The following is a 108,470-nucleotide window of genomic DNA, read 5'->3' as shown; positions in this document are numbered from 1 at the left end:
GAGATCTGTATTCCACGGCGCAAGAAAGTCGAGCTGTGGCAGCGGGATGTACCGATGCGTTGACCTATCTGGGTGAGCCAGCGGTGGTCTCGGTGGGGACATTGTTCCAGGCCGCGCTGCTGCCGGGGATCATGTTGGCACTTCTTTATGCGCTTTACGCCTTTGGCTATGCGCTGTTGAATCCGGACAAGGCACCTGCCGTCGAACTGTCGGGCGGGTCAGGTGAGACGATCACACGATCCGAAGGCCTGACATGGCTGCTGGGCGCGCCGGTTGCAATCATCGTTGGCGCAATGCTTCTGGGCAGTGCCGGGATCATTGGCAGCCAGAATATCTCGGTCTCGGCTTTCTCGGATGTGGGGCAGGATGCATCACTTCGGACCAATGTGTCGGAGGAATGCAAAGCCTCGATCATCGACCTGCATGGTCAGGCGGCCTGGGATCAGGCTGTGATCGAGCAACAGGAGATTGATGCAGCCGGTGGGATCGCCAATGCCGAACGTCTAAGCGAGGAAGAAATCACCGCTGCGCGTGAGGCCAAGATTGCCGATGCCGCGCCGATTGGGACCGGTGTCACGATCATCGTGGTGCTGCTGGCCCTGACCCTGGTTCTGGGTCGCGGTATTGCGCCATCGCGTTCCCCTCAGCCCCTGATCGTTGGGGCGATTGGCCTGTTGCTGATGTTGCTGGTTGATATCCTGTTGATCTCACCAATCACCTCGTCCGGCGCCACCTTCCTGCTCTTGGCCATCCCGTTTGCTATTGCGATTTATGGCTGTAAGGAAGCGGCTGCGCGTTGCGCGACCAATGATCTGATCCGCGTGGTCTTCCCGCCGCTGGTTTTGATCATTGCCGTTCTTGGCTCGATCCTTGGCGGGATCACCAACCCGACACCGGCGGCCGCGCTTGGCGCCGGTGGCGCGATCATGTTGGCTGCTTATCGTAAGTTGCGTGAGCAGGGTCAGTCGGGCGGTGTGATCATCTGGTCGACCTTCGCCGTCATCATCTGCCTGTTGCTGGGTGTGAACTTTGACCTGCGGGTGAACCAGAGCGGAGCAAACGCCGAAACCTGGATCGCCTTTGGTCTGGCTTATTCAGCTTATCTCTATGCGCTGTTTGGTCTACTTTATGGCTGCTGGGTGCTGTTTTCGAGCGGAGTTTTGACCCCTGTGGTGCGGGAAACGGCCAAGGTGACCTCGATGGTGTTCACCATCCTGATCGGATCGCAGTTGCTGAACCTGGTGGTGATCTCGTTTGGGGGTGAGCACTATATCCAGCAATTCCTAAAAAGCTTTGACAACGAGTTCACGGTCTTCCTGATCGTGATGCTGGTGCTGTTCATTCTGGGCTTTGTGCTGGATTTCCTCGAGATCATCTACATCGTGATCCCGATTGTGGGCCCGGTGATCTATGGCGGGTCGTTCGATCCGAAATGGGTGACGATCATGGTGGCAGTGAACCTGCAGACCTCGTTTCTGACGCCGCCCTTTGGGTTTGCGCTATTCTACCTGCGCGGCGTTGCGCCGAAAGAGGTGACCACCGGCCATATCTACAGAGGGGTTGCACCTTTTGTGGTCATCCAGGTGGTTGGGATCGCAATCCTGTGGTTCTTCCCGGCGATTGTAACCATTGTCCCGGATTTGATTCCGAATTGATCGGATTGAGTAATCAAATTGAAAAAGGGGGCCTGATGGCCCCCTTTTGCTTTTTATGTTGGGGGGTAAGGAGCCAGCCCCTTCTTGGCCTGCGGCCAATTCATCCCCGGGATATTTTCTGGCCAGATGAAGAGAGGATCAGGTGAACTGGATCAGATCCCATCGATTGCCGAACGGGTCGCGCCAGACGGCGACAATGCCATAGGGTTCGGTGCGAGGGTCTTCTTCGAAGTGCACACCGTTTGCGCGCATCGCGGCATGGTCGCGCTGGAAGTCATCGGTTTGCAGGAAGAAGCCGACGCGGCCTCCGGTCTGGTTGCCGATGGCGGCGTTTTGATCAGGACCAACGGCTTTGGCCAACAGAAGCGAGGCGCCATTGCTGCCAGGTGGGACAACCCGTACCCAGCGTTTGCCTCCGCCCTGATCGATATCTTGCTCCAGCGTGAAGCTAAGCGTTTCGGTGTAGAAGGCGATCGCCGCGTCATAATCCGGCACCACAAGAGTGACGGCATGCAGGCTTTGTTTCATATCAGATCAACCCTTGGTGGGGTGGCGGTCGGGCAACTGAATATTGGCAACCTGTTCCGCGATAGGGGCCGCAGAGAGCGGATGATGCGACTCATCAGAGAACGTTGCAGGGTCCTGAACCTTTTGCCATTGCCCTTGAACATAGGCTTCGAGGCCTGAGAATTTGGCCTTGTACCCCATCTTCGGGCTGCCGGGCACCCAGTAGCCCAGGTAGATATAAGGCAGGCCCGCCTCGCGCGCGATGTCGATGTGATCCAGGATCATATAGGTGCCCAGAGAGTTCTGCGGTTGCTGCGGGTCGTAGAAGGAATAGACCATGCTGAGCCCGTCATCGAGCACATCGGTCAGGCTGACGGCGATCAGGTCACCGGTTTCGGGGTCCAGATATTCCACCACGCGGCTGCGGATGGGGGTTTCCTCGATCATCGCGGCAAATTCGAACACATCCATATCGGCCATGCCGCCATCGGCGTGGCGCGTGTCGAGGTAGCGGCGGAACAGCTCGTACTGCTCGTCCGTAGCCCAGGGCGATGTGGCGCGCCGCTGCAGGTAGGAATTCCGTTTTGCGGCGCGTTTCTGGCTTTTGGTTGGGCGGAAGGCAGCAACATCGATCCGAGCGGACAGGCAGGCCGCGCAATCAGTGCAGGACGGGCGATAGAGTACGTTTTGAGACCGGCGAAACCCTTGTTGGGACAGGGAATTGTTCAGCTGGTCTGCACCTTCGCCTTGCAGGGCGGTGAACAGCTTACGCTCCAGCCTGCCCTCAAGGTAAGGGCAGGGCTGTGGGGCCGTCACATAGAATTGTGGCGCAATTGGCAGCGTATGTCGCATGAAGGTCCCATGTAGCCTCGGACCCGATGATAGCAACGGTTTTTGGCGCCGCCAAGTGATTCACGCGATGGGTGGTCAGGCCCGTTGATTGATCATGACGGTGCCAAGGAAGGCGTCTGTCAGACCCTGACAGCGCGCGCTGGTCAGCATCATGATGATCGAGATGATCTGGACTACGAAAAACGCCATGCTGATGAAATATCCGGCGGTATGCGCAAGCGCTTTGCCCATATCCATACGTTCGCCAAATGCATCGCGCAATTCGATCCCCATGAAGCGCATGCCCAGCGTGGCCGAGCCGTTTGAGATGGTGATGACCCGATAGACAAAGCTTATGACCGCATAGATCAGGGGCAGGAAAAACAGCCCTGCGCCAAAGGTCAAAAAGACGGGAACAATACACAGCAGCGAGATCAGCGCGATATCGAACAGCCAGGCGACAAAGCGCTTGGATGTGACGGACTGATAAAACTCGGGTTGTGTGTCAGGGTTGGGCAGGTGGGTCATAAACAGATTTCCGAAAATGAAGGTCGCGTTACCCTGTCCCGAAGACCGGGACAGGGCAAGGGGGATCAGGCAGGTTCGCCTTTACCGTCCTCTTCGTGGTTGTCGCGGGCGCGTTCATCCATGAACTGGTCGAACTCGGCCTTGTCTTTGGCTTCGCGCAGGCGATGCAGGAAGGCTTCGAAATCTTGCTGCTCACGTTCCAAGCGGGCCAGCGTGTCGGCCTTGTAGGCGTCGAATGCTGTGTTGCCCGAAGGTTTCATTGCGCTCATGTGGCTGTGCCAGGATTTGCGGCGGCTGCAAGATTTGCTGAACATGCGTTTGCTCCAGATCATATAGGCCAGAAGGGCCAGGCCCACGGGCCAGAAGAAGATGAAACCAAGGACCATGGCGGCGATCCAGGCACCTTTGCCTTTGTCGTCCATCCAGGCCTCGGCGCGGTGCAGCCATCCCGGGTTTGCAGGGACGGTAGGTTCGGACAATGCGGTCATTTGGTCTCTCCAGGGGTTGATGTAAATTCCTTTCACATTGTCTAGATGGGAAGCCTACAGATGGTTGCAAGGGGCGATGTGAAAAAGATTTACATTTTTTCGAGTCGGATGACTGAGAACCTGTACCCTCACAGAACGCAGCTATTGTAGTGCGCCAGTGTTTTATTCAATTTATTGAACGGATGTTTGCAGCGTCGACAGAACAGGGCTGAGCAGCGTGCGCGTTCTATCGTTTTCAGAAGTCGAACTTGCTCTGGATCGGGGGCGTGTAGGGTTCGATTAGGTCTTCGCCGTCGGATGCGCGTTTGATCGGCTTCACAGTATGATATTCAAATCGCCCCTCATATCCCGTACCAAGCGTCTCTTGCGCCTCTTGTGGTGTTGTGATGCCGTTTAACCAAGTCTCGATCTCTGAAGGGGTCAGAATGACCGGCATCCGATTATGGATGTGCGCTATCTGGGGGCTTGGTTTACGTGTCATGATGGTGCAGCTGTGCCGCCCATCTTGCGTTCGATAGAACCCGGCAAAGAACATAAGCGGTTCATTACGTTTGACTGTGACATAGGTCGGACAGCCATGCCCCTGATCCTTTTGCCATTCATAGTATCCAAGCGCCGGGATAAGACACCGGCCGTTGTTCCAATAGTCCTGCCAGAACGCGACATTCTCGATTTTGGAATTGATCATGGGCTTTTGACTGCGCGGATCCTTTAGCTGCCAGCGGGCGGACGTGAGTTCGGCAGTGTCGCCATCCCAGCGGATCATATTGACCTGATCGGTCGGTGAGACATTATAGCCCCCAGAGGGCAGCGGCTTGGGTAGATCGGGAGAGACCTTTCCATAAAGAAAGTACTCCAGAGTCGCGAGCATCTGTTTCTGCGTTAGGTGACCGGCTGCAAACTTACCACACATGGAATGAGCCTATTTTGGTTCAAAAACCGAGGCAAGGTTGAGCGTATGCCGCATCGGGCTTTGTTGTTCGTTCTTCAGGCTTGTGACCTTTGACATGTTGCCTGAAAAATATCTTTGATCGCTGTTCGTAGCTGCACATCCGCCTTCTTTCGTGCAGCCGCAGATTAGCGTAACAAACGATTATGACTATGGACGAAAACAACACCGCCCCTTCGATTGCCGAAATACTGGATCTGGAAAAGCAGGTTTGGACTGCGCTGGTTGTCGGGGATGCCAGCGCGGATCGCGCGCTTTTGAGCGCCGACTTTCTGGGTGTCTACCCGTCAGGCTTTGCCAATCGGGACGATCACGTTGGTCAATTTGCCGATGCGCCGACGATGGCTGAATTCAGACTGAGTGAGGAAAAGCTGCGGGTTCTGACGGCGGACATCGTCTTGCTATCCTATCGCGCCGACTACGTGCGGCCTGGTGCAGCCAGGTGGGAGGCGATGCTGATTTCCTCGCTGTGGGAGCGTCGGCATGACAAGTGGGTCAACAGTTTCAGTCAGGACACGCCGGTTCAGAACGCGTGATGCGTTTGACCCATTGACCTTGGGGTGAGGCAATGCGCAGGGTCGCGATATGAGTGACAGTCTGGCCATCACCCGTTTGCCACGCGCGTTCGACCCGTCTTTGGGCGATGAAACACGTGATTTGCTGGCGGATTTGACACCTGAACAAGGGGAGTTGATCGCCGGAACCGCCGGGTCTAGCCCCTATCTGAAGGGGCTGATCGAGCGCGAAAGAGACTGGCTGCCGCAGGCGCTATCCGGTCCGGATCAGGCCATGGTCGAGCTTATGACCTCAGCCTGGGCCTTGGCTCCGGATCAGCTGAAGCCGGGTCTGAGGCTTGCCAAGCGCCGGATGGCGCTGCTGACTGCGCTAGCCGATATCTCGGGTGCGTGGCCTTTGGAAAAAGTGACCGCTGCGCTGACTGATTTCGGAGCGTTGGCGGCAGATGTCGCGGCCAAGGCCGAGATCGCCGCCCTGATCCGGCGCAAGAAACTGCCCGGAATGACCGAAGATGACGTCGAAACCGCTGCTGGGATGGTCATTTTGGCGATGGGCAAGATGGGCGCGCATGAGCTGAATTACAGCTCGGATATCGACCTGATCGTACTGTTCGATGAAACACGTCATGAACCGGACGATTTCTACGATGCGCGGCATGGGATGGTCCGCGCCACACGCAACTTCTGCGCCACGCTCAGCGACAAAACCGCTGACGGCTATGTCTTTCGCACTGATTTGCGCCTGCGCCCTGATCCGGCGGTGACACCGGTTTGCATGGCGATGGAGGCGGCTGAGCGGTACTATGAAAGCCTTGGCCGAACATGGGAACGCGCCGCTTATATCAAGGCGCGCGCCTGTGCGGGCGATATCGCTGCCGGAGAGCGGTTTCTGGAAACTCTGCGTCCCTTTGTTTGGCGTCGGCATCTGGATTTTGCCGCCATTCAGGACGCCCATGATATGCGCCTGCGCATTCGCGAGAATAAAGGGACAGGTGGCAGCCTCTCGATTCCTGGCCATGATATGAAACTGGGACAGGGCGGTATTCGTGAGATTGAATTCTTCACCCAAACCCGACAACTGATCGCAGGGGGGCGCGACCCGGATCTGCGGGTACGTGGAACGGTTCCCGGTTTGGCTGCTTTGGCTGCAAAAGGCTGGGTGCCCGACGACGTCGCGTATAAACTGACCGATCACTATCGCGCGCATCGTGAGGTCGAACATCGGATTCAGATGATCCATGATGCTCAGACCCACAAAGTGCCGCAATCCGAGGACGGTATCGAACGCGTGGCCTGCCTTATGGGTGTCAGTAGTACCGAACTGACGACCGACCTGACCCGCCGATTGACCGAGGTGCATGACTTGACCGAGGGGTTCTTTGCCCCCGGTCCTGGTGCGACCCCGACGCCCGAGCAAGAGGTTACGTTCGACAAAAGCATCCTGGCCCGCTGGGCCTCTTACCCGGCGCTGCGTTCGCAACGGGGCAGGCGCATCTTTGACCGGCTCAAACCTGAACTCCTGTCGCGCCTCGCCAAGACAGCACAACCGGAAGAGGCCTTGGTGGCGCTTGACGGGTTTCTGGCCGGGCTGCCCGCCGGGGTGCAGCTGTTTTCCCTGTTCGAGGCCAATCCGCAGCTGATCGATTTGTTGATTGATATCGTGGGCACGTCCCATGCGCTGGCCTCGCATCTGTCCCGCAATGCCTCGGTCTTTGATGCGGTCATAGGCGGCAGTTTCTTTGCTGACTGGCCCGGGCAGCAAGATCTGCAGGCCGAGCTGGAACAGGCTTTGGCGGCCGAGTCGGACTACGAAACCCAGCTTGATCTGGCGCGGCGCTGGTGTAAGGAATGGCATTTCAGGGTCGGGGTGCACCATTTGCGCGGGCTGATCAACGGCGCACAAGCGGGTCGTCAATACGCAGAACTGGCGCAGGCTGTTATCGCTTCGATCCTGCCTCATGTGACCGAGAATTTCGCCCGCAAGCATGGCCCCGCTCCGGGGCGTGGTGCTGCCATTCTGGGTATGGGGTCGCTTGGGGCAGGGCAGATCAATTCGCAATCCGATTTGGATATGATCGTGATCTACGACCCGCTGGAACAGGAGATGTCCGAAGGTCCGCGCCCACTGGCTACCCGCACCTACTATGCGCGGTTCACGCAAGCACTGATCACGGCACTTTCGGCCCCGATGTCTCAGGGGCGGCTCTATGAAGTCGACATGCGTTTGCGCCCGTCAGGCAATCAGGGGCCGGTGGCGACCAGTTGGGCCAGCTTCACCAATTACCAGCAGAACGAAGCCTGGGTTTGGGAGCACCTTGCCCTGACACGCGCGCATGTGGTGGCGGGTGACGCGGGGCTGGCCATGGATATCGAAGCCTTTCGGGCTGATTTCCTGTCGCGTTCGCGCAATATGAAGAAGGTTTTGCACGAAGTGGCCGAAATGCGCACGCGGCTTGCCGCTGCAAAAGCCCCTGCCGGAGTTTGGGATGCCAAAAATGGTCCCGGCCGCTTGATGGATATCGAACTGATGGCGCAAACCGGCGCGTTGATGGCAGGTCTCGCGGATCGTGATGTGCCCTCCGGCCTAGATGGCGCCGTCGCTGCCGGGTTGCTGGATGTCGCGCAGGCACAAACTCTGAAAGACAGCTACGATCTATGCTGGTACGTGCAATGCGCAGCGCGGCTGCTTTCGGGCAAAGTAATCGAGGCTGACAAGATTGGTGAGGGTGGTGCGGCGTTCCTGTGCAGGGCCACTGGGTTTGAACAGGTTGAGCAACTGCAATCCGCGCTACAAGACACTTACGCGACCGCTGCCGAAATCATCGGCAGCGTCATCAAAGAGGGCGAAGATGGCACGCAGCACTGATCCCAATGACCCCAAGGGCCTGATCCGCGAAGCCTATAACATCGAAGGCATCGCTTTGCCGGAATGCCGCAGCATCTTCCTCGATTGGGCGCTCAGCCTGCCGGAGGGGCAGGATCAGAAGCAGGCGTTGACCACCCTGCATGCCACCTATGCTGCGCAGGATGCCGACCACCCGATGACACAGGTCATGGCCGAGGGGTTGCGAGCTTCAGAAGCACCAAAACGACGTGGCGGTTGGCGCTCGCGCCCGCGTTAGGGCTTTTCCCCCGGCGCGTGCATCACTAATAGGAGGCCATGACCAATACCACTGATCACCCACGTATCCGTCTGAAACCCAAAGCCAATGCGCGCGGCCTGCGACATGGGTTTCCCTGGGTCTATGCCAATGACATCGTAACCGATCGCCGCACTCGCAAAATCCCGGCCGGAGCGCTGGCCGTGCTTGAGGATGAAAAGCGCGCACCTATCGCTTTGGTCGCGGTGAACCCCGACTCAAAAATCATGTGTCGCGTATTGGATCGCGATATCGAGGCCGATCTGAACGCCGATTGGTTCGAAACCCGCCTGCAACGCGCGCTTGAGATGCGCGAACGCCTGTTCGACGCGCCATATTACCGCCTGATTCATGCCGAAGCCGATGGTTTCCCCGGTGTGATCATCGACCGTTTCGGCGATGCCTGTGTCATCCAGCCCAACGCCGCCTGGGCTGAGGCGCATCTGGAGGTGCTGACCGACGCGCTGGTAAAGGTGACCGGCGTGACGACGGTTCTGAAAAACGCCTCAGGCCGCACCCGCGGTTTGGAAGGGCTGGATGACGTGAACCAAACCCTACGCGGTAGAGCACCACACGCACCGCTGCCGGTGCCCATGAACGCAGCAACCTATATGGCCGACCTGACCGGAGGCCAGAAAACCGGCCTGTTCTACGACCAGCGCCCAAACCACGCTTTCGCTGCCCGTTTGGTTCATCCCGAAGCAAGGGTGCTGGATGTGTTTAGCCACGTGGGCGGCTTTGGCCTTGCCATGTTGGCCGGAGGGGCCGCGTTTGCGACATGCGTCGATGGCTCAGCCGCGGCTTTGGACTTGGCAAGCAAAGGGGCCAAAGCCACAGGCTGCGCGGATCGTTTTCAGGCCCGCCAGGGCGATGCGTTCGACGTTCTGACCCAGCTGGGTGATGAGAGCGCCCTATTCGATGTCGTGATCTGCGACCCACCCGCCTTTGCGCCCTCGAAACAAGCACTGGATGCAGGTCTGCGCGCCTATGAACGTATCGCACGCCTAGCCGCTCCTTTGGTCAAGCCCGGTGGCTATCTGGGCCTCTGCTCCTGCTCACACGCCGCCGATCTGGGCCGCTTTCGTGATGCGTCCTCGCGTGGGATTGGCCGCGCTGGCCGGCAGGCACAGCTGATCCACACTGGTTTCGCAGGCCCCGATCACCCACAACTGCCACAACTGGCAGAAAGCGGTTACCTCAAAGCCGTGTTCTACCGTCTGTGAGGGCGGTTCTCGATACCTGCGTCATCTACCCGACAGTGATGCGAGAGATGTTGCTGGGCGCTGCAAGCCTGGGCCATTTCACCCCGATCTGGTCCGCCCGTATTCTGGAAGAATGGGCCCGCGCTGCCCGCAAGCTGGGTCCCGAGGGCGAGGCTCAAGCCCGCGCTGAAATTGCCCTGGCGCAGGCGCACTGGCCACAAGCCGAACGCGCACCCACACAAGGGCTCGAAAACCGTTTTTGGCTGCCTGATGCTGCAGATATCCACGTTCTGGCAACCGCGATAGCCGCTTCAGCCGACATTATCGTGACCGTCAACGCGAAGGATTTCCCGAAAAATATCCTGGCAGAAGAGGGACTCGACCGTCGTGACCCCGATGGCTTGCTGCACGGTCTCTGGCTCTCGGACCCCGACGGTATGGCCACTATCGCCAACCGCGTTCTCGATGAGGCCAACCGCCTCTCTGGCGACCAATGGACCCTGCGCGCGTTGATGAAAAAGGCACGCCTCCCACGCCTGGGCAAAGCCCTTTCCCAATAGGTGCGATCCCCCTTCATCTGGCTATAAATATCCCGGGGAGCGCGAGGGGCTGGCCCCTCGCTGCCTAAGCCTGGCCGCCCGCACTCCAACGCTGCTCTAGTGCCTCCAGCGCTGCGATCCGCTCACCCGTCTTCGGATGGCTCATCAACCATGCTGGCACCATTCCAGCCCGCTGCTGGGTCAGGTCCTCCAGCTTGTGAAACAAGGACTTTTGCGGTTCAATCCCGATCCCGGCCTTGGTCAGCAAGGCGGCGGCGTATTCATCGGCCTCATATTCATCCTGGCGCGACAGGCGCGAGGCCAGCAATGAGGTCAGCGCATTGGCGATCATCGCACCAATAAAGGGAATGAACCGGTTCAGCACCATGATCAGCGCTGTCCGCATCGCGTTCTGTCCGGAAAAATCAATCATTCGCCGCTTGGCATGACCCAATGCCACATGCCCGAGCTCATGCGCGATCACGCTGGCCATTTCCTCGGCTGAAACCTCTCCGTTGCGAAACTTGCGATAAAATCCGCGGGTGATGAAAATGCGCCCATCGGGCGCGGCCAACCCATTCACCGGATCGATCTCATAGATATAGACCGGAACCCGCGCGATATCCAAAGCGGCGGCCAACCGGTCGGTCATCCTCTTCAATACAGGATCGGCCAGTTCGGTTGATTTCTGATCCAGCTCACGATGGGTGCGCCAGACGGAAATCCGGTACATCACAAGGCCATACGCAATGGCCAGCAGGATCGGGGTGAAACGCAACATGGCTCAGATATGGGGGCGCCGCAGCAGCAGGGCAACATAATTCTTCAGCAGATCAAATGCCCGAGAAACAGATACACAGGCCCATCACCCGGATCCCTCCGCTTCACTCATCCAAGTGATCCATATTTAGAAAGGTGAGTACATCACCGGCACGAGGAGCACGGATATCCAGAATAAACCCCTGATCCATCACGGCCTGAAACACCTTGGCCAGTCCGGTTTGACCGTAAATTCCCGGATGAACTTCAATCACAAGGCGAGGTACAGAGCGGAGGTCACATTTCTGGAAAAGCTCCAACTCACCACCTTCGATGTCGCAAATGATCATCGTCGGGGCAAACCTTGCAATTAACGCGTCGAAATCCAAAATCGGTACCTCGACTTTGTCAATGTAGGCGCGTTCGTCGCCATTCAGGGACGACGCCCAGAAGTTCTTTCTAATATAGAAATCGACTGTGTCGCCATCTGAGGATTGCCCCAGAATGCCATGAAGACACTCGGCCTTTTGGGAAACCCCGTTTCCTTCAAACGTCGTGCGTATTACGTCAATCAATGCGGGGTTTGCTTCGACTGATACAACTTTATCCACCTTTTCGATCTGCGCGATCTTGGTCGACAAGAAACCAACTCCAGCCCCGATATCCAGAACACGCTCGCCTTGTTCGATTCACCGCTCGGCATGACGCAATTCTGCGGTTTCGTACCGCCCCAACCTCATAGATTTCAAAATTCGACGTGTGAACAATCCGGGCGCCTTTTGAATCCAGACCCCGCGATAAGACACCGAGCCATCGTCTTCAAAGAACTCTTCTGACATCAATAAACCTCAGATCTGGTTTGGAGTATCGAACGCCCAGAAACGCAGGCGTAAGTTCCACTTTTCCGAATGCACATTAGTCGGAGTGGCCGGGTTGTAAAACCTTAAAGATCAACGGCCTTTAGCCCTCGAACCATCAGCGCGATGACCTCAAGGAGCATCTCCTACCGAGTCAGTTCCCGCATGCCCTGTTCCAGGCCGGACAAGGTCATCGGCACCATTCGATCCTCGAAAATCTCGCGGATCATGCCGATGGAATGGGTGTATTCCCAGTATTTCTCGGGCACCGGGTTGATCCACAGGTTTGACGCCCATTGTTGGTGTGTTTTGCACTCCTGAAAAGAGAAGGCTACGGACGCAACAAACGTCTGTTCTGTTTGTTATGCGCTGCAAGGTCCTTTGTTTAGGGACGCATGAAGTAACGCGAGTTGCCTCTCGTGATTGACGCGCGATACTGAGAATGTATGTAACTCTAAAAGACTATTCTACCCCATCCGATATTTTGAAAGTCTCTCATGAACAAAATTCGACTGGCCGCTGTCGGTATCGCTCTGGCTGCCGTTGTTCTGGCGGTTTCAGCGCCTTTTGGCGTTGAAGCGAAAGCCCAGAAGTGCCTCTTAAGAGGCAATTCCGATAAGGAGGTCATCGCTGGTTGCACATCGCTTCTGGCCTATGACGATCTTGCAGAACACACTCGATCGCAGGCCCTGTTTCACCGCGCGCTGCGTCTGGCTAGACAAGATCCCGGTTTGGCCGAGGCCGACTACCTTGCAGTTCTTGAAATCACGCCGGATTGGACAGCGCCTCTACACAATCTGGGTCTGATCTACTTGAACAGAGATGAGCATGATAAAGCCTTGTCGCTGTTCAACCACCTTCTGGACGTTGACCCGGCATCTGATTTTGGCCACAGCGGTCGGGCGAATACGTACTATGAAATGAAGCGGTATTCGGAAGCTTTGGCAGATACGAGGTTTGTTCTCGCGTCCGATGCCAACGCAGTGATAGATCAACATCGCGAAGGGCGAATTCTGGATAGGCTTGAGGACTTTGATGCGGCGCTTGAGGCATACTCCCGAACCGTTTTGCTTGACACCAACTATGCTCTAGTGCGACTGGATCGCGCCTGGCTATACTACCAGCATCTTGAACTGCCGTATCACGCAGAAGTCGACCTCAATCATGTTTTGGCTCTATACCCAAATGACCACGTTGCATGGGCCGTCCTTGGTGATGTCCTGCTGCGACTTGGTCGATACGCAGAATCTGAGACGGCGATTGAACGTGCTTTGGCAGTCAAACCGGAATACGACTTCGCGCTCCGTACTGCAGAGCGGTTTGTACGGGAAACTGCCGAAGCAATAGCAAGGAGCGAAAGGCTGAGTACACCCGCTGCGCGCGAGATTGCTGGGCCTTCTTTTGGTACACTGCTGGCTCGAAGCTTTGCAGATCTTGATGAGCCGGAGCGCGCGCTTGCTGAATTCGATACGGTTCTTGCGAATCTGCCGGACAATGCTTTTGCACATGCCGGGAAAGCAGATGTCTATTTTGATCTCGGGGACGACGAAGCGGCAATCAGCTCACTTAATGATTTCTTTGAAGTTGCATCGAAACGGGAAGAGGGCAATGAAATCTCGGACGAGGTGATTGATCGACAATACACGAAACTCGGCTTTTCTCACCATCGTCTTGGAGACCCGCAAGCTGCGCTTGCCGCATGGCACAGAGGTTTGGAAAGCGCAGGTTCAGAAGACATTTCGCTTTGGCAGCTTCGCCTTCAATCCGCCGGTCACTATGCGGGCGGGCCAGATGGTGAAATCAGTGATGCGTTGCTGAATGGGCTGTCAAAATGCGCGTCAGACCCTGAGTGCCTTGACTGAACACAAAAAACACCGGCTAAGAAATGTCGTTCTATCGTAATGCATGCCAGTGAAGATGGCTTTAGTCTCGAAGCAAATCTTGCGGCCTACCGCGTCAACTCGCGCATGCCTTGTTCTAGGCCGGATAAAGTCATCGGCACCATGCGGTCCTCGAAAATCTCGCGGATCATGCCGATGGAATGGGTGTATTCCCAGTATTTCTCGGGCACCGGGTTGATCCACAGGTTTGACGCCCATTGTTCGCGTGCGCGTTGCAACCAAACCTGACCCGCCTCCTGGTTCCAATGCTCATTGGCGCCGCCGGGATAGGCGATCTCGTAAGGACTCATCGAGGCGTCACCGACGAAGATGCATTTGTAGTCGGGGCCGTAGGTGCGCAACACCTCATGCGTAGGGGTCTGCTGGTCCCAGCGGCGGCGATTGTCGCGCCACACACCCTCATAGAGGCAATTGTGGAAGTAGTAGTACTCCAGATGCTTGAACTCGGTCCGCGCAGCAGAAAACAGTTCCTCGACCACTTTGATATGGGGGTCCATTGATCCGCCAACGTCCAGAAACAGCAGAACCTTGACCGCGTTGTGACGTTCGGGCCGGGTCTTGACGTCCAGATAGCCATGTTCCGCCGTGGCGCGGATCGTGCCGTCGAGATCAAGTTCTTCGGCAGCGCCCTCGCGCGCCCAGCGTCGCAGGCGTTTCAGGGCGACCTTGATGTTTCGAGTCCCTAGTTCAACAGTGTCGTCCAAGTTCTTGAATTCGCGCTTGTCCCAGACTTTTACAGCGCGCTGGTGGCGGCTTTCCTTCTGGCCGATCCGCACCCCTTCGGGGTTGTAACCGTAGGCCCCGAACGGAGAGGTTCCGGCGGTGCCGATCCATTTATTGCCGCCCTGATGGCGGCCCTGCTGTTCCTTGAGACGCTCGCGCAGCGTCTGCATCAGCTTGTCGAAACCGCCAAGCGCCTCGATCTCGGCCTTTTCTTCGGCCGACAGGTGCTTTTCGGCCATTTTCTCAAGCCAGTCGGCGGGAATGTCGACCGCCTCCAGAACCTGATCAAAGCTGATCTCGCCCAACCCTTCGAAACTGGCGGCAAAGGCACGGTCGAACTTATCGATATTGCGCTCATCTTTCACCATCGACACACGGGCGAGGTAATAGAACGCCTCGACATCATAAGTGGCCAGACCCTTTTTCATCCCCTCCAGAAAGGTCAGATACTCCCGCAGAGAAACGGGTATGCCAGCCTTGCGGAGGTTCTCATAAAAGGGCAGGAACATCGGTCAGATCACCAGTCGAACCAGGATCAGCGAAATCACAAGTCCCAGCAAGGCAAAAGCAATACCATAAACTGCTGCATACTGAGCGATATCGGCGCCGTTCCCGTTGCGTTTGCGCGCGTTCCAAGCGCCTAGTATCGCACCCAAAACAGCCATTCCCAGGACTACCAGCATGTATTTGTCATCCGCCTATATTGTTACCGGCTGATCTGGCCGCGCGGCTTTCTGCCAGGGATTTCACCACCACATCTGCGCCAAACCCGTATCGCGCCCACCCCAGACTGTCCAGTCTGACGGCGCGTGCCTGCTGAACCTGCCCGGCCTGCATTAGTGCTTCGGATTTCAACAAGAGGAGCGTCGCCAGAAGCGAAGCGTTTTCGGCTCGCGTCATTACATCTATGGCCTTATCCAGATCAGGCAACACGTTAGGGCCTTGATCCTGAGCCAGCGCGAAAGACGCGGTTTGTGCTGTGACATGGGCGCGATGTACCTCGGTTCCCGGCGTAGCATTCAGGAATTGCAGGGCGATCTGATATTGCTGGAGGGCTGCTGCGGGATCGCGGAACTGGATCATGCGCCCCATCAGATAGTGCGGATAGGCACGGCGGTGGTCGGTCCAACCCTGTTGCTGGCCAATCTCTGCGGCCTTCTGCGCAAAGCGGAATTGTCGGGGTGATCCGGGGCCGGGGCCAAGCGTTTTGTTGATCGCGTCAATCCACGCGCGAGGTGTTGTCGTGAAGGGTTGAGCTGGCAACCTGTCTCCACGCGGGTTCAGGCGGCTCAGCACTGCGGGAAGGGCGGCTTCAACCTGTTCGCGCGTCATGCCTGTTTTCAACTCGGGCGCATAGGCCGTCCGCAGGATCAACATGTCAAAGCCGGTCAGGACTGTATGGATGTTATCGTCGTTGAACACGGAATCGGGCAGGTGATACAGGTCGTTCAGCGGCCCCAGCGCCTGCGCCAGCTCCTCATGCAGGCAATCGCGCATTTCTTGTGGGCTGACATCGTAGGGAATGAATATGCCCAGGCGTTCCCGTTGTCGCAGTTCGGTCCAGCTGCTTTTTGCCTTGCGACGATCCCGGCGGTATTCTTCCAGGCTGGAGGAATTAGGCACCACAAAGCACGCAGCATTCGGCAAGATACGGTGAATGTCGCGCTGACTGACGGCCTCGATGGTGATATTGGCCTGACCTTCGGAAACTTGCCGGATATCGATCCCCGCTTCGCGCCGCAATCGGGTCAGCAATCGGGCGAGATCGCTCTGCATGCTGGGGGTGGGTTTGCCCGTCAGCCGCACCGTGACCGGGGTTTCAAATCGGGTGAAAGCGGGCAGCTGCGTGCCACTTTCCAGGGCAAAGTGCAGATCTAGGAAATCAGCTGCTATGTTTGTGTTGGACCTAGCCGGAGGGGTGGGCCGAGACGTCGTAAAGCTGTTGGCCGGGGGCAAGGCCTGTTCAATGGTTGTCACATTGCCCGGCAGTTCAATCCGCTCGACCGATGCGCAGGCCGAGAGGAGACATACCGCAGCAAGGGCGCCCCATCGCATCATGAGCGGTTGTACTTGATAAAGGGCGTCAGCGTGCCGATCCGGTCATAGAGCTGGCGTGCTGTCTGGTTGTGATCCTGTGTCAGCCAATAGACCGTTGGCGCACCCTGCCGGTCGGCCTCGTCATACACCGCCTGGATCAATGCGCGCCCTACACCGGTCCCGCGCGCCTCGGGGCGGGCATAGAGGTCTTGCAGGTAACAGACTCTTTCCACCTTCCAGGCATGGCGGTGGAACAAGTAATGTGTGAGCCCGACCAACACGCCGTCCTGTTCGGCAACGAAACAGGAAAAATCCTGCGGATCGTCCCCAAGCAAACGTGCAAACGTCGATTCATAAATCTCATCAGGCAGAGTCGTTTCATAGAAGGCCAGATAGGCCTGCCACATTTCGGCCCATTGATCTTTGTCCGCGGCCCGCAAGGGGCGAATTTCTGGTGCATTGGCCAAGTGATACGTCCCTATTGATAAACTGAGCCCCGGTTGCCCGATGCTGACATCCGGCCCGCCCCAAGGCAAGCCGCGTTCACGACCTATTCAACAGCAGGCTAACGTTTGCTGCGCGCCATAAAGGCCAGCCGCTCGAACAGATGGACGTCCTGCTCGTTCTTCAGCAACGCCCCATGAAGCTTGGGCAGTGCATTTGCTCCGTCGCGCTTCAGATCCTCGGGTGTCAGATCCTCGGCCAATAACAATTTCAGCCAATCCAAAACCTCAGAGGTTGAAGGTTTCTTTTTCAAGCCTTGAGTCTCGCGGATTTCGTAGAATTGGGTCAGAGCCGTGGTCAGCAGAGCGTCCTTAATCCCGGGATGATGCACTTCGACGATCCGGCGCATCGTGGCCTCGTCCGGGAAACGGATATAGTGAAAGAAACAGCGGCGCAGGAAGGCGTCGGGCAGTTCCTTTTCGTTGTTCGACGTGATGATGACGATCGGGCGATGCTTGGCCCGGATTGTTTCACCGGTTTCGTAGACGTGGAACTCCATCTTATCGAGTTCCTGCAAAAGGTCGTTGGGGAACTCGATATCGGCCTTGTCGATCTCATCGATCAGCAGCACGACCTTTTCATCGGCGTCAAAGGCCTGCCAAAGCTTGCCCTTGCGGATATAGTTCGACACATCATGCACACGCTCATCGCCCAACTGACTGTCGCGCAGTCGGCTGACGGCGTCATATTCGTACAGGCCCTGCTGTGCGCGGGTGGTGGATTTCACATTCCACTCGATCATCGTCAGGCCCAAAGCACCTGCCACTTGTTTGGCCAGCTCGGTCTTGCCGGTGCCGGGTTCGCCTTTAACCAGCAAGGGGCGTTCCAGCGTCACGGCCGCGTTTACGGCGATGGTCAGGTCGTCGGTGGCAACATATTCGGCTGTGCCTTGGAAACGTGCAGTCATGGGCCCCTCAAGCTCTTGCGCGCGGCTGCGCGTGGTGCAATCCCGGTTACAGAGAGCCAGTGATTTTGACAACCCGGGTCGCTGCGTCGACTCAGCCGCAATTTGCCGTGCAAACGCCATCGCCTAACGCGATTCGCGGCGATTTTTCTGCTTCACTGATTGTGAACTGCCACAAAATCACCCTTAGAAATTCACCGAAAAACGCGTTTTTTCCGTTTCAAGTATCACATTTAGACCAGTCAGGCGTTGGGCGCGCCTGACCTAAGTTTGTGTAGTGACAATCCCGTGCCCGTCGGATAAACGCTGCGCAGAAGGGGGTGCCAAATGTCAGGTGATACAACCGCGACCGACGTTTCTGGCCATACCGAGGGAGCAGATATGAAGCAGGAAGTTTTTCTGCCGGATGATTACCGCCCGGCCGAAGATGAGCCTTTCATGAATGATCGTCAGCTTGAGTATTTTCGACGCAAGCTGCTGGATTGGAAGACAGAGTTACTTGCAGGCAGCCGCGACACGATCGAAGGGCTGCAGGACAATACCCGAAACATTCCCGATGTCGCTGATCGCGCAAGCGAAGAGACCGACCGCGCGCTGGAACTGCGCACGCGGGATCGCCAGCGCAAGCTGGTCGCCAAGATCGACTCGGCCCTGCGCCGCATCGACGAGGGCGAATACGGGTATTGCGAAAAGACTGGTGATCCGATCTCGTTGAAGCGTCTGGATGCGCGACCCATCGCGACCATGACACTGGAAGCGCAAGAGCGTCACGAGCGTCGTGAAAAAGTTCACCGCGACGATTGATCGCTGAAAATCGCAAAAAATCAGAACGCCGGGGCCTGTCGCCTCGGCGTTTTTGCGTTAAGCCCTAGGGATGAAACTCGACGGGCTGACATTCTGCGTTGTGGGCGGTGGCATAGGTGGTCTGGCCGCCGCGCTTGCCTTGCAGCAACGCGGGGCGCGGGTGACCGTACTCGAGCAGGCTGCCGCCCTGACCGAAGTGGGCGCGGGTTTGCAGATCAGCCCAAATGGGATGTGCGTACTTCGCGCATTGGGTGTCGTGTCCGATATTCCGCCCTTAGGCCAAAGGTCCTACGGAACCGTGCTTTGCGACTACCGCAAGGGTCGTATAATCAGTCGGTTACCAGGCCCTAAGGCCGGGCCAACCTATTACTATCATCGCGCCGATCTTTTGGGGCTGCTACTTCAAGCTGTCCAAACCGCCGGGGTCGATATCCGTTTGGGCTCATGTGTCGCTGAGTTGCGCAAAAACCCGACCGAGGTCGAACTTGTATTTGAAAGCGGCGCGCATCTGCGCGCCGATTGCGTCATCGCCGCCGATGGCGGGCGCAGTACGCTCCGGCCCAGCTTGAACGGGCCAGAGACACCCGTATTCACTCATCAGATTGCTTGGCGCGCGACAGTTCCATGGAAGGGGGCCGAGGCCCAACCGCGCGCCACACTCACGATGGGCCCAGGCCGCCATGTGGTGACCTATCCGCTGCGCGACCAGAGCTTGATGAATATTGTTGCGATCGAAGAGCGATCAGACTGGCAAGAAGACGGTTGGCGCAGGCAAGGCGATCCAGATGATCTGCGCGCCCGTTTCGCGGATTTTGGAGGGCCGGTGCGCGACATACTCGCCGACGTGACAGAGGCACATCTTTGGGCGCTTTTCCTGCGACCGGTTGCACGCACATGGCAGGATGGCCGCATGGCTCTGTTGGGCGATGCCGCGCATCCAACGCTGCCCTTCATGGCGCAAGGGGCCTGTCTGGCGCTTGAAGACGCATGGGTTTTGGCCCGGTGCTTTGACGATCATTCAGAGATGAGCAGCGCTCTGGCGGCCTATGAGGCGGCGCGTCTGCCGCGCGCTGAGCGCGTCGTTGCGGCTGCAGCTGCAAATGCCCGCAACTTTCACCTTAAAGGCCCCAAAAGGATCACTGCGCAGCTAGCGCTTTCAGTGATCGGCCTGCATCTGTCACGCCGATATGAATGGGTTTACAGCCACGATGTGACGACCTGAGCGGTCAAATGTCCAGATCCACCCAGACGGGAACATGATCTGATGGTTTTTCCTGCCCGCGTATATCGGTATCGATCTGGCAATCGCGCATTAGATCAGCCGCTTGCGGGGTGAGCAGGAAATGATCGATCCGGATGCCGTCATTTCGATTCCAAGCACCGGCCTGATAGTCCCAAAATGAATAATGCCCGGGACCTTGGGTGCGGGCGCGAAAGGCTTCGGTAAATCCAAGATTTAGAATTTTGCGAAACGCCGCGCGGCTTTCTGGACGAAACAGCGCATCCTCGCGCCACGCGTCGGGGCGTTTGGCGTCCTCGTCCTGCGGGATGATATTGTAGTCGCCCGCCATCAATGCGGGCTCCTCGCTTGCCATAAGGTCTTTGGCGCGCGCATAGAGACGCTCCATCCAGGCCAGCTTATAGTCGTATTTGGGCCCGGGCACCGGATTTCCATTCGGCAGGTAGAGCCCACAAATCCGGATCGCCTGCTTGCCAACAACGGTGGCCTCAATCCAGCGCGCCTGTTCGTCCTCGTCATCGCCGGGCAACCCGCGCGAGACGTCCTCGAGCGGTGGCTTGGACAGAATGGCAACGCCATTAAAGCTTTTTTGGCCATGGGTCTCGACGTTGTACCCTCGGTCTTCAAACATCTCGCGCGGGAAGTTCTCATCGACGGATTTGATTTCCTGCAACAGAACCACATCGGGCTGCGCGTCATCCAGCCAGCGGGGCAGGGCCTCGGCCCGCGCTTTGATGCCGTTGATGTTGAACGTGGCGATTTTCATACGCGGTCCTCCGATGCCTCAGGGCAACCTATCGCGCAGAACCGGCCCAACGGCAAGATGAAGGGTAGGGTTGCGAGGCTCTGCCTCGCGCTCCGAGGTATTTGGGAACAGAAGAAGGTGGGCGGTTTCTCATACTTCTTCTGTTTGAAAATACCTCGGGGGAGGCGCGGCTTGCCGCGGCGGGGGCAGAGCCCCCTGGTGTTACGTTACATCGAAAACGAAGTGCCGCATCCGCAAGAGGAGGTTGCATTTGGGTTTTCGATCACAAACCGCGCGCCAATCAGTTCCTGGGTGAAATCGATGACAGCGTTTTCCAAAAACGGCAGAGAGATCGAGTCTACGATCACCTTTTGCCCTTTGCCTTCCAGCACCAGATCGTCCTCTTTGGGTTGGTCCAGCGCAATTTCGTATTGAAAACCGGAACATCCGCCGCCTTCCACTGCGACGCGCAATGCTTGCCCCTGATCCGCCGCGCCGATTTCGGCGAGGCGCTCAAAGGCGCGTTCAGTAACTGTTGGGGGCAGATTCATGCCAGACTCCAAAGGTTTATTTCCTTCTCGCGCTGCAATATATGCAACCAAAGGACGGGCGACAAGGACAAGACCTTTGGACAGAGCGGGTTTTGCCTCGGATCCAGGCCGCGCCAGGGGGCGGCTTGTGCCAGAGGAAGAAAGCAGTTTCCGATCATGCTTTCAGCGGGATCGGGACAGGATCATTCATGCGAGCGCCTTTCGGCGGCTGAAACACAAGACGCAGGTCTTTGTCGAACACGAAGGCGACAGCTATCGCACCCGGTTGACGCATTCCATCGAGGTCGCTCAGGTGGCGCGTACGATTGCCGGTGCGCTTTGCCTCAACCCGGAACTGACCGAGGCGGTGGCGCTGGCGCATGATCTGGGCCATACCCCGTTTGGGCATACCGGTGAAGACGCCCTGCACGCATTGATGCAGCCCTATGGCGGTTTTGACCACAACGCACAGGCCATTCGGATCGTCACCAGGCTGGAGCGACACTATGCTGAATTTGACGGCTGCAACCTGACTTGGGAATGTCTGGAAGGCATTGCCAAACACAACGGGCCGGTTGTCGCAGAGCTTCCTTGGGCCTTGGCAGAGTGCAATGCTGGTTTCGATCTGGAACTGTACACTCATGCGAGCGCCGAGGCGCAGGTTGCGGCGTTGTCAGACGACATTGCCTATAACAATCATGATCTGCTGGATGGCTTACGTGCTGATCTGTTCACGGATAAGGACATTCAGCAATTGCCCATCGTGGGGGATTGCTATGCTGAGGTGGATCGCAAGTATCCGGGTCTGGACCCCTATCGCCGCAGGCACGAGGCGTTGCGGCGGGTGTTTGGGGTGATGGTCTCGGATGTGATCGACACCTCCCGGGACCTGATCGACCAGTCTGGGGCGCAGACGGTCGAGGATATCCGCCATCTCGCCCATCCGGTGGTCCAGTTTTCAGCTGCTCTTTGGGCGCAACTGAAAGAGATCCGCGCCTTCCTGTTTGCGCGCATGTACCGCGCGCCCAGCGTGATGCAGGTTCGGGCCGAGGTCAGCGCGGTTGTTGAGGAACTGTTTCCGATTTACCTCAATGATCCCAAACAGATGCCCTTGCGCTGGCATGAGGATATCGAGGCTGCGCAGGATGAAACTGCTCTGGCCCGGATCGTGTCTGACTATATCGCTGGGATGACGGATCGGTTCGCGCTGCAGGATCACGCTCGGCTGACCGGGCGTTGACTATTCAACCTCGATGTAAGCCAGCGCCCAGACCTGTTGCCCGGCTTGTTCTTGCGCCAGTTCTTCATCATCTGTCGGAGGGAACACGATCATCGTTGGGCCATAGCCTCCGATCCCCATCGGGGACCCGTCAGCATGCGTGGCCAAGATGGGTTGATGTGACGTGATGCTGTCCCAAGAAATCTCCGATTGATAGCCGTCCATGGCCATGGGTTTTGCGGTTTTGCCGACAGCGCCCGCCAATGTCATAACATCTGCCAAAAGAGGTCCGGAAAAAGCGATCTGTCGCTGGTTGCCTTCGGGGCCGTAAGCGATAGTGATCTCGACCTGTTCCATGCTGTTCAGAGTTGCTGCGTCGAAACCGGCGGCGCCCTTGTGCTGAACATCTAGAAAGCCCAGTAGACCGCCGTCATTCTCGCCACGGGGCGGCAGATTGGTTTCGGTCACCGCGCCACCAAGCGTCAGTAGGACGTGATCGGTGGGGGTGGGCATCTCAGCCACCGCAGGCAGCGAGGTTGTCAGCAGCAGGGCAAGGGGTAGGGCAAGGCGCATAAGGTAGTCTCCGGTTAGTCAGGCCCTATCGAGACTAGCGGGCTATGGATTGAAGCCAAGCGCAAACTTGCGCGATCCATTGACGTTCACGCCTTGCGTGGTAAACCGCCCGGCAAGCAAAAGGACATCCGTAATGAACCTGTTTTCCGAGATCCGCGCCCTGGTACTGGACGCGCTGGCGCAGATGCAGTCCGAAGGCGCGCTGCCCGAGGGGCTGAGCTTTGACAACGTGGCGGTCGAGCCTCCGCGCGATGCGGCGCATGGCGACATGGCGACCAACGCGGCGATGGTGCTGGCGAAACCGGCGAAGATGAAGCCGCGTGACATTGCGGATGTTCTGGCCGGGAAGCTGGCCGCAGACGGACGGATCGCCAGTGCCGAAGTTGCTGGCCCGGGTTTTTTGAACCTGCGGCTTGCACCGTCGGTCTGGCAGGGCGTGTTGGCGGCGGTGTTGGAGCAGGGCACCGACTATGGCCGCTCGACCATGGGGCAGGGGCAGAAGGTTAACGTGGAATATGTCTCGGCCAACCCGACTGGCCCGCTGCATGTTGGTCATACGCGGGGGGCGGTATTTGGGGACGCCTTGGCGAGTTTGCTGGCTTATTCCGGCCACGACGTGACGCGTGAATACTACATCAATGATGGAGGCGCGCAGGTCGATGTGCTGGCGCGGTCCGCCTACGAGCGGTATCGCGAGGCCAATGGTCTGAGCCCCGAGATTGCCGAGGGCCTCTATCCCGGTGACTATCTGATCCCGATCGGCGAGGCTCTGAAAGAGAAATACGGCGATGGCCTGATCGACAAGCCCGAGAGCGAATGGCTGGAAGATCTGCGCGAGTTTTCGACCGACGCGATGATGGACCTGATCCGCGCGGACCTGAAGGCGCTGGGCGTTGAGATGGACGTGTTCTTCTCGGAGAAATCCCTCTATGGCACAGGCCGGATCGAGACCGCACTGCAGTCGCTTACCGACAAGGGTCTGATCTATGAAGGCGTGCTGGAGCCGCCCAAAGGCAAAAAGCCCGAGGATTGGGAGCCGCGCGAGCAGACCCTGTTCAAATCGACCGAGCATGGCGATGACGTCGATCGCCCGGTCAAGAAATCGGATGGCGCCTGGACCTATTTCGCCCCGGATATCGCCTATCACTACGACAAGGTCAGCCGTGGTTTTGACGCGCTGATCGACGTGTTTGGTGCGGACCACGGTGGCTATGTCAAGCGGATGAAAGCAGCCGTCTCGGCACTGTCTGACGGTAAAGTGCCGCTGGATATCAAGCTGACCCAGCTGGTGAAGCTGTGGAAAAATGGCGAGCCGTTCAAGATGTCCAAACGGGCCGGGAACTTTGTAACCCTGCGCGATGTGGTCGATCAGGTCGGACCGGATGTGACCCGGTTCGTGATGCTGACCCGCAAGAACGACGCGCCTCTGGATTTCGATTTCGACAAGGTACTGGAGCAGAGCCGCGAGAACCCGGTGTTCTACGTGCAATACGCGCATGCCCGAGTCATGAGCGTGCTGCGTCGCGCCGCCGAGGCCGAGATTGCTGCTGATGATGCGGCGCTGTCGAACGCGGATCTTAGCAAAAACGATCACGCATCCGAACTGACGGTTGCCAAGAAATTGGCGGAATGGCCACGGCTGGTCGAGATTGCTGCGCGGACCAATGAACCGCACCGGGTTGCCTTCTATCTGTATGAATTGGCAGGGGATTTTCATGCTCTGTGGAACAAGGGCAACGAAGAAACCCAGCTGCGTTTCATTCAGGATGGCGATGTTGCCACAAGCCAGTCGAAAATCGCATTGGCGCGTGCCGTTTCTGTTGTGATTTCAGCAGGCTTGGGTATTCTTGGCGTTACTCCGGCGCAGGAGATGCGGTAACCAATACCGCCCGAACCGCCGGTCTGAGGCAGACAAGAAATGACCCGCGCGCTTTGATTTCAGGCGCAGTCGGGCGGTGAGGCAACATGGCGAGTTACGATTACTCGGGGCATCACGACCCCGAGCAGATGCATTATACGAATCAATCACAGGCTCAGGATGTCTATCCCGAGGATGAACCACGCGGTGCGTTTGGGCTCGCGCGGATGGTGAATGTTCTGGGGGCGGTGGCTTCGTTGGCATTGGTCGCCGGTGTTGGTGTCTGGAGCTACAAGCTGGTGATGCGCGATGTCAGCGGTGTACCAGTTGTGCGCGCTGCCGAAGGTCCGATGCGTATCCAGCCTGAAAATCCCGGCGGACGACCTGCCGATCATCAGGGGCTGGCGGTGAACGCTGTGGCTGCCGAAGGTACGGCTGCGGCCCCTGCGGATCGTCTGATCCTTGCACCGCGTCCGGTCTCGTTGACCGACGAAGACCTGCCAGCAGGCGAATTACAGCCCACTCCGGCGTTGCATGTGGTGGAAGAACCGATCTCGAACCAGGAAGCCGCGGCGCTGCGGCAAAACGCGGTTGATGCTCTGGTGGCAGAACTGGCAGGCGAGGCGGCGCGAGCCGATCAAGAGGCCGCACCGGGTGTGCAGGTTGCATCCCTTGTCGCGCCCGAGGAAGAACCCGCCATCGACCCGGCCGATCTGGCTGCAGCACTGCCAGACCCGGCGATTGCGGAACTGCCCGGCGTGCGCCGGTCACTGCGTCCGCATACGCGCCCGGCGCGTCGTGCGCCTGCTGCCGATAGCTCTGAGGCCTCGATCAATGCGGCTGTGAAGGCGGCTGTTGGTCTGGATATCGACCCCGATACGCTGAGCAAAGGAACCCGTCTGGCCCAGTTGGGCGCCTTTGAAAGCCCGGATGTGGCAAAAGCCGAATGGGAGCGTCTGAGCGGCCAATTTGGTGAGTATATGGATGGAAAACAGCGTGTTATCCAGAAAACCTCAAGCGGAGGACGCACCTTCTATCGGCTGCGCGTTCTGGGGTTCGAGGATCTGAGCGATTCTCGTCAGTTCTGTGCCGCACTCGTTGCACAAGGTGCTGACTGCATCCCGGTCGCCGTCCGGTGACATTTGGCGCTGCGATCACCGATGCTGAGGGACTGCGGCTAACCGACGACGAACGGGCCTTGTTCCACGAGATGAACCCGTTTGGGTTCATCCTGTTTACCCGTAACATCGACAGCGCCGATCAGGTCCGGGCTTTATGCGATGATTTCCGCGAGGCGGTCGGACGTAATTGTCCGATCACCATAGATCAGGAAGGCGGGCGCGTTCAGCGCCTGCGCGCGCCTCTGGCCCGCGAGTGGATGCCTCCGCTGGATCATGCAGAGCGGGCCGGAGAACAGGCTGATCGGGCCATGTATTTGCGCTATCGCCTGATCGCGCATGAGCTGTTCGAGCTCGGGATCGATAGCAACTGCGCACCCACATTGGATCTGGCCCGGGCTGAGACTCATGCGTTTCTGCGCAACCGGTGTTACGGCGAAGATGCGGACACCATCGGCAAGATCGGACGTGCCGTGGCGCAGGCGCATCTGGATGGCGGTGTTCTGCCCGTGGTTAAACACATGCCGGGTCACGGACGTGCAACGCTGGACACTCATTTTGAATTGCCTCTGGTCGATCTGCCTTTGGAGGAGCTGAAAGAGACTGATTTCGCACCGTTTCGCGCGTTGAACGATCTGCCGATGGGCATGACCGCGCATCTGGTGTTCGGGCAGATTGACCCGCTCCCGGCGACCATCTCGCCCGAAATGATGACGGTGATCCGAGACGTTATTGGTTTTGATGGTCTGATCATGACCGACGATATCTCGATGAAGGCGCTGAGCGGCTCGGCGGCTGAGCTGTCGCGTCAGGCGATAGAGGCCGGGTGCGACGTGGTTCTGCACTGCAATGCCAGCTTGATGGAACGCGCCGAGGTGCTTAAGGCCGCCGGTCAGATGACCGATGTTGCTCAGGCCCGCGCTGAACGGGCCTTGGCGATGCGCAAACCCCCGCAGGAACTTGACATCGAGGCCACCGAAGCGGAACTATCTGCCCTAATGGGCGGGCAGGTATATGAACGATAACCTTTTCAGCGAAGACCCGGTCTCGGTCGCCGACCGACTGGCCGCCGAGGCACTGATCGTTGATGTCGATGGGTTCGAAGGCCCTTTGGATGTGCTGCTGACCCTCTCGCGCACTCAAAAGGTGGATCTGCGGAAAATCTCGGTTCTGGCATTGGCGCAGCAATATCTTGCCTTCGTGGAAAAGGCCCGCGCGCTACGGATCGAACTTGCGGCGGATTATCTGGTCATGGCCGCTTGGTTGGCCTTTCTGAAATCCCGCCTGTTGCTGCCGCCCGACCCGGATGACGAAGGTCCCTCGGGCGAGGAACTGGCCGCGCATCTGGCGTTCCAGCTGGAACGCTTGCAAGCCATGCGAGATGCTGCCGCACGTCTCATGGCACGAGACCAATTGGGGCGTGATTTCTTCAAGCGCGGGCAGGGCGAGGATGTCACCCGCATCCGCACGGTGACCTATTCCGCGACGCTGCTGGACCTGATGCAAGGCTATGCCCGGATCCGCACACGGGACGAGTTCCGGCCATTTGTAATGGACCGTGATGCCGTGTTTACCATGGAACAAGCCTTGGAACGGATGCGCCCGCTGATCGGATTTGCCGGAGCTTGGACCGATATGGAGACCTACCTGCCGGAGGGGTGGGAGGCTGATCCAGTTCGCAGACGCTCGGCCACAGCCGCAACCTTTGCGGCCTCTCTGGAGTTGGTGAAAGAAGGACATATGGAGATGAAGCAAAGCGAGACCTTTGCTCCGATCCAATTGCGCAAGAGGACCGAAACACGTGACTGACACACCCGAAGAGACCGGCACCCTGTTTGAAGCGCCCCCGCTGGCCGAGCAGGAACGCATGGTCGAAGCGGTGCTGTTCGCCAGCGCTGCGCCAGTGACGGTTGCCGATCTTGAGGCGCGGATGCCGCATGGCAGCGATGCGGCGCAGGCGGTTGAACTGCTTCAGAAACGGTACGAAGGGCGCGGCGTGCGCGTGGTCAAGGTGGGTGAGGCCTGGGCGATCCGCACCGCTCCCGACCTCGGATTTTTGATGCAGAAGGAAACGGTTGAAACCCGCAAGCTGAGCCGCGCAGCGATTGAGACGCTGGCCATCGTGGCCTATCACCAGCCCTGCACCCGGGCCGAGATCGAGGAAATCCGGGGGGTTTCCGTGTCGCGCGGGACGATTGACCAGCTGCTGGAAATGGAGTGGATTCGACTGGGCCGTCGCCGTATGACACCAGGTCGTCCGGTGACCTTTGTGGTGACGCCAGAGTTTCTGGATCATTTCGGTCTCGAAAACGCCCGTGATCTGCCGGGGCTCAAGGAATTGCGCGCTGCCGGGCTGCTTGAAAACCGCCCGCCACCAGGAGCCATGCCGCTGGGCGAGGGGCAGGACGAGGCAGAGGACGAGGATCAGACTGAGCTGTTCGAGGAAGAGTGATCAAGCGGCCCTTTTGTTGCCGCAGATGAACGCTATCTTGAGGCATAGGAAACGGAGTTGAGCAATGAACGCCAATCGGATCATCGACATGATCGTGCGACAGGTCATGCGGCGCCTAGTGAACAAAGGAATCGACAAGGGCATCGATATGGCCAGTCGTCGTGGCGGGAACCCGGATCAGGCACCCTCGAATACGGGCGCGCCGAAGAATGCCAGTGCGCCGCGTCACGCGAAGAACCTAAGGCAAGCACATCGGGTAACGCGCCAGATGCGCCGGTTCATGAAGTTCTGAAGTCTAGCTTATCGCCTTGAAATGCTTGGACAGTTTCAGGCCTTGTCCCTGATAATTCGATGCGATGCCAGCGCCGTATAGTTGCGTGGGCATCTCGGCCATTTTCTCATAGACCAATCGCCCGACGACCTGCCCGTGTTCCAGCACGAAAGGTGCCTCGTGGCAGCGAACCTCAAGCACACCGCGTGATCCGGCACCGCCAGCCTCGGCATGGCCGAAACCGGGATCGAAGAAGCCTGCATAGTGCACACGGAACTCTCCGACCATGGCCAGATAGGGGGCCATCTCGGCGGCATACATCGGTGGGATATGCACTGCTTCGCGGCTGACCAAGATGTAAAAGGCACCGGGATCCAGAATGATGCGCCCATCCTTTGTGCGCACCTCTTCCCAGTATTCCTGCGGGTCGTATTCGCCGATCCGGTCCAGATCGATAACGCCCGTATGCGGCTTGGCACGATAGCCGACCAGATCAGTATCCGGCAGTTGCAGATCAACCGAGAAACCCAGCCCATCTTGGATGACAGCAGGGCCATCGACCAGCGGCGATTCAGCATGCAGATCGTTCAGTTCGGCGTCGGTTAGAACCGCCTGACCCTGACGAAATCGGATCTGGTTCAGACGCATGCCTGGGCGGACCAGGACCGAGAAGGAACGAGGGCAAATCTCGGCATAAAGTGGCCCGGTGTAACCTGCCGGAATACGGTCAAACTCGGTCCCGCCATCGGTGATGGTGCGGGTTAGCAGGTCCAGCCGCCCGGTCGAGCTTTTGGCATTGGCCACGGCGCTGGTATGGCCGGGCAGGTCCAGCGATTCCATCAGCGGCACCAGATAGACGCAGCCTTTTTCTAGAACGGCCCCGTTGGTGATGTCGATCCGATGCATTTCGAATTCGGTCAGACGGTCGGCGACGGATCGGGTTTCACCAGCTAAAAAGGATGCGCGAACTCGGTAAGCCACTGTTCCCAAACGTAAATCAAGGCTGGCTGGCTGCACCTGGGCAGGGATGACATCCGGTGTGGCAGTAATCTCACCGCGCACGATCATCGCTTCGATCTGCTGGTTTGGGCATACACCTGTCATTCCGATCCCCCCTGATGCCAGAGCGGGATCTGGCCAATGTGCCACAAACGTCGGTGTGATATGGTCGGGCTAGCAGGACTCGAACCTGCGACCTTCCGTCCCCCAGACGGACGCGCTACCAGGCTGCGCCATAGCCCGACGTTGGAGTGTTCATAAAGAAATTCCCGGCAGGGGCAAGAGGAAAACAATGCCTTTTTCCTATCCCGCCGTGTTGGCTTCGACCCGGTCCAGCCAGCTGCGCAGGTCCCGTGCGATGGGTGCGATTTTGTTCAGAAGATCGGCGTCAAATTCGGTACGATTCCAGACCAATGACGTCAGGCCACCTGTAAGAGGTGCCGTATCGAGCACCGGTTCTTGCGGCTCGGGAGCGGGCAGCGGTTCTGCGGGTGCGCCCTCAGGGGGGGCAGCTGGCGCATCAAGGTCCATATCGATTTGTTCAGATGCAGGCGCAGCTGAGAAGGGGACGACAGTGTCGTCAGAAGTTTGGGGTTCATCCACGGGTGTTTCGTCCAGCCCATGGGACAGCCCGATGACATGGGCAACGCCGCGTTCGCGCAAAATCCGCTGAACACCTTTGATCGTCACCCCATCTTCATGCAACAATTTCTTGATGCCGCCCAGCAATAGCATATCGTTCGGGCGATAATAACGCCGACCTCCGGCGCGTTTGACGGGTTTGACCTGAGTAAACCGACTTTCCCAGAATCGCAGAACATGGGCCTGTACACCGAGCCAATCCGCAACTTCAGAGATCGTGCGAAATGCGTCGGGGGATTTGCTCATGTCCGCAGAGCTCCGGCGTTATTTGCGATTCCCGGCGGCGACGCGATCCTTCATCAGATGCGACGGGCGGAAGGTAAGAACGCGGCGGGGTTGAATAGGAACCTCTTCGCCGGTTTTAGGGTTGCGACCGATACGGGCGGTTTTGTCCCGAACGCTGAAGGTGCCAAAAGACGAAATCTTGACCTGTTCGCCACGCACAAGCGCATCGGACATGTGGTTCAGAACGCTTTCGACCAGCTGCGCGCTTTCATTGCGTGACAAGCCAACCTCGCGAAAGACGGCCTCGCTCAGATCCATTCGGGTCAGTGTTTTGTCGCCCATGTTTTTTCCCCTGTTGCTACCAAACCATAGGGTCAGGGCAAATTCACTGTCAATATCAATGAATTGCGTGCGGCTGTGTAAGCTGGAATGCGCTTGTTACCAGCGCAAAAGGACCGATCCCCAGGCCAAACCGCCACCGATCGCCTCTGTCACCAGCAAATCGCCCGGTTTGAACTGCCCGCGCTGCTTGGCCACGGACATGGCCAAGGGAATCGAGGCCGCCGAAGTGTTGCCGTGATCCTGTAGGGTGACAACAACGTGATCCATTGGCACACCCAGTTTCTTGGCGGTGCCCTGAATGATGCGGATATTAGCCTGATGCGGCACGATCCAATCCACATCTTCATGTTTCAGCCCAACTTTTTCCAAACAGGTTTCGGCGGTTGAGGTCAAACGCTCAACCGCTTGTCGGAACAATTGGTTGCCCTTCATTCGCAGATAGCCGGTGGTCTGGGTCGACACTCCACCATCGACATAGAGCAGATCCTTGTAGCGCCCATCCGAGTTCAGATCGGTGGCCAGAATCCCGCGATCGTCGGAGGTGCCATTGCCGTCTTGCCGTTCCAGGATCAACGCGCCTGCGCCGTCTCCGAACAGCACACAGGTTGACCGGTCCGACCAGTCCATGATTCGAGAGAATGTCTCGGCCCCGATCACCAGAACCCGTTTTGCCTGATCCGACAGGATCAGCGCATTGGCATTGGTCATCGCATAGACGAATCCGGCACAGACCGCCTGTACGTCAAAGGCAAATCCTCTCGTCATGCCCAAGCGAGACTGCACCATCGTGGCAGCAGACGGAAAGGTCAGATCGGCGGTTGAGGTTGCAAGCACGATGGCATCGATATCATCAACCGATAGACCCGCATCGGCCAGGGCGGCCTCGGCAGCTTTGGTGGCCATATCCGAGGTCGTTTCCCCTTCGGCTGCAAAGTGGCGGCGTTCGATACCGGAGCGCGTTCGGATCCATTCGTCCGACGTATCCAAGGTTCGTTCGAACTCGGAATTCGGGACGATACGTTCGGGCAAATAATGCCCCACACCTACAACGACTGAACGGCCTGCCATTCTTGGGTACTGCCTTCTTTGTTATTCTTCCGCCTGCGGCGCGGCATGGGCGGCATCTTGTGCAAGCTGGGCTGTTGATGCAACCCGTGCGGCCAATTTTTCGGCAAATCCCGACTCGGCTAGTGTAAAGGCCAGTTTGACTGCTGCCGAAACACCGGTTGCGTCCGCACCTCCATGCGATTTCACGACTGTGCCATTCAGGCCAAGGAACACCCCGCCGTTAACTTGTCGAGGATCGATACGCTTCTTCAAACGCCGCAACGAAGTAATTGCCAAAATCGATGCAAGACGTGAAAGAGGCGTATATTTGAACGCCTGCCGCAGCAGATCGCCGATCAGGCTGGCGGTGCCTTCACCTGTCTTGATGGCGACATTACCGGTAAACCCGTCGGTTATGATCACATCTGCCTTGTCACCGGGGATATCGCTGCCTTCGACAAAGCCCACAAAATCGAAGTTTGCGGGATCGGCAAAATCGGCGATCAGGGAATGCGCCTCTTTCAACTCGGCCCGGCCTTTATGTTCCTCGGTGCCCACGTTCAGCAGGCCGATCCGGGGACGGTTCAGCGCCATCCCGTTGCGGGCGTAAGAGGCCCCCATCAGCGCATATTGCAGCAGGTCCTTGGCATCGGCTCGGACATCGGCGCCCACATCCAGCATCACGTTGAAGCCCTGAGGATTGCGCGAAGGCCAAAGGATCGCAATCGCCGGACGGTTTACGCCCGGCAATTTGCGCAGGCGCATCATCGACAGCGCCATCAGGGCACCAGTGTTGCCGCACGAAACCGCCCCGTGTGCTTCGCCCTGGCGCACGGCTTCCAGTGTCGACCACATCGACGTCTGTTTGCCGTTGCGAACAACCTGGCTGGGCTTATCTTCCATCGTGACAACGTCGGTGCAATCACGAAAATCGACGCGACCATCCAGGACGCGCCGTTTCGCTACGAGCTTGCGCAGCGCGTCTTCGGGACCATGCAGCAGAAACCCGATATTGGGGTTCTTCTTTGCTGATCGCGCAAGGCCTGCAACAACAACTGCGGGACCTGCGTCCCCCCCCATAGCGTCAACCGAGATGGTGATCCGTTCGGCGTGCGTGGGCTGTTCAGTCATTCCCGGGCCAGCGTTCAATCAGGCTTAGGCCGCGTCTTCGTCCAGGTCGATTTCGTCGGCCTGTGCGATCACCTCACGGTCATCATAATGGCCACATGCGCCACAGACGTGGTGCGGGCGACGAAGTTCGCCACAGTTCGGGCATTCGTTCGGGTTTGCAGCAACCAGAGCGTCGTGTGCGCGGCGGTTGTTGCGACGCGACTTGGAAACTTTGTTCTGTTGGACGGCCATGGTCTCAACCTTTGTCTGACTGTGGGCCAGCAGATTCGCTGCCGACCGGGTTTCATATTTCGTTTTATCGTGGTTTGACGCGCGTTTAGGGTACATGCCCCACGTTGTCCAACCTAAAATCCGATGAGCGCGCGAAAATACTGCGATTCTCGTCATGATCAAGCGATTTTTCTGACCGCCTGCTATGACAGGAAATCAAGGCTCTGTCACTCGTCTTTTTTCAGCGCATCCCGCAGTTCGGCCAGCCCAGCAAAGGGTTTGGCATCTTCATCTGTCATCGCCTGTTTGCCGGGTTCTGTATAGTCAGCCTGACCCATCTGGGCCCCGTCCTTGCGAGGGTATTGGGGCAGGGCCAGCGATAGTGCTTCGATCATTACGATCTCAGGGGCGATCTCGGCCCCAAGCGGCTCAGTCTCGTCGCCTTCCGGGATTTCGTATTCCGGTTCATCCGGATCGGACCAATCGGCCACATACAGGCGTGAAACAGGCATATCGATCCGAGTTGTCACCGGTTCCAGCGTCACGACACAGGGCTGGATCACCGTTGCACCCAATGTGCCGGTCAGGACCCAGTCGCGCTTGCCATCGGCGCGCACTTGCCCTGCAAAGCTAAGTTTGCGCAGCCCAAGCAGGCCCAAATCCTGTTTGATTGCCTCCAGCGTGTCCTTTTCCGGGCGCAGCTCAAACGAGGTTGGTGTGTTTTGTGGCAGGTCGGCCACCCGCAGGGATGTAACGTTGCCCATGTCCTGAGCCTTTCTATGTGTTGAACCGTGGCTGCGGTTTCTGTAATCGGATAGAAGCCGCAAGAGGCCAAGGCAAGAGGGTGAGCAAGTTGATGGTTGGAAATAGGTCGAAAACGGCGTTGCGAACAGTTGCGTTCCTTGCCTGCCTTACTGCGATTACCGCCTGTACGCCGATTTTCAGGAATCACGGTTATGTGCCGCCTGCGGATGAACTGGCCGAAATCAAGGTCGGGACCGACACGCGCGACAGTGTGACCGAGGCCATCGGCGCCCCCGGCATATCCGGGGTCGTGAACGATTCTGGCTTCTATTATGTGCGCTCGCGCGTGCGCCACTACGGTCCCAAACGGCCCGAGGTCGTTTCGCGAGAGCTGGTCGCGATCAGCTTTGATCAGCGCGGCGTGGTCCGGAATATCGAAAGATTCGGGCTTGAAGACGGGCTTGTGATTCCGCTGGAACGCCGTGTGACCGAATCCAGCGTCAGCGACACAGGCTTCCTGCGTCAGCTGCTTGGCAATATCGGCAACTTCAACCCGGCGAACATTCCGGGTGCGTCCGAATAATATCGCTGACCGTCTTGTCTGCTTCACATGACGGTCACATCTTCTGTGGTAACGGGAGCGTAGTTCAGAAATCCGGTCCGCAAGCGCGGAGGAAGCGACGATGACCAATGCCGTCTTGTTAAGCAAGGGACGCTATCAAGCGCGACTGGCGCAAAGTGCCAATGATCTGAAAGCAGCGCAGCGACTTAGAACCCTGGCCTTTGAAACGGATCAGATCGATACGGACGCGTTTGATGCCGCCTGCGCCCATGTTCTGGTCGAGGATTTGCGGGCCGATGGGCAGTTGGTTTGCTGTTTTAGGATGCTGACCATGGCAAATGGTGCGGATATCGGGCGCAGCTATTCTGTCCAGTTCTATGATCTCTCCAGCCTCGAAGATTTCGATGGCCGCATGGTCGAGATGGGGCGGTTCTGCATCCATCCGGACTGGAGCGATCCGGATATACTGCGCGTCGCGTGGGGGGCCATGACCACCTTTGTCGACCAGAACCGGATCGAAATGTTGTTTGGCTGTTCCTCATTCGCAGGAACCGAGACCGCGCATTATCTCGATGCGTTTGCGATGCTGAAACATCGCCATCTGGCCCCAAAACGGTGGTTGCCACGGGTCAAAGCGCCGGATGTCTTCCGCTTTGCTGCCCGGTTGCGGCGAAGACCGGATGCGAAAAAGGCGATGCTGCGAATGCCCCCCTTGTTGCGGACCTATCTGATGATGGGGGGCTGGGTCAGCGATCATGCGGTGGTCGACCGGCATATGAACACGTTGCACGTGTTCACTGGGCTGGAAATTGGGTCGATCCCTCCGGCGCGGAAACGTCTGCTGCGCGCGGTGGCCGGGTAGGTCGCGTATTTCCGAAAAGGTGAAGCGGGGCGTTGACGCCTTGTGCCTGCCGGTTTAGCTGGCGGTCATGGCGAGAATTCCTTTGTTGCAGATGTCCGACATTTCCCTGACCTTCGGGGGTGATCCGGTATTTTCCGAGCTTGATCTGGTGGTTCAGCCCGGCGACTGCGTCGCGCTTGTGGGGCGGAACGGGTCGGGCAAATCCACATTGATGAAAGTGATGGCCGGTCTGGTTGAGGCGGATCAGGGCGAAATCACCGTGCCGCCCGGAAAATCCGTTGGGTATATGGAACAGGACCCCGGAATGGAGGGGTTTGCCACGCTGGGCGATTATGCCTGCAGCGGGTTGGAGCCCGGCGAGCTGTACAAGGTGGAACGCGCGGGCGAGGGGCTGAAGTTCGATCCCGACCGCGCCGTCGAAACCGCCTCGGGCGGTGAGCGGCGGCGGGCAGCCTTGGCCAAGCTGATGGCCGAAGCACCGGATTTGATGTTATTGGACGAGCCGACCAACCATCTGGATATCGAAGCCATCGCCTGGCTGGAACGCGAATTGGGGTCAACTCGTGCAGCTTTTGTGCTGATCTCGCATGACCGCGCGTTTTTGCGCGCTTTGACCAAGGCGACACTGTGGATCGATCGCGGTGCCGTGCGGCGACAGGAGCAGGGTTTTGAGGCGTTTGAAGCCTGGCGCGACAAGATCTGGGAAGAAGAGGATCAGCAGCGCCACAAGCTGAACCGTTTGATCAAATCCGAGGCCAAATGGGCCGTCGAAGGGATCAGCGCTCGGCGTAAGCGCAATCAGGGCCGGGTGCGGGCACTGCAGGCCTTGCGGGCCGAAAAGGCAGCGCAGATCAAGCGCCAGGGCTCTGCTGCGATGACGCTTGAGGCTGGGCCAAAATCCGGCCGAAAGGTGATTGAAGCCAAGGGGTTGGCCAAGTCTTTTGGCACTCAGAAGATTGTGCGAAACTTTGATCTGCTGGTGCAACGCGGCGACCGCGTCGCGTTTGTGGGCCCCAACGGTGTGGGCAAGACCACCCTGCTGAAAATGCTATTGGGGCAGGAACCAACGGATGAGGGCTCTGTCGCCTTGGGCACCAATCTTGAGGTGGCCGTATTCGACCAAGCCCGCGCGCAATTGGACCCGGAGATGACCCTGTGGGACAGCCTGACCGGCGATCCCGAAATGCGGGTCTCTGGCAAGGCCGATCAGGTGATGGTGGGCGGGCAGCCCAAACATGTGGTGGGGTACCTGAAGGAATTCCTGTTCGACGAACAACAGGCCCGCGCCGCCGTTAGATCTCTGTCCGGGGGCGAGAAAGCGCGGTTGCAGCTGGCCAAACTAATGGCCAAGTCCTCGAACCTTTTGGTGTTGGATGAACCAACCAACGATCTGGACGTGGAAACACTGGATTTGCTGCAGGAGCTGCTGGACGAGTATGACGGCACTGTTCTGCTGGTCAGCCACGACCGGGATTTTCTGGATCGCATCGCGACGACAACCATTGCCATGGAAGGCGACGGGCGGGCCACGGTTTATGCGGGGGGATGGTCAGACTACATCGCGCAGCGTGGCGACGTGCCTGGGAAAAAGGAAGAAAAAGCAAAAACTTCTAAGCCGAAGATAAAGCAAGAGGCAAAGCCGAAATCAGGCCTGTCATTCTCGGAAAAACACCGGCTTGAGAAACTGCCAGCCGAGATTGCACGGCTTGAGGCCGAGATTGCCAAGCTGGAAGAATTGATGGCCGATCCCGAACTGTTCACCCGCGAGCCGGTCAAGTTTCAGAAAGCAACCGACGCTCTGGTCGAACGGCAGGATAAGCTGGCCGCGGCCGAGGAAGAGTGGCTTACGCTAGAAGAGAAAGCCGAGGCGGGTTAGTCGCTCAACGAACGCATTTACCCTGTTCGCGCGCAGCCCGAGGCTCTGTGCCCTCGGGCTTTCTCTGGTGTCTGTTTAACCAATCCGCGTCATCTCGTTCAGCACGAAATCAGCAACACTGCCTTCAGTCGCCTCCATATAGGCGGCGAGGTGCGGAGCGTTCATGTGGGCCTGCCATAGCTCGCGGGATTCCCAGTTTTCGTAAAAGACAAAGAAGCCAGGATTGGTTGTGTCGATATGCAGGTCGTATTGAATGCAACCCTCCTCACCGCGCGTGATCGGGATCAACTTTTCCAACTCGGCGCGCACAAGGTCTTCTTCGCCGGGATGGGCGGTGATCTGGGCGAGAACAGTCAAGGCCATGATGTATCCTATGGGTGATTTTTGCGATGACCTGGGATATGTGACATACACGTCAACTACGCAAGAACGCACAATATGTGCAGGTAGGCACTATTTGTATACTATAAGAACAAGAGGCCAAATATGGATCGGTTCGAACGATATGATTGCAGCGGTGGTTGCCCGGTTGAGGCGGGTCTGGAACAAATATCGGGCAAATGGAAGGGCTTGGTGATCTACCATCTGCTGGGTGGAACCATGCGATTTAGTGCGTTGTCACGCGCTTTGGGAACCGTGACCCAGCGCAGCCTGACCAAACAACTGCGTGAGTTGGAGGCTGATGGAATCGTGCATCGCGAAGTCTATCCGGAGGTACCGCCCAAGGTCGAATACAGCCTTACACCCAAGGGGCAAGCATTGGGCCCTGTGATTGAGGCACTCGCCGATTGGGGACAAAACCGCGTTTTGATCTGAGCATTGTCAGAGAGGGCGTGCAGGGTTGCCAACAACGGTTTCACAGGCGGCTACATCCTTTGTGACCACAGCACCCGCGCCGACGATGGCGTTATCGCCGATTGTAACTCCAGGCAGGATAAGGGCGCTGCCGCCGACCCAGACGTTGTTGCCGATTGTCACTGGTAGTGCGATTTCCAGGCCGCGTCCGCGCTCTGCCGGGTCTTTGGCGTGTTGCGCGCAATAGATTTGCACCTGAGGCCCGAACATCGTGTCATCGCCGATCTGCACCCGTGCTGTATCCAGAACTACGCAGCCCGCATTGAAATAGACCCGTTTGCCCAGGTGAATATTGAGGCCATAGGCGCAGTGAAACGGTGCCTCGACATAGCAATCGGAACCCGGATCACCCAGCAGCGCATGCAGCGCCGGGTCCATGTTGCCGCGCGTATCAGGATCGCACGAGTTATGTGCGTGAACCGCGCGCCGGGCTGTGGCGCGTAGGGCGTCGAGCTCGGGGTCGAGGCAGCAATACCACGCACCAGCCTGCATTTTCTCGCGTTCGGTCATGGGGCAGACTTACCGCATCCGCAGCGCCCCGTCGATGCGAATGACCTCTCCGTTCAGATACCCCATCTCGACGATGAAACCGGCCAGTCGGGCGTATTCCTTTGGATCGCCCAGACGGGCTGGGTTGGGCACGTCAGCGGCCAGTTGTTGCTGCACTTCTTCGGGCAGGCCCGCCAGCATCGGCGTCATGAAAATACCCGGCGCGATGGCCATGACGCGGATACCAGTCGAGGCCAGATCGCGGGCCATCGGCAGGGTCATCCCAACCACGCCGCCTTTTGACGCGGCATAGGCCGCCTGGCCCTTTTGCCCGTCAAAGGCTGCAATTGATGCCGTGTTGATGATCACGCCGCGCGCGCCATCCGGTTCGGGCTCATTCTTGGCCATCTCAACCGCGGCAAGGCGCGAGACGTTGAAGGTGCCGACCAGATTGATGTCGATGGTACGCTGGAAGGCGTCCAGCGGATGCGGACCGTCCCGGCCCACTGTTTTGATACCGTAGGCGATGCCTGCGCAATTCACCGCAGCATTTATCCGACCCATTTTTTCCATTGCGGTGGCGATAGCTGCCGAGACCGAGCTTTCCTCGGTCACATCGGTCTGTGCAAAATGGCCTCCGATCTCGCGGGCGACCTGTGCGCCGCGATCCTGATCCCGGTCCAGAATAGTGACCTGTGCGCCTTGATCACCAAAATGGCGAGCGGTCGCTTCTCCAAGCCCCGAGGCGCCCCCGGTCACGATGGCAGCGGTGTTTGACAGGTTCATGGCGGCCCTCCAATTTTTCTGAACATTTGTTCAATAACGGGGTGAGGCGGGATCTGTCCAGACAATTGACTCTGCCTCTCTGAACTATGGTGCCACGTGACCTAACGTTAAGAAATCTTCAGCTTGCGCTCATCCAGTTTTTACGCACCACCACCATCTGCTGATCGAATAACCTGACATCTTCGGGTGTTTCTAGGTCAGGAGGATCTGAAAATGTTAATGAGTACCAAAGGTAAACTGGGCGCATTTGCAATTGCGCCATTTGTTGGAATTCTGATGGCAGGCAGCGCGGCTGCCGCAACAGAAGTCTGTAACTGGAAAACCGCCCGCACGGCGGCGAATAACGGAGATTACGCCGCACTCTGCGCCTGTTCGCAGGTCACGCCAAGTTTTCTGAAGCAACTGCAAAGGCGCGCGGATTTTGAGACGACCTTGCAGAATACCGGCGCCATGTGCCCGGGTCTTGCTGCCTTGTTGACAGATTTGCCAACGGCGTCGATTTCCGACCCGAACAGCAATCGCGGCGAAGATCGCAGCTCGGATGGCCCATCACAAGGCGCACCGGGTGCGGGTGAAAACGGCGATGGTGGTGATACCGGTGGCGGAGGTCAAGGGCCGGGTAATGGCGGCGGAGACGATCCTGGCAATGGCGGTGGAGACGGCCCCGGAGATGGGGGCGGCGATCCCGGCAACGGTGGCGGTGATGGTCCCGGTGACGGCGGAGGCGATCCCGGTGATGGCGGCGGTGACGGTCCTGGCGATGGTGGCGGCGGCCCCGGTGATGGCGGTGGTGATAACCCCGGAGACGGGGGCGGTGAAGGCCCCGGCAAAGGGGGTGATGGCCCTGGTAAGGGTGGCGGCAAAGGCGGCGACGGTCCCGGCAAGGGCGGTGGCAAAGGTGGCGGCAAAGGAAAGCGCTAAACCATCTTGCTTCGCAATGGCACAAGAAAAAAAACGGCCACCAAATGGTGGCCGTTTGTCTTCGCGATCTCGCAGGTGTCACTTTATCCCAGTTGCACCAGCGCATGCCGCTTCTTGCCCGCGCTGAGCTTGATGGGTGAGGACAGAGCAACTGAATCGATCATCAAACCGGCATCAGTCAGCGGCGCGTCATCCAACTTTGCACCGCTTTCGGCGATCAGGCGTTTGGCCTCTTTGCCGGATTTGGCAAGGCCGGATTTGACGATCAGTTGCACAATCGAAACCGGCAGATCATCGCTCGACAGGGTCAGGGTCGGCAGATCATCACCAACGCCGCCTTTTTCGAACACCGCGCGCGCGGTGGCCTCGGCAGTTGCGGCGGCCTCAGACCCGTGCAGCAGCGTCGTGACCTCGTTGGCGAGACGGATTTTTGCCTCGTTGATCTCGGACCCTTGCAGCGCGGCCATCCGGTCGCATTCGTCCACAGGCAGTTCGGTGAAGATTTTCAGGAACCGGCCCACATCGGCATCGGTCGTGTTGCGCCAGAACTGCCAGAATTCATAGGCCGACAGCATATCGCCGTTCAGCCAGACGGCACCGCCCTGCGATTTGCCCATCTTGCGCCCGTCGCTGGTGGTCAGCAGGGGGGTGGTCAAACCATAAATTTCATGATCCAGCACGCGGCGGGTCAGGTCGATACCATTGACGATGTTGCCCCACTGGTCCGAACCGCCCATCTGCAGAACGCAGTCATAGCGGCGGTTCAGTTCGAGGAAGTCATAGGCCTGCAGGATCATGTAATTGAATTCGAGGAAGCTGAGGCTTTGCTCACGATCCAGCCGCGATTTCACCGACTCAAAGCTAAGCATCCGGTTGACCGAAAAATGCCGCCCGATATCGCGCAGGAAATCGAGGTAGTTCAGGCCGTCCAGCCATTCGGCGTTGTTCAGCATCAGCGCGCCGGTCTCGCTGTCGTCATAGGACAGGTACTTCGAGAACACCTGCTTCATACCCGCGATATTCGCGTCGATCTGTTCGGGACCAAGCAGCGGGCGTTCGTCCGACCGGAACGAGGGGTCGCCAACCTTGGTGGTGCCGCCACCCATCAAAGTGATGGGCTTGTGTCCGGTCTTTTGTAGCCAGCGCAGCACCATGATGTTCATCAGGTGACCAACATGCAGCGACTGTGCTGTAGCGTCATAGCCGATATAAGCCGTCTGCACCCCAGAGATCAGCGCGTCGTCAAGGCCCTGATAATCGGTGCAGTCAGCCAGAAAGCCGCGCTCGATCATCGTGGCGATGAAATCCGATTTGGGGTGGTAGGTCATGCTTTGCCCTTTGGGTTTATGTTGCGGGGCACTGTATAGGCGGCAGATGGGGTAAGGGAAAGGCACCAATTCGCAAGAAATGGCGGCCTATTGAGTCGGTGCCATGCCTTTGGCCGGGGTGGTGGGCAGTGTAAATGCATAGAGCATTGCGCAGACGTTCAAAATGGCTAATGCGATGATAGGCGTTACCGGGTCGTGCAGGTGTGCCACCGCTCCAAGGCCTGCCGCAAAGGCAATCCCGAACAGGCCCGCCGTCACATCGCCCAACGCGACCAGATAGGGGCGCTCTTTCTCGCCGGTCATTTCGATCAGATACAGGTAGCGGCCATAGATCACGCCGTTGCCACCCAGTGATAAAAGTAGAATGACAAAGGTGTAGATCCAGACATTGGACGCATAGCCCATCATCGTGAACCCAAGCGCTGCGATAGCCGAGATTGCCGATGTCAGGCAGCCCAGCCACATCACATGTTTGACCGAAACGCGACCACTCAGCCAACCCCATAGAAGCGAGCCGATGACCACACCGGCGCTGGCGCCGATCACGAAATAGCTGAGCGAGTGTTTGGTGCCGATATGGTAGGTTGCGGCGTGGATCGTATAGAATGGCATGGCCAGTTCGACCGAGACGAACAGCAGCCGCGCAATCAGGAATTTGCGATACCAGGGCATGGCCATTCCGGTTTCAAAACCGGTTGCCAGTTCTTTCAGCGGCTTTGGTTTTTTTACCGGTTTTGGCGGGTGTTCGATTTCATCCTCAAACAGCTGCACACCGGCAAAGCTGATCCCGGCTGCAAACATGGCAATCACGCCGCACCACATGACCACGATATGCCGTTGCATCGGCTGGTCTGAGGACAACAGATCCTTGGTCGCCCACACCACGATGATCGCCAGCACACCCGATATGGTCGCCTGGGCAAAGACCATTCGGTTGCGTTTCGCCTCGGGGACCGAGGTGCCATAGATCTGGCTCGTCCCAAGGCTGGTGATGCCTTGACACAGGCCCATGATGATCGCCGTCAGCAGGAACAATAAAATGACCATCGTTTGCGGCAGGTTGGTCGCAAATAGGGCGACGAGGGCCAGGATCGCTCCGGTTAGCAGGTTTGGGATATAGACCGCAACCTTTGCACGGGTGATGCGGTTAATCAGTGGCGAAACAAAGATTTCAGCGATCAACCGTGCGCCGGTGACGAACGGCAGCAGCAACCCTGCAACAAAGGCTGGCGCACCCAAAGCCAGGTAAAGAAAGGGCAGAACAAGGCGCGGGTTCACCAACTGGCCGCCAATCGTGGCCAGAGACCCGGACCAGAAGATCAGTTGGTAATTGCGGCTTTCAACCGCGTCGACGTCCTTGGGTGTTGGTTGCTGTGCCATATGCTGCGTGTCGTTCGAAAGAGTCGGTACTTTGCGAAGATACTATGCTGACGTGAAACTGAAAATTGCTCAACCACCACATTAATCTTGGGTGTTGATCCTGGGTCGCGCATGGCAAAAAACACAAACCGCACGGGTATTCGCCTTGCCTTGGGATTCGAAAAGCGGGCAGTGTCGCGGCAGCATCTAACCCTTGGGCAGGAGAGCAGCAGGTGCGCCGAACCATAAGAACAAACGAACCGATCCGCGCGCTGGGTGCGATGTCGGGCACCTCGCTGGACGGGGTGGATACGGCGGTCGTCGAAACGGATGGGCACAGAATCTTTGGGTTCGGTGAAAGCGGCTATCGCGCTTATTCTGAGGCGGAGCGCGCGGTGTTGCGCGCCGCACTGGGCAAGTGGCATGGCCCCGAGGTTGATGCAGCGGCGGAGCTGGTAACAGTGGCCCATGCCGAGGCGTTGTCTGAGTTCGATGAGATTGATCTGATCGGTGTACACGGTCAGACCCTAGCGCATGAACCGCGCGGACGTGGCACGCTTCAGGTGGGCGATGGGCGTGGGTTGGCGCAGGCGCTGGGCGTTCCGGTGGTCTGGGACTTCCGCAGCGATGATGTATCAATGGGGGGTGAGGGGGCGCCACTTGCCCCGTTCTATCACTTTGCCTGTGCCAAATGGATCGGCGCGGATGCGCCCCTGTGTTTCCTTAACTTGGGGGGTGTGGGCAATTTGACCTATGTCGACCCCAACTTCGACGGTCCAGAGATGCCGGGCGCTTTGCTGGCCTTTGATACCGGGCCTGCAAACGCCCCAGTTGATGATCTGATGCAGGCTCGACTTGGCCTGCCGATGGATCGAGACGGGGCACTAGCACGAGAGGGTATTGTTGAAAATGGCGCACTGGAGTTGTTTCTGGATGAACCGTTCTTTAGCAAAATGCCGCCAAAATCGCTTGATCGGAATGACTTTGCCGAGATGATCGGGCTGGTTCAGGAACTCAGCGACGCTGACGCAGTAGCAACCCTGACAGGTATGTGCGCCGCCGGGGTGGTGCAGGGGATGGATCATTGCCCCAAACCTCCGACACGGCTGCTGGTCACTGGGGGCGGGCGGCACAATCCGGTTTTAATGGAGATGTTGCGGGTGGCGCTGGATTGTCCGGTCGAACCGGTCGAAGCGGTGGGTTTGGATGGCGATATGCTAGAGGCGCAGGCCTTCGCCTACCTTGCCGTGCGGGTGGCGCGCGGTTTGCCGACTTCATGCCCGGGAACGACGGGGGTACCGGTTTTGGTGGGCGGTGGCGTTGTCAGCACGGTCTCGGCCCAAAGCACGGGTTGAGGCACGATCGGAAAACAGTTCAAAAAAACAACTCATTGTGCGACGGTTGGGTGGGACCCATGCAATGAAGGTAAGCTAGAATGGCCACAAAAGCCGAGCTTGAAGCCGAACTGGATACACTGCGAAAACGCAATGCCGAGTTGGAGGCCAAAACCGGATCAGACCCAGACCCCGAAGATCAAAGCGAACCGGTTAAAACATCGGATGAAATCCGAAAACTACTGACCGATCACGGGATCGATCTGAGCAAGGCGCAATCGCTGGGCGAGGATGTGGTCGAGGAGTTCGGCCGCTTGCAGAAAGACTATCCGATTGCGGCGCTCGTGATTGCCTTTTCGCTTGGCTACGTGGTCGGACGGGCACAGTGTTAGGAGGGACGCGATGAGCAGATTGAGCAGAAATCTGGTGACGATCTACCGAACCGAGCATCTGATCGCGCGTCGCCGTTTGGCTGTCATGCGTCAACAGACCATTTTGATGGTGCTGGCGGGAATATCGGCCTTGTCTGCCCTCGTTTTATTGGATGTCGCTCTGTTTCTGGCCCTGAAAGAGGTGATGTCGCCCGCAGGGGCGGCTGCGGTGCTGTCGTTCGGCAATCTTGCGCTTGCTGGCTTGCTTGTCCTGATTGCGCGGCGATCGAATGTCGAAGACGAGGTCGCGCCGGCAGTAGAAGTTCGGGATATGGCGATAGCAGATATTGAAGATGAACTGGAGGAACTGGCGACCGAGGCGCGCGATGTTGCGCGCGCGGTCAAGGGTATCGGTACGAATCCTCTGGGGTCACTCACTGCGGTGCTGGTTCCCCTGATCAGCCTGCTGCTAAAGTCCCGCAGCAAGGAGTAGGGGGCTCTGCCCCCGTCGCTGTGCGACTCCCCCGGGATATTTGTGGCCAGATGAAGACTGGATCCTAGGAATTGAGGCTTCGGGCGTATTCTCTGGTGAATTCGGTATAGCCGTTTGATGTGGATTTCAGGTGGGTTTTGGCCCAGCTGTGAAGCGCGGGAAGTTGGTAGAAGGGCACGTTCGGAAAGGCGTGATGTTCTGCGTGATAGGGCATGTTCCAGGCCAGAAACCGGATGATCCGGTTGGTGAATGTGGTGCGCGAGTTTTCCAGCATGTCGGCCACGGGCGGGCAGAGGCCATGCTCGGCCAGCAGATAGAGGCGCAGCGCTGGCTGGCAGATCAGCACCGGTAAAATCCAGAGCCAGAGCAGGATTGGCGTGAAGAACAGGCTGAATATCGCCAGCGCATAGAGCCCCAGCAGAATGCGGGCTTCGGTGCGGATCGCGCCATTTTGGCGTGCGGGCAGATAGGGGGCGTCGATCCTCCCCCTCGCATTGTGCATCAGTGTTTTGACCATCCCGAGCCAATAGGGCCAGCCGCTGAGATAAAGGAGCAGGCTAGTCCAATCCTCAGGGCGGGGTTTGCCTGCAAGTTCCGGGTCGTTTTCGGGGTGATTTGTCCATTTGTGGTGGGCCAGATGGAAGTATCGAAACCATGTGAAGGGTAGAATGATCGGCACCGAGACCAGATGTCCGACCGCTTCATTGATCCAGGCGGATTTGAATGGGGTTTTATGGGTGCATTCGTGGCTGAGCGTGAAGAGGAACACCAGCAGCAGCCCCTGGGGGATCAGCAAGAGCGGCCAGAGCGGGACCTGCGCCGCGATCCCAGCTGAGCTCACCCCCAGCAAAACGACATAGAGCGCCAGATGGCGCAGCCCGGCACGGTCAGACCTTTGTTGCAGTTGCTCTTTGGTCTGGGTCGGGATCGCTGCGATCAGGGCGCGGTGGTCCATCAGATCACGCCTTTGGAATGTCGAACCCGGGCGCGGCCAGTTCGAAGCCTTCGAACTCGAACCCCGGTGAAACGGTACAGCTGACCAAAGTGAAATCGCCAGTGCTGCGCGCGGCTTGCCAATGGTCTTTGGGCACGATCAACTGCGGCGCACCTGCGGTCAGGTCGGGGGTCAGCAGGTGATCGGTGGCCGGACCCTGATCCGTTTCGCTGAGGGACAGGATCAGCGGCGCACCGGAGTGGTAGAGCCAGATTTCGGTGGCGTCGACGCGGTGCCAATGGCTGTTCTCTCCGGCTTGAAGTAGAAAGTAGATACAGGTGCCTGTGGCGCGGCCGGGATTATCGGCGCGCCAAGTTTCTTTGAACCAGCCGCCTTCTGGATGGCGCTGCAGGTTCAGGTGGGTGATGATGTCGTCGGCGGTCATGGTATCCTCGGCGTTTCTGTCTGGATTATGCACGGGCGCGCGCGATCTGCTATGGCAATTGTCGGCGCAGCTCATATGTTTGCGACATGACCCTGATGATCCCGTTTGATAACAGTTACGCCCGTTTACCTGATGCGTTTTTTGCCCGACAGGCGCCAGTACCTGTACGGGCGCCAAAGCTGATCGCCTTCAACGAAGATCTGGCGCGGTTGCTGCAGATTTCAGCCAGCGAGGCGCAGGAAATGGCCGAGGCCTTTGGCGGGAATGTGCTGCCAAACGGGGCGGAGCCGCTTGCGCAGCTTTATTCCGGGCATCAGTTTGGGACGTATAATCCACAACTGGGTGACGGGCGCGCGGTTTTGCTGGGTGAGACCATCGGAAGCGATGGCGTGCGGCGAGATATTCAACTCAAAGGTTCAGGCCCTACGCCCTTTTCACGGCAGGGGGACGGGCGCGCCTGGTTGGGGCCGGTTCTGCGTGAATATGTGGTGTCTGAGGCGATGTATGCGCTGGGCGTACCAACCACTCGGGCCCTGGCTGCCGTGGAAACAGGTGAGACGGTTTATCGCGAAGCCGCAATGCCGGGTGCGGTTTTGACCCGCGTGGCCCGCAGCCATTTGCGGGTGGGCACGTTTCAGGTGTTTGCGGCGCGCGGGCAGTTGGAAAACCTGCGACGGCTGACCGACTATGCCATCGAACGCCACTACCCGCAGGCGGATGGGCCAATGGGCCTGCTGCGCGGGGTGCGCGATGCGCAGGCGCGGCTGATTGCGCATTGGATGAGCGTTGGGTTTATTCATGGGGTGATGAACACCGACAATTCCTCGATAGCCGGTGAGACCATTGATTATGGCCCTTGCGCCTTCTTGGACAGCTATCACCCCAATACCGTCTATAGCTCGATTGACCGGATGGGGCGCTATGCCTATTCCAACCAACCGGATATCGCCGTGTGGAACTTGGCGCAGCTGGCGACCGCTCTGATCCAGCAGATGGAAGATAAAGAGGCCGCCGTGGAAGAGGCGACCGAGATTGTGCATGCGATGCCCGATCTGTTGCAGGAGCACTGGCTGACGCGATTCCGCGCAAAGATTGGTCTGACGCGCGCGGAAGAGCGGGATCAGAACCTGATCTCGGACCTGTTGAAGCGCATGGCTGAAAACCAGGCGGATTTCACCAATACGTTCCGTGCTTTGGCAGGCGATGCCGCGCGGGACCAGTTCACCGATCCGAGCGCTTTTGACGGCTGGGCGGAAGGCTGGATTGCGCGCCTGAAACGAGAAGACGACCCACAGATGGTGATAACCGCCGCAAACCCTGCCTTCATCCCGCGCAATCACCGCGTCGAGCAGATGATTGAGGCCGCTGTGCAAGGCGACTATGCCCCGTTCCATCGTCTGAACAGTGTCCTGGCGCAGCCCTATGAGGACCAGCCTGAGGCGGCGGACCTGATGCGCCCGCCGACGTCCAGTGAGGTTGTGCAGGCAACGTTCTGCGGGACATGAGCAGCGTGGGCTTGTTTCGCGTCCGGCTTTGTCGCTACATAAAATGACCGTTGGCTCAACCGTTTAGACTGCGATCATGACCTCCGCCCAGACCCTGCGTCTTGCCAGTTACAACATTCAGAAATGCGTCGGGCTGGATTTCCGACGTCAGCCGCAGCGGATCATGCAGGTCCTCGACGGGATGCAAGCGGATATCGTTGTACTGCAGGAGGCCGACAAGCGCCTGCCACCGCGCCCTGCGGCGTTGCCACATTTCATGTTGGATGAAGCGGGCTGGCAGATCGTTGATCTGGGCGGGGCAGGCAGCCTGGGCTGGCATGGCAATGCGGTCATCTGGCGGGGCGACCAGATCTCGGTTCGCGCGACAGGTCACCACGATTTGCCGGGGTTCGAGCCGCGCGGTGCTGTTCGGGTCGAATTCGAGACGCAAATCGGGCCACTGCGGGTAATGGGGGTGCATCTGGGGTTGCTGCCTGCGTCCCGGCGTCAGCAGATCACGCATATACGGCGGTGTGATGACGGGCTGGATGAAATGCCCACCGTATGGGCCGGGGATTTTAACGAATGGTCGCGCCAGCCCGTGCTGGACAAGCTGGTGCCCGAGATGCGGTTTTTGCCACCGGTTGCCAGCTTTCCCGCTGCGCAGCCGCTGGGCGCGCTGGATCGGATCGCCTTGGGGCAGGGGATCACCGCACTGGATCACGGGGCGCATCAGGATCGACCAGCCCATATCGCCTCGGATCATTTGCCGATCTGGGCGGATTTGCAGCGCGCGGGATGATCTTAGCCTGAGGCGTCGAATCCCTGTAGCGCTGGGCGTTCAGACCGGTTATGACAGCAACTCAAGAAGCGGCTGAGGGGCATCATGTCGGATACGATTATCTCGCGTTGTGAGGCCAAGGGCCTGCGCATGACAGGCCAGCGGCGCATCATCGCGCAGGTGCTGGAACAGAGCGCCGATCACCCCGATGTGGAAGAGCTGTATACCCGTGCCTCGGCACTGGATTCCGGTATTTCGATCGCCACGGTGTACCGCACCGTCAAGCTGTTTGAAGAGGCGGGGATTCTCGAACGGCTTGAGTTCGGTGACGGGCGCGCCCGCTATGAAGATGCAGAACGTGATCACCATGATCATCTGATAGACATGCAATCGGGCGAGGTGATTGAATTTGTTGATCCCGAGATCGAGGTTCTGCAGGAAAAAATCGCTGCCAAACTGGGCTACAAGCTTAAAGGCCATCGGCTGGAACTTTACGGTGTGCCGTTGGACAAAGACTGACATATCACAAAAAGCGATTGGTCGGCGCACGGGAATTCATTGAGCATTGAAGCAATTTTGCTTGCGGCGTCGCAGGCGTTTCGGTTCTGGTGACCATTGGGCCTGCTGGTTTGCGGTCCGATCCAATGGAAACGCGCATGAACAACGTAAACGGCATCTTGCTGCTTATCGGGTCGATGGCAGCTTTTGCAATCGAAGACATGTTTATCAAACATCTGTCTGCTACTGTGCCGACCGGGCAGATTCTGATTGCACTGGGTGTTGTCTGTGGTGGCAGTTTTGCCATCTTGTCGGTTGCATCGCGTAAGCGAATCTTTGATCCGGCTGCATGGGGGCTCTTGCCGCTTGCGCGCGCGGCCTCTGAAGGGCTGGGCGCAGTGTTGTTTGTGACCGCACTGTCTCTGATCGATCTGTCCACCGTGGCAGCGGTGTTTCAGGCGCTGCCCTTGGCTGTGACGATGGGGGCCGCGCTTTTTCTGGGCGAACAGGTAGGCTGGCGCCGTTGGAGCGCCATTGGCGTCGGATTCATCGGCGTTCTGATGATCATCCGCCCGGGGCTGGAGGGGTTCCAGCCCGAAACCTTGCTGGTTGTTGCAACTGTCTTTCTGATAGCAGCGCGGGATTTGATCACCCGCAGGCTGGACGTTCGGGTCGCCTCGACCGTGGTTGCGATGCAAGCCTATATCGCCGCGATCATCGCCGGTGCCGTGTTGATGCTGAGCACAGGGCAAACATATGCTCCGGTGCAATCGACTCAGGTTGTGCCATACCTAGCTGCCTTTGTGTTCAGCATGTTGGGCTATTACGGCATCGTGGCTGCAATGCGGGTGGGTGAGGCATCGGCCATGATGCCCTTCCGCTATACCCGGCTTGTGTTCTCAATGATCGCAGGCATGTTGATGTTCAACGAGCGCCCGGATGCACTGACCCTGGCAGGCGCCACGCTGATCATCGGTTCGGGCCTTTACACCTTTGTCCGTGAGCGTCGGCTGGCGCGGCAGATGGTTCCAGCCTGATCGCTTGTTGGCGCAAACAGCAAACTGTTAGCCCTAAAGGCCAGAGAATATGGGTGTTAGCGGTAACGTGATAGGTTTACTTTTTGCTGGTTGCTGCTATGAGGCGTGCAACTGATTTCAGCCACAGGGACGGGCCTCATGAGCACCATCATCGACATCCATGCACGTGAAATTCTTGACAGCCGGGGCAACCCGACGGTCGAAGTGGACGTGATTCTGGAAGACGGCACCATGGGCCGCGCCGCCGTACCTTCGGGCGCATCGACCGGAGCATATGAGGCGGTCGAAAAGCGTGACGGCGACAAGTCCCGCTACATGGGCAAGGGCGTGCTAGAAGCTGTCGCTGCGGTGAACGGTGAAATCGCCGAGGAACTGGTTGGGTTTGACGCGACCGAGCAGGTGGCCATCGATCAGGCGATGATCGAACTGGACGGCACCGACAACAAAGGTCGTCTGGGTGCAAACGCCATTCTCGGTGTCTCGCTAGCGACCGCTAAAGCGGCGGCGGATTTCACCACTCAGCCCCTGTACCGCTATGTCGGCGGCACCTCGGCGCGCGTTCTACCGGTACCGATGATGAACATCATCAATGGCGGCGAACATGCCGATAACCCAATCGACATTCAGGAATTCATGATCATGCCGACCTCGGCCGCGAATATCCGCGAGGCCGTGCGCATGGGGTCCGAAGTGTTTCATACGCTGAAGAAAGAACTGTCTGCCGCTGGTCTGGCGACTGGTGTGGGCGACGAGGGTGGGTTCGCTCCGAACATCGCAAGCACCCGCGAGGCGCTGGATTTCATCCTGAAATCCATCGAGAAGGCAGGCTACAAACCGGGTGAGGAAATCCATCTGGCGCTGGATTGCGCGGCGACTGAATATTTCAAAGACGGCAAATACGTGCTGGCGGGCGAAGGGATTTCGCTATCCTCCGAGGAAAACGCGGCCTATTTGGCGGCGCTGGTCAATGACTACCCGATCATCTCGATCGAAGACGGCATGTCCGAGGATGACTGGGACGGCTGGAAAGCTCTGACCGACGCCATTGGTGACAAGGTGCAACTGGTGGGCGACGACCTGTTCGTGACCAACCCGGCGCGTCTGGCCGAAGGGATCGAGCGCGGCTGCGCAAACTCGATGCTGGTCAAGGTGAATCAGATCGGATCCCTAACCGAAACACTGCGCGCCGTCGAAATGGCTCACCGCGCACGGTACACCAACGTGATGTCGCATCGCTCAGGCGAGACCGAAGACGCCACGATTGCCGATCTGGCAGTTGCGACGAACTGCGGTCAGATCAAAACCGGCTCGTTGGCGCGGTCGGACCGGTTGGCCAAGTACAACCAGTTGATCCGCATCGAGGAATCTCTGGGCGAAGTTGCCGAATACGCGGGCGCGTCGATCCTGAAATAAACAAAAAAAAACGGGGGCCTCTCGCCCCCGTTTTTGCTGGCGCAAAAGGTGTTAGCCCTTGATTTTCTTAATGATCATGCCGACAACGACTTGAACAACCAGCCCGGCGATCCCACCGCCGACAAAGTTTGCAGCAAGCGCACCAATATCCATACCGCCTGCCGCCGCGCCGCCAGCACCCATTAGGCCGCTTAGCAACTGGCCACCGCCAACGCCGCCCACGGCCCCGGCGAGCATGTTGCCCAGATTACCCATATCCGAGCCTTTGACGATCTTGCCGCCACCCGAGCCGCCAATTGCGCCGCCGATCAATTGTCCGATCAATTGTTCCATCTGCGTATCCCTTTAAATGTCTGCTTTTGATTGTGCCGCGCTGTCTAAATGTCAGAGAGAGGCGCGGTCACGGGGAAAGATGGATCAAAAACAACCATTATAGCCCTGAAAGCTGGGCCGTGCGGACACAAGGGGTTCGGAATGCAAAGAGTTGAGCGCTCAGAGAATCTTGCTCATCAGCATGTACCGCTCACGCGCTTTGAAGCCGGTGCGCAGATATAGCTTTTGCGCTGCCTCATTCGTGCGGTCGACTTCAAGATGCAGCGCGGTCAGACCAGCTCCGGCCAGGGCTTTGGGCAGCTCCAGCAGAACTTCGGTTGCGATGCCTCGGCCCCGAACGGCAGGGCGGATGTAAATCTCATCGACAAACGCGTCCATGCCGCCAAACTCGACCGACCAGCCGAAGGTCAGGATGACATAGCCCAACGGCGCGCGGCCCGGGCCGATCAGGTAAACACATCCATGCGGTATACCCTCCAGCAAGGGGGTTAGCGCGGCGCGGCGTTTCTGGTCGTCCTGTTCGATACCCTCTTCGCCATGGAAGGCCGAAACCAACGTCATCAGGCGATCCAGATCCTCAGGGCGGGCCAGGCGGAGCGCGGCGGTCATAGACGGGCCAGCCTTTCTGTCAGAAGCGTGAAAAAGCCATGCGCGTCGACGTCGCCCATGAACATGGCGTTTGGTGTACGGTCGGTTACGCCCCACCAATCCGCGACGGTCATGCCCAAAGTCAGTTCTGATTGTGTTTCGATTTCAACGTTGATGTGACGGCCCGAGAACAGCTCTGGCTGGATCAGATAGGCGGTCACGCAGGGGTCGTGCAGCGGGGCACCTTCTGATCCGTATTTTTCCTTGTCGAAGCGTTCGAAGAAATCGGTCATTTCGGCCACCGCATGGCCAACCTGGCTGCCGAGCGCGCGGAACGCATCGTTGCGATGGGGTGTGACCAGCGCATCATGGGTAACATCCAGCGGCATCACAACAATATGAATGCCAGATTTAAACACGATTTCAGCAGCTTCCGGATCGACATAAATGTTGAATTCGGCGGCTGGTGTTATGTTCCCAACTTCAAAATACGCGCCGCCCATCAGAACGATCTCTTGCACCCGGTCAATGATATCGGGTGCTTTCCGGAACGCTGTGGCGATATTGGTCAGCGGCCCCAATGGGCAGAGCGTTACCGTACCAGGCTCATGCGCGCGCAGGGTGTCGATGATGAAGTCCACCCCGTGACCCTCGGCCAGAGGCATCTGTGGGTCCGGCAGAACCGGGCCGTCCAGCCCGGTTTTGCCGTGGACATGTTCGGCGGTCACCAACGGGCGTTTCAGCGGGCGGTCGCACCCTGCATAGACTGGAATATCCGTGCGATCGGCCAGTTCGCAAACGATGCGGGCGTTCTTGGCGGTCAGTTCCAGCGGGACGTTTCCGGCGACGGCGGTGATGCCCAGAACCTCGATCTCTTCCGGGCTGGCCAGCGCCAGCAGAATGGCGACGGCGTCGTCCTGTCCGGGGTCGGTGTCGATGATGATCTTGCGGGGTGCCATTGTGCCTCCGGTGTCTTGAAGCGCGGACACTCGCAAGTGTCATTGCGCTTGTCCAGCGGATTCAGGCCCCGATCTTGGCATCCGCAGGCAGAACTTTGCCGTTGGCACGGTGTTCTTCGGTTTTCACCTCATCCCATAGCGCATCCATCTCGGCCAGATCGCTTTGAGCGGGGGTTTTGCCGCGGTCGGCCAGCCGCGCCTCGACCTTCTCAAAGCGACGGGTGAATTTCGCATTGGTGCGACGCAGAGCGGTTTCGGCCTCGATGCCCAAATGACGGCCCAGATTCACCATGACGAACAGCAAATCGCCGAACTCATCCTCCAGCGCGTCTGCATCCATGCTGTCGCGCGCCTCTTCCAGTTCGGCAGCCTCTTCGGTGATTTTGGCAAGCACATGACTGGCATCGGGCCAGTCAAATCCCACGCGGGCAGCGCGTTTTTGCAGTTTTTGGGCCCGCAGAAGGGCGGGCAGGTTGGCGGCCACACCGTCCAGCGCGCCTTTCTGTTCCTTGCCTGCGCGTTCGGCAGCTTTGATCGTTTCCCAATCCCTGGTTTGTTGATCAGCGGATTTTTCACGGGATTCGTCGCCGAACACATGCGGATGACGGGCGACCATCTTGTCGGACATGGTGCGGACCACGTCCTGAAAGGTGAAATGTCCCGCTTCCTCAGCCATTTGGGCGTGAAAGACGGACTGGAACAACAGGTCGCCCAATTCTCCCTTCAACTCATCGTAGGCCTCACGCTCGATGGCGTCGGCGACCTCATACGCCTCTTCGATCGTGTAGGGGGCGATGGTTGCGAAATCCTGCTCGATGTCCCAGGGGCAGCCACTTTGCGGGTCCCGCAGGCGGCGCATGATTTCCAGCAAACGCTCGATACCTGCATCGCTGTTATGGATCAGAGGATTTTCAGCCATTGCGAACCCTTTCGTTCCGGTGTCAGATGCATCCATTCCGCAGTCCCGATCAGGAGTCCACCCCAGATGCCCGTCGTCAACCGCATTGCCGATTTTGCCGCCGATATGGCCAAGTGGCGCCAGCACTTGCACACGATCCCTGAACTGGAGTTCGAATGCTACGAGACAGCCGCTTTTGTTGCCGAGCGCCTGCGGGAGTTCGGCGTGGATGAGCTGCACGAAGGCATTGCCAAGACGGGGATGGTGGCGATCATCAACGGGCAGGGGGACGGGCCAACCATTGGGTTGCGCGCGGATATGGACGCGCTGCCGATCCCCGAGGAGACGAGCGTTGAATATGCCTCGAAGAACCCCGGTAAGATGCATGCTTGCGGCCATGACGGGCACACCACGATGCTGCTGGGCGCTGCGCGCTATCTGGCTGAGACGCGGAATTTTGCGGGCCGTGTGGCGTTGATCTTCCAACCGGCCGAAGAAGAAGGCGGTGGCGCGGATGTGATGGTGCAGGAAGGCATCATGGACCGGTTCGACATCTCTCAGGTCTATGGCATTCACAATGATCCGGGAAATCCCGAGGGGGCCTTCTACACGACAGCCGGGCCTCTGATGGCTGCTGTGGACACGTTCGAGATCCACGTGCAAGGGCAGGGCGGGCACGGAGCGTTGCCGCACCAGACCAAAGATCCGGTAATGGCGGCCTGCGGGATTGCGCAGGCCATCCAGACAATTGTCAGCCGGAACCACTATGCGGTGCAGGATCTGGTGATCTCCGTCACGCAAATTCACGCCGGAACGGTGAACAATGTGATCCCGGACACGGCTTACCTGAACGGCACCGTTCGCACGTTTGACCCGTCGGTGCAGAAGATGGTGATGGAGCGGATGGAGCAGATCGTGGCAGGGCAGGCGGCCTCATATGGCGTTGAGGCAAAGTTGGACTATCAAATCGGCTATCCGGCGACGATCAATGACGCCGAGAAAACGGCCTTTGCCGCAGATGTGGCGCGCGAGGTCTCAGGTGAGGACCGCGTTGTCGACAATATGGGCCGCGATATGGGGGCCGAGGATTTCTCATACATGCTGCAGGCGCGTCCGGGGGCGTATCTGTTTCTGGGTCAGGGTGAGGGCGCCGGGTTGCATCACCCGAAATACAACTTCAACGACGATATCGCGCCGGTCGGGGCCTCGTTCTTTGCCCGGATCGTGGAAAAGGCGCAGCCGCTGGGCTGAGGGGACAAGACATGGCACTGGAAGACGCAAAACATCAGGTCGATGAGGCCTTTACCAACCCCGACCTCAAGGGCTTGTCCTATGAGAACACCTTTGGTGGCGCGACTTCTTTCCTGCGGCGGCTATATACCAAGGATCTGAATGGTGTGGATATCGCTGTCACCGGCGTGCCCTTTGACCAAGCAGTGACGAACCGCCCTGGCACAAGGCTGGGCCCCCGCGCGATCCGCGAGGCGAGTGCCTTGCAATCCCCCGACGCACCATACGGTTGGCCGTTCGATGCGCTCAGCGAACTGGCAATCGTCGACTATGGCGATATGGCCTATGACTACGCCAATATCCCGGCCTTTCCAGACACGCTGACGGACCATATCCGGACGATCCTGGCCGCCGATGTGGCCTCGGTCACGCTGGGCGGGGATCACTATATCAGTTTTCCCATCCTGAAAGCCTATGCCGAGAAATACGGGCCCATATCCCTGCTGCAATTCGATGCGCATACGGATACATGGGCCGACGATGATATGTCCCGCGTCGATCATGGGACCATGTTTTACAAGGCGGTGAAATCGGGGATCGTGGACCCGAAACGTTCGGTTCAGGTGGGTATCCGTACCAGCAACGAGGATACTCTGGGCGTCAACATCATCGATGCGCGCGAGGTTTACGAGTCCGGCCCCGCCGCCGTGGCGCAGAAGATCAAATCCATTCTCGGCGACCGTCCCGTCTATCTGAGCTTCGATATCGACGGACTGGACCCGGCCTTTGCACCTGGGACTGGGACGCCGGTTTGGGGTGGGATAACGTCGATTCAAGCGCAGATCATTTTGCGTGATATCGCCGGGATCAACATCAAGGGCGGGGATGTGGTCGAGGTCTCTCCGCCCTACGACACGTCTGGGGCAACGGCGATTGCCGGGGCCCACGTGGCGACGCAGATTATTTGCCTGCTGGGGTGGAACAGGCTTATGGCTGACAAAAAGTAAACGTGCAACGGCGCGCGTTAACCGATGATTAGCCATACTTCCGGTATGTGCTTAAGCAAGTGAATGGACGGGATGGGACCCAAACGCGCATGACTGAATACAATCAACCCATTAGCGGCAACGATCTGGCGCGGTTTTCCGGGCCGAACACGTTCATGCGGCTGCCGCAGGCGACCTCGCTGTCGGGGCTGGATGTGGCGGTGTTGGGGATACCGATGGATATCGGGACCTCGTGGCGGTCGGGCACGCGGTTCGGGCCCAAGCAAATCCGTAGCGAAAGCGCGATGATCCGACCCTATAACATGGCCACAACGGCCGCCCCGTTTGACAGCATGCAGATTGCGGATATCGGCGATCTGGCGATCAACACATTCTCGCTGTCTGAAAGCCTGAAGATCATCAAAGACAGTTATAACGCAATACTGGCTCAGGGCGTGACCCCTGTCGCTATGGGTGGCGATCATTCCATCACCCTGCCGATCCTAAGGGCGATTGCCGCGAAACACGGGCCGGTGGCGCTGGTGCATGTGGATGCCCATGCGGATGTAAACGATGAGATGTTTGGCGAACGCGAAACCCACGGCACCGTTTTTCGCCGTGCTTACGAAGAGGGGCTGATTGTCCCTGACAAGACCTTTCAGATCGGTATTCGCGGATCAGGCTATGCCGCCACTGATTTCACCGAGGCCAAGGGCTGGGGCTTCCGTCAGATTCCCGCATGGGAGTTGTGGCAGCAAAACCTGACACAGATTGGGTCGCAAATCCGAAAGACGGTTGAGGATCACCCGGTCTATATCACCTATGACATCGACAGCCTTGATCCGGCCTATGCCCCCGGAACAGGCACGCCCGAGATCGGCGGTCTGACCACACCTCAGGCGCTGCAACTGATCCACGCCTTGCAAGGGATCAATGTGGTGGGCTGTGATCTGGTCGAGGTCTCACCGCCCTATGACCCCTCCGGTAATACTGCACTGACGGCAGCAAATCTGTTGTTTGAATTGCTTTGCATCCTGCCGGGCGTGACGTCACGGTAGGGGTGTGGCCGACGCGCGATGCCGATAGGCTGGACGCAAATGGATTGAGCGGACAGATGAAGATGGTGTTTTGGTTATTGATTGCGATGGGCGTTGCAATGGGCGCCTATATCCGTCTTGCGCCTTCGGACCCTGCGCGCTGGCACGTGGCCCCTGAAGGCGCGGAGCGAGATCTGCCGGGTGGAGTAGTTCGGATCGTCGAGACCGGTCCTGATGGGCTTGCGCGCCTTGACAGCATCGCTGGTGCAACGCCGCGTACCCGCGTTCTGGCCGGTTCGGTGAGTGAAGGGATGATCACCTACATCACCCGCACTAAGGTGTTTGGCTTTCCTGATTATACCACAGCCCAGCAGGACGGAGACACGCTGCGAATCCATGGTCGGTTATGCTTTGGTCGTAAGGATTTTGGGGTGAACAAGGCCCGCGTTGATGGGTGGCTCTCACAGCTGTGGGCAGCGGTTAGGACGCGGAACTCTTGAGGGTCTGATCCAGATCGGGCCAGTCTAAACCCGAGGACAAACATCCCTCCTGCACCTCGCGCCACATCGGCACATTCAACGACATCTGGCATTGCGCCATGAACATGCGACCATCGACTTGCAGGCAAATCATCTCGCCCAGCTCCACGCGTGAACCGGCTTTGTCGGTGCAGTAGCAATCGCGAACCTTGCCGTCGGGACCAACATAGTCGGCCATGGCGGGTACGGCGAGCAGCGACAAAACGATAATCAACCCCTTCATGCAGGGCAGCTTAGCACAAGGCTGGCCCTTGACCAAAGCCCCCGGATGATAGACACCGCCCGGATGATCCCCGAAGAACGCCTTGAGCAGATAACCCAGCGATTCCAATACCTCGAAGCGGCCATGGCCGATGGTGCCTCGGGCGGGGATATTGCGGCTTTGGCTAAAGAGTATTCCGACCTCAAGCCGGTGGTCGATCAGATCATGGGATGGCGGCAGCTGGTGGCGGATTTGACCGAAGCCGAGGCGATGCTGGCCGACCCGGATATGAAAGAGCTGGCCGAAGAGGAAATCCCCGAGCTGAAGGCCCGCATCCCCGAGGCAGAACATGCACTGCAACTGGCGCTGTTGCCAAAGGATGCCGCAGATGCGCGTCCAGCTATGCTGGAAATCCGTCCCGGAACAGGGGGGGATGAAGCCGCGCTGTTCGCCGGTGACCTTCTGCGTATGTATCAACGCTATGCCGAGGCACGGGGGTGGCGGTTTGAGATTATCGAGGAACAGGCCTCGGACCTTGGCGGGATCAAAGAGGTGGTGGCCCATATCAAGGGCGACAACGTCTTTGCTAGGATGAAATACGAATCCGGTGTTCACCGCGTTCAGCGGGTGCCCGAAACCGAAAGTGGTGGGCGTATCCATACCTCGGCCGCGACGGTCGCTGTTTTGCCAGAGGCCGAGGATGTGGACATCCAAGTCGACGCCAATGACATCCGCATCGACACGATGCGATCTTCGGGCGCGGGCGGGCAGCACGTCAACACGACCGACTCGGCGGTGCGGATCACCCACTTGCCAACTGGTTTGGTTGTGACCAGCTCAGAGAAATCCCAGCACCGGAACCGAGAAATCGCCATGCAGGTGTTGAAGACACGCCTGTACGATCTGGAACGCCAGCGCATTGACAGTGAACGCTCGGCCGATCGGGCCAGTCAGGTGGGGTCAGGGGACAGGTCCGAGCGGATCAGAACCTATAACTTCCCGCAGGGCAGGATGACCGACCACCGCATCAACCTGACGCTTTACAAGCTGGATCAGGTGATGCAGGGCGACCTGGATGAGGTGATCGACGCGCTGACCGCTGATGATCAGGCCCGGCTGCTGGCCGAGATGGCGCAATGACCGGTGCGCAAACGGCAGCGCAGGCCATGGTGACCGCAACGGCGCGCCTGCGGGCGGCGGGGGTCGAAGATCCGGCCCGCGATGCCCGTGTCTTGCTGGCGCATGCCGCCCGGATCGAAGCCAGCCGCGTGACTCTGATTGCGCCCGAGGAGTTAGCCCCCGATATTGCCGAACGCTATGACCAACTGATCTCACTCCGTGCCATCCGGGTCCCGGTCTCGCATCTTCTGGGCGAGCGTGAGTTCTATGGCCGTCGTTTCCGCGTCAGCCGCGATGTGCTGGACCCGCGCCCCGAAACCGAGGCGCTGATCGAAGCCGCGCTCAGCGAGCCATTTGATCATGTTCTGGACCTGGGCGTTGGATCAGGCTGTATTCTGATCACGCTTCTGGCCGAACGCACCAGCGCTTCGGGCGTCGGGATCGACCTGAGCGAAGCAGCCTGCCTGCAAGCCAGTGCCAACGCGGTGCAGCACGCGGTGCAGGATCGGGTCGACATTTTCCGATCCAACTGGTTCTCGGCGGTTGAGGGCAAGTTCGATCTGATTGTGTCCAACCCTCCCTATATCTCGCTGTCCGAGATGACCGGGTTGTCGCCGGAAGTGCGCGAACACGAACCGCGAATGGCACTGACCGACGAAGGCGATGGGTTGAACGCCTATCGCCACCTCGCAGCCGGCGCGCCCGATTTTCTGCTGCCCGGTGGGCGCATTCTGGTTGAGATTGGTCCGACACAAGCCCAACAGGTCTCGGCCCTGTTTGATGCTTCGGGTCTGTCGGACATTCGGATTATCCCCGATCTGGATGGTCGTGACCGCGTTGTCGGAGCCCGTTTGCCGGGGTGAAAACCTGTAACTGAGGCCGAAATACGCCGGTTTATGTAAAAAACCTGCGAAAGTTTTGAGAATCCTCTTGTCTGGCGCGGCTGGACATGTTTACTCAGGATTAGTCGGCGAGGTTGACGCTGTTGCAGCGCACCCCTGACGCCAAGCCCAAAAAGTCGAGATTCCGTCGCGGCAAACGCCTAAGAGCAGTGCAAAAACGGGGTTGATCGACAGCGTATTTATAAGGCTGACGTAAGTAAGATGAGATCTTCCAAATCCCGCTCGCGGGCCAAGAATAACCGCAATCGTCCTTCCGGCGGTAACGTCGTTAACCGTGTTTTTGACAGCTCGGGCCCCGAGGGCAAGGTTCGCGGCACCCCGCAGCAGATCATTGACAAATACAACCAGCTTGCGCGCGATGCACAGCTGTCCAACGACCGCGTCGCGGCTGAGAACTTTCAGCAGCACGCCGAGCATTATTTGCGCATGCTCAGCGAAGCGCAGCGCGAGATCGAAGCGCGCCGCGAAGAGCAGGAGCGCCAGAATCGCGAGCGTCAGGCCGAACGCGACCGTGAACGCGCCGAGCGTCAGGAACGCGAAGCCGCCCGTCAGGCGGACCCTGCCGAGGCACCCCAGCCTGATGTCATGGGTTTTGACGCCCCCACAGCGTCCCCGGAATCGGGTCTGGTGGAAACGCCGGAAAATCAAGGTGGTGAGGCCGAAGCTCCTGAGCCGAAAGAGCGCAAGGAAAAAGCCCCGCGTCGCCCGCGTCAACGCAAGCCAAAGCCAGCGGCTGAAACCGGCGATGAGCCAGCGGCAAACGGCGGCGACACGCCCGAAGCGGCGGAGTGAGTTAGCGACAAAATCCGAAAAAGCCCTGCCGTTAAACGCAGGGCTTTTTTGTTAGATGTTATCATTTTGACTATACTACCAGCCGGGGGTGCGGCCGGGCCGAAACCAACGCAAGCCGCAATGCGTTTGAACGTCGGGAAAGCTTTGATAGCAGGGCCGTCGCGTATTGAGAGTTTATGCGCATTTCCGCAGGATGGCGCCTGTGCCGTTCTCTTAATCCATCCTTGGGGGCAGAGTGACAGAAGTTGCCGAAGACAAGCCATATTTCGATGTGCGTCAATCCGTTCGGGGAAGAAACCGAACACGGCTCATCATAGCTCCGGTGTTTGCAGTGGGTCTAATCTGGTTCGGGATGCGTCTGCTGTCTGAAGACAAGATCCAATCCCTCGATATTGACGCAGTCGAAGCTTGGACCGTTTGGTCCTTTTTCGGCGCAATAATGATAGGCACAGGGATTTACAGGCTGTTGAAGGAACTGATCTTTGCGCTGCGCGCGCGGTCAACGACGGGCGAGTGGCATTTCCGGCTTACCGACCGCGATCTGCTTTGGCAGGTCCCTGACCACGCACATGGCAAAGAGCAAGGTTTCGCCGCGCCATTAACTGAGATCGAGCGGATAGAATTCAAGACCATTCAAAAACATGAAGACATGGATGTGCGTCAGTATTGGGTGCATTTCCACGAGCGGGATCCCATCCAACTCAGGTCATTCTCCGGCGTCAGCCTGTCTTGGTTGGTCGACAAAATACGAGCCGTTGGTGTGCCCTATGAGGAAACGCTTGAAACCTACTAGTTTCGCTCGGGCAGAACGTACGCTTGCGGGCTGGATGAGCGACTAAGTCCATTGAAACGTCAGCCTTTGCCACAGCGACGCAAATGGCTGCTTTATCTTGCTCAGCGGAAATATGCGTGTCGGTGTATGTCGACTACCTGACGGTTCTAAAGACCGATTTCCGAGTTCGCGTGACCTTACAAATCAGGTTCTGATTGTCAGCCTTTACGGACTTCCCGGGCCAAGGCACAAAACGCCTCTAGCGGCACCTGCTCAGCGCGTTCTGTGGGTTTGATCCCGGCGGCGATCAGGCGGTCTTCGATATCCGGGGCCACACCTTTCAGAGAAGCGCGCAGCATTTTGCGGCGTTGGTTGAACGCGGCTGCGACCACGCGGGATAGGGTTGCGGCGTCTGCGGGGTAGCGTGGTTCGGGCAGGGCACTCAGGTGGACCACGGCGCTGGAGACCTTGGGTGGTGGCGTGAACGCGCCAGGGGGCAGGGACATTGCGATGCGAGCTTCAGCCCGCCATTGGGCCAGTATGGCGAGGCGGCCATAGGCTTTGCTGCCGGGTTGGGCGACGATGCGTTCGGCCACTTCGCGTTGGAACATAAGGGTCAGGCTTTGCCAGAAGGGTGGCCATTGGGGTGGCGTAAGCCAGCGGACCAAAAGCTCGGTGCCCACATTATAGGGTAGGTTGGCGGCGATGCGGATCGGAGGGGTCAGGTGTTCGAGCGGGTCGATTTCCAGCGCGTCACCGTTGATCACGTCAAGCTGGCCGGGGTAGGCGGCGGCGATGTCGTTCAGCGCTGCGATACAGCGCGTGTCTTTTTCCACCGCAACCACCTTGCGCGCGCCCTCAGAAAGCAGCCCACGGGTCAGGCCGCCGGGGCCGGGGCCGATTTCCAGCACATCGCATTGGGTCAGATCCCCGGCCTGACGCGCAATCTTGGCGGTCAGGTTGAGGTCGAGCAAGAAGTTCTGGCCCAGCGATTTGCGGGCTGAAAGCTGGTGGGTGGCGATGACCTCACGCAGCGGAGGCAGGCTGTCGATAGTGCTCATGATCCGGTTACCGTCGCGCGGATTGATGGGACAGCGCCAGAGGTTTTTTGCCTCCGGCGGGGATATTTTCAGCCAGGTGAAGGATCAAGGTGTGCGTGCCATCTGTTGGGCGAGTTTCAGGGCCTCGATCAGGCTGGTGGGATTGGCGATGCCTTGCCCGGCGATATCCAGCGCGGTGCCGTGATCGGGCGAGGTGCGGATGAAAGGCAGGCCCAGCGTTACATTCACGCCCCGGTCGAAATCCAGCGTTTTGATCGGGATCAGGGCCTGATCGTGATACATGGCGATGGCGGCGTCATAACGGGCGCGGGCGGCGGCGTGGAACAGCGTATCCGCCGGGTGCGGGCCGGTGACGGTGTAGTCGGGGCTGTCTAAGCTTTCTAGTAGCGGAGCGATCCAGTCCAGCTCCTCTGTGCCCATCTTGCCGCCTTCGCCTGCGTGCGGATTCAGCCCTGCGACGGCGATCCGGGGATGTGTGATGCCGAACTGTTGTTGCAGGCCTTGCGCAGTTAGCGCGATGGTTTGGGTCAGCAGATCCGGCGTCAGTTCCTCTGGCACGCGCGCGAGCGGGATGTGGATTGTGGACGGCACGACGCGCAGCTGTGCGCTGGCCAGCATCATCACCACATGTTGGCGCCCGGCCAGAGCGGCAAGAAACTCGGTATGGCCGGGATAGGCGAAATCGGCCCCGTCGATCAGCGCTTTTTTGTTGATAGGCGCCGTGCAGAGGGCCGAGGCCGCGCCCGATTGAGCCAAAGAAACGCCGCGCTCGATTGCGTCGATAACCGAGGGTGCATTGGCCGGTTCCGGTTGGCCCGGGATGTTGGAGACCGGGAAATCCACGTGCAGAACGGGCAGTGTTTGGGCGCTTGCGTCCAGCGCATCAGCCGGATCGGCGATCCGGGTGACCGGCGTACCTGGGGGCAGGTGGGTGGCATCGCCAATCAGGAAAAACGGGCAGTCATCGCGCAGCTCTGCCCAGGCTTTGGCGGCGATCTCCGGACCTATTCCAGCCGGGTCGCCACAGCTGAGCGCGATGGGCGCAATCATTGCTCGACGATAGTGGCGTCGGCGCGTAGCTGTTCCAGAAGGCTTTCTGAGAAGGCTTGCAAGCGCTGCTGTGTCAGGGCGTTGGCCACGTCGACGCGCGATGTATCTTCACCCAGATCGCGGGTGCGGTTGCACAGCATCAGAAACACCAGCGTTTGACCATTGTTGCGGGTCAGGGTGGTCGATACTTCGTTCCGATCCAGCTTGGCCAGTTCAACGGCGATATCGCGCGGGATATCGGAGGGGGCGGCTTCGGTCCGCTCCAACACGTCGGCGGGTTGTCCTTTGGCAATGCCATAAAGATCATCGCAGGTGTCAATCTCTTCGCTCAGGCGCGCGGCCTGTGCCAGCGCGTCCGCACTTCGACCACCAGGCAAGTAGTAGATCGCATAGTCGATCTTGGAATAGTTTGGCGCTCCGGTTGAGACTTCGCGCACGCCGCGCATTTGGAACAGCGCAATGGCGTTGGGCAAGGTCAGTGGTTCCGTTATCTCACCGTTTTTGAGGCCCAGAAGCACGGGTTGCAGCGCGGGCGGTAGGTTACTGATGTTCAACCAGTCCAGACGACCGCCATTGTTGCGGGTGTCAGCGGCTGAATATTGCGCTGCCGCTGCCGAGAAGGCGTCATACCCTTCAAGGCGCGAGATTTCTTCTGCCAGCCGCTCCGCCTGAGCAACGGTTTGCTGATTCACCGGGATAATGATTCCGGAGAGCAGAACCTGCAGACCACCACCACCGGATTGACCAAGGGCCCGGTTGATCTCGTCTTCGCTGGGGCGGGCCTGCGACAGGAAGCGTGCGCTGATATAGTCGCGCCATGACAATTGATCCGCAACAAAATCACGAACGGTTTCAGGCTCGATACCGGCTTCGCTGAGCAGTTGCAGGAACTGTTCAGTGCTGAACTGGCCGCGGGCGGCGAGCTGGTCAATACCCACCTGGACATCTTCAGGCGCGGCCTGAACGCCAGCCTCGCGCATGGCTTGCTGGCGCAGGCGGTCGTCGATTAGGGCCTGACGCACTTCTGCCTCGGTTCCACCCGGCACACCCAGCGCGTTCAGGAACTCCAGCCGTTGCTCAAGCTCAAACCAGGTGATGATATCCTGATTGACGCGGATCGCAGGGGAAAACAGGCTTTGCGCACTGGCCTGCGGGACAGAGACTGCCAAAACAACGGCAGCCAACGCCGATGAGATCGAACGGGCGCATCCGCCCCGGAGGAACCTGAAGAAACCTGAAATCAACTGCATTTTCTCTTGTACGTCTTTCCGCCGCCTTCAACGGCATATCCTGTCAGCGTAACGGTAAACCCGAATTCGGTCGAAGGCTCAATAGTGGTTGTTGAGGTAAAGCGTCTGTTTACGGACATGTTAAACTGAACGCATTCGTTCTGATAAGTCACACCCAGCCCCAGGCGGATGGGTTCGGAATTGGCAAGATCGTAGCGGGCCGAAGCACGCGTCAGCCAGTTCTGATCGATTTGGTGCCGCCCGCGCAACCAGATCTCGGACACTTCTTCATCCAGATTTTCAGCCGGATCAGGCTCTTGCCAGACATAGCTGCCTGATATTGCGCTGAACTCGCCTGTCCAGGCGCCGCGCAGCTCGGCGCGTGTAAAACTGAAATCGCTTTCGATCAAGCCGCGCCCGGCCAGCGACCAGCCATTGGCGGTTTTAATCTGGCCAGCCACCAGCAGATCGGATTTGGTACCCTGCAGGCCCGAGGTCAGGTTGAAATTCGGGTCAGCATCGGCGCGAAAGACCTGACCGATTGTGGCCAAGGCCTGCCATCCGTTCGATTTGTAACGCGCCCAATTGACGCCAACCACCGCTGTTGCCCCGTCTTCGCGCTGATCTTCGGCCGGAAAGCGAGACAGGGACAACAGATTGCCCTGATCGAATTCCTGAAAGGTGCTTTCATCGTTCGGAACATCCGTGTCCGAAACATCGGTCCAGCCGAATTGCACGATTGGTTCCAGAAACTGGGTCGCACCGGTTTGCTCGCGCCGTGTCATGGGATAGCGCAGGGTCAGCGCCGCGCGGGGCGTGGTGCGCGTGACGTTGCTGGGAAATGCGTCGTCATTACGGATGTTAAACGTATCAATTGCAGCGCCGATCTGGGCATCCGCGCGCAGCCCCGATGCAAAGGTCCAGCTGCGCAGCCATTCCGCATCAAACGTCGCGCGCGCGATATCGCGCCCGACAACATTCTCGTCACTGGTGCGTTCATGGGCATGAGCCACAAAGCCAAGCCGCATTTCGCCGCCGACCGTGTTTGGGAAGAACCGCTTCTCGTAGTTCAGGTCAAACACGCGCGAGGGGATCTCATCCTGTTCCTCACTGTCGCGTAGTGTTTTATAGTGGATCAGGCTGGTCCTGAAGGCGGTGTCGCGCTTGATCCGGGTCAGCGCGATCTCACTGCGCAGCCGGTCGAGATCGGGCAGGCCGTAATCCGCCAGATAGGCATCGTCCGACGTGGTCTTGAGATCGAATGTCAGCCGGAAGTCATTCCTGAGATTGAAGAAGCCGTTGGCAAACAGATAACCACGATCCTGATCGCGCTGCACATCATCGCGGGTATAGGCACCTTCGAACTGGATGCGCCCGTTCACGAAGGCTTGCCGATAGCGATAGCCCAGCGTTCGGGTGCTGGCCGAGACGAACGGCGTCAGCGTCAGGTCCTTGTTGTCGCCCAGCTTGATGAAGTATGGCACTTGCAGACCCAGACCCAGCTGCGAGGTTCTGCGGAAGGACGGTGCCAGAAACCCGGTCGCGCGTTCGAGCGTTGGGTCGGGCAGGCGCAGATAAGGAAAATAGAAGACCGGGTAGTCCAGTACGCGCAATTGCGCGCCTTCAAAGTAAAGCTGCCGCTCCAACTGATCATGGGTCACTTTGCGCGCCCGGATTTGCCAAAGCGGAGGTTTGCCATTTGCACAAACATGGCAGGAGGTGGCAGCGACCTTGCTGAACTGTGTGTAGCGCCCCGAAGCGCGCCGCGCCTGAACCGAGGCGACCTGAACCTGCTGATCGAACACCATTCGTGCACCGATCAACAACCCGTTTTGCAAGCCATCATCCAGCTCAGCTGAATCTGCCAGCAAGGTTGTCCGTCCGCCCTGATCGATCCGAATGGGTCCCTCAAGCGACAGTTTTCCGGTTTCGCGGTCAAAGGTGATACGCTGCGCGCTGACCTTGGCATCGCCCTGAAACGCCTCGACATTGCCTTCGGCGACCAGCACGCGTTCGGGCGTGATGAATATCTTATCCGCGACCAACAGGGCGGGCTCATCCTGTTGGGTGGCCTGATTGGTCGCGGGTGCTGGTGAAGTTTGAGCCAGCAGCGCAGCAGGGGACGTGACAGTCAGGGCGCTCGCCATCAGCGCAGACAGAATGCGCGGCATCAGCCGTCCTCCGCGTGTAGCAACAGGCCGAGCGACAGGAATATGGCGGCAACGGGCGGTGCCCAGGCAGCGACGTAGATGGGCAATTGTCCGTTTTCCCCGAGTATTTGCGCAAAGTTGCGCACGAAATAAATGGCAAACCCCAACAATACCGCAGTCAGAACCGCAACGCCGGTGCCGCCGAAGCGTACATGGCGCATGGTAAAAGCTGCGCCGATTAGAACCATCGAAACCAGAAAGAACGGGCGGGCCAGTTGGACTTGTAGCCAGACCTCATATTGTTTGGTTGAGAAGCCGGCCTCGCGCAGGTCCGCTATCAATTGGGGCAAATCGTAGACCGACACAGAATCCTGTTGCCCCAGCGTATCCAGAATACGTTGGCGAGTCAGCGTCGTCGGAAAGTCAAGCTGAGCATGCTCAACCGACTGTGTCTCGGGGTTCTGGCCATCTTCAAGGTTCCAGACTTTGGCGTTGCTCAGGACCCAGCTGCCATCGATCAATCGGGCCTGTTCAGCGGCAATCTGTTGTGTTGGTTTTCCGTCCGGGTTGAATGAAACGATGGTCACATCGCTCAATTTCAACTCATCGCCATTTGCTGTACCGCGCGCGTGTATCACGGCCTGGCCCGTCTCGGTGCTTTGGCGCAGCCATAGACCCTCGCCGCTGATCGACAGCGCTGAGCTGCCATTGTTTCGATAGGAATCAGAAAGGCGGTTGTACTCTTCCGAGGTGGCTGCTGCGATCGGGTTCAGAAGGGTCACGGCTAGGGCCCCGATCACAAGCGCCAGCAAGACCGGCGCTACCAGCGCGCGTATGCCGGATCGGCCAGTCGCGCGGGTTACCACCAGTTCCGAGGTGCGCGCCAACCCGACAAACAGTGCGATGGTAGCGAGGATCACCAGCAGGGGCAGCATTTCGCTGATCGCGGCAGGTGTGTTCAGCAAGGTCAGCTGCAACAGGCGGCCAAAAGACAGATCGACCTCGTCGAACCGGCGCACTTGTTCGATCAGGTCGATCAGAATCATCAGGGTCAGAAAGATGCCCCCAATGACCAGAAAACTCTGCATGAAGCGGCGAGCGAAATAGCGGTCCAAAATCACAAGCGCGACCCCGCTGGGTTTGCAGCGTTGGCGTTCAGGCCAATATCGCCTTTGCATAAACCCATGCGCGACGGTCTATGCCTGCCCTGTCGTGCCACTGTCGTCTCCCCCGAGCCTGCCGGATATTTTTGGGGGACCTTAATGCAATTGGCGGTCAGGGAAAACTGCTATCTGGTCAAGCCGGGCGGCGCGGGCTAGGTCTTGGGGAACACAGTTTCAGGAGCGCGCAATGAGCAGTCTAGTCCCAATCCGTTTTCAAGCCTTCGACGTGGAAGCTATGGCGCAGGCCGAAGGGCGCGTTGCCATCGTGGTTCCTGCGGACCGCAAGATGAGCCCGGCAGCCCGACGCGCCAATCGCCTGACCAAAGGGGCCGTTGCCCGGCTGGTTGAAAGCGATGCGTTTGGCAAGGCAAAAACCGGCGATGTCATCTCGCTGGCCTGGCCGGTTGGAATGGCTGCCGAGGCGCTGGATGTTCTGGTCCTGCCCCGCCGCCCCGAGGCGGATGAGGCGCGCAAGGTTGGTGCCGCATTGGCCAAACTGGCGGGCGGGCGCGATATGCTGGTGATGGCGGGCAATCAGGCACGGGCCGAGGATCTGGCGATGGGGATCGCCCTGCGCAGCTATGATTTTGATGCGCATAAAACAAAGGATAGCGACGCCGCGGGCTCGGTCACAATCTCTTGCAACAAGCCCGAAGAGGCCGAGGCCCAGTTTGCACCGATGTATGCGGTTGCGGATGGGGTGCGGATGACCCGTGATTTGACCAATGAGCCTGCAAATGTCCTGACCACCAGCGAATTTGCCGCCCGTCTGGACGAGATGAAATCACTGGGCCTTGAGGTCGAAGTGCTGGACGAAGTCAAACTGGCTGAGCTGGGCATGCGTACTTTGCTTTGCGTGGGGCAGGGTTCAGACAGCCCGTCCAAAGTGGTGGTGATGCAGTGGAACGGGGGCGACAAGGACGATGCGCCGCTGGCTCTGGTCGGCAAGGGGGTTGTGTTCGACACGGGGGGTATCTCGCTCAAGCCTGCTGGCGGCATGGAAGACATGACCATGGATATGGGCGGTGCAGGCGTTGTCGCCGGCACGATGCGCGCGCTGGCCAAGCGCAAGGCCAAAGCCAATGTGGTCGGGCTTGTAGGTCTGGTCGAGAACATGCCTTCGGGTAACGCCACGCGGCCGGGTGATGTGGTCAAATCGATGAAGGGCGACACGGTCGAGATCATCAACACCGACGCCGAGGGGCGTTTGGTTCTATGTGACGTCATGTGGTACGCGCAGGAACGGTTCGCACCCGTCGGCATGATCGATCTGGCCACGCTGACCGGGGCGATCATCATCGGGCTGGGGCATGAGAACGCAGGCGTATTCTCGAACAACGATACCTTCTGTGATGCCTTCCTGAAGTCGGCCAAGGCCGAGGATGAAGGCGCTTGGCGGATGCCGTTGGGGAATGCTTATGACAAGCTGCTGAAATCGCGTATCGCGGATATGAAAAACGTGGGCGGTCGACCTGCGGGTTCGATCACTGCAGCGCAATTCCTGCAGCGGTTTGTCAAAGAGGAGACGCCGTGGATTCATCTCGACATCGCCGGGGTGGCCTCGGTCGCGTCCGAGACCTCCTACGCGCCGAAAGGGGCCACTGGCTGGGGTGTTCGTGCGCTCAGCCGCTTTGTGCAGGACAATTTCGAGTAAACTATGGGCGCCGTCTATTTCTACCATCTGACCCAAAGGCCGCTGGAGCACACTTTGCCGGTGCTGCTGGATAAGGCGCAGCAGGCCGGGTGGCGGATTGCGGTGCGGGGTACTGATCCCGCCCGGTTAGACTGGCTGGACGAAAAGCTTTGGCTGGGCCCGGAGGAAGGGTTCTTGCCCCATGGCCGGGCAGGCGGGCCGCATGATGGGATGCAGCCGATCCTGCTGACCTCGGACAAACAGGCGGGCAATGAGGCCACCTGCGTGATGTCGGTGGACGGGGCCGAAGTGGCCCCGGATGAGGTCACCGCGCTGGAGCGTGTCTGTATCCTGTTCGACGGCAATGACGACCAGGCTGTTCAACATGCGCGCGACCAGTGGAAGACGCTGACTCAGGCGGGCTGTTCAGCGCAATATTGGTCCGAGGAGTCGGGCCGTTGGGAAAAGAAAGCCGAGGCCTAGTGCAAGGCGATTGCAGAAATCAGGAGAGTGACGGATGGAAATGAAGCCTTTGGGCCGCAGCGGCATCATGGTGTCTGACCTGTGTCTGGGAACGATGACCTTTGGAACCCAGACCTCGGAATCCGAGGCACATGCGCAGATGGACCTGGCATTAGGGGCGGGGATTAATTTTGTGGATGCCGCCGAGATGTACCCGGTCAACCCGATCTCGAAGGAAACTGTGGGCCGAACCGAAGAGATTTTGGGGAACTGGAACGCGGCAAATGCCGCGCGGCGGGGTGACTATGTTCTGGCAACAAAGCATTCTGGTGCAGGGTTTGCCCATGCCCGCGATGGCGCGCCGATTTCGGCTCAGACCATTCCCGAGGCAATCGAGGGATCGCTGCGGCGGTTGCAGACCGACTATATCGACCTCTATCAGTTTCACTGGCCCAATCGGGGCAGTTACATGTTCCGTCAGGACTGGAACTACGCCCCCTCGGGCCACAACACCGATGAGGTGCTGGAGAACATGCGGGGCTGTCTTGAGGCGCTGCAGGCGCAGGTTGACAAGGGCAACATCCGGGCTTTCGGTCTGTCGAATGAAAGCGCCTGGGGCACGGCGCAGTGGTTGCGGTTGTCCGAGCAGATGGGCGCGCCGCGTGTGGCGTCGGTGCAGAATGAATACTCACTGCTGTGCCGGCATTTCGACACCGATATGGCCGAGCTGAGTATGCATGAGGATGTGGGTCTCATGGCGTTTTCGCCGCTGGCCACCGGATTGCTGACCGGCAAGTATCAAGGCGGCGCGGTGCCCGAAGGATCGCGTAAGTCGATCTCGCCCGAACTGGGTGGACGCGACTCGGATCGGGTTTACGACGCTGTGGCGGCCTATCTTGAGGTGGCATCGACCCATGGGTTGGACCCGACCCATATGGCGCTGGCCTGGTGCCGGACCCGGCCCTTTATGATGTCGGCCATTTTTGGTGCCACCACTGTGACGCAGTTGGAACATATTCTGGCCGGTGACAACCTCGTGCTGTCATCAGAGGTTCTGAAGGAAATCGGGCAGGCCCATCGCGCGCATCCCATGCCGTTTTAGGGGGCGCTGCCCCCGCCGCGCGTTCCGCGCGCCTCCCCCGAGGTATTTTGGGCCAGATGAAAGGGATCCGGTCAGTGATGGGAGTGGGGCGCACGCTCGTGCCTGAGGTCGCGGGCCGACAGGCCATGGGCTGTGCGGAAGGCGCGGGCAAAGCTGGATTGCGAAGCGAAGCCGGTCGCCAGTGCCACATCCATCAAGGGCATGTCAGTGTCGGAGACCAGACGGCGCGCCTCGGCCAGCCTGAGTTGCAGGTAGTGATCCTGTGGCGTGGTGTTCAGGCGCAGGCGGAACTGTTGTTGCAATGTGCGCGGGCTGGTGCCCAGCTGATCTGCGATTGATGCAAGTGGCAGCGGGTCATCGAGCGAGGCCTGCATCAAGCTGTTTGCTTTTGATGTCAGTGGGGTATGGCGGTGCGGGGCGCCGGTGCGGCTTTGGGGTTTGGTCGGTTCGGGTGCGCCCTCGTAGAGGAAGAGGCCCGAAACGCGCGCAGCGAAACCCGCGCCATGACGTGCCGCTATAATGTGCAGCATCATCTCGACCGCAGGGATTGCGCCACCCGAGGTCAGCCGATTGCCGGACACGGTGAAGCGGTCTGGGCGGACGTCGATGTCAGGGAAACGGGTGGCGAAATTATCCAGATCTTCCCAATGGGTGGTGGCGGCGTGACCATTCAGAAGGCCAGCCTCGGCCAGCAGCCACGGCCCGCCATCAATCCCGGCCATAGCCGCGCCGGTGCCTGCGATGCGACGCAGACCGGCCAGCAGGCTGGGTGTCGCATGGCGAGCCAGTTGGAACCCGGCCACAACGATCATCAGATCGCAGCTTTGCAGGCGGGCCAACGGGGTGCCCGGGACGTGCAGCGCGCTGGTCAGCATCGCAGGGTCCGATGTTGCGGTCACATAGTCCCAGTCAAAAGCAGGCCGGTCCGCCAGTCGGTTTGCCGCGCGCATCGGATCGACAGCCGAGGCAAAGCTGAGCGTGTTGCATTCGTCCAGCACCAGCACCGCTGTTTTCAGGGCACGATGCTCAGGTTCCAAGATGTTTTTTGCGGATTTCATCAAGTTCGATTCGTATTCTGGCAAGTATTTTTCCAAAGCTGCGCCAGACTTGCGCGCAACGCAAATCGATAACCGGGGAGAAGTCTGGGGAAAACCTGGCGTGAAACCCGGTATAACGTGGGGAAAACAACATGCCTTTGGAAATGAACCGCGAGGTCTTTATCACCTGTGCTGTAACCGGTTCGGGCGGAACGCAGGATCGCAGCCCGCATGTGCCGCGCTCGCCCAAGCAGATTGCCGAGAGCGCGATTGCGGCGGCCAAGGCGGGGGCCGCAGTGGTGCATTGCCATGTGCGCGATCCCGAGACCGGTGCGCCTTCACGCGATCTGGCGCTGTATCGCGAGGTGACGGACCGCATCCGGGATGCCGAGGTTGATGCCGTTCTGAACCTGACTGCGGGTATGGGTGGTGATATGGTGTTTGGCGGTGTTGAGACTCCGCTGCCTTTGGCAGAGGCCGGAACCGATCTGGTTGGTGCGAGTGAACGGGTCGCGCATGTGGCTGAATGTTTGCCCGAGATTTGCACTTTGGACTGCGGTACCATGAATTTTGCCGAAGCAGACTATGTCATGACCAACACGCCCGGCGCGCTGCGGGCAATGGGGCGGATGATGACCGATCTGGGTGTGAAGCCCGAGATCGAAGCCTTTGATACCGGCCATCTCTGGTTTGCCAAGCAGTTGGTGAAAGAGGGTGTTCTGGAGCCGAATGCTCTGGTGCAACTGTGTATGGGCGTGCCTTGGGGCGCGCCGGATGATCTGAACACCTTCATGGCGATGGTGAACAACGTCCCTGATGACTGGACCTTCAGCGCCTTCTCGCTGGGTCGGAACGAGATGGCGTATGTGGCGGCCTCGGTTTTGGCGGGCGGAAATGTGCGTGTCGGGTTGGAAGATAATCTGTGGCTCGAGAAGGGTGTGTTGGCTGAGAACTGGCAGTTGGTCGAACGGGCCGGGTCGATCATCGAAAATATGGGCGCACGGGTGATTGGACCTGAAGAAGTGCGTGAGAAGTTAGGGCTGGTGAAACGGGCACCGGTGACGAAGTAGGTACAACACCAGGCCGCGACCGATCCTAGGAGGGTGCGAATGCGCCCTCCCGTGGGGAGGGTCGGGCGCGGCCGGGTTCGGGGTGCGAACCCGGCGGGAAATTTGGAGGACAGGGCAATGAAAACCGCAGCGATCATTGGTGGCGGAGTTATTGGCGGCGGCTGGGCCGCGCGGTTCTTGCTGAATGGCTGGGACGTGCGTGTGTTTGACCCGGACCCCGAGGCCGAGCGTAAAATCGGTGAGGTTCTGGACAATGCACGGCGCTCGTTGCCGGGGCTGAGCGATGTGCCGCTGCCACCTGAAGGCGCGCTGACGTTTCATGCGGACATTGCGGAGGCTGTTCGGGATGCCACTTGGATTCAAGAGAGCGTGCCAGAGCGGCTGGACCTTAAGCTGAAGGTTTACAAAAGCCTACAAGAGGCCTGTGATCCTGAGGCGATCATCGGCTCGTCGACCAGCGGGTTCAAACCCTCGGAATTGCAGGACGACGCCTTGCGCCCCGAGCAGATCGTGGTGACGCATCCGTTCAACCCGGTCTATCTGCTGCCATTGATCGAACTGGTGCCCACCGACAAGAACCCGCCCGAGATGGTTTCCAAGGCCAAGGATGTACTGACATCGGTCGGATTCTTCCCGCTGCATGTCAGAAAAGAGATCGACGCGCATATCGCGGATCGTTTCCTGGAGGCGGTCTGGCGCGAGGCGCTGTGGCTGGTCAAGGATGGTATCGCCACAACCGAAGAGATCGACGAGGCCATCCGCATGGGCTTTGGCATTCGCTGGGCGCAAATGGGACTATTCGAGACCTATCGCGTGGCAGGTGGCGAAGCTGGCATGCGGCACTTCATGGCGCAGTTTGGGCCCGCGCTGAAATGGCCCTGGACCAAACTCATGGACGTGCCTGAGTTTACCGATGAATTGGTCGATCTGATTGCCGATCAGTCCGATGCGCAGTCGGGGATGCACTCGATCCGTGAGCTGGAGCGTATCCGCGATAACAACCTTGTCGGCATGATGCGCGCGCTTAAGGCGCAAAATTACGGCGCAGGGGCCGTTCTAAACCAGCACGACGCGGCGCTGAAACCCGGTGCTTTGCCGACACTGGATCAGGCTGACCTGAGCCAGCCGATCCTGACCCTGTCGCGCGCGGTTCCTTTGGACTGGACCGACTATAACGGCCATATGAATGAGGCGAAGTATCTGGAGGCGTTTGCCGCCGCCACGGACCGCTTCATGGAAATCATCGGATGTGACATGGAGTACATCACCTCCGGCGGAAGCTACTTCACCGCCGAGAACCATATCCGGTATCTGGACGAAACCCATGCCGGAGCCCGGATCGAAGTGCGCACCCAGATGCTGTTGGGCCAAGGCAAGAAACTTCACGTGTTCCACAGCATGTATGAGGGCGACAAGCTTTTGGCGACGGGCGAGAGTTTCCTGTTGCATGTCGACCTTGAAACACGACGCCCCTCAGCACCTTCGGATCAGATCGAGGATGCGATGGCGCGGATTACCCAGGCGCAAGCCGATCTGCCTTATCCCGAGGGGGCAGGTGCCGCGATCCGGAAACCCGTATGACGCAGCGGGTTCTGATCACGGCGGGTGCCTCGGGCGTCGGGCGCGCGATGGCCGAGGCATTTGATGCAGCAGGAGCACAGGTCTGGGTTGTCGATATCGACGATGCGGCGCTGAATAGCTGCCCGGAAAACTGGCAGACATGCAAAACCGATGTCTCGGATGAGGCGCAGGTGGCTGATTTGTTCGACCAGATTACCAAGGCGTGGGGCGGGCTTGATGTGCTTTGTGCCAATGCGGGCGTCGCCGGGCCGACGGCCTTGGTTGAGGATGTGTCTTTAAGTGATTGGAGAAATTGCCTTTCGATCAATCTTGAAGGGGCATTTCTGTGTTCGAAATATGCGGTTCCCATGCTCAAGAAACAGGCGCGCGGGGCTGTTTTGATCACGTCTTCCACGGCGGGACAATACGGCTATCCGAACCGCTCGCCCTATGCCGCCGCGAAATGGGCGATGGTTGGATTGGGTAAGACGCTGGCGATGGAGCTTGGACCACATGGCATACGCTGTAACGTGATCTGCCCCGGTTCTGTCGAAGGTCCACGCATGGAAGGGGTCTTGCAGCGCGAGGCCGCCGCCAAGGGCATGACGCGCGATCAGGTCTACGAGGGCTATGCTTCGGGCACCTCGATGGGTCGTTTTGTTGAAGCGCGGGATATTGCTGATATGGCGGTATTTCTGGCCTCGGATGCGGCACGGCTGGTTTCGGGTCAGGTCATCGCCGTGGACGGACATACGGTCAATCCCGACCCGAAACTCTGACTTGGATCAGCCTTGATTCGGGCCTCTGATCTGGCGGATCGTGCTGCGGACGGCTTGCCAGTCTTTGGCTTGCTGTGCGTTTCCAGCAGCTTCAGATTCGCGCATCTTTTGAGCGGCTTCCGCCTCGGCCCGGTCTCCATGAACCGAGTACAAGGCACGTGCATATTGCGCTGTTTTGAGTGCGTCCATTTCGGTCATCCTCCGTGGAATGTCTGAGGGTTCGCGCAGTCACTATACTACACGGCCAGTCGGATCGCACGATTGGGGGATTCCCTTAAACAGTTGCCTTTTCAGCTTCGGCCCGCAATTCGCGCAGATGCTGGGGGAAATGACGGGCGGTCATATCGGCTTCTCGGATCAGCGTGTCGAAATGGCGGGTAAACACCTCGATCCGGTCCCGGTCGCGGAACGCCATATAGTGGCTGCCGGCGTAGAAGACGCACAACAGCGGGCCAAAGATCGTCACCGGCGCAGAATACAAACGTTTTGCGTCAAACAGATAGATCCGCAGACGCGGGTAGAGCTGCTCGCACAAAGCCAGAAGATGGTCGATCTGCTCCAGCCGAACTTCCAGCGGTAGGCCTTCGTAATAGCCTTCACCAAGGACAAAGCTGCGCATTTCGAACAAGGGCATCGCGATCTCATAATCCGATTGTGCGCTGCGCATCCAGGACAGGCGATCCTCGGAGGCCCCAATTGCCTGATCCGCCGTGCGGCCCAGATGCGGGGCGTATTCCCACTCCAGCACGGCGCGGGTCTTGAGCATATCGGGCAGGGTGGCCGGGACATAGCGGATCTTGTAGCCCGCAGCCTCTTGATGCCATTGGAAAATCCGTTCATCCACCAATGCGCGCGGGGCCTCTGTCATGCTGAGGGACCCGGCCAACAGTTCCGCCGCGCTCTCGGGTCGGTCTGATAGGCTGAGAAGCCAATCGGCCGAAACCCCCAGTGCTGCTGCGCAGCCACCAATCACATGGGCATTGGGCAGGCGCGCGCCGTCATCCGCCAGCAGTTGCGAGACGGTAGACCGGTCCACGCCAATGCTGCGGGCCAGGGCGCTTTGGCTGGTTTGGCGGTCTTCCATCGCGCGGGCCAAGCGTAGGCGAAACTGCGCAGCGCGCACGCGTTTGTCGAGTTTTTCATCCATGTGTTCGAAAATATCACATTTGATGAATTTTGTTAATCATATTCAGAATTCCCAACAGGCCACCCCGTAGGTAACGCTTTTGTGAGAACAATAAAAACGGGGTCCGGAATGGAGACGCGGCAAAGATCGGTCGTGAAGGCACTGATTTGGAATGTGATGGGGTTGGCGGTCATGACTGTGGTCGGTCTGATAGCCACCGGGTCAGCGGCTGTTGGCGGCGCGTTGGCACTGGTCAATACGGCCATCGGTGTGACGATGTATGTCGCGTATGAACGGGTCTGGGCAGGGATTACGTGGGGCCGCAATGGCTGAACCAACGCTGCCTAAAACGCCTGAATGGGGGACATTTGCGCTGATTGTAGCCTGTTACGCCACCTGGTTGGCGGGTTTGTTCTGGCTGGCCGCCTGGTCCCTATGGCTGGCCATCCCGGCCTTAGGTCTGGTTGCTGCCTTGCATTCCTCACTGACGCATGAGGCATTGCATGGGCATCCGTTTAGCGCCAAATGGCTGAACGAGGCGCTGATGACCCTGCCGCTGACTTTGTTCATCCCCTTTAACCGCTTCCGCGATCTGCATCTGGCGCATCATCAGGATGCCAACCTGACAGACCCCTATGACGACCCCGAAACGAACTATTTGGACCCTAAAGTTTGGGCGCGATTGTTGTGGTGGCAAAAGCGGCTGTTTGTGACCAACAATACGCTTCTGGGCCGGATCGTGCTGGGACCCGCAATCGGACAAGTAATGTTTCTGCGCGATGAATGGCAGGGGATGATCCGAGGGGACCGAGCGATACTTCTGGCTTGGGCGATGCATATCCCCGGCGTAGCGGTGGTTTTGTGGGTGGTCGCGCAATCGGCGATGCCGATCTGGGCCTTTGTCCTATCAGCCTACATCGGGCTGGGTCTGGTCAAAATCCGGACCTTTCTGGAACACCGTGCGCATGAGAAATCTCGCGCTCGGACGGTGATTGTCGAAGACCGCGGGCTGCTAGCCTTTCTGTTTTTGAACAACAACCTGCACGTTGTTCATCACATGAACCCTTCGGCCCCATGGTACCGTCTGCCTGCACTCTATCAGGCAGGGAAAGACCGATATCAGGCTTGCAACGAAGCCTATGTCTATCGCTCATACGCGCAGATTTTCAAAGAATACTTCTGGCGCGCGAAAGATCCGGTGGCGCATCCGCTCTGGCCAAAGCCCTGATTTCACGACAGAAGGGACGCCATGAGTTTATGGATTCCCGTTACCATCGCCGCCGCTTCGTTCCAGACGGTGCGGTTCATGCTGCAGAAGTCGCTCAGCAGCGTGAAACTATCCGCCGCCGGCGCAACCTTTGCACGGTTTGCCTATTCGATGCCATTGGCGGTTTTAGGGCTGCTCGTCACGCTGTGGGTGACGCAGGCTGCGATACCATCCCTGACCGCACAGTTCTGGCTATTCGTAGCCATTGGCGGGACGGCGCAGATTTTGGCGACCATCTGCGTGGTGGCCCTGTTCAAACAACGCAATTTTGCAGTTGGGATCACCTTTAAGAAAACCGAAGTGATTCAAACGGCAATCGTCGGGTTTCTGGTGCTTGGGGATGAGGTTTCTGCCGGGGCGCTTGGTGCGATCCTGCTGGGGTTGTTGGCGGTTCTGGTGCTGTCCAAAACACCGGGCGGGGACGGAGCGTGGTGGCGTCATTTGACCAACCGCGCGTCGCAACTTGGCCTTGGCTCAGGCGTTCTGTTCGCATTCTCGGCCGTCAGTTATCGCGGTGCATCACTGGAGCTTGGTGACATCGACGCGTGGTTCCGCGCCCTGATCACTCTGGCGGCGGTGGTCACGTTTCAGTTTCTCAGCATGGGGCTATGGCTGCTCTGGCGGGATCGAGCCGAGTTGCTGGCCGTCTGGGAGACACGATCTACCGGCGTCTTCGTTGGATTGACCAGCCTAGGCGGGTCGTTCTGCTGGTTTCTGGCCTTTACGCTGCAGAACGCGGCCTATGTCAAAGCACTAGGGCAGGTAGAGCTAATCCTCAGCCTTTTGGCTTCGATCCTGTTCTTCCGTGAGACAATCAGCCGGCGCGAAATCGCCGGGATGGGCTTGCTGGGTATCTCGATACTGGCGCTGGTGCTGGCGATCTAGCTGGCGCGACGCTCGTCGAAGCTGAGCGCGATGAAGCTGGGCAGATGGTCGCCCATGCCGACAACCTTTGGGCCATGGTCGTCCCGACGGCCACGCCCTTTGGCAGGCTTGTCTTGCTTGCGCTCATCCTTCTTGCGGTCGTGCTTTTTGTCGTCTGAGGATCGGGTCTTTTTCTCGGGCTTTGACACCTCTGGCTTGGGCTCTTCCTTCACCGGATTGTCGATACGCGGAATATCCTTCTGGATCAGCTTCTCAATCGCATCCAGAGCCTTTTCGTCACGACCCGAGCAGATCGTGACGGCCTTGCCTTCGCGTCCGGCTCGGCCTGTACGGCCAATGCGGTGAACATAGTCTTCGGCATGACCGGGCACGTCGAAATTAAACACATGGCTGACCGACGGAATATCCAGGCCGCGTGCGGCGACATCAGAGGCCACGAGCAGGCGTAAAGACCCATCACGGAAGCCATCCAGCGTTTTCATCCGCTGCGACTGATCCAGATCGCCATGGATCGCAGCGGCGTTATAGCCGTATTTCTTCAGTGACTTGGCGCAGATATCCACGTCCGTCTTGCGGTTGCAGAAGATGATCGCGTTGGTGCACTTGTCACCTTCGGCGTCGATCAGTGCGCGCAGAACCTTGCGTTTTCCGCTGGCCTCGCGATCCCGTCGACCGCCTTTGAACATGACGACACCCTGTTCGATGGTCTCGGACGCGGTGGCCTGGCGGGCAACCTCGATCCGGGCGGGGGCCGAAAGGAACGTGTCGGTGATCCGCTCAATCTCCGAGGCCATGGTGGCCGAGAAGAACAGCGTTTGGCGGGTAAACGGCGTGAGCGAGAAGATGCGTTCGATATCAGGGATGAAGCCCATATCCAGCATCCGGTCGGCCTCATCCACCACCATGATCTGCACGCCGGTCAGCAGCAGCTTGCCGCGTTCGAAATGGTCCAGCAGACGGCCCGGTGTGGCAATCAGAACGTCGACGCCCCGGTCGATCAGCGCATCTTGTTCCTTGAAGCTGACTCCGCCGATCAACAGCGCCTTGGTCAGCTTTACATTCTTGGCATAGGTGTCGAAATTCTCAGCCACCTGCGCGGCCAGTTCCCGCGTCGGACACAAAACCAGCGAGCGCGGCATGCGCGCACGGGCGCGGCCACGGGCCAGAAGGGTGATCATAGGCAGCGTGAAGCTGGCGGTTTTACCCGTGCCGGTTTGCGCAATCCCAAGAACATCGCGCCCTTCAAGCGCAGGTGGTATCGCGCCTTCCTGGATCGGAGTGGGGCTTTCGTATCCGGCTTCCTCAATGGCTTTGAGGACCTTCGGGTTCAGGTTCAGTTCGTTAAACTTTGTCATGTATGTCCGGTTCATGCGGACACTTGACCTGGCCCGCGCGTCTGAAAAATGCCGGGCCCGGATGGCCATGCGCTTTTTGCGCATTTCGGCTTGGGCGCGGACATAACAAAAAGGTAGGTCAGGGTCAAACAAAGACCAGCCTGTCACACATGCACGGCGTCAATGCGGGATTCTACGCAACAATTCAGCCACTTCCGGGGAAATGTTGTGCGATTTTCTGGCTCAGGTTCAATGGCCTGTGCCGGATCAGGCCGTAACGTTCCAACCGCGTGCGCACGTCAGGGTCCTGACCGCTGATCTCGGCATAGAAGGCGCGCAGACCGTCCATGCCTTGTTCATCCTTGATCCAGCTGAACAACTCATTCTTGTTCAAGCCACCTTTTTCGCGCGGCACGTTGGGCGACATGCCGGGCTGGTAAGACCCTCTGGTCATCCGAAAATCGTAATGCGCGATCCAGTGATCCCAATCCGGTGCGTGACGGTGGCAGAGTTCAAACTGAGGCTGTTCGTGCTTGCAGGGCAGTAGATTCTTGTTCTGAAACAGGTTGTGTATTCGAAAGCTGAGGTTTTCCAGCCCTGTACGCACGATCAACTTTCCCTGCACATGACTCAGGAACCCGCCCAGCACAAAGGCGCCATATGTTGGATAGATCTCTTGCACAAGCGCCTCGCGGGTGGGGCTTTTAGGGATATGCGCCTTATACAGGTCATCACCGCCTGATATCGCCTCTGACGGCCGCACGCGGACCGCCGGGATATCTTGCGGGACTGTAGCCAGCACATCCGCGACGGGCTCTGACGTCCACAAAAACTCATCCACATCGATATGGGCCATCCAGTCCAAATCCGCACGTCGATAGGTATGGGTCGCGATAAAGGTCTGGCGAATCTGGTGCTTGTCCGGGCGTCCGCGCGTGCGTTTTGACCAGAATGCATCATCGCACGACTGCACCTGCACCTTTGGATGCTGGCTGAGCGCCTGAAAGGCAGCCGGGTTCGGTTCGTCCAGAAAGATGTAAAGCCGGTCCGCCCCCAGATCGAGGTGATGCGCCGCAAAGCCGAGGATATCCTCGGCCCGGCCACGGACCATCGAGACGATACCCCAACGGGTCATGTGCGGGACCGCAGCGTCGCGCGGCGGTTGCGCATGTGTTTTAGTCGACGGAATACGGTGCCGGGATCGGCGTTTAACGCTGTAAACAAATGATCGGCGAGCGGCGCGATTGTCGGGTCATTCAGGGCTTTGGTCCAGATGGGCGCGATCAGATTGGTATCCAGCCCGCCGGTATCCAAAGAGAATGATTTCATTTGCAGGGGCAAGGGCGTGTGGACCTTGTTGCGCGATCCATAGGCAGTTTCTGGCGCCGTGCCGGAAAACAGGCGTTCGTATTCGTAAATCTTCATCAACCCAAACAGCATGCGCAGGGCTTGCCCGACCTCGCGCTGTGTTGGGGTTTGCCCGTGATCGGCGAAGGTCTGGAACGAGGAGACGAGCCAGCGCAGGTCCAGCACAGACAGAAGATGCGCGGATTGTTCAGCCCAGAGCCGCTGAAACAGATCGGGGGCCTGGCGCGGGAACGATCGTTTGCGCAGATTTGCAACAAGTTGGGCGTTCAGAAAGGCGAGTTCTGACCGTCCTATGAACTCTTCCGCGATTTTCACGCGTTTGCGATCCCATGAGGACTGTACATCCAAAGGCGGCAATTCAGTTGCGCTTTGCGGAACGGTTTGTCCGGCCAGTGCCTCAAGGTCTGCTTCTAGCGGGGGCAGCGTGTTCGCGCCGAACTCAAACGGGGTCCGGCGCTTGTCATAGCCATCCAGCATGTCGGGCAGGCCGCCGGGAAAGGTCAGGTCGTCATCGCTCATACCTGCAGGATTGCACAGCCTGAGTCTGCTGTGCAATCAACCCTTTGTCTTAAACCATCATCTCTTTGGTGGCCGTCAGGTTCAGCGCCGGATAGTCACGCACGACGCGGTCGATATCCCATTGCAGGCGGGTCAGATAGACAATGTCGCCGTCGTGGTCATGAGCGATGTGCTGTTTGTTGGCGTTGACGAATTTTTCAACCTCGGGTTTCTCACCGCTGACCCAGCGGGCCGAGGTGAACTGAGACGCCTCAAACCGCACAGGCAGGCCGTATTCCATCTCAATCCGGCTGGCGAGCACTTCGAACTGCAACGCGCCAACGACGCCGACGATAAAGCCAGAGCCGATCGAGGGTTTGAACACCTTGGCCGCACCTTCTTCGGCAAACTGCATGAGCGCCTTTTCCAGATGCTTGGCCTTCATCGGATCGCCCGGGCGGACGGTCTGCAGCAGTTCCGGTGCAAAGGACGGGATACCGGTCACGCGGATCGCTTCGCCTTCGGTCAGCGTATCGCCAATGCGCAGTTGCCCGTGGTTCGGGATGCCAATGATATCGCCGGCCCAGGCTTCTTCGGCCAGTTCCCGGTCGGATGCCAGAAACAGCACAGGGTTCGAGATCGCCATAGGCTTCTTCGACCGCACATGGGTCAGCTTCATGCCGCGTTTGAAATGCCCCGAGGCCATGCGCACAAAGGCCACCCGGTCGCGGTGCTTTGGGTCCATATTGGCCTGCACCTTGAAGACAAAACCGGCGACCTTCTTTTCGTCCGGGGAGATCTGGCGTGGCTCAGCCGATTGGATCTGGGGCTGCGGGCCATAGGCGCCGATGCCTTCCATCAGTTCCTTCACTCCGAACGAGTTGATCGCCGAGCCGAACCAGATCGGGGTCATATGCCCCTCAAGCACCGCCTGAGGGTCGAGCGCAGGCAGCAACTCGCGCGCCATTTCGACCTCTTCCAGCAGCTTCTCCAGCAGGTGTTCGGGCACGTGTTCCGCCAGTTTAGGATCGTCCAAACCGTCGATCTGGATGCTCTCGGCTACTTTGTTGCGGTCGGCGCGGTCCATCAGTTCAAGCCGGTCGCGCAGCATGTCATAGCAGCCGATGAAGTCGCGGCCCACTCCGATGGGCCATGCGGCAGGCGTGACGTCGATGGCCAGCATTTCCTGAATTTCGTCGATGATCTCGAACGTATCGCGGCTTTCGCGGTCCATCTTGTTACAGAAGGTCAGGATAGGCAGATCGCGCAGGCGACAGACCTCGAACAGTTTCTGCGTCTGGCTTTCCACACCTTTCGCACCGTCGATCACCATCACGGCGGCATCCACCGCAGTCAGCGTGCGATAGGTATCTTCCGAGAAATCACTGTGGCCGGGGGTGTCGACAAGATTGAACCGGAAATCCCCGTAGTCGAACGACATTGCCGATGCGGAGACCGAGATACCCCGATCCTTCTCCATCTGCATGAAGTCCGACCGCGTGCGCCGCGCCTCACCCTTGGCCCGCACCTGTCCCGCCATCTGGATCGCACCGCCGTACAGAAGGAACTTCTCGGTCAGCGTCGTTTTACCCGCATCCGGGTGCGAGATGATGGCGAATGTCCGGCGCCGGGCGATCTCGGGCGGCAGGCTAGGTTGGTTCGAGGCGGTATCAAGCATGAGCGCGCGTATAGGCGGGGAAACCCGCCGAGGCAAGACAAACGGGGTGGCACGAATCGGCTGCTTGTGGCAAAAAGAACAAATAGTGAACAAAATGATGGAGCTGACCGATGAATTTGAAAGATATTGCTGACGAACTGGTTGCAGGCTGCCGCGAGAACAGGGCTAAGGAAAACCTGACCAAGCTTTATGCGCCTGATGCCGTATCCGTCGAAGCACAAGATAGGCAAGGCATGGGCCGCGAAACGCAGGGCCTCGATGGCATTGGTGGCAAGCATGACTGGTGGGAAAACGCCCACGAGGTGTCGGGCGCGTCAGTGAGCGATCCATTCCTGCACGGTGAAGACCGTTTTGCCTTAGTCTTCGAAGTCCAGGGCAAAGTAAAGGAAACCGGTGAAAGCTTCGATATGCGTGAAGTGGCGATTAATCACGTTGCGAATGGAAAAATCGTGAGGGAGGAGTTTTTCTACTGACGATGGGCGACATTTCTGATCTGTTGATGCCGAACTTCATTGTTGCGTGCGCTAGCCTGTTGGCTAAACAGATCAGATCATCGAGGACCGAGCCTGGAAATGAGCAGTGTTTTCAATAAACTGGCAATGGCATTCATGGCGGTTATCATATTAGTTGCCCATCAATCGGATGTTGTGCTTGCCCATCCGGGTCACGGCCCTCCGGACCGTCCGGGTTTATCGCGCGATGGCTCGGCTTCGGCGGGGTCTCAGCGGGATGGAAGCGACCGTGATAGGCTGATGACTAAGGCTCAGCGTCTTTCGGCGGATGCCGATGATCTGGTGAAGAAAAGCACCCTGCTGCAACGCCGTATCGCGACGGTCGATGCCCGAGTTTCGAAATCTGTACACGCCCTGCAAAGCACCGGAGAGCTTAGGGACTCAGCGCGCAAACAGATTTTGCGGTCGGTGCGCTCAGCTCGTCGGGCGACTGAGCAACTGATCAGTGAATTGGGTTTGTTTCTGAAAGTATACTCGACAGATCTGACGCCAGATGTGCGCAATAGTCTGGATATGCGCCTTGCGCATCTGAATACCCGCGAGACTTATCTTGCCGATCATGAAGCGAAGCTGGCTGACGTTGATGCATGTAGCAGTACGCAGTGTGCGGAGGTTGTGCAAAATCTGTATCAGCAGGGTGATTGGACAGGCGAGAGCGCTGAACTCAACGCATTGTCTGAGATACTGAAATCGCTTGAAAAAGCGTGAGCTTTTCGCGCTGAATCTATGTGACACCGCTGGTCGATGCGAAAAGGGGAAGTGAATGGACCTGGGAATTCGAGGAAAACGTGCTTTGGTGTGCGCCAGCAGCAAGGGGCTGGGCCTGGGATGCGCCGAGGCGCTGGCCGAGGCCGGTGTCGATCTGGTGATGAATGCGCGTGGGGTTGATGCGCTGGAGGCCGAAGCTGCGCGGTTGCGTTCTGCATATGGCGTTGATGTGCAGGCCGTCGCCTGTGATGTGACCTCCGCGGAGGGGCAGGCTCAGGTGATCGACACGGCGCAAGGCGTTGATATTCTGGTCAACAATGCCGGGGGTCCTCCGCCCGGTATGTGGTCGGATTGGGACCGCGATGATTTCATCAAAGCGCTGGACGCGAATATGCTGACGCCGATTGCCTTCATGAAAGCGCTGTTGCCTGCGATGATGGACAGGGGCTGGGGCAGGGTGGTCAATATCACCTCGCAATCCGTGCGCGCACCCATTGCCGTGCTTGGTCTTTCAAACGCGGCGCGTACCGGTCTAACCGGTTACGTAGCGGGGACGGCGCGGCAGGTGGCCCCTCATGGGGTTAACATCAACAACCTGCTGCCGGGTATTCATGCAACGGATCGCGCAGATGCGCTCGACAGCGGCGTTGCCACTCAGCAGAGCATTTCGATCGACGAAGCGCGGGCTGCGCGGGCCGCGACAATCCCGGCTCGACGCTATGGCACGCGGGAAGAATTTGGCGCCACCTGCGCCTTTCTGTGCTCGCAACAGGCCGGGTTTATTGTTGGGCAGAACATCCTGTTGGATGGTGGTGCAACCAATTTGACGATGTAGCCATGTCACAAGGATATTCCCTGAAAGATCAGCTGTTTAATGATGAGAAAACCCGGTATCTGGCCGGGCTTTTTGCCCAGGCGGCCCCGTCTTTTGATCCGGATGCCTTTCATGGGCAGGTGATGTCCCGGCTCACCGAGCTGGAGCTGAAAGAGCGCATGACTTGGATTGCAGATTGCCTGCAATCGGCCCTGCCGGGAACACTGCCCAACGTCGCGCCCGTGATCCTGCGTGCGCTGCCGCCGCCTTTGGACCCGACTAAGACAGATGATGATTTCGGCGATTTCATCTTTGCACCGCTGGGCGAATGGGTGGCCGCGATTGGGCTGGATGCGCCGGAGGATGCTCTGGACCTGTTTGAGGAACTGACCCAGAGGTTTTCCATGGAGTGGGCGATCCGTCCGTTTCTGAATCGTTGGCCCGATCTGGTTCTGAACCGGATGCAGGACTGGTGCGCACATGACAGCTATCATGTCCGCCGATTGGTCAGCGAAGGCACGCGACCACGCCTACCTTGGGGGCAGGCGATTGGGTTGGAGCTGAATGATCCTATGCCTTTGCTTGATCGGTTGCATGGCGACAAAACACGCTATGTCACCCGCTCGGTTGCCAACCATCTGAACGATATCTCAAAGAAACAGCCCGATCTGGTTCTGGCGCAGCTCAAGGCCTGGCAAGGGGCGGGCAGGCAGAACGCGGATGAGCTGGACTGGATGATCGGACACGCGCTGCGTGGCCTTGTAAAGGCTGGACATCCGGGCGCGATGGCCATGCTGGGCTATGATCCTGACGCCGAACTGGCCGTTGGTATCGAGCTCTTGGCAGAGGCCCGGATTGGAGAAGCGCTGGAGTTTTCAGTAGACATGAAGGGTCAGGGCGCGCAGCCGGTTCTTGTGGATTATATCATTCACTTTCAGAGGCCTGGAGGGAAAACTTCAGCCAAGGTGCACAAGCTGAAACAGGCTGTGCTGAAGGACGGGGCGTTGCGTTTGGAAAAGCGTCATAAGCTCAAGGCCAACGCCAGCACGTTCCAGCTTGTTCCCGGTGCACATCGGCTTGAGATTCAGGTGAATGGCAAGGTGCGGGCGGGTGTTGTTTTCGACCTGCTGGGCTGAGACCTCTCACAGTTTTGTCAAATCGGGCCGGGTGGATTGCCCGGGCCGAAAAGTTGCACTAGCTGCTAGGCAGATATCGAACAGAGGACATCCACGATGAAGCATGAATCGGTCCAGAACTACTATGGTGAAGTGCTGCAAAGCAGTGCGGATTTGCAGACCAATGCCTGCTGCACGCCCGATGACATGCCGGATCATCTGAAGAAAATCCTATCGAAACTGCATGATGAGGTGCTGACCCGCTACTACGGCTGCGGCCTGATCGCGCCGCTTGACCTTGAAGGGATGAGCATCCTTGATCTGGGTTGTGGTGCTGGCCGGGATGTTTATGCCCTGTCGGCGATGGTGGGTGAGAGCGGACGCGTCGTCGGCGTCGATATGACCCAGGAACAGCTGGAAGTAGCTCGCGCGCATCAGGACTACCACGCCAAGGTCTTTGGCTATGCCACCAGCAATGTTGAATTCCACCACGGCTATATCGAAAAACTGGATGAGTTGGATCTGGAACCGGGTTCTTTCGATATCATCGTGTCGAACTGCGTGATCAATCTGGCGACTGATAAAGAGGCGGTCTTGCGGGGCGCGCATCGGCTGTTGAAAGAGGGCGGCGAGATGTATTTCTCGGACGTCTATGCGGATCGTCGCATCCCGCAAGCCATGGCCGAGGATGAGGTTCTTTATGGGGAGTGTCTTTCTGGTGCTTTGTACTGGAACGACTTTCTGTCCATATCGCGTAAGGCGGGCTTTGGTGATCCGCGCCGCGTGACACATCGGCCCCTGACCATCGAAAACCCGGTGCTCGAAGAACGCGTTGCCCCGTTGAACTTCTTGTCGGCCACGTACCGTTTATTCAAACTGCCCGCGCTGGAGCCTGCCTGCGAAGATTACGGTCAGGCCGTGATCTACAAAGGTACCATCCCCAACGCGCCCCATCTGTTCGAACTGGACGACCACCACGCCATCGAAACCGGCAAGGTCTTCCTGGTGTGCGGCAACACGTGGATGATGCTGAAAGATACCCGATTTGCCCGCCATTTCGATTTTATCGGCGATTTCTCGACTCACTATGGCATTTTCGAAGGCTGTGGCGGCGAAAGCCCGTTTGAAGCAACCGGTGCTGCACCCGCGTCCGGCGGCTGCTGCTGATCCCTTGCGCCCAAGGGGCGGGGTTGCTATCCCCGCCCAAGCCCGATGGTTTTGATCGGGAAAGGTTACGGGGTCATCGGTGACAGCAGAGGCAACTCCACCACGTTTGGAAATTCGCAACATGACCCGCCGGTTCGACGGGCGGGTTGTGGTGGATGACGTCTCGCTCAGCGTACAGGCGGGGCAAGTTACGTGTCTGCTTGGGCCGTCCGGTTGCGGCAAATCAACCACGCTGCGGATGATTGCCGGGGTCGAGATACAGGATTCCGGCGAAATCTACGTCGATGGCAAGCTGATATGCGATACGGTGTTTCGGGTGCCGCCGGAAAGGCGTGAAATTGGTCTGATGTTTCAGGATTTTGCGCTGTTTCCGCATCTGAGCGTCGCCAATAATGTGGCCTTTGGCCTGACTGGCAGCAAAGACCAGAAACGCGCCCGCGTCGAAGAGCTGCTGCGCAAAGTTGATCTGATGCGCTTTATCGATGGCTACCCACATCAGCTGTCAGGGGGTGAGCAGCAACGGGTTGCCTTGGCCCGTGCGCTGGCACCGCGTCCCCGGATCATGCTGATGGACGAGCCGTTTTCGGGGCTCGACAATCGGTTGCGCGACGGTATCCGGGATGAAACGCTGGCGATCCTGAAAGAGGAAGACGCCGCGGTGTTGCTGGTCACACATGAGCCCGAAGAAGCAATGCGGATGGCGGATGAGATTGCCCTGATGCGCCGGGGCAAGATCGTACAACAGGGCGCGCCCTACAACGTTTACACCCGGCCCGCGGATAAAGAGGCGGTGGCCTTCTTTAGCGATGTCAATGTCTTGCGGTCCAATGTGAACGGCGCCCTGGCAGAAACACCGTTTGGCCAGTTCTTGGCCCCCGGCATTCCGGATGGCACTGAGGTCGAGATCGTGTTTCGCCCGCAGCACATCAAGCTGGATTTCGACCGCAATGGCAAAGGCCCATCGCCCACGCCCACCGAAGGGGTTGCCGCGCGCGGCGTTGTTGAACGTGCCCGCTTTTTAGGCAATGAAAGCCTGGTCGAGTTTCGCATGGATTACGACGGTTCGATCCTCAAAACTACGGTGCCCAATGTATTTGTCCCCAATCCGGGGCGGGTTATGTGGCTGACGATCCGCCGCGATCGCTGCTTCGTTTTCCCTCTCTGACGCTCAGTTTCCGCCAAAGTGGTGCGCGAAAGCCTCAGAATGCGTGCGCGCCTTGCTTGCCGCAACGCAAGGGCCCGTCTATCAAGGGCCAAACGTGGGGATGATCGGGCAGATGCGTATACTTTTAACCAATGATGACGGGATCAACGCGCCGGGTCTGACGGTGCTTGAGGCGATTGCGGCCGAAGTGGCAGGGGCGGATGGCGAGGTTTGGGTCGTGGCCCCCGCATTCGAGCAATCGGGCGTCGGGCATTGCATCAGCTATACGCATCCGACCATGGTGGCCAAACTGGGCGAACGTCGCTATGCCGCCGAAGGCTCGCCTGCGGATTGCGTATTGGCCGGGTTGCATGACGTGATGAAAGACGCGCCGCCTGATCTGGTGCTGTCTGGCGTCAACCGGGGCAACAACTCGGCCGAGAATACCGTCTATTCCGGCACAATCGGTGGCGCGATGGAGGCTGCGTTGCAGGGTGTGCCCGCGATTGCATTGTCGCAATACTATGGCCCGCGCAACCGGGATCTGGCCGATCCGTTTGAGGCCGCCGTACGACACGGCACTGATGTGGTGCGCAAGATATTGGCGGCCAACCCTGCGGATCAGACGGATTACCGGTTGTTTTACAATGTGAATTTCCCGCCCGTTCCTGCGGATGAGGTTCTGGGTATTCAGGTCTGTACCCAAGGGTTCAGACGCGAGACGCGCCACACGGTTGAGCCACAGACATCACCCTCGGGTCGGCGGTTTCTGTGGGTCCGGGGTGGGCCGCAGGACAAACCGACCGAGCCGGGCACTGATGCGGCGGCCAATCTGGCCGGGTATATCTCGGTCACGCCGATGCGGGCGGATCTGACGGCCTATGATGCGCTAGAGGCGTTGAAGTCGATCGAATGAGCGGACTGGACCCGGAAACCGTCATGCAATTCCTGTTTGCCCTGCGCAAACGGGGGGTGACGGACGCGCGTGTGCTGGCCGCGATGGAGCAGGTTGATCGCGGCCGCTTTGTCACAGGGCTGTTTGCGGATCGCGCCTATGAGGATATGCCACTGCCCATCGCCTGTGGTCAGACGATCAGCCAACCCTCGGTCGTGGGGCTGATGACGCAGGCGCTGGACGTGCGCCCACGCGATACGGTTCTGGAGGTCGGGACAGGCTCAGGCTATCAGGCCGCTGTTCTGTCGAAACTGGCGCGACGGGTCTATACGGTTGAACGCCACAGGCGGCTGGTGAACGAAACCGGCCAGCTGTTTCGCGAGATGGGATTGACCAATGTGACGGCGATGCTGTCGGATGGGTCCTTTGGTTTGCCCGAACAAGCCCCCTTTGATCGGATCATTGTGACAGCCGCGGCAGAGGACCCTCCGGGACCGCTCTTGGCGCAGCTCAAAATCGGGGGTATTATGGTGCTACCCGTAGGACAGTCGGATGCGGTGCAGCAGTTGATCAAGGTCACGCGCACTGAGGATGGTCTGGACTACAACGAATTGTCGTCCGTCCGTTTCGTACCCCTGCTTGAGGGGCTCGGGAAGGATGAGACATAACAGGTATTGAAAGTTTGGTCACCGGAACCCCGGAAAACAGGGGCAGGTGTTGAGGGCAAACGTGATGAGAGCAGTTTCCAAATCGGCAATGCGCCGTTGTGCGACCGGGGTGGCCGCTCTGGCCATATTGGCTGGGTGCGAAGGACCACTGGACTATGACCTGCGCGGTCAGATTGGCGGGTTTTCGACCACAGGGGCGGCGCAATCCGCCACCGCCAGTCGCCCGACGCCCGATGCGCGTGGTGTCATCAGCTATCCGAATTATCAGGTGGCTGTTGCCCGACGCGGCGATACCGTCCGTGATGTGGCTGCCCGAGTGGGGTTGCCGGAGGGTGAGCTGTCGCGGTTCAACGGCCTGCAAACCACCGACACACTACGCGAGGGTGAGATCCTCGCGCTGCCGCGTTCGGTGGGTGCGGCTAGTGGGGTCGACATCGCCTCGATCGCCGGGTCCGCCATCGATCAGGCCCCCGCAACGGGCGGCGTGCAGACTACAACACTGGAACCTGCCAAACCGGCAGCAGCCCCGGCACCTGCGCCGACCGGGCCCGAACCAATTCAGCATAAGGTGAAGCGGGGCGAGACGGCCTATACGATTTCGCGTCTGTACCAAGTACCTGTTGAATCGCTTGCCGAGTGGAACGGGCTGGGTCCGGATTTCGCAATCCGCGAGGGTCAGTATCTTCTTATCCCGGTCAAGAACCAGCCAGCTCCTCGCGGGGCCGCTCCGGCAGCGCCAGCGGCGGGTGCGACCAATGTTACGCAGCCAGGAGAAGGCTCCCCAACACCAACGCCCCCGAGCGCCACGCAACCCTTGCCGGACGAACAGGTCGAACCCCGCAGCGAAGCACCGGAGGCCCCTGATGTAACAGCAGAGGCCCCCAGCAACGCAAGCCGTTCCGCATTGGCCCTGCCGGTGACGGGCAAAACCATTCGCACCTACGAAAAGGGCAAGAACGAGGGCATCGACATCGCAGCTGCGCCGGGCACGCCTGTAAAGGCCGCGGAAGCCGGAACCGTTGCCGCGATCACTGCAGATGCAGATCAGGTGCCGATCATTGTGGTCAAGCACAAAAACGACTTGCTGACCGTCTATGCCAATGTCGACGATATCACGGTTAAGAAAGGTGATCGGGTCAAGCGTGGACAGCAGATTGCCGCGTTGCGGGGTGGGGATAATGCTTATGTGCATTTCGAGGTCCGCAAAGGGTTCGAGTCGGTCGACCCAGAGCCCTATCTGCAGTGAATCAAATGGCCTGTACCGGGCCATGCCTCCGGCGGGGATATTTTTAGCCAGATGAAGCTGGGATCACGCCTGGGGGTCGTAGTCACTAAGCCGTTTGCCGGGTTCATCCGTGAAAAGTTCGGGCTGGGGCGTGACCGTTTTGATCAGGTCAATACGGAAAACGCGAAAGCCATCGCGCAGCTCGCACCAGGCGGTCAATGTCCAAACGCGGCCCCAGTATTCCATATGGAGGGGGCGGATCGTGCGGTCGGTCAACGTGCCGTCGATACGGCGATAGGACAGGTGCAGTTTCTGACGTGATTTGATCGCAGCACGGATTGGGGCCATATGGGCCAAACCGCGCGCGGCATCGGCGAAGGGGTAGACAGCGAATTTCCAGGCATCTGCCTCGGCTACGACTTGTGTAGGCAGGACCGCGTCGATCTTCTCGGCAAGGGACTCGGCTGCTGCCTTGAGATCCGGGTCGGCGGCTTCGGCGACGATGGCCATGCCAAGATTCAGCGCCTCCAGTTCGGACGGGGTCAGGTTCAAGGGGGGCAGGGTGATCTGCTCACGCACCATATAGCCCACGCCGCGCTCTCCCTCGACAGGAACGCCAGAAGCCACCAGCGTGTCCATATCGCGGTAGATCGTGCGGACCGACACCTCAAGCCGGTCCGCGATGTCCTGCGCACGGTGCAGTTTGCCGTCGCGCAGGATCTGGATGATATCGAACAGGCGATCAGTGCGGCGCATGGCGCGCCATTCTGACCGCGACTAGGCGGTCATGTTCCATAGTACATTCTCATGCCGCATCTGTAGGCTGTCTGGGTTGATGGCTGCCATCAGGGCGGGGGCGAAGTCTTGTTCCGGGAACTGCGCGGCGGCGTTTTGCGCCGCCTGCATATCCTGCCAGACCACATAATCGGTCCAGCGCCCGTCATCGCCCTGGCTGAGCTGGCGATGGGCAAAGCCGGGAGCCGCGCGTACAAAGGATTCGGTAGATTGGCTAAGCGCGACAAACGCCTCGGGCGAGGTGCCGTCGTTCAATGTGAAAGTAACGATTTCTGCGACATGGGTCATGTGAGTCTCCGTTGACCAGGTTGCGATATCGCCGTTGTAGTTAAGTACAACTGACATAAACCTGTCAGTTGTGAAAGGCGAGCCCTGTAAAATCGCAAGTTTGGACCGGATTTTGGAGGCGCCACCGTGAAAGCCCCCTTTTTGTGTTGGGGGTTTGGGGCGTAAACACGAGGCCAGATCATATTCCCGGCGTGCTGCGCCGACGTCAAAGGAGAAGAAACATGCTCAATAATATCGGCCTTCCCGGCCTTCTGCTGATTGCTGTTGTGGTGCTGGTGCTGTTTGGTCGTGGTAAGATCAGCTCGCTGATGGGCGAAGTTGGCAAAGGCATCACGTCGTTCAAGAAAGGCGTCAAGGAAGGCGCAGACGAGCTGGAGCAGGATGCAGCCGAAGTTGCCAAGGACGTCACACCGGAAACCGAAAAAGACAAGGTCTAAGCGCAGATGTTTGATCTGGGCTGGACCGAGCTTCTGGTCATCGGCATCGTTGCGCTGATCGTTGTAGGCCCCAAGGACCTGCCGGTGTTGTTTCGCAATGTTGGCCGCTGGGTTGGCAAGGCCCGCGGTATGGCGCGCGAGTTCAGCAGTGCGATGAACGAAGCTGCGGACCAGGCAGGCGTGAACGAGATCAAAAAGGGTTTGAATGCGGCCGCCAATCCGGTGAATACCGCAATGGATGGCGTGAAACAGGCGGCTCAGGATCTGGGTAAGAGCATCGATCCCACCAAGTTCGATCCTGAGAGCGAGACGGGCAAGTTGGCCGCTGAACGGGCCGAACAAGCCAAGAAGATTCAGGCAACAAGCGCGCGCGCGACGGCCGAGCGCAAAGCCAAAGAAGCCGCAGATGCTTTGGCCAAGGCCGAAGAGGCCGAAGCCGCTTTGAACACTGAAGGCAAAACATGAGCAAGACCGACGAAATCGAAGACAGCTCAGCCCCATTGATCGAACATTTGGCCGAGCTTCGCACGCGTCTGATCCACTGCGTTGTGGCGTTTCTGATCGGTATGATCATCTGCTTCACGGTGGCCACGCCGATCTTCAATTTCCTGACGCACCCGTTGTGTGAGGTGCTGAATGAGCGGGGACAAGATTGCGGGCTGATTTTTATCTCGCCGCAAGAAGGCTTCTTTGTTGCCATCAAGGTTTCGCTGTTGGGCGGGTTCATCCTGGCCTTTCCCTATATCGGAATGCAGATGTGGCGGTTCGTTGCTCCTGGGCTCTACCGAACCGAAAAGAACGCGTTTTTGCCGTTCATGATCGCGTCGCCGTTCATGTTTCTATTGGGCGCGAGCTTTGCTTTTTATGTCGTAACGCCCTTGGCGTATGATTTCTTTCTAGGCTTCCAGCAGTTCGGAGCCGAGGGCGAGGTGGTAACCGATGGAGCGACAGCCGCACCGCTCAGCGTGGTGTTCCAGGGCTCGGCGCAGGAATACCTGAACCTGACGATCAAGTTCATCGTGGCCTTCGGTCTCTGCTTCCAGCTGCCCGTGTTACTGACCTTGATGGGTAAAGCCGGATTGGTCAGCGCCGAAGGGCTTGGCTCCGTCCGCAAATATGCCGTCGTCGCAATCTTGGTACTCGCGGCGCTGGTCACGCCTCCCGATGTGATCACTCAGGTCATCCTGTTCGTCGTGGTCTATGGCCTCTACGAGATATCGATCTTCCTTGTCGCCCGTGTCGAGAAGAAGCGCGAAGAACAGCTGCGCGCCGATGGTTACTATGATGACGAGGCTGATGCGGATGAGGAGATCATCCAGGAGGAAGAGGGCAAGTAACCCGCTCTGAAGACAAAGATAGGCGCGTCGGGTTCGGCGCGCCTTTTTCGTTTGAGGCCCTTGTTGCATCGCTCGGATCATGGTTTGACAGCGCCACACCAAGATCCGGAGGCCCCGATGGATGACCAAGCCCTGAACCGTATCGCCGACGCACTGGACCGCATGGCCCCTGCGCCTTTGGCTGCCCCGGATTTCAACGCGGCCCCCGCCTTTGTCTGGCATGTCGGCCCGGATCGGTTAGAGCCTGTCACACAAGTCAACCGGGTCGATCTGAACCTGCTGGTAGGTATCAACCGCTCCCGCGATACGTTGTTGGACAATACCCGTCGCTTTGCTGAAGGCTTCAAAGCCAATAACGCTCTGCTCTGGGGCGCGCGCGGGATGGGGAAATCCAGTCTGGTGAAGGCCGTGCACGGCACGCTTCAGGATGATCACCCAGACCTGAAACTGGTCGAGCTGCAACGTGAAGACATGGGCTCGGTCGCGCGCCTGCTAAACCACCTGCGCGCGGCGCCGCACCGGTTCATCCTGTTCTGCGATGACCTGTCGTTCAGCCACGATGACCAGCACTATAAGTCGCTTAAGGCCGTGCTGGATGGCGGTATTGAAGGCCGTCCTGAAAACGTAGTGTTTTACGCCACTTCAAACCGCCGCCACTTGATGCCGCGGGATATGATTGAAAACGAACGTTCCAGCGCCATTAACCCATCGGAAGCAGTCGAAGAAAAGGTCTCCCTTTCTGACCGGTTCGGTCTGTGGCTGGGCTTCCACCCATGCGATCAGGATGAATACCTGGCCATGATCGACCGCTACTGCGGTGCCTACGGGGTTTCAGTCGACCCGGAAACCCTACGTGCCGAAGCCATCGAATGGCAGGCCACCCGAGGCGCGCGCTCGGGCCGCGTCGCCTGGCAATTCTTCGTCGATCTGGCAGGGCGCACCGGCGTCAACATAGCCTGATCCCAGCTTCATCTGGCTAAAAATATCCCCGCCGGAGGCATGGCCCAGAACGGGCCATTCTCTTAAAGCAGCGCCACAATCCGCGCAGCCTCATCCGAGGTGCTGGTCAAAGCATCCCGATCTTCGCCGGGATGGAACCGGGCCCGTACGGCGGTGGGCATCGGCGCGGGTTCCACGATAGAAACGCGCGGCCCGGTGCGTTCGGTCTCGACCTGCCAACTGCGGGCCAGCGCCATTTGCGCGGCTTTGGTGGCGCCATAGATGCCATAGAACTTCTCGCCTGCTTTGGGGTCATCAAAGAACACCGCATGACCCGTTTCGCCCAGCAAAGGCGTCACATAGGGGATCAGGACCGAAGTGGCATTGGCGTTGGTGTTCATCGCCTTGGCCCATTCTTTCGGGTCGACAAAATGCGCGGGCGTCAGGGCCGAGCTATGGACGGCTGTGTGCAGCCATAGATCCACTTTGCCCCAGCGATCATGTATGCCCCGGCACAGGGTGGCCATGGCATTGGGATCGGTGATGTCCATTGGTGCCAGGGTGGCAGATCCGCCTTTTGCCTTGATCCGGTCGTCCAGCTCTTCCAGCCCACCGGTGGTGCGGGCGACGGCGACGATATGATATTCGAGGGCCAGCGCCTCGGCCAGGGCTGCGCCCAGCCCGCGAGAGGCCCCGGTGATGAGGGCGATTTTGGTCTGATCGGTCATGGCTGCGGTTTGAACCCCATCGCGCAGGCCGTCAAGAGGCGTCAGCCCCCGGGGATCGCGATCCGCCGGGTCTGGCCGCTTTGTCGCAGCATCACACCGTGCTCGTCTATCGCCACGATGGTGCCCGATCCAAGGCGGCTGCCGGTTTTCACCTCTTTAACGCGACCAGAAGACATTCGCATCAGCGCGCGCAATTCCGCCTTGGGACCAAAAATCCCAAGCACAGACACAGAGTTTTTCTTGAGCGCGCCTTTTTGCGTTGCCGCGCCTTTGACGGTGACATTGGACATAAGCTGCGGTCGGGCAGGGCCCAAACCCCTTTGGTGAGTGGTAGCAGCGGGTTGGTTAACAAAGGCCAGAAAGGAACAAAAGACTGCCGCAACGTCGCATGGCCTGACATGAAACTCAGGGTTTGCGAAGTCTTTGCATTCGCTACGATTTCGCGATCACGTCCGTGCGTCACGTTTTTATGAATGATAGCGAGCTGGCGAAAAACGCGAAACGCGATGTCTCAACCAACCCATCTGATTCGAAGCGTCGGGTTAGCCTGAGGCCAGTTTGGCCCCGTTCCACGATCCGCCCACAACCTCCATGTCTTCGCGCTTTTTGCTGACACGGCTGCTGTTTTCCAGACTGTCGAGGTAATCGTTGCTGACGCTGCCGGTGATGTAATCGCCGTTGAAGCACGAGCAATCGAAGGCCTCGATCTCGGGGTTGCCTTCCTTGGCGGCCCAAACCAGATCATCAAGATGCTGGTAGAACAGAGCATCTGCGCCCAGCTCTTCGCGAATCTCTTCGATCTCTTTGCCGTTGGCGATCAGCTCATGTTTTGTGGGCATATCGATGCCGTAGACATTGGGGTATTTGACCGGAGGAGACGCGCTGGCGATATAGACTTTCTTGGCACCGGCCTCACGACACATCTGTACGATCTTCTTGATCGTATTGCCGCGCACGATTGAATCGTCGATCAGCAGAACATTGTGGTCTTTGAATTCCAGCGGTATGGCATTTAGCTTGCGGCGCACGGATTTCTGTCGCTCTTCCTGACCCGGCATGATGAAGGTGCGGCCGACATAACGGTTTTTGACCAGACCCTCGCGATAAGGGATGCCGGTGATTTTCGCGGCCTCAAGCGCCACAGGGCGGGCGCTGTCCGGTACTGGAATGATCCGATCAATATCCAGCCCCGAGTCCTGAATTTGCTTGGCTAATGTCTGACCCATGCGCATCTGGGTTTTGTAGACGGATACTCCATCCAGCAGCGAATCCGGGCGGGCCAGATAGACATATTCGAAGATACAGGGCGTCAGCTTGCCCTCGACCGCCTGGAATTCATGCATGTTGCCATCCAGATCGATCAGGATCGCCTCACCGGCGCGCAGATCGCGCAGCTTGTCGAACCCGTTGATGCCAAAGGCTACATCCTCGGACGCAAAGGCGTAGTCATTGCCGCCGCCTTCGGTCTCACGAACGGCGACAGACAACGGGCGGATACCGTATGGATCACGGAAGGCCAACATCCCGACTCCAGCAATCAGGCAGATGACGGAATAGGCACCCTGCACCCGCTCCATCGTCATCTTCACGCCCGCGAAGATGTTGCGGATGGGTTCGACATTGCCGTTGACCTTGATCGCATCGGCCACCTTGTCAGCCAGCACGTTCAGCAGAATCTCGGAATCCGACGTGGTGCGCAGGTGGCGGCTGTATTTGCCTGTCACCTTTTCGCGCTGCTCAGCCGTGTTGGTGATGTTGCCATTATGGACCAGATAGATCCCGTAAGGCGCGTTCACGAAGAAGGGCTGCGCCTCAGCCGCGCTGAGTGAACCGGCGGTTGGATAACGTACATGCCCCATGCCGACTTTACCCAGTAGGGTTTCAGCATCCGTGGCGTTGAAGACATCCTTGACCAGACCGTTGGCCTTTTTCTCGCGGAAGAATTCACCGTTATATGTGACGATCCCCGAGGCATCCTGGCCCCGGTGTTGCAGCATCAGCAAGCCATCATAAATTTCCGCAAACACATCATGTGTCCGGCTTGCGATCCCCAAAATCCCACACATGTACGGGCTCCAATTCCTATGGCGTTGTGACGAGAGGTTTGACCGACTGTCGGGATCGATAAGGGGATGCTACCTGCATCTTGCGCGCGATTGTCTGTGTTTCATAAGCCAAATGGCCAATCATCGATGCGACGCACGCAGATGAAAACACAAAGAACAAGACCGGCAGCTCCGATTCCGTGGCGGGTTGGCCCTCACATACTGCCTTAGGACGCCCCTGTCATCAAAGGATCACAATTACACAATGCCGCAGGTGAGATTTGTGCTGTCTCGACCGCGCAGCAAGTCTGATGACATATGAATGCAATTATGATGACATGATGGAAACCGGATTAAAACACGCATGTTGAGCGGAAAAGGGGGCGTGATGTGGCAGAACAGGCCGCCGCCTAAGAAAGAAGAAATACCCAAGCGGCGGTGCCACCGGTGTCGCGGTATGGGGCGTGCACCTTGCCAGATTTGCAATGGCGCCGGACAGGTCGTCAAAGGCCGCGATATTCATGGCAAACCGATTTTCGGCCGGTGTGAAGGGTGTTTCGGACTAAAAACGATCCGATGCACCGTGTGTGGTGGGGAAGGATTTATCTAGTCCATGAAAAAAGCCCGGACGATGCCGGGCTTCCTTAGATGCGGGTCTATTCGTAATCAGTTGCCAGTGCTTTCCGCAGCAGGCGCGGCTGCATTCGAGGTGCAGCTACCGACAAGCTCTTCATACTGTGCGGTCACCCAGCCCAAGGCTGCTTCGGGGTTCTGCTCTTCGATCTGCGTGCTGAACTGTTCGAACACTTTGGCCGAGCGGCTTTCGTCCACGATGGTGTAAGACTGGCCGGTCATGACCGTGTCGTAGACAAAGAAGGCGATGGCGACCAACAGAATGCCACGTGCGATGCCGAAGAAGAAACCAAGCGCTTGATCCAGACCACCCAGAGCCGAACGCTGAACCAGCGACGAAAACAGGGGTGTGAAGATGCTGACCACGATCAGCGCGATGGCGAACACAGCGGCAAAACCCGTGATCACCGACAATTCACAGCTGTCACGCAGGAAATCTCCGACAACCGGGATTTCTTTGACCAGTGGCACAGCCTGCGGCGCAAAGATGAAAGCCAGGACCGCCGCTGCGACCCAGCCCGCGATGGCCAGAACCTCGCGCATGAACCCGCGCGAATAGGCCAGCAGACCTGACAGCACGATGATCAGGGCCACAACCCCGTCAATTATTGTAAAACCTTCCATGGCCCTCGCCTGTTCTTTTTCTGCCCCTCGCGGCGCGACTTTAACCTGCTCCGAAGGTTTCGCCAACAAACCCAACCAAATCAGAGGGTCGGGTGAGTGTCAGACCTGCCACAGTGCCGGTTTTGCCACCTGCCGGAGCAATCGCCGATGTGAAACCAAGTTTTTGGGCTTCTTTCAACCTATTTTCGGTCTGCGGGGCCGGTCTAAGTGCCCCGGATAACGAGATTTCTCCGAAAACAACGGTGTCAGCGGGCAGGGCTGTATCTTCTCGCGCACTCAGCAGGGCTGCGGCTACCGCCAGATCGGCGGCGGGTTCACTGACCTTGAGCCCTCCGGCGACGTTCAGATAGACGTCGAGCCCGGCAAAGGGGATGCCACAGCGCGCTTCGAGCACGGCGAGGATCATGGCAAGGCGCCCGCTGTCCCAGCCCACAACCGTGCGGCGGGGTTGGGAGTGAGGGGAGGGTGCCACGAGCGCCTGAAGCTCAACCAATACGGGCCGTGTGCCTTCGATCCCGGCAAAAACAGCCGATCCAGGGCTGGGTTCGCCGCGTTCCGACAGGAACAGGGCCGAGGGGTTGGTGACTTGCGCCAGACCTTTGCCGGTCATTTCAAATACGCCGATCTCATCAGCTGGGCCAAAGCGGTTTTTGACCGCGCGCAGGATGCGGAACTGGTGGCCGCGCTCGCCTTCGAAATAGAGCACGGTGTCGACCATGTGTTCGACAACGCGCGGCCCTGCGATCTGACCTTCTTTGGTGACATGGCCGACCATAACGATCGAAACCCCGTGTCGTTTCGCAAACGTGGTCAATTCATGCGCTGCGGCCCGGACTTGTGACACCGAACCCGGTGCGCTGTCCACGTTGTCGGCCCACATGGTCTGAATCGAGTCGATGATGGCGAGGCCGGGCTTTTCGGTTTCCAACGTTGTCAGGATATCGCGCAAGTTGGTTTCCGCGGCCAGTTGAACAGGCGCATCTTCCAGCCCCAATCGCCGTGCGCGCATGCGGACCTGCGCGCTGGCTTCCTCGCCCGAGACATAGATCGTTTTGACGCCTGCACGGGCAAAGCGCGCAGCGGCCTGCAACAACAGGGTGGATTTTCCGATACCGGGATCGCCGCCCACCAACAGGGCCGAGGCAGGAACCAGACCGCCGCCCAAGACGCGGTCCAACTCATCCACCCCGCTGAGTGTTCGGGGTGGCGGTGTCTCCTCGGTCGACAGGTCCGTGAGCGTGACAGACTGTCCCCGCTTGCCGCCGAGGGATTTCTTGGCCGGGCCAGAAGAAAGCGGCACGTCCTGGGTGATGGTATTCCATTCCCCACAGCCATCGCAACGCCCGGACCATTTGGTGAAGCTCGCACCGCAGGCCGAGCAAGAGAAGGTTGGTTTTGCCATTCCGCTTTGGTGCCCGAGGATGGGCGGTTCTTCAAGCCCTTGCGGGCTTTCATCTCCGCCGGTGGCGCGCTGCGGGTTCGGGCCCCGCGGGCCGTCACCCACAGCGGGCGCATGCGCGCCGGGCCTTAAGGAGAGGTTTGGGTCTTTGCCTGACGTTCGGTCAGCAGGCCCAAGACGAGCGAGGCGAGGATGCAGAGCGTGAAGAGGTAGAGGCCCCAGGCGGTCTCAATCGTGGCGTAAGAGATGCCTTTGGCCAGCGTGATATAGAGCGCGATCAGGAAGATATCGGCCATCGCCAGCTTACCGAGGACGTTGAGCGCAGGTTGGACGCGGGCGTCGAGCAGGTTCCACTGAATCAGCGCGGTGCCGATGGTTTTGATATACGGGGCGAAGAGGGCGAAGATGGTGACAATCAGTGCGAGGAAGACGTCGGATTTCCACAAGGACTGAAGGCCGGTGATGACGCTGATCTCGCTGAGGCCGAAAATTGGAAGCAAGCCGGCGCGCATTAGTGGGGCGAACCATGCGATGGGATAGAGGATCAGGAGGGAGAGGGTGGCGAGGCGGAGGGGCATGGCTTTATATTTGTTTCACAAGAAAAAGCAAACAAATCAGAAGGCACGCAATGTCCAGAGTTATTCGGGAGCCGTCCCATTCGCGTAGATAATCCCTGCGCATTGACAGACCGCATATGAAAAAAAGCGCTCCAACGGCAAAATTCAGTGAAGAGATTTGTGCGTTGGTAACCCATTTCAAGCCGACCAAAGCAAGCGAGACGATTGCTAAGATAACGGACCACCCGATCACGGTTCTTGTGAAACTGAACTTGGTCTTAGCTTCATCCTTGGAAACAAGACCCGTCGCAGCGCTTTCGAACTGAAGGCTACTACCGCCGGTTACGCCGCTTTTGGCAGACGGTCGACTGCCCTGTTTTATCCTGCTCACGGCACCGACGATGACAAGGCTTAAAACGTAATAGGTGCCCAAATCTCTGACAAGGTTCGAGATTTCCAGTAGTGTTGCCACTTCAATCACCGAACCGCCTCAATCGGTCCCTCAGCGCTCCCGCTGATAAACTGCTCCATATAGGGATCGCCCGAGGCATCCATCTGACTTACCGGACCGGTCCACTGGATCACCCCGCCATGCAGCATGGCCACGTTGTCGGCGATTGCGCGGACCGAGCTCATGTCGTGGGTGATGGTCATGGCCGTTGCGCCCATCTCTGTCACGATTTCGCGGATCAGGTCGTTGATGACGCCGGACATGATCGGGTCCAACCCGGTTGTGGGCTCATCGAAAAAGATGATCTCGGGCTCGGCGGCGATGGCGCGGGCGAGGCCGACGCGTTTTTGCATGCCGCCGGACAGTTCGGCGGGCAGGCGGTCGGCCACGTCAGGTTTCAGACCGACACGGCGCAGTTTTTCGATGGCGATCTCGCGCGCCTCGTCCACCGGGCGTTTTAGTGAACCGCGCAGCAAGCGGAAGGCGACGTTTTGCCAGACGGGCAGGGAGTCAAAGAGCGCCGCGCCCTGAAACAGCATGCCGAACCGTGCCAGAAACGCATCTCGGTCGCCCTTGGTGGCGTCTTTGCCGTCCACATAGATCATGCCGCTGTCGGGCTGGATCAGGCCCAGAATGCATTTCAGCGCCACCGACTTGCCGGTGCCCGAGCCGCCGATGATGACCATCGAGGTGCCCTTGGGGATCTCAAGGTTCATGCCTTGAAGGACGCAGTTGTCGCCAAAGGCTTTATGTACGTTCTCCATCCGGATCATAGCGAGAAGAACACCCCTGTGAGTACGAAATTGGCGGCCAGGATCAGCACGGCTGCGGCCTCGACCGAGCCTTTGGTGGCGCGGCCCACGCCCTGCGCGCCACGACCCGAGGACATGCCGTAATAGCAGCCCATGATGGCGGCGATCATGCCAAAGGCGGCCCCTTTGACCAGGGACGAGACGATGTCGCGGGCCTCAAGAAAATCCACGGTGTTTTTGAGATAGGCCGCCGGGTTGAAGCCCAGATTTTGCGTGGCAACGGTGTAGCCGCCCATGATGCCGATGATATCTCCAACCGCAACCAAGGCAGGCACGGTTATCAGCGCCGCCAGCACGCGCGGTGCGGTCAGGTATTTCATCGGGTGGGTGGACAGGGTGACCAGCGCATCAATCTGTTCAGTCACTTTCATCGTCGCGATTTCTGCTGCGATGGAAGAGGTCACGCGGGCGGCGATCATCAGGCCGACCAGCACCGGCCCAAGCTCTCGCACCATGCCGATGGCAACGATCTGGGGCACTACAGCTTCGGCATTGAAACGCGCACCGCCTGCGTAGATTTGCAAGGCCAGCGCGCCGCCGGTGAAGATCGCGGTCAGGCCGACCACGGGCAGGGACAGCCAACCGATATTCAACAGCGCCATGGCGAATTCACGCGGGTAGAACGGAGGGCGGAAGATATGAGAGATTGCGTCCAGCGCAAACAGTGCCACGCGTCCAAACGCGGCCAGCACGGTCAGGACAGCGCGACCCAATCCGCTGAGCAGTAAGACAGGGTTCATTCCACATAACCCCGCGAATACCGGCGACCCATCGAGGTCAGGATTTCATAGCCAATTGTGCCCGCTGCCTCGGCCAGATCATCCACCGTTTGATGCCCGTTCAGAATGCGCAAGCGTTCCGGGCCCTCAGGCAGGTCGGTGACATCGACCGTGATCAGGTCCATTGAGATGCGTCCCACGACGGGACAGGGCTGATCGCCCGCAAATGTGTCGATCCCGCCACCGATGGCGCGGTGCAGGCCATCCGCATAGCCCGCTGCAACCGTTGCGATGCGCGACGGGCGTCGGGCGGTCCAGCTGTTGCCGTAGCCAACGGTTTCGCCAACCTCAAGCGCGCGCACCTGGATCACCGGCAGATCGACCGTGACAACCGGTTTGGCCCCGGCAAAGGGCATCCCGCCGTATAGGCCGATCCCTGGACGGCAGAAGTCAAAGTGAAACTCTGGCCCCAGAAGCGTGCCACCGGTGGCCGCCAGCGAGCGCGGCGCGGTTATGCCATCAGTCATTTCCCGGAAGGTCTTCAGCTGTTGCTGGTTCATCGGATGATCGGGTTCGTCCGAACACGCCAGATGAGACATCACGACAACCGGGTTCAGCACCTCGACCTTTGGGCGCAGATCGGCCCAATCGGCCGGTTCAAGACCCAAGCGGTTCATGCCGCTGTCCAGCTGAATGCCAAAGGGATGATCTGGTAGCGCCTGCATATGGCGCTGGAACTGCTGGGGTGAGTTGATCAGGGGCGTCAGGTCATGGGCACGCAGCAGGTCCGCATCCCCCTCCATATGGCCGGAAAACACACAGATCAGCGGCCCCGGCCCAATGGCCTGACGCACGGCTGCGCCTTCTTCGGCCACCGCGACGAAGAACTTGCGCACGCCTTCTTCGGCCAATGCACTGCTGACCGGCCCAGCGCCCAGCCCATAGCCATCGGCCTTGACCACGGCGGCGGTTTCAACATCGGTCTGTGCATCCAGTGCCCGCCAGTTGCTGGCAAGGGCTTGAAGATTGATTGTCAGTCGTGCGGTACTCATGGCGTTGTTCATGACATTGCGCCGTATAAGGTCAAGAGGGAATGACGCTTTTGCGACGCCGTTTCAGCGTTGTATGCGCGGCAACCGGCGAAATTTGCCAAGTTCTTGTGAATTCTGGCAGTTTGTTGCTGTGATCATGGTATGTGAGATCGCGAAGGCGCGCTGCTTTGTTCAGGTGCGGCCTTCCAGTTTTTAGCGGCAAAGCAGATGCAATGCCCGGAGGGGATCATGGAGTTTTCGAACGGTAAAGGATCAGATGTTCAGGCTGTGGTCGATCTGTTTCAGGACGTCTTTTCAGCCTCGGAGGGCGCTGATGAAGGTGCGCTGATCGGCGCGTTTGTGCAAGATTTGCTGAGCAGGACGCCTGAGGCAGATGTGATGCTTTCCACCGCGTATCAAGACATGGAACTGGTGGGCGCTGTTGCGTTTTCCAGGATCACCTATCCGCAAAACAGCCGAGATGTCTTTATCCTGTCACCGATGGCGGTGCGAACGGACCGGCAGAAATCGGGGATCGGGCAGGCTTTGATCACATACGGGCTGGACCAGCTGCGAAACTTCGGTGTCGATGTGGTGCTGACCTATGGCGATCCGAACTACTATTGCAAAACCGGGTTTCTAGCCATTTCAGAAGAGATCGCGCAGCCGCCTCTGAGGCTCAGCTATCCGCATGGTTGGCTGGGGCAATCTCTGGACGGGCGCGAACTGACCCCGCTAAAGGGGCCATCGCATTGCGTTGCGGCGCTGAACAATCCTGCCTTGTGGTAGGGGTCAGTAGCCCTCGATCTCGCCGCCCTGTTGCCAGGGTTTGACGAGATTGCCAAAGCGGGTGAACTGGGCCTCGAACGACAGCTCGACCGTGCCGATGGGGCCGTGGCGTTGCTTGCCGACGATCACTTCGGCCTTGCCATGCAGGCGTTCCATGGCTTGCTTCCACTCTTCCATCTTGTCCAGCTCATGATCGCCGGGCTTTTCGCGTTCCTTGTAGTATTCCTCTCGGAACACGAACATCACCACATCCGCATCCTGTTCGATCGAGCCCGATTCCCGCAGGTCGGACAGTTGCGGGCGCTTGTCATCGCGGTTTTCAACCTGGCGCGACAGCTGGGACAGGGCGATAACCGGGATGTTCAGCTCCTTGGCAATCGCCTTCATGCCCATCGAGATCTCGGCGATTTCGTTAACACGGTTGTCCGACATGCCCCGGCACAGCTGCAGATAGTCGATCACCAGCAGGTCCAGCCCGTGGGTTCGTTTCAGCCGCCGTGCGCGGGCGGCAAGCTGCGCGATGGGCAGCGCCGGGGTGTCGTCGATGAACAGCGGACAGGCTTCCAGTTCCTTGGCGGCATCCACGAAGCGCCGGAACTCGGCCTCGGTCATGTCGCCCTGACGGATCTTGTGAGACGAAATTTCAGAAGCTTCGGCCAGAACACGGCCCGCAAGCTGTTCGGCACTCATTTCCAATGAGAAGAACCCAACCACGCCGCCATCAATCGCGCCTTCGCTGCCATCAGGCTTGGTGCCGCGTTTATAGGCTTTGGCCACATTAAACGCCACGTTGGTCGCAAGCGAGGTTTTACCCATAGAGGGACGGCCGGCAAGAATGATCAGGTCCGATGGATGCAAGCCACCCAGCTGCTTATCCAGATCGGCCAGACCGGTCGAGATGCCGGCCATCCCGCCCCCACGCTGGTATGCTTCGTTGGTAACGTTGACGGCTTCGGTGACCGCCTTGAGGAAGGATTGAAAGCCCTGTTCTGTCTGGCCTTGCTCGGACAGCTGATACAGCTGCTGCTCGGCCTCGACGATTTGTTCCTTCGGCTCGCTGGACACATCAACCCGCGCGGCCTTGTCCGAGATATCTCGACCCAACCGGATCAGCTCGCGCCGGATGGCCAGGTCATAGATCATTTGGGCGTAGTCATGGACGGCAAAAGCACTGATCGAGGCCCCGGCCAGTTTGACCAGATAGGCCGGGCCACCAAGCTCTTTCAGGCCCTCATCTTCGGCCATGAAGGATTTCAGCGTGACGGGCGAGGCGAGTGCGTTCTTGGCGATGCGCGTCGCGGCGACCTCATAGATGCGCGCATGGACCGGATCATAGAAATGCTCGGCCCCGATGATCGAAGCGACGCGATCATAGAGATCATTATTGGTCAGAATCGCACCCAGTAGCTGCTGTTCGGCCTCAATGGAATGCGGCATTGTTTCGGCGTTTTGAATCTGTGCCGCTGCCTGTTCGATACTGCTGATCTCGTTCATTGCTGCTCTCACCGTCCCTTGGGACAAGGTCCATAGCTTAGCCCTGCGAGTCGGGGCAAATTGTATGTTTTCTGGGGATATGCTGTGAATATCTCCGGGCCCCATCATCTTGAAGCATGAGGGGGCTGGACGTCAACATATTGTGCGGATTAAGTCCGCGGACCTGCCACTGTTCCCGCTCAGAAAACAGATTTCGCGACGTCAGCTTTTGCGCGCGTCCTGCCAACCGCGCGGGTCATTCAGGAAGGCCTCGACGCCGCTAAGGGTCTCTTCGTCAAAGGCCTTTTGCGCCTTGGCTTCGGCCAGAACATCCCACCA

120 protein-coding genes, 1 tRNA gene and 1 pseudogene (2 of these 122 only partly in view) are annotated in these 108,470 nt (G+C 58.7%); 60 read left to right on the top strand and 62 right to left on the bottom strand.

What is annotated here, in order from left to right:
- Positions 1–1,655, top strand: the 3' portion of a protein-coding gene (locus tag ACR0JE_RS04030; RefSeq protein WP_480863144.1) for a TRAP transporter large permease. It extends 700 nt beyond the left edge of the window; only the last 1,655 of its 2,355 coding nucleotides appear in the window; its start codon lies off the left edge, out of view; the stop codon is at positions 1,653–1,655.
- A gap of 138 nt (positions 1,656–1,793) precedes the next feature.
- Here the strand turns inward: ACR0JE_RS04030 and ACR0JE_RS04025 are convergent, their stop codons facing one another.
- The 5 genes from ACR0JE_RS04025 to ACR0JE_RS04005 form a co-directional block, all read right to left on the bottom strand.
- Positions 1,794–2,183 carry a VOC family protein gene (locus ACR0JE_RS04025; RefSeq protein ID WP_480863142.1) on the bottom strand — a complete coding sequence of 130 codons (390 nt, stop codon included), beginning with the start codon at positions 2,181–2,183 and terminating at the stop codon, positions 1,794–1,796.
- Positions 2,184–2,189: 6 nt separating this feature from the next.
- Entirely contained in the window at positions 2,190–3,014 is an 825-nt protein-coding gene (locus ACR0JE_RS04020) for an arginyltransferase (protein ID WP_480542536.1), read from the bottom strand.
- Positions 3,015–3,089: 75 nt separating this feature from the next.
- The gene (locus ACR0JE_RS04015; protein WP_480542538.1) at positions 3,090–3,521 is read right to left on the bottom strand and encodes an RDD family protein; all 432 of its coding nucleotides are present in this window, start codon (positions 3,519–3,521) and stop codon (positions 3,090–3,092) included.
- Between the two features lie 65 nt (positions 3,522–3,586).
- Positions 3,587–4,009, bottom strand: coding sequence for a DUF2852 domain-containing protein (locus tag ACR0JE_RS04010; RefSeq protein WP_170530529.1), 423 nt, complete (start codon positions 4,007–4,009; stop codon positions 3,587–3,589).
- Between the two features lie 235 nt (positions 4,010–4,244).
- Positions 4,245–4,922 carry an SOS response-associated peptidase gene (locus tag ACR0JE_RS04005; RefSeq protein ID WP_480542540.1) on the bottom strand — a complete coding sequence of 226 codons (678 nt, stop codon included), beginning with the start codon at positions 4,920–4,922 and terminating at the stop codon, positions 4,245–4,247.
- A 188-nt stretch (positions 4,923–5,110) separates the two neighbouring features.
- On the opposite strand from ACR0JE_RS04005, the gene ACR0JE_RS04000 reads away from it, so the two are divergent.
- The 5 genes from ACR0JE_RS04000 to ACR0JE_RS03980 are packed head-to-tail and all read left to right on the top strand — an operon-like array spanning position 5,111 to position 10,375.
- Positions 5,111–5,494 carry a DUF4440 domain-containing protein gene (locus tag ACR0JE_RS04000; protein WP_480542542.1) on the top strand — a complete coding sequence of 128 codons (384 nt, stop codon included), beginning with the start codon at positions 5,111–5,113 and terminating at the stop codon, positions 5,492–5,494.
- Between the two features lie 49 nt (positions 5,495–5,543).
- On the top strand, positions 5,544–8,339 hold the full coding sequence (locus tag ACR0JE_RS03995; RefSeq protein WP_480863139.1) for a [protein-PII] uridylyltransferase family protein: 2,796 nt from the start codon (positions 5,544–5,546) through the stop codon (positions 8,337–8,339).
- A complete protein-coding gene (locus ACR0JE_RS03990) occupies positions 8,323–8,595 on the top strand; it encodes a hypothetical protein (protein ID WP_480542546.1) in 273 nt (90 codons plus the stop codon). The genes ACR0JE_RS03995 and ACR0JE_RS03990 overlap by 17 nt, the downstream gene beginning before the upstream one ends.
- Before the next feature lie 38 nt (positions 8,596–8,633).
- On the top strand, positions 8,634–9,836 hold the full coding sequence (locus ACR0JE_RS03985; protein WP_480863137.1) for an RSP_2647 family RNA methyltransferase: 1,203 nt from the start codon (positions 8,634–8,636) through the stop codon (positions 9,834–9,836).
- A complete protein-coding gene (locus ACR0JE_RS03980) occupies positions 9,833–10,375 on the top strand; it encodes an RSP_2648 family PIN domain-containing protein (protein WP_480863135.1) in 543 nt (180 codons plus the stop codon). Before ACR0JE_RS03985 ends, ACR0JE_RS03980 begins: the two co-directional genes overlap by 4 nt.
- A 64-nt stretch (positions 10,376–10,439) precedes the next feature.
- Here ACR0JE_RS03980 and ACR0JE_RS03975 read toward each other — a convergent pair whose 3' ends face one another.
- The 3 genes and pseudogenes from ACR0JE_RS03975 to ACR0JE_RS03965 all read right to left on the bottom strand — a co-directional run.
- Positions 10,440–11,135 (bottom strand): M48 family metallopeptidase, encoded by a 696-nt coding sequence (locus tag ACR0JE_RS03975; protein WP_480863133.1) that lies wholly within the window; start codon positions 11,133–11,135, stop codon positions 10,440–10,442.
- A 103-nt stretch (positions 11,136–11,238) separates the two neighbouring features.
- Entirely contained in the window at positions 11,239–11,802 is a 564-nt protein-coding gene (locus ACR0JE_RS03970; protein WP_480863234.1) for an FkbM family methyltransferase, read from the bottom strand.
- A gap of 314 nt (positions 11,803–12,116) precedes the next feature.
- Positions 12,117–12,281 (bottom strand): annotated as a pseudogene (locus ACR0JE_RS03965) (VWA domain-containing protein); the annotation flags it as partial.
- A gap of 186 nt (positions 12,282–12,467) precedes the next feature.
- Between ACR0JE_RS03965 and ACR0JE_RS03960 the strand changes: the two are divergent.
- Entirely contained in the window at positions 12,468–13,832 is a 1,365-nt protein-coding gene (locus tag ACR0JE_RS03960; RefSeq protein ID WP_480863131.1) for a tetratricopeptide repeat protein, read from the top strand.
- An 86-nt stretch (positions 13,833–13,918) separates the two neighbouring features.
- Here ACR0JE_RS03960 and ACR0JE_RS03955 read toward each other — a convergent pair whose 3' ends face one another.
- The 5 genes from ACR0JE_RS03955 to ACR0JE_RS03935 form a co-directional block, all read right to left on the bottom strand.
- Entirely contained in the window at positions 13,919–15,103 is a 1,185-nt protein-coding gene (locus ACR0JE_RS03955) for a vWA domain-containing protein (protein ID WP_480863129.1), read from the bottom strand.
- A 3-nt stretch (positions 15,104–15,106) separates the two neighbouring features.
- Entirely contained in the window at positions 15,107–15,277 is a 171-nt protein-coding gene (locus tag ACR0JE_RS03950) for a hypothetical protein (protein WP_480497662.1), read from the bottom strand.
- Positions 15,278–15,284: 7 nt separating this feature from the next.
- Complete coding sequence (locus ACR0JE_RS03945; RefSeq protein ID WP_480863127.1) at positions 15,285–16,652, bottom strand: DUF2927 domain-containing protein; 1,368 nt, start codon at positions 16,650–16,652, stop codon at positions 15,285–15,287.
- Positions 16,649–17,038, bottom strand: a complete 390-nt coding sequence (locus tag ACR0JE_RS03940) for an N-acetyltransferase family protein (RefSeq protein WP_480863232.1) — start codon at positions 17,036–17,038, stop codon at positions 16,649–16,651. Before ACR0JE_RS03940 ends, ACR0JE_RS03945 begins: the two co-directional genes overlap by 4 nt.
- A 158-nt stretch (positions 17,039–17,196) precedes the next feature.
- Positions 17,197–18,042: an AAA family ATPase gene (locus tag ACR0JE_RS03935; RefSeq protein WP_480497664.1), complete on the bottom strand. Its 846-nt coding sequence runs from the start codon at positions 18,040–18,042 to the stop codon at positions 17,197–17,199.
- A gap of 378 nt (positions 18,043–18,420) precedes the next feature.
- Here ACR0JE_RS03935 and dksA point away from each other — a divergent pair, with 378 nt between their 5' ends.
- The gene (dksA, locus tag ACR0JE_RS03930) at positions 18,421–18,843 is read left to right on the top strand and encodes an RNA polymerase-binding protein DksA (RefSeq protein ID WP_170450050.1); all 423 of its coding nucleotides are present in this window, start codon (positions 18,421–18,423) and stop codon (positions 18,841–18,843) included.
- A 70-nt stretch (positions 18,844–18,913) separates the two neighbouring features.
- Complete coding sequence (locus ACR0JE_RS03925; protein ID WP_480863125.1) at positions 18,914–20,065, top strand: FAD-dependent oxidoreductase; 1,152 nt, start codon at positions 18,914–18,916, stop codon at positions 20,063–20,065.
- A 4-nt stretch (positions 20,066–20,069) separates the two neighbouring features.
- On the opposite strand, the gene xth is transcribed toward ACR0JE_RS03925, so the two are convergent.
- Positions 20,070–20,849: an exodeoxyribonuclease III gene (gene xth / locus ACR0JE_RS03920; RefSeq protein ID WP_480863123.1), complete on the bottom strand. Its 780-nt coding sequence runs from the start codon at positions 20,847–20,849 to the stop codon at positions 20,070–20,072.
- A gap of 206 nt (positions 20,850–21,055) precedes the next feature.
- Entirely contained in the window at positions 21,056–21,379 is a 324-nt protein-coding gene (locus ACR0JE_RS03915; protein WP_170530516.1) for a HesB/IscA family protein, read from the bottom strand.
- A 76-nt stretch (positions 21,380–21,455) separates the two neighbouring features.
- Here ACR0JE_RS03915 and ACR0JE_RS03910 point away from each other — a divergent pair, with 76 nt between their 5' ends.
- The gene (locus ACR0JE_RS03910; RefSeq protein WP_480863121.1) at positions 21,456–22,598 is read left to right on the top strand and encodes a deoxyguanosinetriphosphate triphosphohydrolase; all 1,143 of its coding nucleotides are present in this window, start codon (positions 21,456–21,458) and stop codon (positions 22,596–22,598) included.
- On the opposite strand, the gene ACR0JE_RS03905 is transcribed toward ACR0JE_RS03910, so the two are convergent.
- Complete coding sequence (locus ACR0JE_RS03905) at positions 22,599–23,150, bottom strand: putative pterin-binding protein (RefSeq protein ID WP_480863119.1); 552 nt, start codon at positions 23,148–23,150, stop codon at positions 22,599–22,601. It abuts the gene before it with no gap.
- A 133-nt stretch (positions 23,151–23,283) separates the two neighbouring features.
- On the opposite strand from ACR0JE_RS03905, the gene argS reads away from it, so the two are divergent.
- The 6 genes from argS (at position 23,284) to ACR0JE_RS03875 (ending at position 28,870) form a co-directional block, all read left to right on the top strand.
- A complete protein-coding gene (argS, locus tag ACR0JE_RS03900; protein WP_480863117.1) occupies positions 23,284–25,029 on the top strand; it encodes an arginine--tRNA ligase in 1,746 nt (581 codons plus the stop codon).
- A gap of 86 nt (positions 25,030–25,115) precedes the next feature.
- Positions 25,116–26,147 (top strand): SPOR domain-containing protein, encoded by a 1,032-nt coding sequence (locus tag ACR0JE_RS03895; RefSeq protein ID WP_480863115.1) that lies wholly within the window; start codon positions 25,116–25,118, stop codon positions 26,145–26,147.
- The gene (nagZ, locus tag ACR0JE_RS03890) at positions 26,144–27,151 is read left to right on the top strand and encodes a beta-N-acetylhexosaminidase (RefSeq protein WP_480863113.1); all 1,008 of its coding nucleotides are present in this window, start codon (positions 26,144–26,146) and stop codon (positions 27,149–27,151) included. Before ACR0JE_RS03895 ends, nagZ begins: the two co-directional genes overlap by 4 nt.
- Positions 27,141–27,935, top strand: coding sequence for a segregation and condensation protein A (locus ACR0JE_RS03885; protein WP_480863111.1), 795 nt, complete (start codon positions 27,141–27,143; stop codon positions 27,933–27,935). Before nagZ ends, ACR0JE_RS03885 begins: the two co-directional genes overlap by 11 nt.
- Positions 27,928–28,578 (top strand): SMC-Scp complex subunit ScpB, encoded by a 651-nt coding sequence (gene scpB, locus ACR0JE_RS03880; RefSeq protein ID WP_170530509.1) that lies wholly within the window; start codon positions 27,928–27,930, stop codon positions 28,576–28,578. Before ACR0JE_RS03885 ends, scpB begins: the two co-directional genes overlap by 8 nt.
- Before the next feature lie 64 nt (positions 28,579–28,642).
- A complete protein-coding gene (locus ACR0JE_RS03875; RefSeq protein ID WP_480542578.1) occupies positions 28,643–28,870 on the top strand; it encodes a hypothetical protein in 228 nt (75 codons plus the stop codon).
- A gap of 3 nt (positions 28,871–28,873) precedes the next feature.
- On the opposite strand, the gene ACR0JE_RS03870 is transcribed toward ACR0JE_RS03875, so the two are convergent.
- The 8 genes from ACR0JE_RS03870 to ACR0JE_RS03835 form a co-directional block, all read right to left on the bottom strand.
- Positions 28,874–29,953, bottom strand: a complete 1,080-nt coding sequence (locus tag ACR0JE_RS03870) for a 2'-deoxycytidine 5'-triphosphate deaminase (RefSeq protein WP_480863109.1) — start codon at positions 29,951–29,953, stop codon at positions 28,874–28,876.
- Between the two features lie 61 nt (positions 29,954–30,014).
- Positions 30,015–30,091 (bottom strand) — tRNA-Pro (locus ACR0JE_RS03865).
- Positions 30,092–30,151: 60 nt separating this feature from the next.
- Complete coding sequence (locus ACR0JE_RS03860; RefSeq protein WP_480542582.1) at positions 30,152–30,736, bottom strand: MerR family transcriptional regulator; 585 nt, start codon at positions 30,734–30,736, stop codon at positions 30,152–30,154.
- 18 nt (positions 30,737–30,754) lie between these two features.
- Entirely contained in the window at positions 30,755–31,057 is a 303-nt protein-coding gene (ihfA, locus tag ACR0JE_RS03855; protein ID WP_008755922.1) for an integration host factor subunit alpha, read from the bottom strand.
- Positions 31,058–31,153: 96 nt separating this feature from the next.
- The gene (locus ACR0JE_RS03850) at positions 31,154–32,125 is read right to left on the bottom strand and encodes a beta-ketoacyl-ACP synthase III (RefSeq protein ID WP_353006724.1); all 972 of its coding nucleotides are present in this window, start codon (positions 32,123–32,125) and stop codon (positions 31,154–31,156) included.
- Positions 32,126–32,146: 21 nt separating this feature from the next.
- Positions 32,147–33,235, bottom strand: a complete 1,089-nt coding sequence (gene plsX / locus ACR0JE_RS03845; RefSeq protein ID WP_480863107.1) for a phosphate acyltransferase PlsX — start codon at positions 33,233–33,235, stop codon at positions 32,147–32,149.
- A gap of 24 nt (positions 33,236–33,259) precedes the next feature.
- Positions 33,260–33,466, bottom strand: coding sequence for a 50S ribosomal protein L32 (gene rpmF, locus ACR0JE_RS03840; RefSeq protein ID WP_480542586.1), 207 nt, complete (start codon positions 33,464–33,466; stop codon positions 33,260–33,262).
- A gap of 206 nt (positions 33,467–33,672) precedes the next feature.
- Positions 33,673–34,209 (bottom strand): YceD family protein, encoded by a 537-nt coding sequence (locus ACR0JE_RS03835; protein ID WP_480863105.1) that lies wholly within the window; start codon positions 34,207–34,209, stop codon positions 33,673–33,675.
- A 92-nt stretch (positions 34,210–34,301) separates the two neighbouring features.
- On the opposite strand from ACR0JE_RS03835, the gene ACR0JE_RS03830 reads away from it, so the two are divergent.
- The 3 genes from ACR0JE_RS03830 to ACR0JE_RS03820 all read left to right on the top strand — a co-directional run bounded on the left by ACR0JE_RS03830 (position 34,302) and on the right by ACR0JE_RS03820 (position 37,489).
- Positions 34,302–34,772 carry an outer membrane protein assembly factor BamE gene (locus ACR0JE_RS03830; RefSeq protein ID WP_480826833.1) on the top strand — a complete coding sequence of 157 codons (471 nt, stop codon included), beginning with the start codon at positions 34,302–34,304 and terminating at the stop codon, positions 34,770–34,772.
- Between the two features lie 100 nt (positions 34,773–34,872).
- A complete protein-coding gene (locus ACR0JE_RS03825) occupies positions 34,873–35,613 on the top strand; it encodes a GNAT family N-acetyltransferase (RefSeq protein WP_480863102.1) in 741 nt (246 codons plus the stop codon).
- A 67-nt stretch (positions 35,614–35,680) separates the two neighbouring features.
- A complete protein-coding gene (locus ACR0JE_RS03820; RefSeq protein WP_480863100.1) occupies positions 35,681–37,489 on the top strand; it encodes an ABC-F family ATP-binding cassette domain-containing protein in 1,809 nt (602 codons plus the stop codon).
- 75 nt (positions 37,490–37,564) lie between these two features.
- On the opposite strand, the gene ACR0JE_RS03815 is transcribed toward ACR0JE_RS03820, so the two are convergent.
- On the bottom strand, positions 37,565–37,852 hold the full coding sequence (locus tag ACR0JE_RS03815; protein WP_480863098.1) for a putative quinol monooxygenase: 288 nt from the start codon (positions 37,850–37,852) through the stop codon (positions 37,565–37,567).
- A 123-nt stretch (positions 37,853–37,975) separates the two neighbouring features.
- Between ACR0JE_RS03815 and ACR0JE_RS03810 the strand changes: the two genes are divergently transcribed.
- Positions 37,976–38,305 carry a winged helix-turn-helix transcriptional regulator gene (locus tag ACR0JE_RS03810; protein WP_480542598.1) on the top strand — a complete coding sequence of 110 codons (330 nt, stop codon included), beginning with the start codon at positions 37,976–37,978 and terminating at the stop codon, positions 38,303–38,305.
- Between the two features lie 6 nt (positions 38,306–38,311).
- Here ACR0JE_RS03810 and ACR0JE_RS03805 read toward each other — a convergent pair whose 3' ends face one another.
- The gene (locus tag ACR0JE_RS03805; protein WP_480863096.1) at positions 38,312–38,854 is read right to left on the bottom strand and encodes a sugar O-acetyltransferase; all 543 of its coding nucleotides are present in this window, start codon (positions 38,852–38,854) and stop codon (positions 38,312–38,314) included.
- Between the two features lie 9 nt (positions 38,855–38,863).
- Positions 38,864–39,619: a 3-hydroxyacyl-CoA dehydrogenase gene (locus ACR0JE_RS03800; RefSeq protein ID WP_480863094.1), complete on the bottom strand. Its 756-nt coding sequence runs from the start codon at positions 39,617–39,619 to the stop codon at positions 38,864–38,866.
- A gap of 219 nt (positions 39,620–39,838) precedes the next feature.
- Between ACR0JE_RS03800 and ACR0JE_RS03795 the strand changes: the two genes are divergently transcribed.
- Positions 39,839–40,540, top strand: coding sequence for a hypothetical protein (locus ACR0JE_RS03795; protein ID WP_480863092.1), 702 nt, complete (start codon positions 39,839–39,841; stop codon positions 40,538–40,540).
- Between the two features lie 83 nt (positions 40,541–40,623).
- On the opposite strand, the gene tyrS is transcribed toward ACR0JE_RS03795, so the two are convergent.
- Both tyrS and ACR0JE_RS03785 read right to left on the bottom strand, forming a co-directional pair.
- Positions 40,624–41,868, bottom strand: a complete 1,245-nt coding sequence (gene tyrS, locus ACR0JE_RS03790) for a tyrosine--tRNA ligase (protein WP_480542606.1) — start codon at positions 41,866–41,868, stop codon at positions 40,624–40,626.
- An 87-nt stretch (positions 41,869–41,955) separates the two neighbouring features.
- Positions 41,956–43,248, bottom strand: coding sequence for an MFS transporter (locus ACR0JE_RS03785; RefSeq protein ID WP_480542608.1), 1,293 nt, complete (start codon positions 43,246–43,248; stop codon positions 41,956–41,958).
- Positions 43,249–43,508: 260 nt separating this feature from the next.
- On the opposite strand from ACR0JE_RS03785, the gene ACR0JE_RS03780 reads away from it, so the two are divergent.
- From ACR0JE_RS03780 to ACR0JE_RS03770, 3 genes are all read left to right on the top strand, one after another.
- A complete protein-coding gene (locus ACR0JE_RS03780; RefSeq protein ID WP_480863230.1) occupies positions 43,509–44,582 on the top strand; it encodes an anhydro-N-acetylmuramic acid kinase in 1,074 nt (357 codons plus the stop codon).
- Between the two features lie 80 nt (positions 44,583–44,662).
- The gene (locus ACR0JE_RS03775; protein ID WP_480863089.1) at positions 44,663–44,953 is read left to right on the top strand and encodes a hypothetical protein; all 291 of its coding nucleotides are present in this window, start codon (positions 44,663–44,665) and stop codon (positions 44,951–44,953) included.
- Between the two features lie 10 nt (positions 44,954–44,963).
- Complete coding sequence (locus ACR0JE_RS03770) at positions 44,964–45,425, top strand: phage holin family protein (protein ID WP_480863087.1); 462 nt, start codon at positions 44,964–44,966, stop codon at positions 45,423–45,425.
- A 64-nt stretch (positions 45,426–45,489) separates the two neighbouring features.
- Here ACR0JE_RS03770 and ACR0JE_RS03765 read toward each other — a convergent pair whose 3' ends face one another.
- On the bottom strand, positions 45,490–46,380 hold the full coding sequence (locus tag ACR0JE_RS03765; RefSeq protein ID WP_480863085.1) for a fatty acid desaturase: 891 nt from the start codon (positions 46,378–46,380) through the stop codon (positions 45,490–45,492).
- A 4-nt stretch (positions 46,381–46,384) separates the two neighbouring features.
- A complete protein-coding gene (locus ACR0JE_RS03760; protein WP_480542616.1) occupies positions 46,385–46,804 on the bottom strand; it encodes a cupin domain-containing protein in 420 nt (139 codons plus the stop codon).
- Between the two features lie 86 nt (positions 46,805–46,890).
- On the opposite strand from ACR0JE_RS03760, the gene ACR0JE_RS03755 reads away from it, so the two are divergent.
- From ACR0JE_RS03755 to eno, 5 genes are all read left to right on the top strand, one after another.
- Positions 46,891–48,309 (top strand): protein adenylyltransferase SelO, encoded by a 1,419-nt coding sequence (locus ACR0JE_RS03755; RefSeq protein WP_480863082.1) that lies wholly within the window; start codon positions 46,891–46,893, stop codon positions 48,307–48,309.
- A gap of 76 nt (positions 48,310–48,385) precedes the next feature.
- A complete protein-coding gene (locus ACR0JE_RS03750; RefSeq protein WP_480863080.1) occupies positions 48,386–49,090 on the top strand; it encodes an endonuclease/exonuclease/phosphatase family protein in 705 nt (234 codons plus the stop codon).
- Between the two features lie 84 nt (positions 49,091–49,174).
- Positions 49,175–49,588 (top strand): Fur family transcriptional regulator, encoded by a 414-nt coding sequence (locus ACR0JE_RS03745; RefSeq protein WP_480542622.1) that lies wholly within the window; start codon positions 49,175–49,177, stop codon positions 49,586–49,588.
- A gap of 137 nt (positions 49,589–49,725) precedes the next feature.
- Entirely contained in the window at positions 49,726–50,604 is an 879-nt protein-coding gene (locus ACR0JE_RS03740) for a DMT family transporter (RefSeq protein WP_480863078.1), read from the top strand.
- Between the two features lie 138 nt (positions 50,605–50,742).
- Positions 50,743–52,017 (top strand): phosphopyruvate hydratase, encoded by a 1,275-nt coding sequence (gene eno, locus ACR0JE_RS03735; RefSeq protein WP_480863076.1) that lies wholly within the window; start codon positions 50,743–50,745, stop codon positions 52,015–52,017.
- 51 nt (positions 52,018–52,068) lie between these two features.
- Here eno and ACR0JE_RS03730 read toward each other — a convergent pair whose 3' ends face one another.
- The 4 genes from ACR0JE_RS03730 to mazG form a co-directional block, all read right to left on the bottom strand.
- Complete coding sequence (locus ACR0JE_RS03730; protein ID WP_480542627.1) at positions 52,069–52,350, bottom strand: hypothetical protein; 282 nt, start codon at positions 52,348–52,350, stop codon at positions 52,069–52,071.
- Between the two features lie 159 nt (positions 52,351–52,509).
- Complete coding sequence (locus ACR0JE_RS03725) at positions 52,510–52,959, bottom strand: GNAT family N-acetyltransferase (protein ID WP_170530469.1); 450 nt, start codon at positions 52,957–52,959, stop codon at positions 52,510–52,512.
- Positions 52,956–53,897 carry a nucleoside hydrolase gene (locus tag ACR0JE_RS03720; protein ID WP_480863074.1) on the bottom strand — a complete coding sequence of 314 codons (942 nt, stop codon included), beginning with the start codon at positions 53,895–53,897 and terminating at the stop codon, positions 52,956–52,958. The genes ACR0JE_RS03725 and ACR0JE_RS03720 overlap by 4 nt, the downstream gene beginning before the upstream one ends.
- A gap of 61 nt (positions 53,898–53,958) precedes the next feature.
- Entirely contained in the window at positions 53,959–54,816 is an 858-nt protein-coding gene (gene mazG, locus ACR0JE_RS03715) for a nucleoside triphosphate pyrophosphohydrolase (RefSeq protein ID WP_480863072.1), read from the bottom strand.
- Positions 54,817–54,882: 66 nt separating this feature from the next.
- On the opposite strand from mazG, the gene ACR0JE_RS03710 reads away from it, so the two are divergent.
- The 4 genes from ACR0JE_RS03710 (at position 54,883) to ACR0JE_RS03695 (ending at position 58,548) form a co-directional block, all read left to right on the top strand.
- The gene (locus tag ACR0JE_RS03710) at positions 54,883–56,046 is read left to right on the top strand and encodes a M20 aminoacylase family protein (RefSeq protein ID WP_480863069.1); all 1,164 of its coding nucleotides are present in this window, start codon (positions 54,883–54,885) and stop codon (positions 56,044–56,046) included.
- An 11-nt stretch (positions 56,047–56,057) separates the two neighbouring features.
- On the top strand, positions 56,058–57,032 hold the full coding sequence (gene speB / locus ACR0JE_RS03705) for an agmatinase (RefSeq protein WP_480826850.1): 975 nt from the start codon (positions 56,058–56,060) through the stop codon (positions 57,030–57,032).
- Between the two features lie 89 nt (positions 57,033–57,121).
- Positions 57,122–58,069: an agmatinase gene (gene speB, locus ACR0JE_RS03700; protein WP_480863067.1), complete on the top strand. Its 948-nt coding sequence runs from the start codon at positions 57,122–57,124 to the stop codon at positions 58,067–58,069.
- Positions 58,070–58,125: 56 nt separating this feature from the next.
- Positions 58,126–58,548 (top strand): DUF1499 domain-containing protein, encoded by a 423-nt coding sequence (locus ACR0JE_RS03695; RefSeq protein ID WP_480863065.1) that lies wholly within the window; start codon positions 58,126–58,128, stop codon positions 58,546–58,548.
- On the opposite strand, the gene ACR0JE_RS03690 is transcribed toward ACR0JE_RS03695, so the two are convergent.
- Positions 58,529–58,810, bottom strand: coding sequence for a hypothetical protein (locus tag ACR0JE_RS03690; RefSeq protein WP_480863063.1), 282 nt, complete (start codon positions 58,808–58,810; stop codon positions 58,529–58,531). The genes ACR0JE_RS03695 and ACR0JE_RS03690 overlap by 20 nt on opposite strands.
- A 63-nt stretch (positions 58,811–58,873) precedes the next feature.
- Here ACR0JE_RS03690 and prfA point away from each other — a divergent pair, with 63 nt between their 5' ends.
- The 4 genes from prfA to ACR0JE_RS03670 all read left to right on the top strand — a co-directional run bounded on the left by prfA (position 58,874) and on the right by ACR0JE_RS03670 (position 62,395).
- Positions 58,874–59,929, top strand: a complete 1,056-nt coding sequence (gene prfA / locus ACR0JE_RS03685; RefSeq protein WP_480863229.1) for a peptide chain release factor 1 — start codon at positions 58,874–58,876, stop codon at positions 59,927–59,929.
- Positions 59,926–60,771 carry a peptide chain release factor N(5)-glutamine methyltransferase gene (gene prmC / locus ACR0JE_RS03680; protein ID WP_480863061.1) on the top strand — a complete coding sequence of 282 codons (846 nt, stop codon included), beginning with the start codon at positions 59,926–59,928 and terminating at the stop codon, positions 60,769–60,771. The genes prfA and prmC overlap by 4 nt, the downstream gene beginning before the upstream one ends.
- A 240-nt stretch (positions 60,772–61,011) precedes the next feature.
- Positions 61,012–61,602, top strand: coding sequence for a DUF4167 domain-containing protein (locus ACR0JE_RS03675; protein WP_480863059.1), 591 nt, complete (start codon positions 61,012–61,014; stop codon positions 61,600–61,602).
- Positions 61,603–61,837: 235 nt separating this feature from the next.
- The gene (locus ACR0JE_RS03670) at positions 61,838–62,395 is read left to right on the top strand and encodes a hypothetical protein (RefSeq protein WP_480863057.1); all 558 of its coding nucleotides are present in this window, start codon (positions 61,838–61,840) and stop codon (positions 62,393–62,395) included.
- A 197-nt stretch (positions 62,396–62,592) separates the two neighbouring features.
- Here the strand turns inward: ACR0JE_RS03670 and rsmA are convergent, their stop codons facing one another.
- The 5 genes from rsmA to lptG form a co-directional block, all read right to left on the bottom strand.
- Entirely contained in the window at positions 62,593–63,435 is an 843-nt protein-coding gene (gene rsmA / locus ACR0JE_RS03665) for a 16S rRNA (adenine(1518)-N(6)/adenine(1519)-N(6))-dimethyltransferase RsmA (RefSeq protein ID WP_480863055.1), read from the bottom strand.
- Positions 63,436–63,519: 84 nt separating this feature from the next.
- Positions 63,520–64,485 (bottom strand): 4-hydroxythreonine-4-phosphate dehydrogenase PdxA, encoded by a 966-nt coding sequence (gene pdxA, locus ACR0JE_RS03660; RefSeq protein ID WP_480863053.1) that lies wholly within the window; start codon positions 64,483–64,485, stop codon positions 63,520–63,522.
- Positions 64,482–65,735: a peptidylprolyl isomerase gene (locus ACR0JE_RS03655; protein WP_480863051.1), complete on the bottom strand. Its 1,254-nt coding sequence runs from the start codon at positions 65,733–65,735 to the stop codon at positions 64,482–64,484. The genes pdxA and ACR0JE_RS03655 overlap by 4 nt, the downstream gene beginning before the upstream one ends.
- Positions 65,726–67,885: an LPS-assembly protein LptD gene (locus ACR0JE_RS03650; RefSeq protein WP_480863049.1), complete on the bottom strand. Its 2,160-nt coding sequence runs from the start codon at positions 67,883–67,885 to the stop codon at positions 65,726–65,728. The genes ACR0JE_RS03655 and ACR0JE_RS03650 overlap by 10 nt, the downstream gene beginning before the upstream one ends.
- Positions 67,885–68,985 (bottom strand): LPS export ABC transporter permease LptG, encoded by a 1,101-nt coding sequence (lptG, locus tag ACR0JE_RS03645; protein WP_480863227.1) that lies wholly within the window; start codon positions 68,983–68,985, stop codon positions 67,885–67,887. The genes ACR0JE_RS03650 and lptG overlap by 1 nt, the downstream gene beginning before the upstream one ends.
- Before the next feature lie 229 nt (positions 68,986–69,214).
- Between lptG and ACR0JE_RS03640 the strand changes: the two genes are divergently transcribed.
- The 3 genes from ACR0JE_RS03640 to ACR0JE_RS03630 are packed head-to-tail and all read left to right on the top strand — an operon-like array spanning position 69,215 to position 72,224.
- Positions 69,215–70,681, top strand: a complete 1,467-nt coding sequence (locus ACR0JE_RS03640) for a leucyl aminopeptidase (RefSeq protein ID WP_480863047.1) — start codon at positions 69,215–69,217, stop codon at positions 70,679–70,681.
- 3 nt (positions 70,682–70,684) lie between these two features.
- A complete protein-coding gene (locus ACR0JE_RS03635) occupies positions 70,685–71,143 on the top strand; it encodes a DNA polymerase III subunit chi (RefSeq protein WP_480542657.1) in 459 nt (152 codons plus the stop codon).
- A gap of 34 nt (positions 71,144–71,177) precedes the next feature.
- Positions 71,178–72,224 (top strand): aldo/keto reductase, encoded by a 1,047-nt coding sequence (locus ACR0JE_RS03630; RefSeq protein WP_480863045.1) that lies wholly within the window; start codon positions 71,178–71,180, stop codon positions 72,222–72,224.
- A 71-nt stretch (positions 72,225–72,295) separates the two neighbouring features.
- On the opposite strand, the gene ACR0JE_RS03625 is transcribed toward ACR0JE_RS03630, so the two are convergent.
- The gene (locus ACR0JE_RS03625) at positions 72,296–73,282 is read right to left on the bottom strand and encodes a GlxA family transcriptional regulator (RefSeq protein ID WP_480543007.1); all 987 of its coding nucleotides are present in this window, start codon (positions 73,280–73,282) and stop codon (positions 72,296–72,298) included.
- Positions 73,283–73,413: 131 nt separating this feature from the next.
- Here ACR0JE_RS03625 and bcoG point away from each other — a divergent pair, with 131 nt between their 5' ends.
- The 3 genes from bcoG (at position 73,414) to ACR0JE_RS03610 (ending at position 76,670) form a co-directional block, all read left to right on the top strand.
- Positions 73,414–74,331 carry a 3-dehydrocarnitine:acetyl-CoA trimethylamine transferase BcoG gene (gene bcoG / locus ACR0JE_RS03620; RefSeq protein ID WP_480542661.1) on the top strand — a complete coding sequence of 306 codons (918 nt, stop codon included), beginning with the start codon at positions 73,414–73,416 and terminating at the stop codon, positions 74,329–74,331.
- Positions 74,332–74,448: 117 nt separating this feature from the next.
- Entirely contained in the window at positions 74,449–75,912 is a 1,464-nt protein-coding gene (locus ACR0JE_RS03615; RefSeq protein WP_480542663.1) for a carnitine 3-dehydrogenase, read from the top strand.
- On the top strand, positions 75,909–76,670 hold the full coding sequence (locus tag ACR0JE_RS03610; RefSeq protein WP_480863042.1) for an SDR family oxidoreductase: 762 nt from the start codon (positions 75,909–75,911) through the stop codon (positions 76,668–76,670). Before ACR0JE_RS03615 ends, ACR0JE_RS03610 begins: the two co-directional genes overlap by 4 nt.
- 6 nt (positions 76,671–76,676) lie before the next feature.
- On the opposite strand, the gene ACR0JE_RS03605 is transcribed toward ACR0JE_RS03610, so the two are convergent.
- A complete protein-coding gene (locus ACR0JE_RS03605; RefSeq protein WP_353006831.1) occupies positions 76,677–76,859 on the bottom strand; it encodes a hypothetical protein in 183 nt (60 codons plus the stop codon).
- A gap of 85 nt (positions 76,860–76,944) precedes the next feature.
- Positions 76,945–77,817: a helix-turn-helix domain-containing protein gene (locus tag ACR0JE_RS03600; RefSeq protein WP_480863041.1), complete on the bottom strand. Its 873-nt coding sequence runs from the start codon at positions 77,815–77,817 to the stop codon at positions 76,945–76,947.
- Between the two features lie 108 nt (positions 77,818–77,925).
- Between ACR0JE_RS03600 and ACR0JE_RS03595 the strand changes: the two genes are divergently transcribed.
- From ACR0JE_RS03595 to ACR0JE_RS03585, 3 genes are read left to right on the top strand one after another with little or no spacing between them, the layout of a single operon-like run.
- Positions 77,926–78,129 carry a DUF2061 domain-containing protein gene (locus tag ACR0JE_RS03595; RefSeq protein ID WP_480542669.1) on the top strand — a complete coding sequence of 68 codons (204 nt, stop codon included), beginning with the start codon at positions 77,926–77,928 and terminating at the stop codon, positions 78,127–78,129.
- The gene (locus ACR0JE_RS03590; RefSeq protein ID WP_480863038.1) at positions 78,122–79,024 is read left to right on the top strand and encodes a fatty acid desaturase; all 903 of its coding nucleotides are present in this window, start codon (positions 78,122–78,124) and stop codon (positions 79,022–79,024) included. The genes ACR0JE_RS03595 and ACR0JE_RS03590 overlap by 8 nt, the downstream gene beginning before the upstream one ends.
- 21 nt (positions 79,025–79,045) lie before the next feature.
- Entirely contained in the window at positions 79,046–79,948 is a 903-nt protein-coding gene (locus ACR0JE_RS03585; protein ID WP_480542673.1) for an EamA family transporter, read from the top strand.
- On the opposite strand, the gene ACR0JE_RS03580 is transcribed toward ACR0JE_RS03585, so the two are convergent.
- From ACR0JE_RS03580 to ACR0JE_RS03565, 4 genes are all read right to left on the bottom strand, one after another.
- Positions 79,945–81,303, bottom strand: a complete 1,359-nt coding sequence (locus ACR0JE_RS03580; RefSeq protein ID WP_480863036.1) for a DEAD/DEAH box helicase — start codon at positions 81,301–81,303, stop codon at positions 79,945–79,947. The genes ACR0JE_RS03585 and ACR0JE_RS03580 overlap by 4 nt on opposite strands.
- Positions 81,304–81,487: 184 nt before the next feature.
- Entirely contained in the window at positions 81,488–82,417 is a 930-nt protein-coding gene (locus tag ACR0JE_RS03575) for a glycosyltransferase family 2 protein (RefSeq protein ID WP_480863034.1), read from the bottom strand.
- Positions 82,414–83,169, bottom strand: a complete 756-nt coding sequence (locus ACR0JE_RS03570) for a hypothetical protein (RefSeq protein WP_480863032.1) — start codon at positions 83,167–83,169, stop codon at positions 82,414–82,416. Before ACR0JE_RS03570 ends, ACR0JE_RS03575 begins: the two co-directional genes overlap by 4 nt.
- Before the next feature lie 49 nt (positions 83,170–83,218).
- Complete coding sequence (locus tag ACR0JE_RS03565; protein ID WP_480863030.1) at positions 83,219–84,826, bottom strand: peptide chain release factor 3; 1,608 nt, start codon at positions 84,824–84,826, stop codon at positions 83,219–83,221.
- A 110-nt stretch (positions 84,827–84,936) separates the two neighbouring features.
- Here ACR0JE_RS03565 and ACR0JE_RS03560 point away from each other — a divergent pair, with 110 nt between their 5' ends.
- The 9 genes from ACR0JE_RS03560 (at position 84,937) to ACR0JE_RS03520 (ending at position 93,095) form a co-directional block, all read left to right on the top strand.
- Positions 84,937–85,299, top strand: coding sequence for a SnoaL-like domain-containing protein (locus ACR0JE_RS03560; RefSeq protein WP_480863028.1), 363 nt, complete (start codon positions 84,937–84,939; stop codon positions 85,297–85,299).
- A 99-nt stretch (positions 85,300–85,398) separates the two neighbouring features.
- Positions 85,399–86,046 carry a hypothetical protein gene (locus ACR0JE_RS03555; RefSeq protein ID WP_480863026.1) on the top strand — a complete coding sequence of 216 codons (648 nt, stop codon included), beginning with the start codon at positions 85,399–85,401 and terminating at the stop codon, positions 86,044–86,046.
- Positions 86,047–86,101: 55 nt separating this feature from the next.
- Positions 86,102–86,881, top strand: a complete 780-nt coding sequence (locus tag ACR0JE_RS03550) for an SDR family oxidoreductase (protein ID WP_480863024.1) — start codon at positions 86,102–86,104, stop codon at positions 86,879–86,881.
- A 2-nt stretch (positions 86,882–86,883) separates the two neighbouring features.
- Positions 86,884–87,996, top strand: coding sequence for a DNA alkylation repair protein (locus tag ACR0JE_RS03545; RefSeq protein WP_480863022.1), 1,113 nt, complete (start codon positions 86,884–86,886; stop codon positions 87,994–87,996).
- Positions 87,997–88,092: 96 nt separating this feature from the next.
- Positions 88,093–89,142: a methyltransferase domain-containing protein gene (locus ACR0JE_RS03540; RefSeq protein WP_480863020.1), complete on the top strand. Its 1,050-nt coding sequence runs from the start codon at positions 88,093–88,095 to the stop codon at positions 89,140–89,142.
- A gap of 121 nt (positions 89,143–89,263) precedes the next feature.
- Positions 89,264–90,307, top strand: coding sequence for an ABC transporter ATP-binding protein (locus tag ACR0JE_RS03535; protein WP_480863018.1), 1,044 nt, complete (start codon positions 89,264–89,266; stop codon positions 90,305–90,307).
- A gap of 112 nt (positions 90,308–90,419) precedes the next feature.
- Positions 90,420–91,202: a 5'/3'-nucleotidase SurE gene (surE, locus tag ACR0JE_RS03530; RefSeq protein WP_480863016.1), complete on the top strand. Its 783-nt coding sequence runs from the start codon at positions 90,420–90,422 to the stop codon at positions 91,200–91,202.
- Complete coding sequence (locus ACR0JE_RS03525) at positions 91,199–91,849, top strand: protein-L-isoaspartate(D-aspartate) O-methyltransferase (protein ID WP_353006871.1); 651 nt, start codon at positions 91,199–91,201, stop codon at positions 91,847–91,849. The genes surE and ACR0JE_RS03525 overlap by 4 nt, the downstream gene beginning before the upstream one ends.
- 64 nt (positions 91,850–91,913) lie before the next feature.
- A complete protein-coding gene (locus ACR0JE_RS03520; protein ID WP_480863014.1) occupies positions 91,914–93,095 on the top strand; it encodes a peptidoglycan DD-metalloendopeptidase family protein in 1,182 nt (393 codons plus the stop codon).
- 63 nt (positions 93,096–93,158) lie between these two features.
- On the opposite strand, the gene ACR0JE_RS03515 is transcribed toward ACR0JE_RS03520, so the two are convergent.
- Together ACR0JE_RS03515 and ACR0JE_RS03510 are read right to left on the bottom strand one after the other, a co-directional pair.
- Positions 93,159–93,830: a helix-turn-helix transcriptional regulator gene (locus tag ACR0JE_RS03515; RefSeq protein WP_480547030.1), complete on the bottom strand. Its 672-nt coding sequence runs from the start codon at positions 93,828–93,830 to the stop codon at positions 93,159–93,161.
- A gap of 21 nt (positions 93,831–93,851) precedes the next feature.
- A complete protein-coding gene (locus tag ACR0JE_RS03510) occupies positions 93,852–94,157 on the bottom strand; it encodes a hypothetical protein (RefSeq protein WP_480542699.1) in 306 nt (101 codons plus the stop codon).
- A 221-nt stretch (positions 94,158–94,378) separates the two neighbouring features.
- Here ACR0JE_RS03510 and ACR0JE_RS03505 point away from each other — a divergent pair, with 221 nt between their 5' ends.
- The 4 genes from ACR0JE_RS03505 to ACR0JE_RS03490 all read left to right on the top strand — a co-directional run bounded on the left by ACR0JE_RS03505 (position 94,379) and on the right by ACR0JE_RS03490 (position 96,891).
- Entirely contained in the window at positions 94,379–94,594 is a 216-nt protein-coding gene (locus tag ACR0JE_RS03505) for a twin-arginine translocase TatA/TatE family subunit (RefSeq protein ID WP_170373887.1), read from the top strand.
- 6 nt (positions 94,595–94,600) lie between these two features.
- Positions 94,601–95,059 carry a Sec-independent protein translocase protein TatB gene (tatB, locus tag ACR0JE_RS03500; RefSeq protein ID WP_170530390.1) on the top strand — a complete coding sequence of 153 codons (459 nt, stop codon included), beginning with the start codon at positions 94,601–94,603 and terminating at the stop codon, positions 95,057–95,059.
- Complete coding sequence (gene tatC / locus ACR0JE_RS03495) at positions 95,056–95,931, top strand: twin-arginine translocase subunit TatC (RefSeq protein ID WP_480826869.1); 876 nt, start codon at positions 95,056–95,058, stop codon at positions 95,929–95,931. The genes tatB and tatC overlap by 4 nt, the downstream gene beginning before the upstream one ends.
- A gap of 117 nt (positions 95,932–96,048) precedes the next feature.
- A complete protein-coding gene (locus ACR0JE_RS03490; RefSeq protein WP_480863012.1) occupies positions 96,049–96,891 on the top strand; it encodes an ATP-binding protein in 843 nt (280 codons plus the stop codon).
- Between the two features lie 62 nt (positions 96,892–96,953).
- Here the strand turns inward: ACR0JE_RS03490 and ACR0JE_RS03485 are convergent, their stop codons facing one another.
- The 10 genes from ACR0JE_RS03485 to alr all read right to left on the bottom strand — a co-directional run bounded on the left by ACR0JE_RS03485 (position 96,954) and on the right by alr (position 105,890).
- The gene (locus ACR0JE_RS03485; protein WP_480863010.1) at positions 96,954–97,598 is read right to left on the bottom strand and encodes an SDR family NAD(P)-dependent oxidoreductase; all 645 of its coding nucleotides are present in this window, start codon (positions 97,596–97,598) and stop codon (positions 96,954–96,956) included.
- Positions 97,599–97,639: 41 nt separating this feature from the next.
- Positions 97,640–97,888: a hypothetical protein gene (locus tag ACR0JE_RS03480; protein WP_480547040.1), complete on the bottom strand. Its 249-nt coding sequence runs from the start codon at positions 97,886–97,888 to the stop codon at positions 97,640–97,642.
- Between the two features lie 252 nt (positions 97,889–98,140).
- A complete protein-coding gene (gene purF / locus ACR0JE_RS03475) occupies positions 98,141–99,664 on the bottom strand; it encodes an amidophosphoribosyltransferase (RefSeq protein ID WP_170530379.1) in 1,524 nt (507 codons plus the stop codon).
- Positions 99,665–100,309: 645 nt separating this feature from the next.
- Positions 100,310–100,900 carry a CvpA family protein gene (locus ACR0JE_RS03470; protein ID WP_480542710.1) on the bottom strand — a complete coding sequence of 197 codons (591 nt, stop codon included), beginning with the start codon at positions 100,898–100,900 and terminating at the stop codon, positions 100,310–100,312.
- A gap of 40 nt (positions 100,901–100,940) precedes the next feature.
- Complete coding sequence (gene radA, locus ACR0JE_RS03465) at positions 100,941–102,302, bottom strand: DNA repair protein RadA (RefSeq protein ID WP_480543009.1); 1,362 nt, start codon at positions 102,300–102,302, stop codon at positions 100,941–100,943.
- A 125-nt stretch (positions 102,303–102,427) separates the two neighbouring features.
- Positions 102,428–102,877, bottom strand: coding sequence for a paraquat-inducible protein A (locus ACR0JE_RS03460; protein ID WP_480863008.1), 450 nt, complete (start codon positions 102,875–102,877; stop codon positions 102,428–102,430).
- A 4-nt stretch (positions 102,878–102,881) separates the two neighbouring features.
- Positions 102,882–103,328 (bottom strand): hypothetical protein, encoded by a 447-nt coding sequence (locus ACR0JE_RS03455; protein ID WP_480863006.1) that lies wholly within the window; start codon positions 103,326–103,328, stop codon positions 102,882–102,884.
- 5 nt (positions 103,329–103,333) lie between these two features.
- A complete protein-coding gene (locus ACR0JE_RS03450; protein ID WP_480863004.1) occupies positions 103,334–104,080 on the bottom strand; it encodes an ABC transporter ATP-binding protein in 747 nt (248 codons plus the stop codon).
- Positions 104,077–104,859 (bottom strand): MlaE family ABC transporter permease, encoded by a 783-nt coding sequence (locus ACR0JE_RS03445; protein ID WP_480497809.1) that lies wholly within the window; start codon positions 104,857–104,859, stop codon positions 104,077–104,079. Before ACR0JE_RS03445 ends, ACR0JE_RS03450 begins: the two co-directional genes overlap by 4 nt.
- Complete coding sequence (alr, locus tag ACR0JE_RS03440; protein WP_480542718.1) at positions 104,856–105,890, bottom strand: alanine racemase; 1,035 nt, start codon at positions 105,888–105,890, stop codon at positions 104,856–104,858. Before alr ends, ACR0JE_RS03445 begins: the two co-directional genes overlap by 4 nt.
- Positions 105,891–106,118: 228 nt before the next feature.
- Here alr and ACR0JE_RS03435 point away from each other — a divergent pair, with 228 nt between their 5' ends.
- Positions 106,119–106,658, top strand: a complete 540-nt coding sequence (locus ACR0JE_RS03435; protein WP_480863002.1) for a GNAT family N-acetyltransferase — start codon at positions 106,119–106,121, stop codon at positions 106,656–106,658.
- Positions 106,659–106,661: 3 nt separating this feature from the next.
- Here ACR0JE_RS03435 and ACR0JE_RS03430 read toward each other — a convergent pair whose 3' ends face one another.
- Positions 106,662–108,152, bottom strand: a complete 1,491-nt coding sequence (locus ACR0JE_RS03430) for a replicative DNA helicase (RefSeq protein WP_480547054.1) — start codon at positions 108,150–108,152, stop codon at positions 106,662–106,664.
- 201 nt (positions 108,153–108,353) lie between these two features.
- Positions 108,354–108,470 carry the end of an orotate phosphoribosyltransferase gene (locus tag ACR0JE_RS03425; protein ID WP_480542724.1) on the bottom strand. Its footprint extends 561 nt past the window's final position, so only the last 117 of its 678 coding nucleotides appear in the window; its start codon lies off the right edge, out of view; it ends in the stop codon at positions 108,354–108,356.

This window comes from Ruegeria sp. H3, from assembly GCF_056533095.1.
This window is presented reverse-complemented; position numbering and strand designations above follow the sequence as displayed.

Excerpts from the sequence above, each read along its gene's own strand:
- alr (WP_480542718.1), bottom strand. The coding sequence starts at position 105,890 with ATGAGTACCGCACGACTGACAATCAATCTTCAAGCCCTTGCCAGCAAC.
- ACR0JE_RS03785 (WP_480542608.1), bottom strand. The coding sequence starts at position 43,248 with ATGGCACAGCAACCAACACCCAAGGACGTCGACGCGGTTGAAAGCCGC.
- ACR0JE_RS03915 (WP_170530516.1), bottom strand. The coding sequence starts at position 21,379 with ATGAATCTGCCCCCAACAGTTACTGAACGCGCCTTTGAGCGCCTCGCC.
- ACR0JE_RS03935 (WP_480497664.1), bottom strand. The coding sequence starts at position 18,042 with ATGACTGCACGTTTCCAAGGCACAGCCGAATATGTTGCCACCGACGAC.
- ACR0JE_RS03485 (WP_480863010.1), bottom strand. The coding sequence starts at position 97,598 with ATGACCGATCAGACCAAAATCGCCCTCATCACCGGGGCCTCTCGCGGG.
- tatB (WP_170530390.1), top strand. The coding sequence starts at position 94,601 with ATGTTTGATCTGGGCTGGACCGAGCTTCTGGTCATCGGCATCGTTGCG.
- ACR0JE_RS03835 (WP_480863105.1), bottom strand. The coding sequence starts at position 34,209 with ATGGGCAACGTTACATCCCTGCGGGTGGCCGACCTGCCACAAAACACA.
- ACR0JE_RS03435 (WP_480863002.1), top strand. The coding sequence starts at position 106,119 with ATGGAGTTTTCGAACGGTAAAGGATCAGATGTTCAGGCTGTGGTCGAT.
- ACR0JE_RS03985 (WP_480863137.1), top strand. The coding sequence starts at position 8,634 with ATGACCAATACCACTGATCACCCACGTATCCGTCTGAAACCCAAAGCC.
- ACR0JE_RS03600 (WP_480863041.1), bottom strand. The coding sequence starts at position 77,817 with ATGGATGAAAAACTCGACAAACGCGTGCGCGCTGCGCAGTTTCGCCTA.
- ACR0JE_RS03755 (WP_480863082.1), top strand. The coding sequence starts at position 46,891 with ATGACCCTGATGATCCCGTTTGATAACAGTTACGCCCGTTTACCTGAT.
- ACR0JE_RS03940 (WP_480863232.1), bottom strand. The coding sequence starts at position 17,038 with ATGTGGCAGGCCTATCTGGCCTTCTATGAAACGACTCTGCCTGATGAG.
- plsX (WP_480863107.1), bottom strand. The coding sequence starts at position 33,235 with ATGACTGAACAGCCCACGCACGCCGAACGGATCACCATCTCGGTTGAC.
- ACR0JE_RS03695 (WP_480863065.1), top strand. The coding sequence starts at position 58,126 with ATGAAGATGGTGTTTTGGTTATTGATTGCGATGGGCGTTGCAATGGGC.
- ACR0JE_RS03525 (WP_353006871.1), top strand. The coding sequence starts at position 91,199 with ATGAGCGGACTGGACCCGGAAACCGTCATGCAATTCCTGTTTGCCCTG.
- ACR0JE_RS03870 (WP_480863109.1), bottom strand. The coding sequence starts at position 29,953 with ATGACAGGTGTATGCCCAAACCAGCAGATCGAAGCGATGATCGTGCGC.
- ACR0JE_RS03830 (WP_480826833.1), top strand. The coding sequence starts at position 34,302 with ATGGTTGGAAATAGGTCGAAAACGGCGTTGCGAACAGTTGCGTTCCTT.
- ACR0JE_RS03805 (WP_480863096.1), bottom strand. The coding sequence starts at position 38,854 with ATGACCGAACGCGAGAAAATGCAGGCTGGTGCGTGGTATTGCTGCCTC.
- ACR0JE_RS04005 (WP_480542540.1), bottom strand. The coding sequence starts at position 4,922 with ATGTGTGGTAAGTTTGCAGCCGGTCACCTAACGCAGAAACAGATGCTC.
- ACR0JE_RS03585 (WP_480542673.1), top strand. The coding sequence starts at position 79,046 with ATGAGTTTATGGATTCCCGTTACCATCGCCGCCGCTTCGTTCCAGACG.
- ACR0JE_RS03605 (WP_353006831.1), bottom strand. The coding sequence starts at position 76,859 with ATGGACGCACTCAAAACAGCGCAATATGCACGTGCCTTGTACTCGGTT.
- ACR0JE_RS03505 (WP_170373887.1), top strand. The coding sequence starts at position 94,379 with ATGCTCAATAATATCGGCCTTCCCGGCCTTCTGCTGATTGCTGTTGTG.
- ACR0JE_RS03895 (WP_480863115.1), top strand. The coding sequence starts at position 25,116 with ATGGCGAGTTACGATTACTCGGGGCATCACGACCCCGAGCAGATGCAT.
- ACR0JE_RS03775 (WP_480863089.1), top strand. The coding sequence starts at position 44,663 with ATGGCCACAAAAGCCGAGCTTGAAGCCGAACTGGATACACTGCGAAAA.
- ACR0JE_RS03540 (WP_480863020.1), top strand. The coding sequence starts at position 88,093 with ATGAAGCATGAATCGGTCCAGAACTACTATGGTGAAGTGCTGCAAAGC.
- ACR0JE_RS03710 (WP_480863069.1), top strand. The coding sequence starts at position 54,883 with ATGCCCGTCGTCAACCGCATTGCCGATTTTGCCGCCGATATGGCCAAG.
- speB (WP_480863067.1), top strand. The coding sequence starts at position 57,122 with ATGACTGAATACAATCAACCCATTAGCGGCAACGATCTGGCGCGGTTT.
- eno (WP_480863076.1), top strand. The coding sequence starts at position 50,743 with ATGAGCACCATCATCGACATCCATGCACGTGAAATTCTTGACAGCCGG.
- ACR0JE_RS03675 (WP_480863059.1), top strand. The coding sequence starts at position 61,012 with ATGAGATCTTCCAAATCCCGCTCGCGGGCCAAGAATAACCGCAATCGT.
- ACR0JE_RS03515 (WP_480547030.1), bottom strand. The coding sequence starts at position 93,830 with ATGCGCCGCACTGATCGCCTGTTCGATATCATCCAGATCCTGCGCGAC.
- ACR0JE_RS03630 (WP_480863045.1), top strand. The coding sequence starts at position 71,178 with ATGGAAATGAAGCCTTTGGGCCGCAGCGGCATCATGGTGTCTGACCTG.
- ACR0JE_RS03770 (WP_480863087.1), top strand. The coding sequence starts at position 44,964 with ATGAGCAGATTGAGCAGAAATCTGGTGACGATCTACCGAACCGAGCAT.
- ACR0JE_RS03590 (WP_480863038.1), top strand. The coding sequence starts at position 78,122 with ATGGCTGAACCAACGCTGCCTAAAACGCCTGAATGGGGGACATTTGCG.
- ACR0JE_RS03815 (WP_480863098.1), bottom strand. The coding sequence starts at position 37,852 with ATGGCCTTGACTGTTCTCGCCCAGATCACCGCCCATCCCGGCGAAGAA.
- ACR0JE_RS03595 (WP_480542669.1), top strand. The coding sequence starts at position 77,926 with ATGGAGACGCGGCAAAGATCGGTCGTGAAGGCACTGATTTGGAATGTG.
- ACR0JE_RS03460 (WP_480863008.1), bottom strand. The coding sequence starts at position 102,877 with ATGCCCCTCCGCCTCGCCACCCTCTCCCTCCTGATCCTCTATCCCATC.
- ACR0JE_RS03550 (WP_480863024.1), top strand. The coding sequence starts at position 86,102 with ATGGACCTGGGAATTCGAGGAAAACGTGCTTTGGTGTGCGCCAGCAGC.
- rsmA (WP_480863055.1), bottom strand. The coding sequence starts at position 63,435 with ATGAGCACTATCGACAGCCTGCCTCCGCTGCGTGAGGTCATCGCCACC.
- ACR0JE_RS03450 (WP_480863004.1), bottom strand. The coding sequence starts at position 104,080 with ATGATCCGGATGGAGAACGTACATAAAGCCTTTGGCGACAACTGCGTC.
- ACR0JE_RS03610 (WP_480863042.1), top strand. The coding sequence starts at position 75,909 with ATGACGCAGCGGGTTCTGATCACGGCGGGTGCCTCGGGCGTCGGGCGC.
- argS (WP_480863117.1), top strand. The coding sequence starts at position 23,284 with ATGAACCTGTTTTCCGAGATCCGCGCCCTGGTACTGGACGCGCTGGCG.
- ihfA (WP_008755922.1), bottom strand. The coding sequence starts at position 31,057 with ATGGGCGACAAAACACTGACCCGAATGGATCTGAGCGAGGCCGTCTTT.
- rpmF (WP_480542586.1), bottom strand. The coding sequence starts at position 33,466 with ATGGCCGTCCAACAGAACAAAGTTTCCAAGTCGCGTCGCAACAACCGC.
- ACR0JE_RS03995 (WP_480863139.1), top strand. The coding sequence starts at position 5,544 with ATGAGTGACAGTCTGGCCATCACCCGTTTGCCACGCGCGTTCGACCCG.
- ACR0JE_RS03740 (WP_480863078.1), top strand. The coding sequence starts at position 49,726 with ATGAACAACGTAAACGGCATCTTGCTGCTTATCGGGTCGATGGCAGCT.
- speB (WP_480826850.1), top strand. The coding sequence starts at position 56,058 with ATGGCACTGGAAGACGCAAAACATCAGGTCGATGAGGCCTTTACCAAC.
- ACR0JE_RS04010 (WP_170530529.1), bottom strand. The coding sequence starts at position 4,009 with ATGACCGCATTGTCCGAACCTACCGTCCCTGCAAACCCGGGATGGCTG.
- ACR0JE_RS03760 (WP_480542616.1), bottom strand. The coding sequence starts at position 46,804 with ATGACCGCCGACGACATCATCACCCACCTGAACCTGCAGCGCCATCCA.
- ACR0JE_RS03580 (WP_480863036.1), bottom strand. The coding sequence starts at position 81,303 with ATGACAAAGTTTAACGAACTGAACCTGAACCCGAAGGTCCTCAAAGCC.
- ACR0JE_RS04015 (WP_480542538.1), bottom strand. The coding sequence starts at position 3,521 with ATGACCCACCTGCCCAACCCTGACACACAACCCGAGTTTTATCAGTCC.
- ACR0JE_RS03810 (WP_480542598.1), top strand. The coding sequence starts at position 37,976 with ATGGATCGGTTCGAACGATATGATTGCAGCGGTGGTTGCCCGGTTGAG.
- pdxA (WP_480863053.1), bottom strand. The coding sequence starts at position 64,485 with ATGATTGCGCCCATCGCGCTCAGCTGTGGCGACCCGGCTGGAATAGGT.
- ACR0JE_RS03545 (WP_480863022.1), top strand. The coding sequence starts at position 86,884 with ATGTCACAAGGATATTCCCTGAAAGATCAGCTGTTTAATGATGAGAAA.
- ACR0JE_RS03690 (WP_480863063.1), bottom strand. The coding sequence starts at position 58,810 with ATGAAGGGGTTGATTATCGTTTTGTCGCTGCTCGCCGTACCCGCCATG.
- ACR0JE_RS03875 (WP_480542578.1), top strand. The coding sequence starts at position 28,643 with ATGAACGCCAATCGGATCATCGACATGATCGTGCGACAGGTCATGCGG.
- ACR0JE_RS03730 (WP_480542627.1), bottom strand. The coding sequence starts at position 52,350 with ATGGAACAATTGATCGGACAATTGATCGGCGGCGCAATTGGCGGCTCG.
- ACR0JE_RS03885 (WP_480863111.1), top strand. The coding sequence starts at position 27,141 with ATGAACGATAACCTTTTCAGCGAAGACCCGGTCTCGGTCGCCGACCGA.
- ACR0JE_RS03820 (WP_480863100.1), top strand. The coding sequence starts at position 35,681 with ATGGCGAGAATTCCTTTGTTGCAGATGTCCGACATTTCCCTGACCTTC.
- ACR0JE_RS03655 (WP_480863051.1), bottom strand. The coding sequence starts at position 65,735 with ATGCAGTTGATTTCAGGTTTCTTCAGGTTCCTCCGGGGCGGATGCGCC.
- ACR0JE_RS03445 (WP_480497809.1), bottom strand. The coding sequence starts at position 104,859 with ATGAACCCTGTCTTACTGCTCAGCGGATTGGGTCGCGCTGTCCTGACC.
- ACR0JE_RS03555 (WP_480863026.1), top strand. The coding sequence starts at position 85,399 with ATGAGCAGTGTTTTCAATAAACTGGCAATGGCATTCATGGCGGTTATC.
- ACR0JE_RS03470 (WP_480542710.1), bottom strand. The coding sequence starts at position 100,900 with ATGGAAGGTTTTACAATAATTGACGGGGTTGTGGCCCTGATCATCGTG.
- mazG (WP_480863072.1), bottom strand. The coding sequence starts at position 54,816 with ATGGCTGAAAATCCTCTGATCCATAACAGCGATGCAGGTATCGAGCGT.
- ACR0JE_RS03520 (WP_480863014.1), top strand. The coding sequence starts at position 91,914 with ATGAGAGCAGTTTCCAAATCGGCAATGCGCCGTTGTGCGACCGGGGTG.
- ACR0JE_RS03565 (WP_480863030.1), bottom strand. The coding sequence starts at position 84,826 with ATGCTTGATACCGCCTCGAACCAACCTAGCCTGCCGCCCGAGATCGCC.
- prmC (WP_480863061.1), top strand. The coding sequence starts at position 59,926 with ATGACCGGTGCGCAAACGGCAGCGCAGGCCATGGTGACCGCAACGGCG.
- ACR0JE_RS03800 (WP_480863094.1), bottom strand. The coding sequence starts at position 39,619 with ATGAACCTGTCAAACACCGCTGCCATCGTGACCGGGGGCGCCTCGGGG.
- ACR0JE_RS03945 (WP_480863127.1), bottom strand. The coding sequence starts at position 16,652 with ATGATGCGATGGGGCGCCCTTGCTGCGGTATGTCTCCTCTCGGCCTGC.
- ACR0JE_RS03950 (WP_480497662.1), bottom strand. The coding sequence starts at position 15,277 with ATGCTGGTAGTCCTGGGAATGGCTGTTTTGGGTGCGATACTAGGCGCT.
- ACR0JE_RS03780 (WP_480863230.1), top strand. The coding sequence starts at position 43,509 with ATGTCGGGCACCTCGCTGGACGGGGTGGATACGGCGGTCGTCGAAACG.
- ACR0JE_RS03750 (WP_480863080.1), top strand. The coding sequence starts at position 48,386 with ATGACCTCCGCCCAGACCCTGCGTCTTGCCAGTTACAACATTCAGAAA.
- ACR0JE_RS04025 (WP_480863142.1), bottom strand. The coding sequence starts at position 2,183 with ATGAAACAAAGCCTGCATGCCGTCACTCTTGTGGTGCCGGATTATGAC.
- prfA (WP_480863229.1), top strand. The coding sequence starts at position 58,874 with ATGATCCCCGAAGAACGCCTTGAGCAGATAACCCAGCGATTCCAATAC.
- ACR0JE_RS03570 (WP_480863032.1), bottom strand. The coding sequence starts at position 83,169 with ATGAGCGATGACGACCTGACCTTTCCCGGCGGCCTGCCCGACATGCTG.
- ACR0JE_RS03560 (WP_480863028.1), top strand. The coding sequence starts at position 84,937 with ATGAATTTGAAAGATATTGCTGACGAACTGGTTGCAGGCTGCCGCGAG.
- purF (WP_170530379.1), bottom strand. The coding sequence starts at position 99,664 with ATGTGTGGGATTTTGGGGATCGCAAGCCGGACACATGATGTGTTTGCG.
- ACR0JE_RS03955 (WP_480863129.1), bottom strand. The coding sequence starts at position 15,103 with ATGTTCCTGCCCTTTTATGAGAACCTCCGCAAGGCTGGCATACCCGTT.
- ACR0JE_RS03825 (WP_480863102.1), top strand. The coding sequence starts at position 34,873 with ATGACCAATGCCGTCTTGTTAAGCAAGGGACGCTATCAAGCGCGACTG.
- ACR0JE_RS04020 (WP_480542536.1), bottom strand. The coding sequence starts at position 3,014 with ATGCGACATACGCTGCCAATTGCGCCACAATTCTATGTGACGGCCCCA.
- ACR0JE_RS03510 (WP_480542699.1), bottom strand. The coding sequence starts at position 94,157 with ATGACCCATGTCGCAGAAATCGTTACTTTCACATTGAACGACGGCACC.
- ACR0JE_RS03615 (WP_480542663.1), top strand. The coding sequence starts at position 74,449 with ATGAAAACCGCAGCGATCATTGGTGGCGGAGTTATTGGCGGCGGCTGG.
- ACR0JE_RS03640 (WP_480863047.1), top strand. The coding sequence starts at position 69,215 with ATGAGCAGTCTAGTCCCAATCCGTTTTCAAGCCTTCGACGTGGAAGCT.
- dksA (WP_170450050.1), top strand. The coding sequence starts at position 18,421 with ATGAAGCAGGAAGTTTTTCTGCCGGATGATTACCGCCCGGCCGAAGAT.
- ACR0JE_RS03860 (WP_480542582.1), bottom strand. The coding sequence starts at position 30,736 with ATGAGCAAATCCCCCGACGCATTTCGCACGATCTCTGAAGTTGCGGAT.
- ACR0JE_RS03635 (WP_480542657.1), top strand. The coding sequence starts at position 70,685 with ATGGGCGCCGTCTATTTCTACCATCTGACCCAAAGGCCGCTGGAGCAC.
- bcoG (WP_480542661.1), top strand. The coding sequence starts at position 73,414 with ATGCCTTTGGAAATGAACCGCGAGGTCTTTATCACCTGTGCTGTAACC.
- ACR0JE_RS03725 (WP_170530469.1), bottom strand. The coding sequence starts at position 52,959 with ATGACCGCCGCGCTCCGCCTGGCCCGCCCTGAGGATCTGGATCGCCTG.
- ACR0JE_RS03905 (WP_480863119.1), bottom strand. The coding sequence starts at position 23,150 with ATGCGCCTTGCCCTACCCCTTGCCCTGCTGCTGACAACCTCGCTGCCT.
- ACR0JE_RS03850 (WP_353006724.1), bottom strand. The coding sequence starts at position 32,125 with ATGGCAGGCCGTTCAGTCGTTGTAGGTGTGGGGCATTATTTGCCCGAA.
- tatC (WP_480826869.1), top strand. The coding sequence starts at position 95,056 with ATGAGCAAGACCGACGAAATCGAAGACAGCTCAGCCCCATTGATCGAA.
- ACR0JE_RS03430 (WP_480547054.1), bottom strand. The coding sequence starts at position 108,152 with ATGAACGAGATCAGCAGTATCGAACAGGCAGCGGCACAGATTCAAAAC.
- ACR0JE_RS04000 (WP_480542542.1), top strand. The coding sequence starts at position 5,111 with ATGGACGAAAACAACACCGCCCCTTCGATTGCCGAAATACTGGATCTG.
- ACR0JE_RS03925 (WP_480863125.1), top strand. The coding sequence starts at position 18,914 with ATGAAACTCGACGGGCTGACATTCTGCGTTGTGGGCGGTGGCATAGGT.
- surE (WP_480863016.1), top strand. The coding sequence starts at position 90,420 with ATGCGTATACTTTTAACCAATGATGACGGGATCAACGCGCCGGGTCTG.
- ACR0JE_RS03765 (WP_480863085.1), bottom strand. The coding sequence starts at position 46,380 with ATGGACCACCGCGCCCTGATCGCAGCGATCCCGACCCAGACCAAAGAG.
- ACR0JE_RS03490 (WP_480863012.1), top strand. The coding sequence starts at position 96,049 with ATGGATGACCAAGCCCTGAACCGTATCGCCGACGCACTGGACCGCATG.
- ACR0JE_RS03795 (WP_480863092.1), top strand. The coding sequence starts at position 39,839 with ATGAGTACCAAAGGTAAACTGGGCGCATTTGCAATTGCGCCATTTGTT.
- ACR0JE_RS03480 (WP_480547040.1), bottom strand. The coding sequence starts at position 97,888 with ATGTCCAATGTCACCGTCAAAGGCGCGGCAACGCAAAAAGGCGCGCTC.
- ACR0JE_RS03575 (WP_480863034.1), bottom strand. The coding sequence starts at position 82,417 with ATGACCCGTTGGGGTATCGTCTCGATGGTCCGTGGCCGGGCCGAGGAT.
- ACR0JE_RS03720 (WP_480863074.1), bottom strand. The coding sequence starts at position 53,897 with ATGGCACCCCGCAAGATCATCATCGACACCGACCCCGGACAGGACGAC.
- ACR0JE_RS03960 (WP_480863131.1), top strand. The coding sequence starts at position 12,468 with ATGAACAAAATTCGACTGGCCGCTGTCGGTATCGCTCTGGCTGCCGTT.
- tyrS (WP_480542606.1), bottom strand. The coding sequence starts at position 41,868 with ATGACCTACCACCCCAAATCGGATTTCATCGCCACGATGATCGAGCGC.
- ACR0JE_RS03975 (WP_480863133.1), bottom strand. The coding sequence starts at position 11,135 with ATGTTGCGTTTCACCCCGATCCTGCTGGCCATTGCGTATGGCCTTGTG.
- ACR0JE_RS03745 (WP_480542622.1), top strand. The coding sequence starts at position 49,175 with ATGTCGGATACGATTATCTCGCGTTGTGAGGCCAAGGGCCTGCGCATG.
- radA (WP_480543009.1), bottom strand. The coding sequence starts at position 102,302 with ATGGCAAAACCAACCTTCTCTTGCTCGGCCTGCGGTGCGAGCTTCACC.
- ACR0JE_RS03990 (WP_480542546.1), top strand. The coding sequence starts at position 8,323 with ATGGCACGCAGCACTGATCCCAATGACCCCAAGGGCCTGATCCGCGAA.
- ACR0JE_RS03650 (WP_480863049.1), bottom strand. The coding sequence starts at position 67,885 with ATGCCGCGCATTCTGTCTGCGCTGATGGCGAGCGCCCTGACTGTCACG.
- ACR0JE_RS03625 (WP_480543007.1), bottom strand. The coding sequence starts at position 73,282 with ATGAAATCCGCAAAAAACATCTTGGAACCTGAGCATCGTGCCCTGAAA.
- ACR0JE_RS03535 (WP_480863018.1), top strand. The coding sequence starts at position 89,264 with ATGACCCGCCGGTTCGACGGGCGGGTTGTGGTGGATGACGTCTCGCTC.
- xth (WP_480863123.1), bottom strand. The coding sequence starts at position 20,849 with ATGAAAATCGCCACGTTCAACATCAACGGCATCAAAGCGCGGGCCGAG.